Origin of the sequence: Streptomyces sp. NPDC053427 (genome assembly GCF_044544985.1) — a bacterium.
Taxonomy (GTDB): domain Bacteria; phylum Actinomycetota; class Actinomycetes; order Streptomycetales; family Streptomycetaceae; genus Streptomyces.
In genome coordinates, this window is sequence record NZ_JBITYA010000010.1 from 281,713 (window position 1) to 392,616 (window position 110,904).

Here is a 110,904-nt window from a genome sequence, read left to right on the forward strand (position 1 = left end):
GCCGGCCCACGTAGTCCCCGGCCTCCGTCGCCGCGGGCGGCACCGCGTACAGCCCACTGGCCTCGTGCCGCAGGAACGCCGACAGCGCGTCCCCGCGGTCCAGCTTGCGCTGGATCTGGGTGAAGGCGCGCAGCGGATCGGCCTGCCAGCAGACGAAGAGCAGCCCCGCGTCCGGGGCCCCGTCGTCGCGGAACCCGTCGTGGAAGGAGAACGGGCGGCGCAGCATCGCCGCGCCCTGGTTGGACTCCGGGGCCGCGACCCGGGCGTGCGCGTTGGCGGGGATGACCGGCAGTCCGTCGGCGCCGTTCGCATCCAGCCGCATCGGCGTGGTCTCCGAACCGCCGGTCAGCGGCGCCCCGTTGGCCTTGCGCCGCCCTATGACCTTCTCCTGTTCGTGCAGCGACCGCTTCTCCCACGCGTCCAGCAGCATCCGGATCCGCCGGACGACGGCGTACGACCCGCCGCGCATCCACTCCTGGTCGGCGTCCCGCCCCACGAAGATCCGCTCGTCGAAGTCCTCGTCGGAGGGTTTGGGGTTGTTGGTGCCGTCGACCTGCCCCATGAGATTGCGGGCGGTCATCGGGTGCGCGGTGGCGCCCGGGGTGCGGTTGAAGCCGTTCATCTGCCAGCGCAGCCGGGCGGCGTCGCCGGCCTCCTTCTGCAGCGCCCGCAGCGCATGGAAGGCGACCAGTGCGTCGTCGGCGCCGATCTGGATCCACAGATCGCCGTTGCTGCGCCGGGGGTCCAGGGCGTCGGCGGAGAAGTCGGGCAGCGGGTCGAGCTGTGCGGGGCGCCGCTTCGTCAGGCCCGTACGGCCGAAGAAGCTGTGGCCGAAGCCGAAGGTGACGGTCAGCGAGGACGGGCCCGCGTCCAGGGCCACCCCGGTGTCGGCGTCCGGCGCCCGCCCGGCCATCAGCTGCTCGGCCGTCCGCGACCAGCGGCGCAGCAGCGCGGCGGCCTCCTTGCGGCCGCCGCCCGGTGCCAGGTCGAAGGCGACGAGATGCCCGTTGGCCTGGAGCGGGGTGGTGATCCCCGCCTGGTGCCCGGCCCGCGCCGGGCGGAAGGCGACCTCGGTCGAGCCGATGGTGGTGAGCGCGTCCGGGGCGTCGTCCCCGGTGGCGGAGGCCGCGAGGGCGCCGCCCGCCCCGCCGACGACGAGCCCGGCCGCGCCCGCCGCCCCGACGGTGCCGAGGAGGCGGCGCCGGGAGAGCTCGACGGTGGGGGCGGCGGGGCCGGCGGTGGCTGCGGGTTCGGCGGGGGCCTTCCCTGAGGCCGTTCCGGCGGCCTCAGGGTTCCGGGTGGCCCGGGGGACCCTGGCGCCCTTGGGGGACTGCTTGCCCGAGGTCTGCTTGCTCATCAGCCGATCTTCACGTTCCTGATCACGGTCACCTGGTCGATGTCGGAGGTCCGTACGAGCAGCGAGAGCTGCCACCGCCCGGGGACCGGCAGCTGGACGCCGTCCGCGCTCCAGTGGCCCCTGCCGACGTGCTTCGGGACGACCGCGAGCGGCCCCAGCTTCTTGGCCTTCAGGGTGAAGGACACCTTCACCTCGGGGACGTCCCTGGTCCTGCCCGACGGGTCCGAGATGCGCAGCCGCAGCGCGTTGCCGCTGCCGCTGCGTCCCGGGTCGAGGTCGAGCCGGGCGGTGCCCTTGCCGTGCGGGCCACCGGTGTCGAAGGGGAGGGTCAGCACCTGCGGCCGGTTGGCCGCGGCGGACCGCCCGGCGGCGTCACCGGCCTTGACCGCCTCCGCCGTACGGGCCGGTTCGGTGGCGGTCAGCACGGTCGTCACCGCGAGCAGCACGACGGCCACCGACGCCTCGGCCAGCACGGACCGGCGCAGCCCGAGCCGCTCCGGGTCGGCGTCCCGGATGCGTTTGGTGCGGGCGGTGCGCAACGCGACCTGCTGGCGGGCCAGTTGGGCGACGCGCGCGGGGTCGGCGTCGGGGCCGCCGTCGGGCTCCGGCCCGGTCAGGGCTTCCGGCCCGGCCACGGGTTCCGGCTCGGGGCCCGCTTCCGGTTCCGGCGCGTCGGCGACCTCCCCCAGCCGCCCCGTCCACCGCCGCGACACCCACGCGATCCCGACGAGCACCACCACCAGTCCCGCCTTGAGCAGCAGCAGCCGCCCGTACGAGGTGTCGGTCAGCGCCCGCCAGGTGCCGACCTGCCGCCAGGACTGGTAGATACCGGTCGCCACCAGGACCAGCACGGAGCCGAACGCGATCCGCGAGAAGCGGTGCACCGCGGACCGCTCGACGGCGGGGCCCCAATAAAGGGACACGACCAGGGCCGCCAGTCCGCCGAGCCAGGCGGCGACGGCGAGCAGATGCAGCACATCGACCGGCATCGCGACGGCGGTCTGCAGCCCGGTCGAGGCGTGCTCGGCCGTCGCCCAGGTGGCGGCCAGCCCGGCCGCGACGATCACCCCGCCGATGCCGAGCCCGAACGTGAGGTCCCTGCGCCGCTTGGCGTCGTCGGCGGGGTCCGCGCCGTCCTCCGCCTCCTGGGTGCGCGCGTACGCCCCGAACAGCACCGCGATGAACAGCGCCGCGGCCGCCAGCAACAGCAGCCGGGAGACCAGCGCCGCGCCCGGCTTGGTCAGCAGGACCTGCTGGAGCCCGCCGAGATCGAAGACGTCGGCGAGCTCGCCGGAACCGGTGTACGGGGTGCGCAGCAGCAGCATCGCGAGGGTGGTGCCGGTCAGCACGGCCCAGCCGTGGACGATCAGCCGCTGCACGGACCGTACGAGCGCGGCGGCCGGGCGGCAGGCGACGACGAAGGCCCCGCCGCCGGCCAGCAGCACGAAGCCGGCGTAGGCCAGATAGCGGGCGATGCCGTAGAGCGCGCCCACCAGGCCGCCGCCGACCTCCTGCTCAGGGAGCGCGGCGGTGGTCTTGGAGGGCGCGCCGACGGAGAAGGTGAAGGCGCCGGAGACCGGGTGGCTGTCGGCGGAGACCGCCTGCCAGGCGACGGTGTACGTACCGTCGGTGAGCCCCGGCGGCAGCCCCGCCCCGTAGCGGACGACGCTGCCCCTGCACAGATTGCGCAGCTTGCCGCGGTCCACCCGCTTGCCCTTCGGGTCGAGGACCCGGATGGAGTCGTCGCCCATCGCCACGCCCTCGGAGAAGGTGAGCGAGACCTGTTCGGGCGCCCGGTCCACCACCGCCCCCTGCGCGGGGTCGCTGCCGGTCAGCGCGGCATGCGCCGAGGCCGGCGCGGCGCCGCCGAGCAGCGCGCCGAACAGCGCCGCCACGACGACCAGCAGGCGCAGCGCGGCGCCGGGTCGCGGCCTGGAGCCGGTGATGGCCACAGCCATGGTGATCGCTCCCCTGCTTCCTTGATTCCGGTGGGACCGGGGCTGTCTTGCTTCCTTGCTTCTTTGTCGTCCGCTACTTCTTCGGTACGTAGTCGGTGGCCTTGACCGGGACGTCCACCTTGATCGGGTCGGAGGTGGCGAAGTGCAGCTCGATGGTGACCTTGTCGCCCTCGACGGGCTTGTTCTTCAGGCCCATGAACATCAGGTGGTTGCCGCCGCGGCCGAGCCTGAGCTCACCGTTCGCGGGCACGTCCAGGGACTTGACCTGCTCCATCTTGTTGCCGACCGTCCGGTGGATGGAGATGTCCTTGGACAGGTCGCTGGTGACCGAGGTCAGCTTGTCCGCGGTACCGCCGGTGTTCTTGACGACGAAGAACGCACCGGCCATGTCCTGGGTGACCGGCCGGGGCATGTACGCGCCGGCGACCTCGAGCTGTGCGCCGCCGTCCTCGGGGCCGCAGCCCGCCAGCGCGAGGCCGGCGGTGAGGGCGAGGGTGGCGGCGAGGGGTATGCGGAGGCGGGTGGTGCGGCGGTTCACGGGTTCTGCCCCTTGATGATCTTCGGAAGTGCCTTGGTGTAGTTGTCGGAGGTCGCCTCCTGCATGCCCATCCAGTGGACCTTGTCGTCCTTGGGCGAGCTCAGCAGCACCTGCGCGCCGTGCGTGGAGACGACATCGCCGTTCTTCTTCTTGACCGGCTTCTCGATGCCGATGTTCACGCTGCGCGCGCCGGCCTGGATGGTGTCGAACTTCCCGGTCAGGCCGATGAAGTTCTTGTTGATGCCGCCGAGCCACTTCTTGAGGGCGGCCGGGGTGTCGCGCTCCGGGTCGGAGGTCACGAACACGACCCGCAGGTCGTTCTGCTCGGCCTTCGGCAGCTGCTTCACCGCGACGGCCAGGTTGGCCATCGTCAGCGGGCACACGTCCGGGCAGTTGGTGTAGCCGAAATAGACCAGGGTCGGATGGCCCTTGGTCTTCTCCAGCAGGTCGTACTTCTTGCCCGCGGTGTCGGTCAGGACGAGGTCCGGCTTCTCCATCGGGGTGTCGAGCGTGACGATCGGCTTGGAGGTGGAGCCGGAGACATCGGCGGCGGGCTTGCCGTCGTCGTCGTTGCAGGCGGTCAGGGAGAGGGCCGCGGCCGCCGCGAGGGCGGACGCGAGCAGGGTCCTTCTACGCATGGGTCCTTCTGTACATGGTTGGGGCCGGGGCCGGCGCGGGTCGCGCGCCGGCCCGGTCGGAGATCAGGCGTTGCGGCGGCGGCCGGCGAAGAGGCCGAAGCCGATCCCCGCGATGCCGACGACGATGCCGACGACGGCCAGGATGCGCGCCGTGGTGTCGCTGGCGGCGTTCTCCTGGCCCGCGGCCGTGGTCCTGCCGTGCTTGGCGTCGTCCTTGGCGTCCGCGCCGCCGCCGTGGCCGTCCTCGGTCGCCGCGGTGAGCTTGAGCACCGGCGCCGGGTTCTCCGGCTCCGGGGCGCCCTCCTTCGTGGGCTCGATCCAGCGCACGACCTCCTTGTTGTCGTACGTCTGCAGGGCCTTGAAGACGAGCTGGTCGGCGTCCTCGGGAAGCTGCCCGACGGAGAGCGGGAACTGCTGGAACCGGCCGGGCTCGACGCCCTTGCCGTCCGCGGTCCAGATGATCTTCGAGGGCGCCTCGGTGATCTTCTCGCCGTGCATCTCGAGCGGCTTGGCGAGCTTGGCCTTCTCGACCTCGACCTTCCAGCCGGGCACCGGCTCGGGCATCACGGACGCCAGCGGGTGGTCGGTGGGCAGGGTGACCTCGAGCTTCACCGTCGAGGCGTTGTCGCGCTCATTGGGGACCTTGAAGTTGACGGTCGCGTAGCCGCCCTTCTCGGCAGTGCCGGGCTGCACGCTGACGTGCGCGAAGGCCGGACCGGCGAGCAGCAGCACGCTGCCCGCGGCGATGCCGCCCACGAGCGGCAGCCGGCGGGCGAGCCGGCGGGCGGGACGGGGGGCCGGGGCGGAGGCGGGGCGCGACATCTTCGACATAACAGAAACACTCCACAGGAAGGAGAACGCACGGTCAGGTGCGGTGAACGGGTACACGGGTGCCGGCTGTCCGGCGCGCACGCGGCGACGGCGCGAGAGCCCGTACTCTCCCCACTGCCTCGAGGGCAGGGGAAGTACCCCCTGTGGGAGCGTGCTTCGCGTACGTCAGGCCGCGAGGGCCAGGGAGGCCAGGGCAGGCGGCCCCCGCCTGACGACACTGTGGTGGAGCGCGGGGTCCCGCGGGCCGGGTTTGTCATCCCCGTACGAAACGAGGGCGCGCGGCGTCTCGTCGTGCGCCGCGCCGAGCCCCGAGAGCAGGGCGTGCACGAGGGTGAGCGCCGAGCGCAGGGCGCCGACCAGCGCCTGCGCCGCGACCTCACGCGCCGCCGGGGTCGACAACCGCACCAGCCGCCACAGCGCCGCCTCGCCACGCCGCAGCAGCCACCCGGCGGCGAGCGCCGCGAGCAGATGCCCCAACAGCATGGGCAGCGAGGGCAGCAGGCAGTGCGACATCAGCGGGCCGGCGGCGGCACCATCGGCCGCCAGGTGCCCCGCGGCACCGGCGGAATCGGCCATACCGACCGCTCCGCCACCGGAACCGGCGGGCGCGACGACCCCACCCGCCACGGCCGTGTCGAAGCCACCGGATCCCAGAATCCGCCGCGCCGCGGCGACGGCCGGGCGGCCGCTGCCCAGCCCGCAGCTGACGTGCTGCGCGACGGCGACCGCGGCCTGGTCCGACAGCCCCCGCAGACCACCCGAGCCGCCTGCCGCCGCGGGCCTCGCCATCGGGTGCTGTCCCGTCGCGAACAGTGCGTGCAGCGCGAGCTGGCCCACGGCCAGCCCGGTCGCGATCCCCGGCAGCGAGCGTTCCCGCCCGGCCAGAGGAGCCGCGACGGCGAACACGGCGGCGCAGGCGACGCCCAGCGTCCACAGCGGAACGGCGGCGAACGACGCCATCATGTGCCCGGCCGCGGACAGCGCGACACAGACCGCGGTGAAGACCGCGGCCCTCAGCAGCCGCAGATCGGCGGCTGCGCGCGCTGTGGGGGCGGGCGGGGCAGACATGGCGGCGACATCATCCCACTGCCTTTACCGGCCGCCTACGGCAGGGCGCCGCTCAGTGCTGCGCCCGGGGGCGGCAACGGCGCCCGGCGGGGCGCGCGGGAGCGCGCGGGGGTCGGTACACCTCCGCCCATGCGCTCGTTGCCCGCCTCCGCCGAATGAGCGGCGTCACGTCCGGGACAGGCTTACGGACCATGCGGTGCGGCAATAGGTAACGGTATGTCTAGCGGTGGCCAGGAGGCTGGAGCATGAGCATCTGGTGGTCCCTCCAACTGCGACGCGAGGCTGCGAGCGTGCCGCTCGCCCGCCGTCTGCTGCTGGGCACGATGGAGACAGCCGGCGTCGATCCGGATATCTGCTACGACCTGTCGGTCGCCCTCTCCGAAGCCTGCGCCAACGCCGTCGAACACGGTGGGGACGCCGCCACCGGGGACTACCGCGTCACGGCCTTCATCGACGGCGACACCTGCCGCATCGAGGTCACCGACTCCGGCCCCGGCTTCCGCCGCTCGCCCCTCCCCGCCCCGCCCCACACCCCGGCGGACGGCACTCCTGAGCCCGCCGTACCCGCCCCCGCGCAGGCCCCCGCGGACGCCGAGGACGGCCGGGGGCTCTTTCTGATCGAGGCCCTCACCGACCACGTCCGCTACCGCAACCGCACCGGCAGACGCGGCGCCGTGGTCAGCTTCGACAAGATCCTCAAGTGGCGGGAGGGCGCGGCGCTGCCGATGGCGTCGTGAGGGCCGCCGCCCACAGCGCTCGCGGGTCGTCACGTCCGCCCGTCCCCAACCCCCTCGGGCCGGCCTGCCGAGGGGCTTGTCAATCGGCTCGCCCCGAGGGCGGCGGACGGAGAGAGCAGCGCCGCGGCCGGCGCGGCGAGAACGGTGACGATCAGAACGACGGAGAGCCGCCGGCGCTCAACGGCGGGCGGGGCGTGCGGAGTTACCGGATGGCTGGGGTTACTGGCTTACGGGCGGCTTTGCGGCGCGAGGGGGGACGGCTGCCGGACGTGGCGATCAGCGACGTCGGTGGAGCGCCGGGACCGGAGTCCGTTCGGGCAAACACCCCGTGGTCAAACCGGGGCGAACATCGGCAGTTGGCTAGCTGGCCGGAAATCGCCCTAACGGGGCGCTGTGCATCGCCGTCTCGCAGCGTGAGGACCTCCCCCGCGGCGTCCCCTGACCCTGCGAGACCGGCGTGCACCACGATTAACGCGAAGTTGCTCGCGTTAATCTGGTTTGGACAATACTTGGCGTGAACCCGCACTGCAATACGGAGGCGCCGTGACCACTGCGCACCAGGCCTCGGGCGAGTCCCGTCCCGGAGGGCGTACTGCGCGCACCCGGCAGGCCGTACTGGCTGCCGTCTTCGAGGAGTTGGGCCAGGGCGGCTTCGCCGCGCTGAGCATGGAGAAGATCGCGCAGGCCTCGGGAATTCACCTTGCGACGCTCTACCGTCGCTGGCGCTGCGTAGAGGGGCTGGTCTGCGATCTTCTGACGGGGCTGAGCGCCGAAGTGCCGCTGCCCGACACCGGGACGCTGGAGGGGGACCTGCGGGTGCTGGCCCGCACGATAGCGGCGTTCTACGCGGACGAACGGATGCGCAGCCTCATAGAGGCGGTGGTCTCGGCCGCGGCGCGCGACGCGGAGGCCGCCACGGTGCTGCGGAATTTCTTCGCGGAGCGGCTGCCGCTGGCCGGCCGGATGGTCGACCGGGCCATCGAGCGCGGTGAACTGCCCGCCGATACGGACCCGGAGATGGTGATGACGGGCCTCGGCGCGCCCTTCTACTACCGGATCCTGATAGCCCGGCGCCCCGTGGACATGGCCCTGGGCGAGTCCGCCGCCACCGCGGTCTGGGCGGCGGCCCGCGCGGGCGCGTACACGAAGGCGGCCGCCCCGGACGCCCCGGCCACCACGGACACCTCCGGGGCCCCTGAGCCTCCCGAGGCCCGCGAGACGTGAGACGCGAGACGGCCGGTGACCCCGCCCTCGGGGCCCACCGGCCGTCAGCGCCACACGGCGGTTACTTGGCCAGCAGCCCCGCCATCCATGCCTCGACCTCGTCCGACCGCCGCGGCAGCCCGGCGGACAGGTTCCGGTTGCCGTCCTCCGTCACCAGGATGTCGTCCTCGATCCGGACGCCGATGCCGCGGTACTCCTCGGGCACCGTCAGGTCGTCCGCCTGGAAGTACAGCCCGGGCTCGACGGTGAGCACCACGCCCGGCTCCAGCGTGCCGTTGACGTACGCCTCGGTGCGGGCCGCGGCGCAGTCGTGCACGTCGAGGCCGAGCATGTGGCCGGTGCCGTGCAGCGTCCAGCGGCGCTGCAGACCCAGTTCCAGCACGCGCTCGACCGGGCCCTCGATCAGGCCCCACTCGACCAGCTTCTCGGTGAGCACCCGCTGCGACGCGTCATGGAAGTCGCGGAAGGCCGCGCCCGGCTTGACCGCCGCGATGCCCGCCTCCTGGGCCTCGTACACCGCGTCGTAGATCTTGCGCTGGAGGTCGGTGTAGCGGCCGTTGATCGGCAGGGTGCGGGTGACGTCGGCGGTGTAGAGGGTGTGGGTCTCCACGCCGGCGTCCAGCAGGAGCAGGTCGCCGGAGCGGACCCGGCCGTTGTTGCGGACCCAGTGCAGGGTGGTGGCGTTCGGGCCCGCGGCGCAGATGGAGCCGTAGCCGATGTCGTAGCCCTCGACGCGGGCGCGCAGGAAGAACGTGCCCTCGATGTAGCGCTCGCTGGTGGCTTCGGCCTTGTCGAGGACCTTCACGACGTCCTCGAAGCCGCGCACCGTCGAGTCGACGGCCTTCTGCAGCTCGCCGATCTCGAACTCGTCCTTGATCACCCGGGCCTCGGACAGATACACCCGCAGCTCTTCGTCGCGCTCGGCGGTGACCTTGTCGTTCAGCGCGGCCTCTATGGCGGCGTCGTGACCGCGGACCACCCGGACCGGCCCGGTGGCCTCGGCCAGCGTGCCGGTGAGGTCGCGTACGTCCTTGCAGGGGACGCCGAGCAGCGCCTCGGCCTCGGACAGGCTGTGGCGGCGGCCGACCCACAGCTCGCCCATGCCGTTGAGCCAGAACTCGCCGTTCTCGCGGTTGGAGCGGGGCAGGCGGTGGAGCGTCGCCTCGTGGGAGTCGCCCTTGGGCTCCAGGACCAGCACGCTGCCGTCGGTCTGGTCGCCGGTGAGGTAGACGTACTCCGTGGCGGCGCGGAAGGTGTACTCGGTGTCGTTGGAGCGGGTCTTGAGGTTGCCCGCCGGGATCACCAGCCGCTCGCCGGGGAAGCGCGCGGACAGTGCGGCGCGGCGGCGGGCGGCGTTCGGGGCCTGCTCGATCGGCTGGAGATCGCGCAGCTCGGTGTCGGCCCAGCCGCTCTTCATGTTCTCGGCGAGCTCGTCCGATACGCCCGGGTAAAGGCCGTTCTTGCGCTGCTTGATCGGCTGCTCGTCCTCGTCCGGGGTCTCCGGCGTGAGCTCGTCGGTCACAATGCCTCCTTTTAAGAGTGAACCGCCATCCATCGTATGTGCGAACGGGAAACGGTCCAGAGGGCGGAGGATGTGACCTCTCCGGCACACCGGGGCGTACGGAGGGCAGACCCCCGCGGAGACGGGGCGTACGGAGGACGGACCCGGGCCGGACTACTCCTCGAAGCGCGCCGCCATCAGCACCACGTCCTCCTCCGATGCCGGATCGTCGAGCCTGCCCTGCGGCAGCATCGCGCGCACGATGTGATCGACGACCGCCTCCGGATCATGACGGCTCGCCCTCGGGACGCTCGATGCGGCGGCGTGCAGCCGGGCGAACGCCCGGTCCATGGCCTCGCCGGTGCGGTGCAGCAGCCCGTCGCTGTAGAGGAGCAGGGTCTCGCCGGGCGCCAGCTCGATCTCCACGCTCGGCGCTTCCCAGCAGGCGAGCATGCCCAGCGGCGCGGACAGCGTGGTCTCCACGAATTCGGTCCGCAGGTCGCCGAGCAGCAGCGGCGGGCAGTGGCCGGCCCCGGCGAGCAGCAGTTTGCGGGGGAACGGATCGTCGAGACCGGCCGGCATCGGGGGCGCGGGAGGTCCGCCCGGTGCGCCGGGCGGCGGCTCGGTGAAGGCGAACAGCGCGGTGGCGCTGCGCGCGGGCTCGGTCAGCCGCAGCAGCAGCTCGAGGTCGGAGAGGACCGCGACCGGGTCCTCGCCTTCCATGACCGCGTAGGCGCGGAGCGAGGCGCGCAGCCGCCCCATGGCCGCCACCGCGCTCGGCCCGGAGCCGGTGACCGAGCCGACGGCCAGGCCCAGCGCGCCGTCGGGCAGCGGCAGCGCGTCGTACCAGTCGCCGCCGCCGCGCGGACCGGTGCCGTGCCGCACCGCGAGCCGTACGCCGGGGACCCTTGGCAGCCGGCTGGGCAGCAGCTCCTCGCGGAGGGTGGCGGTGTCCTGTTTGCTGCGGTGGAGTTCGAGGAGCCGGGCGAGATGTTCGGCGGCGTGGGCGCGGTAGAGGCCGATGAGGTGGCGCTGGCGGTCGGTGGGGACGGCGGGTTCGTCGTAGAGCCAGACCGCGGCGCCGGTTCTGCCGATGGGGTCGGCGATGAGCGGGACGGCGTAGCTGGCGGCGTAGCCGAGCCGGGCGGCGACCTCGCGCAGGCGGGGGTCGAGATCCTTTTCACCGGGGATGTCGGGCTCGGAGATCTCCGTACGGGGGTCCCCGTCCTTCTCCGCACGGGAGTCGTCGGCGGCGCCCGGTTCCGGAAGGCCGTCCAGTATCCGCGCGTACGACAGGGCGCGGCGGGGGATGGTCTCGATGTGTCCGATGTCGGCGTGGCCGAGGCCGAGGCCGATGGTGGTCTCCGGGCCGAGCCCGTCCGCCGGTGCCAGCACGACCAGGCCGCGGCGCGCGCCGACGAGAGAGGCGCCGGCCCGCAGGAGTTCGTGCAGGGCCTCGTTCAACGTCCGGGTGCGCGCGAGCTGTTCGGTGAGGTCGTGCAGCGTGCTGAGGTCCGAGATCCAGCCGGCGAGCCGGTCCTGTACGGCGGCGATGCGGTCGACGGGGGAGGCGTCCGGAGAGCCGGAACGGTGGCCGTCGGGAAGGGCGTTCTGAGGGGAATCGGGGGTTTCGGGGGAGTCGGAGGCGGTGTCCGCGGCGGCCTTGGGCGTGAGCGGATCGGCAGTGTGCGCGGGGGCGGGAAGAGCTGGTTCGATTCCAGCCACTTTCGGTACGTGAGGGACGGTCATGGCCGACGACTCAGATCTGGCTTGTTATAACACCAGGTCAGGCCGCAGTTTGTTAGGGAGTGCGGCATTTTGTTGAGTGATGCTGTGCGGTATGTTTGGCCGCTCAATTTCCTCAATAGCATCGCAAACCCCCATGTCATGCTGCTCCGCTATCAATGCCTCCACATGTACACGCACCAGCGATGTGATGTCCAGCATTGTCCCGGTGGGGTTTGTGGTGTCAACGAGGTCTGTAGATTGGCCTAAAAATAGCCCCCCTGGCGTCAATTTGAGGTCGACTGACGGCCATCGACAGCGCGTCATATGCACGATGGCGGGTACGTACTCGGAAAGGTGCGGGGCCAGTTGAGCCCGCGCCGGAACCCTCCAGCGAGCGCGGGCGTCTCATACGACGACGACCGCGACGCACTCCCAAGTGGCGGGATTGCACCACAGAACCGCAAGCGCCATGCGTGCGCCACCCTCCGCCACGTTCCACGCTCGACGTACGGCGTGATGCGCTGCCTTGTACACGCGGTGACAAATGATCCACGTGGCGTGATCGGCCCCGGGGCCCCGAGACCGGGTAGCGGAACCGGGTCGTACGGATCGGTTCCGGCCGTTTGAACGCCACACAGCGGCATGCGTGAAGCAGCACGTGAAGATGCGTGAAGCAGCAGGTGTGCCGCGGCATGCAGTGCGATGGACATAGCCCTCGGCGTTAACGGAAAGGAACGAGCGCTCATGCGCGAGATCCTCGGAAGGCGACGCAAGCTCCTGTTTCGGCGCGGTGGGAGGTCGGCTGCGCTCGGTGCGGCGCTCCAGTGCGCCACCGAGTGGCGGTGGCCCGTACTCCCGGGTGTCGGCCTGCGGTCCGGTGGCCGGGGCGCCCGCAGGTGCAGCTGTCCCGATCCCGACTGTGTGGTGCCCGGCGCGCACCCCTTCGACCCTGGGCTGCTGGCGGCCACGACCGATGAGCGGATGGTGCGCTGGTGGTGGGGCAACCGCCCCGATGCCCCGGTCGTGCTGGCCACCGGCGGCCGTGCGCCGTGTGCGGTGAGCCTGCCGGCCGTCGCCGGTGCGCGGGCGCTGGCGGCCCTGGACCACTTCGGCGTACGCATCGGCCCGGTGGTGGCCACGCCCACCCGCTGGTCGCTGCTCGTATCGCCCTATGACCTCGCGGAGTTGGGCGAGCTGCTGCACTCCCAGGACTGGGTTCCCAGCTCGCTGCGGTTCCATGGCGAGGGCGGCTATGTGGTGCTCCCGCCGTCGGGGATCGGCGCCGGCAAGGTGCGCTGGGAGCGGCCGCCGGCCGCCGGCCCGGCCGGGCTTTGGCTGCCGACCGTGACCACGGTCGTGGACGCCCTGGTGGCGGCGAGCACCAGCACTCCGGACGGCGGCAGTCGGCTCGCCTATTAGGCGGCCGCGGGCCCTCCGGCAGGTGGCCGGAAAGAACGCCCGCGCGATTCACCCGTACGGGTGCGAGCGGTGCGGCCGACTACGGGAAACGGGTGTCCGGGCGCCCGGGGGCACCCCCGTGGCCCGATAGGTTCGGCGCACCGTCCAGCCGTCGCGGCCGTCGATCGCCTCGGCACCCCAATCGCCTTGCAGGTAGGTCCCATGCAGCGTGCGCCGAAAATCCGCCTGCTCTCTCTCGCGGGTACGGCGGTGCTGGCCGTCGTCGTACCGCTGGCCGCCGCGACGGCCGGTCCGGCGGACACCGCCACATGGGTCGATGACGCGCTCACCGGGTCCGGCGCCCGGCTCGCGGCCGCGGCCGGGAGCGCGCCGGAGAACACGCACGGGAGCAAGCGGGAGAATCGGCCCGGAAGCAGGCCCGATGGCGCGAGGGACAACAAGGCCGAAAAACCCGCCGACAAGGCCGAAAATGGTCGTAGCGGTCGTGCTTTCCGCGGCCCTCTGGCCGGTCTCGGCCTGCCGCTCCTCTCCGGCGGCGACCGCACCGTCCGCTGCGGGCCCGAACTCGGCTCTCCCCGGGGTATCGAGGCGCAGACCTGCGTGCTCGCCGAGAAGGGGCTGACCTGGGCGCGGACGTACTACCGCAATGCCACCGGCGACCCGCTGCGGGCCGTGCTGACGCTGCTGCGGCCGGACGGCCGGAGCGTCCAGGTGCACTGCGAGGTGCCGGCGGCGGGCGTGCCGGGGGTGTGCGAGACGCCGATCGGGGCGACCCGGCACCGGGGACGGCTGCGGTACGACGCGGTGGCGGAGGTCTCGGATGCGGCCGGGGAGCGGCTGCTGCTGCGCTCGGGCGCCAACTCGGCCCCGGAGGGCGAGGCTTCGGGCCCGCGGCGGAAGAGCTGAGCGCCGTCCGGGTCCGGACATGGAAGCGCCCGGTCGCTGGCGACGGGGGATGCACCAGCGACCGGGCTTTTAGAACCGTAACAAGAGATCGGCGGTTCGCAAATTCGATCGTGGATTTCCGGACGCCTATTTACCCGTGCGTAGGGGCAGTTGTGACCGGCGTCACTCGTGGGGCGTCCGGGGTGCCACGGTCAGCTCAGGGTGATCTGCCGGTTGGTGAGGCCGCCGCGCGCCCGGCGCTCCTCCGGGGTCAGCGGGGCGTCGGAGGCGAGCGCCGCCGTCAGCCGCTCGGCGAATTCCGCGGCCGGTCCGGCGACCTCGTCTGCGCCCATCGAGGACGGCAGGTCCCAGACCGGGACGACCAGGCCGTGCGCGCGGAAGGAGCCGACCAGTCGGGTGCCTTCGCCGAGCGACGCCGTACCCGCGACGTGCAGCCGGGCCAGCGCGTCCAGCAGCTTCTCCTCGGGGTGCGCGGTGACCCAGCGCAGATGGTTCTTCTCCGGGGCCTCGCACCAGTAGGCGCCCTCCAGGCCGGGGATCCGGGCGGTCGGGATGGCCGCGGCGTTGGCCCGCTCCAGAGAGGCGGCGACCTCACCGGTGGCGTTCTCGGCGTTCTCCACCCAGAACTCGAAGCCGGTGTGGACGGTCGGCTCGAACGGCGCGTGCGGGTCGAGCAGATCCTGCAGGCGGGGGCCGTCGGAGGCGGGGCGTCCGGCGGCGACCGGGTTGCCGGGCTCGGCCTCGAGCGCGCGCTGGAGGGTGTCCGCCAGGTCGCGGCTGATGTCGCCGGAGGCGGTGTCGTTCTGCAGGCCGAGCAGGACCGCTCCGTTGTCGCGGCGCAGCGCGGGCCAGGCCATCGGCAGTACGGTCGCCAGCGTCACCGACGGGACCCCCTCGGGCAGTCCGCCCTTGAGCGTCAACTCGGCCGTGGCGGCGGGCACCAGCTCGCGCAGCGCCACCCAGTCGCACTCGCCGGCCAGGCCCTCGAACGGGCGCTGCACCAACTCGGTGACGGCATGCGCCGCCTGCCGTCCGTGACACGCCTTGTACCGGCGGCCGGAGCCGCATGGGCAGGGCTCGCGGGCGCCGACGACGGGCACCTCCCCGTCCTTGATCTTCGGTGCTGCGGCCTGGGGCTGGGGACGGCGCTTCTTGGCCATGGCGGCGGTGTCTCCTGGTCGTTCCGGGGCGTTCGGATGCGCCCGGAGTCCTACAGAGACATGCGCGGACGCGCTTCGGCGCGAGCCTAGAGGAGCGCCACCGAAATTGCGCCGCTCACGCCGCCGGGGTCGCCTGGGCGCCGCCGGAGCCGTCCCTCGACGGCCCGTCAGCCGCCCGTCGCCGGCCGGTCTACGTCTCGTCGAAGTCCGTGAAGGTCAGCCCGAGCGCCGGGCCCCTGCCCAGTCCCCCCGTGAGCGTCTGCGGCAGGTCCACGCGCGTAGCGAAAGAATCCTGCAGCGGCAGAACCGCCCAGACCGTCACCTCGCCGTCGGCGGTGTCGCGTACGCCCCAGTCCTTGGCGAGCGACCGGATGATCGCCAGGCCGCGGCCGCCGTGTGCGGTGACCGAGGGAGTGGCCGGAAGCGGTCGGGTCGGCCCGCCGCCGTCCGTGACCGAGACGGTCAGCCGGCCCTCGGTGTCGATGCGCCAGGACGCCCGTACGGATTCCCGCAGGGGGCCCCGTGAGGCGCCGCGGGACGCTCCGTTTCCGTAAACCGGCGTGCCGTTCTCGTATATCGGACGCGCATGCCGACACGAATTGCTCAACAGCTCCGAAAGAATAAGAACCGCGTCATCGACGACTGTGTCCTGAACTCCACTTGCCAACAGTTCGTCACGCATGCGCCGCCTGGCCATGCCCACACCCGCTGGACCATGGGGTACGGCCATGATCGACGACGTCGGCACCTCTTGTGCCACCACCAACGCCACCCCCGAGACCTCCTTTGCCCCACGCCACGGGTTGAATGCCCCAATGGACTGGACCGGAAACCGGCCAAGCGGCATACAGTGACGCACTCGACACTCTCGAATACGGGTCGAATGCGCCGGTGCACACCCTGTGAAGGGCTTTAGGTAAGGCCGAGTTGGGTTCGCACCTGTTTGGGGCGATTTGTAATCACGGCATCGACGCCCAGGTCGCGGCACAGCTCGACATCCGCCGGTTCGTTGACGGTCCATACGTGGACGCGATGGCCCGCGCGATGGGCCCTGGCGACGTACTCCGGGTGCGCGCGCAGGATGCGGATGCCGGGGCCCGCGATGCCGACGCCGGGCGGCAGCCGGCCGTCGCGGTGCCGCGGGGTGAGGAATTGCATGAGGTAGACGCCGGGGATGTCCGGCGCGGCGGCCCGTACGCGGTGCAGCGAGCGCGCCGAGAAGCTCATCACCCGGACCGCCGGCGTCCGCGCGCCCGCCGTGGCCGGTTTTGTATGCCCGAACCGGTCGAGCAGTTCGACCAGCCGCTCCTCCACCTGTCCGGCCCAGCGCGTCGGGTGCTTGGTCTCGATGGCCAGCTCGACCCGGCGGTCCGCGTCGGCGACCAGCTCCAGCAGCCGCTCCAGGGTCAGCACGGACGTCCGCTCGGGATCCTCGTGCTGCCGGTCGGGCGCCTCGAGGGGGTCCAGCGCGTCCGGGCCGCCCGCACCGCTCTTCCAGGATCCGAAGTCGAGGCTGGCGAGGTCGGCCAGCTCCAGGGCGGAGACGGCGCCCCGCCCGTTGGAGGTGCGGTTCACCCGCCGGTCGTGCACGCACACCAGGTGGCCGTCGGCGGTCAGCCGGACATCGCACTCCAGGGCGTCCGCCCCGTCCTCGATCGCCTTGCGGTAGGCGGCCAGCGTGTGCTCCGGAGCGTCCTCGGAGGCGCCCCGGTGGGCGATGACGGAAATGGCCGGCGGACCCGAACGGGCGTCCTTGGCGAGGCGTGCTGAGGTCACCGCGTTATCGTGCCATCCGCCGCCGTGCGGCCGGTCCCGAGGTGCTCGGTGGACGACGCCGCGGATGCGTCCGAATTGTCCGGCATAAAGAATGAGGGAACAGTCACAGCCTCGGCTTACGGTGCCCTGACGCGCCATGGGAAAAGCTGGATGCGGGGCCGTAGTGGTCCGGCGGCCCGTGCGGCCGGCATTCCCGTAGGGACCGCCTGCCCGTATGGCCCGTATCGGCGGCATCCTTGATGCTGGGGCCTGGGCCTTGGATTCCGTATCCCGCGGCATCCGTACCCCCAGGGTGAAGAGGAGCTGCCGGACACCGGACCGAGGAATCGCCGGCCCGGGAATTCATGGCCCCACGGGTCGTGGACCGGCACAGTCGTGAAGCTGAGGAGAGATCTGTGAGCACCGAGAACGAGGGAGCCGACGTCCCGTCGGAGGCCACGCCGCCGACCGGGCCGCAGGCGTCGGACAGCGTCCCCGCGTCCGCCTCCGGCGCCCAGACTCCGGACGTCCCACCGGCACCGCCCGCGCCCCCCGCGGCACCCCCGCCGCCGGGATTCGAGCCGACCGCCGCCGCGGGCCGGCCGGGCGACACCGCCGGGATGCCTTCCGCGCCCGGGGCGTCCGCACCGGGCGGCAGCCCCTGGGAGCAGTCCCACGCACCCGGCGGACCGGGCCCGTCCCAGCCCGAGCGGACCGCCCAGTTCCCGTACGCGACCGCCGGCCACGGCTCGTCCGGCGGCGGCTGGGGTTCCCACGGGGGTGGCGCTGACAGCGACTTCTGGGGCGCCCCGCCCCCCAAGCGGCGTAACGGTGGCATGATCGCCGCTCTCCTGGTGGCCGCGCTGGTCGCGGGCGGGATCGGCGGCGGCATCGGCTTCTGGGCCGCGGGCCGCAATGACACCGGCTCGACGACGGTCTCGGCGAGCGGCAATCCCGAGGCGCTGAACCGCAAGCCGACCTCGGTCTCCGGGATAGCGCAGAAGGCGCTGCCCAGCGTGGTGACGATCGAGGCGCAGGGCGCGACCGGCGAGGGCGGCACGGGCACCGGCTTCATCTACGACAAGCAGGGCCACATCCTCACCAACAACCACGTCGTCTCCAGCGCGGCCGACGGCGGCAAGCTCACCGCCACGTTCTCCAACGGCAAGAAGTACGACGCCGAGGTCATCGGCCGCGCCCAGGGCTACGACGTCGCCGTGATCAAGCTCAAGAACGCTTCGGGCGCTCCGCTCAACCCGCTGCCGCTCGGCAAGTCCTCCCACGTCCAGGTCGGCGACGCCACGATCGCGATCGGCGCCCCGTTCGGTCTGTCCGGCACGGTCACCACGGGCATCATCAGCGCCAAGGACCGCCCGGTGGCCTCCAGCGACGGCGACGGCACCAGCGCTTCGTACATGAGCGCCCTCCAGACCGACGCCTCGATAAACCCCGGCAACTCCGGCGGCCCCCTGATGGACGCCAGCGGCAACGTGATCGGCATCAACTCCGCCATCCAGTCCGCCGGCAACGGCGGCGGCATGGGCGGCGAGTCGCAGCAGTCCGGCAGCATCGGGCTGGGCTTCGCCATCCCCATCGACCAGGCCAAGCGGGTGGCGCAGGACCTGATCAGGAACGGCCGGCCGGTCTATCCCCAGATAGGCGTCCAGGTCGGCATGAAGGACACCGGCGACGGCGCCACCATCGCCCAGGCGGGCAACAACGGCACCGACTCGGTCACCCCGAACGGCCCCGCCGACAAGGCGGGCCTGCGGCCCGGCGACACCATCACCAAGCTCGACAGCACGGTGATCGACAGCGGCCCGACCCTGATCAGCGAAATCTGGCAGCACAAGCCCGGCGATCAGGTCACCCTGACGTACCTGCGCGGCGGCAAGGAGCACACCGCCCAAGTGACCCTGGGCCAGCGCACGGGCGACAAGTGACGCGCTAGTCTGATCCCGCGACACCGCACACCGGTGCCGCGGGGAGGCTTGCCCGAGCGGCCTAAGGGAACAGTCTTGAAAACTGTCGTGGGGTAACCCCTCACCGTGGGTTCAAATCCCACAGCCTCCGCAGGTAGTTGGCCCTTGACCAGGGATTTCCCGGTCGGGGGCCTTCTCCGTTACCGATCGCCGTACATCCGCGGCTGACCGTTCTCGACCACGTTTTACCGCCCTGTCCGGCACGGATCTGGCACGGATCTGGCACGTGCAGGGGCTCGTCCGGACGTATGTGATCTCCACCGCTTCATCACCGACCCGTGGGCCTGGGAACTGCCCATGGGACTGATGGAGGAGGGCGAGTCGCCCGAGGCCGCTGCTGCCCGTGAGGTGGAGGAAGAGACCGGCCGGCGGCCTGGTCCGATGAAGCCGTTGATCTACGCCGAGCCCGCGAACGGGATCACGGACTCACCGCACCACGTGTTCCGGGCGGACGGTGCGACCCACATCGGCGCACCGACGGAAAGGAACGAGTCCGACCGCATCGAGGGAGTACCGCTGGATCGCGTGCGGACCATGATCGACCGGCGGGAGGTCGTCAGCAGTGGCTCCCCGGTCGGCCCGCCGTACGTGCTGAGGGACGCATCGATTCGCTGACGGTCACGGCAGCGTGGCCCGTAGCCGTGCCTCGAACGCGATGGCTGCGGGCTCCTTGCGGAACGGCGCCAGGTGCTGGTGCGTCGCCAAGTCCAGCGGTCGGGCGGACAGTCTGTGGCCGGAGAGGAACGTGATGAGCATGGAGACATCCATCGCGTTGCGCGAAGCGGCATGTGATGTCTGTGCCAGTGGAGTTGGCCCACTGCCGGCACTGTGACCTGGGGTGGGCCGTTTTCGATGGCAGAACGAGTGCGTCTTTGCCGGTGAAGGTGGCCCGTTCGGCTTTCCCGTTGTGCGAAGCGGCATTTTATGTCCTCTCAGGCAGGTCGATAGCGTCGGATTCATGGAGTTGAATTTTCGGTCGGCCGAAGAGTCCGCGGCCGCGTTGCGTGCTGGTGAAGTGACCTCGGTGGAACTGACCGACGAGGCGATCGCTCGTATCGAGCGGGACGACAAGGTGATCAACGCGATCTGTGTGCCGGACTTCGACCGTGCGCGGGCCGCCGCACACCGTGCCGACCAGGCGCGCGCCCGCGGCGAGGACCGGCCTCTGCTCGGTATTCCGGTGACGGTCAAGGAGTCCTACAACATTGCCGAGCTGCCCACGACCTGGGGCATGCCGCAGTACCGGGACTATGTGCCGCCCGAGGACGCGGTACAGGTGTCGCGGCTCAAGGCTGCCGGCGCGGTGGTGCTCGGTAAGACCAATGTGCCGCTGGGGCTGCAAGACATACAGAGCTTCAACGAGATCTACGGCACCACCAACAACCCGTGGGATCACGGTCGCACGGCGGGCGGGTCCTCCGGCGGGTCGGCGGCGGCCCTGGCGTGCGGGTTCGGCGCGCTGTCCATCGGTTCCGACATCGCCGGCTCGCTGCGCACCCCCGCGCAATTCTGCGGCGTCTACGCACACAAGCCGACACTCGGGCTGGCGGCCACCCGCGGCATGGTCCCGCCGCCCGCGCCGGCATTGCCGTCCGACCTCGACCTCGCCGTCGTCGGTCCGATGGCGCGCACCGCCCGCGACCTCACGCTCCTGCTCGACGTCATGGCCGGGCCGGACCCGCTGACGCTCGGCGTCGCGTACGACGTGACGCTGCCTCCCGCGCGCCACGAGCGGCTCCGCGACTTCCGGGTCTTGGTCCTCGACGAGCATCCGCTCATGCCGACCGGGACCGCCGTGCGGGCGGGCGTGAACCGGGTGGCCGCCGCGCTCGTCGACGGCGGCGCCCGCGTCGAACGGCACAGTCCGCTGCTGCCCGACCTGACCGAGGCCGCGACGCTCTACACGCAATTGCTGGTCGCGAACTCCCCCGCGCGTTTCCCCACCGAATCGCACGAGCAGCTGCAGACCCGCGTCGCCGGACTGCGCGCAGACGACCAGAGCCTGGACGCTGCGCGGCTGCGCGCCATACTGCTCAGCCACAGCGACTGGCTCGAGGCGAACAACCGTCGCGAACTCCACCGCCACGGCTGGCGGCAGCTGTTCGCCGAGTTCGACGCCGTGGTGTGCCCGATCACGCCGACGCCCGCGTTCCCGCACGACCACACCCCCAATCTGCTGGAACGGCGCATCGACATCGACGGCGTCGAGTACCCGTACCTCGACCAGCTCGTCTGGGCCGGCCTGGCCACCATGCCCGGCCTGCCCGCCACCGCCATACCCGCGGGTCGGTCCCCCGAGGGCCTGCCGGTGGGAGTGCAGCTCATCGGTCCGATGTTCGAGGACCGCACCCCGCTGCGGCTGGCCGAACTGCTCGAGCAGCAGATCGGCGGCTTCCAGGCACCGAAGTAGGCGTACTACCGGGTGTCCGTCGAGGACGAGGTGCGGATGACGAACGAGGGCTGGGGCCTGGGTCGGCGCCTTTCACCTCGGCGTGCACGACGGCGAGGCTGACTCGCCTGACCTGCGGCGGAGCGAGACGGCCACATGATCCATCGGAAGAATTGAGAACTGTCGTGAGGTAACCCCTCACCGTGGGTTCACATCCCACAGCCTCCGCAGATGAGGAACGAAACCGGCTTCTGACCGGCAAGTTGGGTCAGGAGCCGGTTTTCTGCGTCCTGCCTGTCGTTGCCCCGTGGTCCCCGCTGTTCACCGTCCGATCGGGCACGGATAGGGCACGGCCTCTACTTGCCCGGGGCGTGGCTGAGATGGCCATCTTGCGTGATCGTGGGCGTCATGATGACCTCGATCCGAGTGGTCGGCATCGGGGGAGTCCACATGGATGAGTTGGTGGTCAAACGCTGGCGCAAAGGTGGCAAGGACCGGCTCTACGTGAACCGGCCGGGGGTGCGCGGCGAACCCGTGGCCTGGTACGACTGCGTGACCGGGAAGGTGGAAGTCCTCGTCACCGAACTCGGCGATGCTGCGTCGGCGAAGATCCAGGAATGGTTACGAGCCGAGAAGCTTCCGCCCCCACGACAGCCAGCAGAGGCCCCCGCGCCGGCTCACTCCCGTGCGGCCGCTGTGCCGACGCTGCCACCCCTGACACCCGAGGATGACCTGGCGCGTAACCGCCCAGGGGATGCCTTACGGCAGATGGCGCGCGAGAAGGAACGCGAACACAGCAGACTCGTCCGCTTGGCCTCGCGTCTGACCCGCGGCACTTTGGTGCCCGAGCCGATTCGACATGGCCTTGAGGGTGAGGCGGTCGTGGGCGCCGCGCTTGAGCGCTTGGCTTCGGCTGGATGGCGCATTCTGCACGGGATCAAGTGGCCGAGCGGTAGCGATATCGACCATGTGGCGATCGGTCCACCTGGCGTTTTCACGGTCAACGCAAAGCACCACGTGGGCGCCAGCGTATGGGTCGGTGAGGTGATGCTGCGGGTCGGTGGCAACAGCACGGATTATCTGCGGAACAGTCTCTCCGAGGCGGAGCGGACGGCAAGGCTCCTCAGCCGCTGGTGTGGAAGGGACGTCCCCGTTCGCCCCGTGATCGGCGTAGTCGGTGCACGCTCGCTGAAGCTCGAAGTGCGCGAGTCACGCGTGCTTGTGGTCGACGGCGCCACCATCGATCAGGCTCTCGCTTCAGCGCCGACCGTCCTGTCCCCTGGCCAGATCACGTCTGTGTACACGGTCGCGCGCCACAGCAAGGTCTGGCTGTCCGCCGACCGATCAAAGCGCTCACGTTAGACGGCGACCGGCCCTACGCGTGGAAGTCGTCTTCGCGTACGTAGGAAGCCGAGTTGAGCGTCAACTCGTTGACACTCGACGGCAGCCGCGATCGCACCTCTTCCCCCGAAGTGGACCGGCTTGGCTCCGAGTTCACTGAGCCGGGCATGGGTGCCGGGCCAGCGTTCGCGACACCGGACGGCAGCCGTTCACGGGTTCGCGGCGGTTCACCAACGAGCGGATCGCAGAACCGGACTGCATCAGAGGGCTGCGGTCGGCGCCGGCAGAGCTTGCTCCACCGACCTCGGGTCACGCCCCGTCGGCGCGCCCGCTGGAGGGCCTCGCAGCAGGTGTCTGGTGGAAGGTCGACGCGATCAGCCGATCCTTACCGTGCTTCCGTTGGGGAGCACGCACGAGTCTCCGGCGTAGGGGTTGTTTTTGACCGTTCCGCCCTGAGCTGTGCACTCTGGGGACGTGAGGGTCGGGGACGTCGCTGCCTGGGCGGCGCCGGCGCCAATGGCGCTCATGGCAGCGAGGGTTACTGTGGCAAAGGCGAGGCCGAGCAGTCGTCGTGTGCTCATGACTCACTACCTCTCCGGTGCCCCCGGCCCGGTCCCCTCTCAGGACGACCAGTTCCTGTAGCCAGGGGCGTCCTCTTACCATCATGGGTGATGGTTGGCAAGTCCGCGAGTGGTGGCGGACGTGCAGCAGGCAACCGGCGCGCGACTGGTGACAGCGGTGCGGTACGGCGGCGCTGTACCCCTCGCATGACCGCCCCGCCCCTGTCCGGCAGCGTCCCTACGGAGCCGTGCGGCGACCGGTTCGACCGTCGCCGACCGATCCGGACGGAGCTACGGTTCAGAAGGTGTCCGGCATCCGCGCCAAGTGCGGGTCAGTTCCGGCCTGGTGGCACCGGCTGCCATCCGACTTCGACCAGAGCGCCCGCCTCGCGGAGCGCCGTTGCCGCGGCGGGGCATCCGTGTGTTCCCCCTTTTGCTTGGCGGCAGAGTAGACCCGGCCGGCCCGTCGCACCCTTCCGATCGGTGATCGGGCCCTTCAACTGGCCGAAGTGCCAGAAGTGCCAGCGGTTACCGGAGTGGACGTAGGCGGGCGCGAGGCTTCGAGGCCATCGCGCTGTGGTTCTCGCGAGAGGAAAGCGCCTATGTGTCCACGAATTGAGGTGTGCCGGGTGGGCGAAATGAATGCGCCGGAGGTTACCGGTTCGGGGGTAGGCGGAATGGGTGTCGCTGTGCCTGTGGCCCGCGACCACCGGCGCTTTACCCGTCCGGACCCTATTCTCCCGCCCCACGCACAGGCGCAGGCACAGGGAAAGGGATTCCAGCCCGATGGGGCGATGGAGTATTGTTTGCGGTAATGGAATAGGAGTGGGCATTGCGGAGGATTGGTGGGGTGGGGGCGATGGTGACGATTCGGCGGGCAGAGGCGCGGGACGGTCGGCGGCTCAGTCGTATGGTGCAGAACTCCGGGGCCTATCAGGGGCCGTACGCCTCGATGGTCGACGGGTATCGGGTGGGGGCCGATTACATAGCGGCGCATCGGGTGTTTGTGGCGGTGGACGATGCGGGCGAGGGCCGGTTGCTCGGGTTCTACTCGTTGATCGTCGATCCGCCCGAGCTGGATCTGATGTTTGTCGCGAACGATGCACAGGGGGCGGGCATCGGGCGGCTGCTCATCGCTCACATGCGGGGAGAGGCACGGCGAGCGGGGATCGATCATGTGCGGGTGGTGGCGCATCCGCCTGCCGAGGGGTTTTACCGGAGCGTGGGGGCGCAGCGGATCGGCACGGAATGGGCGAAGCCGCCGGCGGTTATGTGGGATCGGCCGGAGCTCGTGATCCCGGTTGCGGTGGACTCCGATAGGGCCGCTGAGGAATCTTCGAGCTGATGCGAATTCCGAGGGGGATTCCCAGGGGGATTTCGAGGGGAAATCTGAGGAGTTGTGATGGAGGTTCAGGTGGGGATTCTTCGGGGTGTGGGGATTGATTAAGGGTGCGGGGGTTTCTTCGGGGAGTGAGGGGACTTCGGGGTGCGGTGAAAGAGTCGGTTCGTTGAGGAGTGTTCGGGGCGAATAAGTCGTTGGCGCGTGCGGGGCGTCGCCGCGATGATGTGGCTATGAGTACGTCGCGAACCTTTGAGGAACTGGTGGCCGAGGCCGACGCCGTATCGGTGGCGGGCTGGGACTTTTCCTGGCTGGCGGGCAGGGCCACGGAGGAGCGGCCTTCGTGGCGGTATCAGCGGGCGATGAGCGAGCGGTTGGCGCGCGCGTCGGCGGCGTTGGACGTGCAGACCGGGGGCGGTGAGGTGCTGGCCGAGGCGGAGAAGTTGCCGCCGGTGATGGCCGCCACGGAATCCTGGCCGCCGAATGTCGCCAAGGCCACCGCGCTGCTGCATCCGCTCGGCGCCGTTGTGGTGGCCGATGAGGACGAGCCGCCGCTGCCGTTCGCCGAGGCCGCCTTCGACCTGGTGACCAGCCGCCATCCGGTGACCGTGTGGTGGGAGGAGATCGCGCGGGTGCTCCGGCCCGGGGGTACGTATTTCTCCCAACAGGTCGGTCCGGCCAGCGTGTTCGAGCTGGTGGAGTACTTCCTGGGGCCGCAGCCGGAGGACGTACGGCGGGCCCGCCACCCCGAGGACGCCCGCCGGGAGGCGGAGGCGGCGGGGCTGGAAGTGGTGGATCTGCGGGCGGAGTCGCTGCGGACCGAATTCTTCGATATCGGGGCGGTCGTCTACTTTCTGCGGAAGGTGATCTGGATGGTGCCCGGGTTCACCGTCGACGGATATCGCGAGCGGTTGCGGGAGTTGGACGGGCTGATCCGTCGGGAGGGGGCGTTCGTGGCCCATACGACGCGGTTCTTGATCGAGGCGCGTAAGCCCGATCGTGTCGCGTGAGCCCGACCGTTCCGCGCAGGCCAACTGTTCTGCGTGAGCCCGACCGTTCAGATGAGCCGGCCCATTCCGCGTGAGCCGGCCCGTACCGGATGTGCCGAGGGGACTCGCGTCGCCCTGCCCGCGGGTGTGGTGAGCCGCTTGCGCTCAGTGCGCCTGGCGTCGTCCCGCCGAGGCGATCGTCGCCCGCGCCTCCTGTTCGGACAGTCCCGTACGGCAGGCGGCGTCGATCAGCCGGGCCGCCAGCTCCTGGGCCAGGCCGGCCTCGTGGGCGCGGCAGGCGGCCCAGAAGAGGCGGGCGTTGCGCTGGCCGTCGGGGGAGGTGCGGACGAAGCGTACGAGGGCCGCGGCGGGCTGTGGCGGGATGGCGGAGGGGGCCTCGTGGCGTGGTGGCGGGGGAGTGAGGAGGGCGAGCAGGGCGCGCGGTACGGGGGCGGGCACGCGGGGTGCGCCGGGCGCGAGTACATAGCGGCCGTGGGCCGTGAGGGAGCCGGGTCCGACCAGATAGCCGCCGGCTCCGCGGATGTCGATGCCCGGGGCGAGCCGTCCGACGGAGTTGGGAACGGGGGGCGCCGGCGGGCCGGTGAACCAGAGATGGTGACCGCCGCTCGGGGTGCGGACCGTCACCGTCGGCGGCAGCGGGAACCGGTGCGCTTCGGCGAGGAAGCGCAGGGCGGTGAGCGCGTCGGCGCCGTTCTTGGTGTCGAGGTCGATGCCGATGAGGTGGTGCGGGGGCAGGCCGCAGGCGATGCCGTATCCGGTGGCCCAGGGGGCCGCGGCGAACATCCGGCGGATGCTGAGCGGGTCGGTGCTCGCGTCGTGGACGCCGTGCCCGATCCGGCCGCAGGCGCCACGGCAGGGCGGCGACTCGGGGTGGCCGCGGTGCGGTGAGCGGACGGCGGGGTGTTTCGTGCGGGTCAGCGGGATGACGGCGTAACCGCGCTCGGCGGCGTGCAGGGCATGGGCGAGGGCGGCGGAATGGGGGTCTTCCCCGCTCGAACGCGGTTGAGGGCCGGGTCCGGATGCGGGCAGGACGGTGTCCCCCGGGTCGGCCGGAGTCCGGTGGGGGGCCCGGTGGGCGGCGGTTCGGCGGCGTTGCTTCGTGGCGTGCCCATGGCTCTATTTTCGTATAAATGTTCGAAGAAGGGAAGGGGTGGAAGGGGAGGGTGGTGGAGAAAGGGCAGGTCAGAAGGGCTTGGGGGCGTGAGTGGGGGCGCTGGGGTGCGGAGATGGTTTATCCGATGTTCCTCATACTTGCGAGGGAATCGACCCTTGATGACGGGTTCGCCGGGGATTCGGTGGGCAATCCTGAGGTCGCGACGTCGAGGCACGCGCCGGGTGGTCGGCCAACTACCCGGTGAAATCACGGAGTTGGCAAACGGAGTGGGTACTCGGAGCCGGCAATCGGAGTTGGCGATCGGATCGGACCCGGCAGGTCGAACAGGCCGAGCGGGTCGGATCCGGCGGGCCAGGTCCGGCGGGCCGGATCCGGCAGGCAAGTCGATCAGGTCCGACAAGTAGATCAGATCCCAAAGTTGTATTCCGTAGGAGGAATTGACATGGCAAGCACCCGTACCGCCCGCGTCATTGCTGTCGCCGCCGCCCTGCCCTTCGCGGCCGTTCTCTTCAGTGGTGTGGCGCAGGCCGACAACGGCGGCCTTGCGAACAACGGGTCGAGCGCGGCCGCAGTGAGCCAGACGGGGACCGGTGTCGCCGGCAACAACCACGGAAACTCGACCACCGGCCAGCAGGTCGCCAATGGTGCCGGTGCCTCCAACCAGAACAACACCGCGAGCGTGAACGGCTCCGGCTTCACGGCCATCGACCAGACCAACGCCACCGTCAGCTTCGGAAACAACATCGGCTGATCCTTCCGCGGCCCTGAATGAGCAGGGGATGCCCCGGTGCCGCCATGGGGAGTGGCGGCCGGCCGTGAGGTGAATCGACAGGTGATCGGTCGGGGTCGGCGTGGCGGGCAGGGCTGCCCGGGGTTCACCGCGCCGACCTTGACAGCGAGCGGGTTTCTGACGGACAGTCAGAAACCCGCTCGCTCGTTCGTACGCCCGGATCTCCTGTGCACCGGACGTACGGCCACCAGAAGGGGAGGCCGCCGACGTGCACCTCGCCCCCACCCCGCGCCAGGAGCAGTTGCGTACCGAACTCCGCGCCTACTTCCGGGAAGTGCTGCCCGACGGCCCGGTCGAGGATGCCGCCGAGCAGCGCGCGGTCCTCCGCCGGATCGGCGCCGACGGCATGCTGGGCCTGGGGTGGCCGACCGCGTACGGCGGCCAGGGGCGCGGCCCCGACGAACAGTTCGTCTTCTTCGACGAGGCCTACCGCGCGGGCGCGCCCGTCTCCATGGTCACCCTCAACACCGTCGGCCCGACCCTGATGAAGTACGGGACCGGGCCCCAGAAGGACTTCTTCCTGCCGCGCATCCTCAGCGGTGAGATCGTCTTCGCGATCGGCTATACGGAACCGGAGGCGGGCACCGACCTCGCCGCCCTCCGTACCCGGGCCGTAAGGGCGAACCGAGGGCAGGAGCAGGGGCGGGAGCGGGACGGTGGCCAGGAGCAGGACCAGGACCAGGACCAGGAGCACGACTGGCTGATCGACGGGGGCAAGAGCTTCACCAGCAACGCCCACCAGGCCGACTGGATCTGGCTCGCCTGTCGCACCGACCCCGACGCCCCCAAGCACAAGGGCATCTCCATCATCCTGGTGCCCACCGATGCACCCGGCTTCTCCTGGACCCCGATCGAGACGGTCGGCGGGCTGATGACCACCGCCACGTACTACGACGGCGTGCGCGTTCCGGCCGGGAACCTCGTCGGCGAGGAGAACGCCGGCTGGCAGCTGATCACCAATCAGCTCAACCACGAACGGGTCGCGCTCGCGGCGATCGGCATGCAGGCCGAGGACGCCTTCGGCGCGGCGCTGGCATACGCGCGGGCCCCGGACCCGGAGACCGGCGAGCGGCCCGCGGACCGGCCGTGGGTGCGGTCCCGGCTCGCCGAGGCGCACGCCCGGCTCGCCGCCACCCGGCTGCTGAACTGGCGGCTGGTCGGGGACGTGGGCGCCGGAACGCTCGGCCCCGGCGACGCCAGCGGCGTGAAATTCGCCGGTACGGAGAGCACCGTCGAGGTCTACCGGATGTGCCAGGAAGCGGTGGGTGACGCCGCCCTCGTGCGGACCGGATCGCCGGGCGTCTTCGGGCACGGCGAGCTGGAGCGGATGAACCGTGCGGCGCAGATCAACACCTTTGGGGGCGGCGTGAGCGAGGTCCAGCGGGAGATCGTGGCGACGATGCGGCTGGGGATGCGGAGGGGACGCCGGTGAGCGGGATCCCGTACGAGCGGCTCAAGGCCTTCGAGGGAAGGGTGGCGGCCACCGCCGGCCGTGGCCGGGACCCGGTCAACGAGCCGATGATCAGGCACTGGTGCGAGGCGATGGGCGACACCAACCCCGCCTACCAGGGCCCCGACGCGATCGCCCCGCCGACCATGCTCCAGGCCTGGACGATGGGCGGGCTCTCGGGGCACACGGGCCGCTCGGGCGCGCACGACGAGCTGTTCGGGCTGCTGGACGACGCCGGGTACACCTCGATCGTCGCCACCGACTGCGAGCAGGAGTATCTGCGTCCGCTGCGCCCCGGGGACCGGATCGTCTTCGACGTGGTGATCGAGTCCGTGTCGGAGCGCAAGACGACCAAGCTGGGGACCGGGCACTTCGTCACGACGCGGATGGACGTCCGGGCGGAAGGGGATCCGGAACCGGTGGGGACGCACCGGTTCCGGATGCTCAAGTACGCCCCGGCGCCGAAGAAACCACGGGTCGGACGGCCGCGTCCGGTGATCAACCGGGACAACGCCGGGTTCTGGGACGGGGTCGGCGCGCACCGGCTGCTGATCCAGCGGTGCGGCGGCTGCGCGACGCTCCGCTTCCCCTGGCTGCCCGGGTGCGCCGCGTGCGGGTCGCCGGAGTGGGACACCGTCGAGGCGGGCGGCGAGGGCACCGTCTACTCGTACGTCGTCATGCACCATCCGCCCTTCCCGGCCTTCGACCCTCCCTATGCCGTCGCCCTGGTCGAGCTCGCCGAAGGGGTGCGGATGGTCAGCAATGTGGTCGGGGTGCCGTACGACAAGGTGCGCATCGGGATGCCGGTGCGGCTGGAGTTCCTGCGGGTGGCCGGGGACGCGGACGGGGAGTGGGAGCTTCCGGTGTTCCGCGCAGTGGTGGGGAGCGGTGGCTGATGGACTTCACGCCCACGGAGGAGCAGGCCGCGGCCCGGGAGCTCGCGGCGCGGATCTTCGGCGACCTCGCCACGCACGAACGGCTCGCGGCCGCCGGTACGGGCACGGACGCCGAGCTGTGGAAGGCCCTGTGCGCGGCCGGGCTGCCGGGTGCGGTCGAGGAGATCGGGCTGCTGGGGCTCGTACTGCTGCTGGAGGAGCAGGGGCGGGTCACGGCGCAGGTGCCGTTCGCCGCGACCTGCGCCTACGGCGTGCTGGCCGTCGCCCGGCACGGCACGGACGAGCAGCGCGCGCGGCTGCTGCCCGGCCTGCGGGACGGCACGCGGGTGGCGGCCGGAGCGTTTCCGGCGCAGCCCGGCGTGCGGGCCGAGCGGCGACCGGGAGCGGCGGGGCGGCTGACCGGCGTGGTCCCGGCGGTGCCGTGGCTGCGCGAGGCCACCCATGTCCTGGTGGCGGACGCCGGGCGGACGCTGTGGCTGGTACGGACCGATGACGACGGGGTGCGGCGGGAGGCGGTGGAGACGACCGCGCCGTGGTCGGCGGGGCGGCTCGGCCTGGACGGGGCGCCCGCCGAGCGGCTGGGCGGGGACGGTGCGTACGGCGATGTCCTGGCCACCGCCCGGACCGCCTGCGCCGCCCTCCAGGCCGGAGTGTGCGCGGGCTCCCTGGCGCGCGCCGTCGCGCACACCACCACCCGCGAGCAGTTCGGACGGCCGCTCTCCACCAACCAGGGCGTGCTGCTGCGCGCCGCCGATGCGTACATGGACACCGAGGCGATCCGGGTCACCGCGTACGAGGCGGCCTGGCGCCGGGATGCGGGGCTGGACGCCGGCCCGCACGCGCTGACCGCCGCCTGGTGGGCCGCCGAGGCGGGCACCCGGGTGGTGCACGCGGGCCAGCATCTGCACGGCGGCATCGGCGCCGACGTCGACCATCCCGTGCACCGGCACTTCCTCTGGGGCCGGCAGCTGGCCGCGTATCTGGGATCCGGGGCCCAACTGCTGGAAGAACTGGGCGAGTTGCTGACCAAGGAGGAGGCCGGGCATGAGAGCCGGTGACGAGCTGCCGCAGCTCACCGTCCCCATCACCCGCACCCTGATCGTCGCCGGCGCCCTCGCCTCCCGCGACTACCAGGACGTGCACCATGACGCCGAGCTCGCCAAGGAGAAGGGCTCGCCCGACATCTTCATGAACATCCTCACCACCAACGGCCTGGTCGGCCGCTACATCACCGACCACTTCGGGCCCACCGCCGTGCTCCGCAAGGTGGCGATACGGCTCGGCGCGCCCAACTGCCCGGGGGACACCATGGTGTTGAGCGGTACGGTCACCGCTGTCGACGGCGGTACGGTGCAGGTGCGGGTCACCGGCGCCAACCGGCTCGGCCATCACGTCACGGGCACGGTCACCGTCCAGCTGGAGGCCGCCCGATGAGCCTGCGCCGCCCCGACTCCCTCTCCGGCCGGGCCGCCATCGCCGGCATCGGCGCCACCGAGTTCTCCAAGGACTCCGGCCGCAGCGAACTCAAGCTCGCCGTCGAGGCCGTGCACGCCGCCCTCGACGACGCCGGGCTCACCCCCGCCGACGTCGACGGCCTGGTCACCTTCACCATGGACACCAACCCCGAGATCACCGTCGCCCAGGCGGCCGGCATCCAAGAGCTGTCCTTCTTCTCGCGCGTCCACTACGGGGGCGGCGCGGCCTGCGCCACCGTCCAGCAGGCGGCCCTGGCCGTCGCCGCCGGCATCGCCGACGTCGTCGTCTGCTACCGCGCCTTCAACGAGCGCTCCGGCCGCCGCTTCGGCTCCGGCGTCCAGCAGCGCGAGCCGTCCGCCGAAGGGGCGGCGCTCGGCTGGAACCTCCCCTTCGGGCTGCTCACCCCCGCCTCCTGGGTCGCCATGGCCGCCCAGCGCTACCTCCACACCTACGGCCTGACCCCGGACGCCTTCGGCCATGTCGCGGTCACCGGCCGCCGCCACGCGGCCCGTAACCCCGCCGCGTACTTCCACGGCAGACCCCTCACCCTCGCCGACCACGCCGCCTCCCGGTGGATCGTGGAGCCGCTGCGGCTGCTGGACTGCTGCCAGGAGACCGACGGGGGCCAGGCGATCGTCGTGACGTCGCCGGAGCGGGCCCGCGATCTGCGCCACCGGCCCGCGCTGATCACGGCCGCGGCGCAGGGGGCCGGCCGTGCGCAGGAGCAGATGACCAGCTTCTACCGCGACGATCTGACCGGTCTCCCCGAAATGAACGTCGTGGCCCGGCAGTTGTGGCGCACCTCCGGTCTCGCCCCCGACGGCATCGATGTCGCGATCCTCTACGACCACTTCACGCCGTTCGTGCTGATGCAGCTGGAGGAGTTCGGCTTCTGCGGGCCGGGCGAGGGGGCCGATTTCGTCGCCGCGGACGCGCTGCCGCTCAACACCCATGGCGGGCAGCTCGGCGAGGCGTATCTGCACGGCATGAACGGCATTGCGGAGGCGGTGCGGCAGCTGCGCGGCACGTCCGTCAACCAGGTACCGGATGCGGCGCAGGTGCTGGTGACCGCGGGGACCGGGGTGCCGACCTCGGGGCTGGTGCTGGGCAGGGACGGCTGACGGTGCGCAGGGTGGGCACCGGCTCCGGCCGGCTGCCCCGCCGACCACCTAGGGGTAGCGGCGGGGCAGTCCGCCCTAAGGAGGTGCAGCCTGGGCCGGCCGTACAACTTGAGGGGGAGAGGTCTTCGGCACCTGGGGCCGATCCCTCACCCCCACCCCCGCTTCTAGCGTGGAACTCATGACCACGCCAGTGTGCAAGGGCGCTTCGGCCGCCGCTGTGTTCCCGTCGTTCTCGTCCTATGTACGGGCCCGGGGGCCGGTCCTGCTGCGCGCCGCGCGGTCGCTGTCCGCCAACCCGAACGATGCCGAGGACCTGCTCCAGACCGCGCTCGCCAAGACCTTCGTGGCGTGGGAGCGGATCGAGGACCACCGCGCCCTGGACGGCTATGTCCGCCGCGCGCTGATCAACACCCGCACCTCCCAGTGGCGCAAGCGCAAGGTCGAGGAGTACGCCTGCGACGAGCTCCCCGAGCCCGATACGGCCCCGGTCCCCGACCCGGCCGAACTGCAGGGCCTGCGGGACGCGATGTGGCGCGCGGTGATGCGGCTGCCCGCCCGGCAGCGGGCCATGGTCGTCCTGCGCTATTACGAGGACCTGAGCGAGGCCCAGACCGCCGAGGTCATGGAGGTCTCGGTCGGCACGGTCAAGAGCGCCGTGTCCCGCGCCCTGGCCAAGCTCCGGGAGGACCCGGAGCTGGCGATGATCGGGTAGGGCGGGCGGGTACGGCGGTCTGCCGGGGGCGGGGCCGGTGAGGGTGACCGGCGATCGGCGATCGGCCGGTCGGGCCTCAGCCGAAGAACACCGAGGAGACGTCGTCGTCGAACCCGAGGGTGCCGAGGTCGGCGACGTCACCCTTGATGACCTTGGACCTGCCGGTGCAGTCCGGCCCGGACCAGATCTTCAGCGAGCCGGCGGCCTGGAGGGACGAGGCGACATCGTCCCGTGCGACGTTCCGGCAGCCGGGCCCGGCCAGCCCCTGGGCGCCGTTGTCGGCGAAGCCGACGTCGTCGAAGAGGGTGGCGCTGGTCGCCGGCTTCCCCTGCTGCCCGCCACCGGTGTCGCCACCGGCGGGCCGTCCGGCCTTCTGTCCGTCCGGGGTCACCCCGAACCACGTCCCCTGGACACCCTGCCCGTTGGTGTCCCCGGGCCGGAGGTCCTTGCTGAAGCGATAGACGGGCCAGCCGCCGATGGTGACCTGAAGCGCACCGTCGTCCCGCTTGATCACACCGACCGCGGACTTCTTCACCCCGTCGATGAAGATCTTCCCGCCCGGTGCGACGACGACCGGCGGCCAGGTGGACGCGCAGGCACCGTTGCAGCGGGACGTGGACGGGTTCGCGCTGTCCTTGTCGAACCGGTAGAGCGTGAAGCCCGCTCCATTGACCACCACCGGGTCGAGATCACCCGCCGCGGACGCACTCAGCTGCACCCACTTCTTCGCCACCGGCCGCGCCGCGGGCTTCCCCGGCCCATTGGCCCAGTCGCCCGTCCGGGGTGCCGCGTGGTGCTTCTTCGCCGTACCGCTCAGAAAGTCCAGTTGCCGGGCCGCGGACCGCCCCGCGCCGGCCGCCGTGTCCTTGGCGGCGTCGGCCGCGGCCGACGCGGACCCGTCGCCGTTGCCCCCACACGCGGTGAGCAGCAGCGCCGCTCCCGCCGCCGTGGCCGTAGCGATCAATCCCATGCGCTGACGGAACATCGAACTCTCCCCCTGATCTGGCACTCCGGACCTCCCGGACCGCTCGCCACCCAGTACGGGCCGGGTTCCGCGGGTGGCTCAGCCGGTTACGTTCCCGGGACGCAACGGAGACGGCTCCCGGACAACGCGACAATCGGAGCGAGGAGTTCCACCGGGAATGCGGGTGCGGGGCCCGGGGGCCCGCGTTACGTTGGCCCGATGGTCGAACCCTCGACCGCACTCCGGACCGAGCGCCTGATCCTCCGCGGCTGGCGGGAGTCCGACCTCGCCCCCTGGTCGGCGATGAACGCCGATCCCGAGGTCCGCAGATACTTCCCGGACGTGCTCACGCGCGAGCGGAGCGAGGCATCGGTGGCCCGCTTCCAGGCCGCTCTCGAACGGCGGGGCTGGGGGTGGTGGGCGGTGGAGGTGCGTGCCACCGGAGAGTTCATCGGGTTCACCGGGCTGGATCCGGTGGACGAGGGCATGCCGTTCACGGGGGTGGAGACCGGCTGGCGCCTGGCCCGGTCGGCCTGGGGCCACGGCTATGCCACCGAGGCCGCCCGGGCCGCCCTGTCCTTCGGCTTCAACTCCCTCGGCCTGCCGGAGATCCTCGCCGTGGCGGTGGCGACCAACCACCGTTCCCGGGCGGTGATGCGGCGCATCGGCATGCGCCACGACCCCGCCGACGACTTCGACGACCCGACCGTCCCCGAGGGCCCCCTGCGCCGCAGCGTCGTGTACCGGATCCGGCCGCGGGGGCAGCGGCCCACCGTCCGCGAGTGAGACCGGGCGCCGCCGCGTTCGGCCGTGAGGGCGCCCGAGGAAGCCGAACGGTTCCTCGGGCGGCGGTGGCGGGCGGGGGCGTCGACCGTATGCGAGGGCCGGGGCGCCCGGGGCGGCGTCGGGCTACGTCCCCCGGCTCACCAGCATTCTGCCCACCGCCTGTTCCAGCTCCGCGATGCGGTCGGCGAGGCCGGGCGGTTCGGCGCCCGGTGCGTCGCGCAACATGCCCTCGATCTCGGTGAGCTGGCCGACGACCTCGGCGAGGCGGGCGGCCTCGCCGGCACCGGTGGCGGTCAGGGCGTCCTGCCCCGGGGCGATGCCGGTGTCCGGCGGAGGGGCCTCCGCGGCCACGGGGTGCTCCGGAAGTTCCACGGTGTCCACGGGCGGCGCGGGCCGGCACGAGGCGGGCGGCGCCGCTGCCGGTGCGGAGTGGTCGACGGGCGCCGGGCCCGACTGCTCGGCGGCTTCCTCCGAGGTCAGCAGCCGCTTCAACTGCTCTGCCTGGGCGGCGAGTTGGCGGTTCTTGCGGTGCAGTTCGAGGAAGACGTTGACCTTGGTGCGCAGCAGCCAGGGATCGAAGGGCTTGACGAGGAAGTCGGCCGCGCCGACGGTGTAGCCGCGGTAGGCGTAGTTGGGGTCCACGGAGGCGCCGGTCAGGAGGATGATCGGGACGTCCTTGGTCTGGTCGAGGCCCTTGATGTTGGCGGCGGTCTCGAAGCCGTTCATGCCCGGCATCAGGACGTCGATGAGGACGACGGCGAACTCCTGGCGCAGCATCGCCTTGAGCGCTTCCTCGCCCGAGCGCGCGCGGACCACGTGCTGGCTGAGCGATCCGAGGACGGCTTCGAGGGCGACCAGGTTCTCTTCCATGTCGTCGACGATGAGGATGCTGGCGGTGCTGTCGGGTGTGGTGGTCATGTGGCCTCCCCCGCCGCGCCGTCGGCCAGGTCCTCGGCGGCCGGTGCCTCGCCGGCCGCCGTGCCGGGGGCGCCGTTGCCGGACGCCGCATCGGTGTTCGCGTCCGTCGCCTCGGCGGCTTCGGGCTCCGGCCGTACGACCCCGGTACGGTCCTGGGGATCGAGGAGTCGGCAGATCACCGCCAGCAGCCGGTCGACGTCGACCGGCTTGGGGATGTAGTCGTCGGCCCCGCTCTCGATCGCCTTCTCGCGGTCGCCCGGCATGGCCTTCGCGGTGAGCGCGATGACCGGCAGGTCCGCGAAGCGGGGTGCGTGACGGATCGCCTTGATCATCTCGTAACCATCCATTTCGGGCATCATGATGTCCATCAGGACCAGCGACACATCGGGTGTGCGGTCCAGGACCTCCAGGCCTTCGCGGCCGTTCTCCGCGTACTTCACGCTGATGCCGACCCGGCCCAGTACGTGCGTGAGGGCGAAGACGTTGCGGATGTCGTCGTCGACGATGAGGATGCGGCGGTTGGCCAGCACCCGGCCGGGGCGGCCGCTCAGCCATTCCCTGAGCCGGGTGGTCTCCGGCCAGGTGACGTCCGAGCCGTCGGGCCGGGGGGTGGACTGGATTCCGGTGCGGGGGCGGGGTTCCGCGGCCGCGGAGGTGTCCCCCGGAGGCTTGGCGAACGAGTCCTTGGCGGGTTCGGCGCCATCGGCCCGGCGCTCCGGGGTCTGCTTGCCCGGTGCGGGAACTTCACGAAGAGTGGCCGCGTTGTCACGGGTAGTGGTCGAGGGTGTGGAGGCCGGGGGCGGGGAGAGGGGGGAGGCGGCGGTGTAGCGGGCGGGGACGAAGAGGGTGAAGGTCGAGCCGATGCCGGGCTCGCTCTCGGCGATGATCCGGCCGCCGAGCAGGGCGGCCATGTCGCGGCTGATGGAGAGGCCGAGGCCGGTGCCGCCGTACTTGCGGTTGGTGGTGCCGTCGGACTGCTGGAACGCCTCGAAGATGCCGTCGAGTTTCTCCGGGGGGATGCCGATGCCGGTGTCCTTGACCGCGAGGGCGATGACGACATCGGCGTTGTGCAGGGACTCCTCGGTGAAGCCGGCGGACGGTACGCGTTCGACGCTGAGTTCGACGCCGCCGGTGGAGGTGAACTTCACGGCGTTGGAGAGGAGGTTGCGCAGGATCTGCTGGAGGCGCTGTTCGTCGGAGAACAGCTCGCGGGGGACATCCGCGCCGACCTTGACGTCGAAGGACAGGCCGCGGTCGACGGTGAGCGGGCGGAAGGTCGCCCGTACGTAGTCGAGGAGCTTGTCCAGCGGCAGGGCCTTGGGGTGCACGTCCATCCGGCCGGCCTCGATCTTCGACAGGTCGAGGATGTCGTTGATGAGCTGGAGGAGGTCGGAGCCGGCGCGGTGGATGGTGACCGCGAACTCCACTTCCTGTGCGGAGAGTCGGCTGTCGGGGTTGTCGGCGAGGAGGCGGGAGAGCACGAGCAGGGAATTGAGGGGGGTGCGCAGCTCGTGCGACATATTGGCGAGGAATTCGGACTTGTACTGGGAGGACGTGGCCAGCAGGGCGGCCTTCTCCTCCAGCTCGGCGTTGGTCAGCTGCAGCTCGTCGGAGCGCTGGCGCAGCTCGGCGGTCAGTCGCTGGGACTCCGAAAGGAGGGACTCGGTACGGGAGTTGGCGATGATGGTGTTGATGGAGACGCCGATGGTGTTGGCGAACTGGTCGATGAACGCCAGGTGCACTTCGCTGAACCGGCTGAACGACGCCAGCTCGATCACGCCGAGCACCTGGTCCTCGAAGAGGACGGGCAGGATGACGACGCTGGCGGGGGCGGCGGCGCCGAGTCCGGAGCGGATCTTGATGTAGTCCTGGGGGACGGCATCGACGAGGATGCGCTTCTTCTCCATGGCCGCCTGGGTGATCAGGCCCCAGCCGGGGGTCCCGGGGCTGGGCAGCGAGCGCCGCCCGTCGGCCTGCCCGGTTCCGTAACCGGCGATGAACTCCAGCCCTTCGCCCGGCTCGGCGCCCGCCTCGGCCAGGAAGAACGCGCCGAACTGCGCGTTCACCAGCGGCGTCAGCTCGCGCAGGATCAGATCGGCGACCTCGACCAGGTCGCGGTGGCCCTGCATCAGACCGGCGATACGGGTGAGGTTGGACTCCAGCCAGTCCTTGGCGCGGGTGGTCTCGCGGAGGTTGGCCACCATGAGGTTGATGTTGTTCTTCAGCGCGGCGACCTCGCCCTGGGCCTCCACGGAGATGGAGCCGGACATGTCGCCCTGGGTGACCGCGCTGGCGACCTCGGCGATCGCGCGGACCTGCGTCGTCAGGTTCAGCGCCAGCTCGTTGACGCTGGTGGTGAGCTTCTTCCAGGTGCCGTAGACGCCCTCGACCCGGGCCTGCCCGCCCAGCTGCCCCTCGCTGCCCACCTCGCGGGCCACTCGGGTCACCTCGGAGGAGAACGAGGACAGGGTGTCGACCATCGTGTTGATGGTGGTCTTCAGCTCCAGGATCTCGCCGCGCGCGTCCACGTCGATCTTCTTCGACAGGTCGCCCTTCGCCACGGCCGTGGCCACCTGCGCGATGTTGCGGACCTGGGAGGTCAGGTTGTCGGCCATGAAGTTGACGTTGTCGGTGAGGTTCTTCCAGACCCCCGATACGCCGTGGACCTGCGCCCGGCCGCCGAGCCGGCCCTCCGTGCCGACCTCGCGGGCGACGCGGGTGACCTCGTCCGCGAACGCCCGCAGCTGCTGGACCATGGTGTTCACGGTGTCCTTCAGCTCCAGGATCTCGCCGCGGGCGTCCACATCGATCTTCTTCGACAGGTCGCCGTTGGCCACGGCCGTGGTCACCTGTGCGATGTTGCGGACCTGGGAGGTCAGGTTCAGCGCCATGGAGTTGACGTTGTCGGTGAGGTCCTTCCAGACCCCGGATACGCCCCTGACCTGCGCCTGACCGCCGAGGTTGCCTTCGGTGCCGACCTCGCGGGCGACGCGGGTGACCTCGTCGGCGAAGGCGGAGAGCTGGTCGACCATGGTGTTGATCGTCGACTTGAGCTCCAGGATCTCGCCCTTGGCCTCCACGGTGATCGTCTTGCCGAGGTCGCCCTCCGCGACGGCGGTCGCCACCAGGGCGATGTTGCGGACCTGGGTGGTCAGGTTGTCGGCCATGAAGTTGACGCTCTCGGTGAGGTCCTTCCAGACCCCGGACACGTCCCTGACCTGCGCCCGGCCGCCGAGCCGACCTTCGGTGCCGACCTCGCGGGCGACGCGGGTGACCTCGTCGGCGAAGGCGGAGAGCTGGTCGACCATGGTGTTGATCGTCGACTTGAGCTGGAGGATCTCGCCCTGCGCGTCCACGGTGATCTTCTGGCTGAGATCGCCGTTGGCCACCGCCGTGGTCACCTGCGCGATGTTGCGGACCTGCCAGGTCAGGTTGGACGCCATGAAGTTGACGTTGTCGGTGAGGTCCTTCCAGACCCCGGACACGCCCCTGACCTGCGCCCGGCCGCCCAGCTGGCCCTCGGTGCCGACCTCGCGGGCGACGCGGGTGACCTCGTCCGCGAACGCCCGCAGCTGGTCGACCATCTTGTTCACGGTCAGCTTCAGCTCCAGCAGCTCGCCGGTGGCCTCCACCGTCACCTGCTGGGTGAGATCTCCGCGCGCCACCGCCGTGGTGACCACCGCGATGTCCCGCACCTGCGCCGTCAGCCGCGACGCCATGGTGTTGACCGCCTCGGTCACATGCAGCCAGTCGCCGGAGAGGCCCTGGGCCTTGGCCCGGCCGCCCAGTCGTCCCTCGGTGCCGACCTCGCGGGCCACCCGGGTGACCTCGCCGGTGAACAGCGACAGCTGGTCCACCATGCGGTTGACGCCGCTGCCCAGGCGGCGCAGATCGCCGCGGAGCTGGCGGTTGCCGTCGTGCAGATCGACGTGCTGGGTCAGATCGCCGTCGGCCACCGCGTCCAGCACCCGGGTGGCCTTCGAGACCGGGACCACCAGCGCCTCGAGCACGGTATTGGCCGCGTCGACATTGCTCGTCCAGCCGCCCTGGCCGGGGCTCGCCGTGACCCGTTCGTCCAGCCTGCCCTGCCGGACGATCTCGCGGCGGATCCGCTGGAGCTCCTCGGCCAGATGCGCATTACGGGTCACGATCTGGTTGAAGACCCCCGCGATATCGGCCAGCACGCCGTCGTGGACGCCGTCCGCATGGGCCGTGAAATCCCCGTCGCACAGGGCATGCATGGCCGCCAGCAGCAGCCTGAGATCGCCGGTGCGGACCTGTTCGAGGTCGCCGGGCATCGGCTGCGGGGCGCGGGTGTCCCTCTCCTGCCCATCAGGCGTGGTGGGGCAGGGGGCAGGGGATGGGGAGCGTCCCGGGTGTGGAGGTGGAGAAGCGGAGTCAGGCCGGGCCGGGTCGAGGGCCATGGCGCACCATCCCCCCAGTGATCCATTTGGGCAGATATGTCATAGTATAAAGCGCTCGCAATTACTTCTTCCCAGGCGCTCCCGGGGGGTGCAGTGGGGCCGTTGTCCGCACCCTCGACGGAGGCCGTGTCCCGGAAGGGGCTGCCGGCGAATCAGCTCGCGCCCGCCGGAGCTCGCAAATTCGTCCGTACGGTGCTCATGGAGCGGGCCCGGCGGCGCCCGGTCACCCCGGGGGCCGCGGCGCTCACCGAGCGCTTCATCGACGACGTCCTCCTCCTCGTCAGCGAACTGGTCACCAACGCCGTCATGTATGCCGGTACGGAGATCGATGTGACCTGCCGCCTGGAGCCGGGCGGGGAGCCGGACGAACGCGTCGGGGACACCAACACCAACACCAACACCGACGCCGGAGCCGGAGCCGGAGCCGCCCGCCCGGACGACGGCCCCGCGGTCATGGGCGTCGTCGTCGAGGTGGCCGACCGCCACCCCTCGCGGGGCGTGCACGGCGGCGTGGACGCGCGCAGCGGAGAGCCGGGCTACGGCCTCCAGCTGGTCAGCGCGGTGGCCGATTCCTGGGGCGTGACCTACCGGCAGTCCGAGAAGACCGTGTGGTTCCGCCTCGTGGCCAGGGAGGGCGAGCCCGAGGTCGCCGGCCCCCCGCCACCTTCCGCCCGGGCCTCCGCCGAGCGCCCCCGGCAGGCCCCGCCCGGCCACCCCGCCGCCCTTTCCCACGCGCACGCCGCCGAATGGGCCGACCGCGGCGGCCCGTCCTTCCTGGCCGAGACCAGCGAGCTGCTGGCCGGGCAGCTCGACCAGGAAATGGTCACCGCGCTCGCGGCCCAGCTGCTCGTCCCCCGCCTCGCCGACTGGTGCGCCATCTGGCTGGACACCGAGGGCGCCGAGATGAAGCTGTCGCGGGTCTGGCACGTCGACGAGCGTCGCATCCTGCCGCTGCGCGCCGACCTGGAGCGGGACACCCCGTCCGTCGGCGTCCGCACCGCCGGCACCCCCTGGCCCTGGCCGGAAAGCGCCGGTGCCCAGCACACCGGCGGCTCGGCGCTGGCGTTCCCCCTGGTGGCCCGGGACACCGAGCAGGGCGTCCTGCTGCTCGGCCGGGCCGGGCAGCTGCAGATGACCGACACCGTCGTACGGATGGTGGAGGACGTGGCCCGGCGGGTGGCCCAGGCCGTGTTCACCGCCCGCCAGTACACCCGGCAGACGACCATCAGCCGGGCGTTGCAGCGCCGCCAGCTGCCCGCGTCGCTGGCCAGCATCGAAGGCGTCGACACGGCCATCGTCTACGAGCCGCACGGCGAGGGGCAGACCGTCGGCGGCGACTTCTACGACATCTTCCCGATGGGCGAACACCGCTGGTGCTTCCTGCTCGGGGACGTCCAGGGCAAGGACCCGGAGGCGATGTCCGTCACCGGACTGGCCCGCCATCTGGTGCGGCTGCTGGCCCGCGAAGGGCATGGCGTGGAGTCCGTGCTCGGCAGGCTGAACACCGCGATGGCCGAGGACAGCGCGGAGGCCGTGGAACTGAGCGGCGAACAGGCCAGTTCCCGCTTCCTGAGCCTGCTCTACGGCGAACTGGAGGTCGAACCGGGCGTGGCCGGCGCCCACTGCACGGTCGCCACCGCCGGCCATCCGCCGCCGCTGCATCTCTTCGGCGACGGGAGGGTGGCGCCGGCCTCCGAACCCCAGATGCTCCTCGGCATCGACGAGGGCACGGATTTCCAGGCCAGCTCCTTCGACCTCGCCCCCGGCGAAACCCTCCTCTGCGTCACCGACGGAGTCACCGAACGCCGTTGCGGCAACTGGCAGTTGGATGACAACGACGGCCTGGCCGAAGTCCTCCGGGACGGGATCGGGCTGGGCGCCAAGGCGCTGGCGGAACACGTACGGCGCGCGGCGCACGACTTCGGCACGGGGCCGGTGGAGGACGATCTGTCGGTGCTGGTGCTCCAGGCGGTCCGCGGCGGCAACGGCCGGGGGTGAGGGTGCGGCAACCGGCACCCGGCACCCGGCTGCCTCCCGTGCCACCGGGACGGCACTCGTCCGTTCGGGGGAGGCCCGGTCGCATCCTGTCCGTGGCGGTACTCGTTGGTCGGCCGGGGCCGATCGGCGAGGAGCCCCGGCCGACGGGACGGATCTCCGAGGAGGCATCGTGAACCAAGAGGACATGGTCGCGCTGTGGGAGCAGCACACGGCGTACGAGTTCGTCATCAAGGACGCCGACCTGGCGGTGTCCACCATGGTGGAGGACGCCAGCGTGATGCATCTGCCGACGATGAGCGGCGGTTCCGGCAAGGAATACCTGCGGGGCTACTACCGCGACATCTTCATTCCCGGCATTCCGCAGAACACCACCATGGAGACGGCGGATCGGTCGGTGGGCGGCGACTCCCTCGTCGAGGAGATCATCATGCGGATGCCGCACGATCAGGAGATGCCGTTCCTGCTGCCCGGGCTGGCCGCGACCGGACGGACCATCGAAGTGCCGCTGGTGGTGGTCGTGAAATTCCGCGGCGACCTGATGGAGAGCGAACGGATCTACTGGGACCAGGCGTCCGTGCTCACCCAGGTCGGTCTGATCGCCGCCGAAGGCCTCCCCATGGCCGACGTCACCGAGACCACCCGATTCCTGCGGGACAAGGTCATGTCCTGACCGCAGAGGCGGCGTAGCGGTGTTCGGCAATGCCTCAGCTCGGAGCCTGGGACTGGATTCCTTGCCTTCGCGCCGACGGCCTTCGGAAGATCGCCTGCTTGCCCTCAAGCGCACTTGAGGTCGTACGTTCGCTGCATGACCTGCACCGCGTGCAGGCTCCGCACCGAAACGCCAGGAGGGCACCTCCCATGACGACCCAGCAGATCTCCGATGTCGAACTCGCCGGACAGCCCGCCGCGTACTGGACCGGTGTCGCCTACGAGGCGCTCATCGCGTACACACGGGCCCGGCAGGCCGAAAAGGGCTACACCCAGCCCCAGTTCTGGCTGCTGCGCAACCTGTCGGAGAACGACATCTCCCCCGACGGCGAGGGGATGACCCTGCCCGAGCTGCGGGAGGCCATGACCTCCTACATCCGCCCCGAGGACGATCTCGCGGCGGAGGCCGAGGCTCTCCTGGAGCGTGGCTGGCTGACCCGGGACGCCGACCACCGGCTGTGGCTCACCGAGCAGGGCGAACAGGCTCGCGTCGACCTCGCGCGCAACGCGCCCGCGATCCGCGCCGCCCTCCACGAGGGCATCGACGACGCGGACTACGTCACCACGGTGAAAGTCCTCCAGCGGCTGATCCGCAACGCGGGCGGGACGGTCGCCTGACAGACCACCGGTCCCTCCAACTCGCCCCATGCGGTGACCACATCTCACACACCCCCTAGCCGTGGAATACGGCGTCTCCTACGTCACGATGCGGCCCCGCCCATCTGCCACAGGGCACGCAGACGGGCGAGGCTGGGGCGGTCCTCAGCGCACATTCTTCAGCTCTTGGCGGACTTCCGCACTGGTCGGCCGATCGGCCGGTTCGCGGCTCATCATGTGCTCAATGAGCTTGCCGAGTGCTCCCGGCACGGTGATCTTTCGGTGTGGCCTATCCACGATGGCTTGACGTTGGTCCTTGCGGTCGGCGTCGTCCGGGTAGGGCACATGTCGCCATCCGGTGGCGGAGATGAACAGGGATGCGCCGAGGGCGTATACGTCAGCTTCTTGCGTCGGCACCGCTGTGCCGGTCTCCAAGATGCTCCGCGAAATCTCTGGTGCCTCGTAGTGGACCAGGCAGCCGCGATACCGAAAGTCGTAGACCTCGGGTACTTCACCGCCCCGGGCTAGACCCAGGTCGATGAGGAACGATCCAGCCGGCCCGATAACGAAGTGATTCGGTTGCACGTCGCCGTGTGTCCATCCGGCCGCGTGGAGGTCAGCAAGGGCAACGGCGCATGAGAGGGCTTGATCAAGGTTGGGTGTCGCGGGCTTGGTGGGGTGACGGCCGGGCTCCCACAGGTCGAAGAGGGCTTCCCCCTCCCGCCATGGTTGCGCGCTCCAAGTGCCCTCCTGCCAATCGCCGAACAGGACTTCTTGTGCAATGAGTTGGCGCAGGATGGTGGCCTCGCGGGCAGGGGCCAACGCTGTCCAAGCGTGCGTTGGGGTGGGGTAGCCCAGCTTGACCGCGAGTCGGCCGCCGGGAGTTTGTACGTCCCAGACGGTTGATCCACGCCGGTTGACGACAAGTTGTTTGCTCAGCGGCGTTAAGGCGCTTTGAACGTGGTCTGGGATGTCGTATGGACTTCGTCCGGGCATCGTTGGTCCTCTCAGCGACAGGGCCGACCCCCGGAGTCTGAGGGTCGGCCCCGTAGGACAGGGGAGACTACGGGCCTTCAGCTGTTGTAGTCGCGGCCGTCGTCGCTGTCGCCTGTGGGAGGGTTGCCGCCCTTACCGTCATCTTCGTCGCCCCCCTCGTGCGCGCCGTACGGTCGCCCGCAGTCGCTGTCACATTGCGCGGCGTTCTCGCCGTTCACAGTCCAGAGTTCGTCCAGGACCATGTAGCCAGCCGCCTTCATGGCGTGCGCACTGGACTTGACGGCTTCCAGCGTCCTGCCGCCTCCACCGGGGCGCGGGTTGTGGTGCAGGAAGCGGCCGGCGTGTTTCTTGCAGAAGTCCGCGTATTCCTTCGTGTGCAGAAGGAATGCGTGGAGCGCGTGTTCCACATCGTCACTGGGGACCATGGGCACGGTGGCAGTGGCGACGGTCGCGACGAATGCAACCGCGTGGTCTGTCTGACGCTCCGCGTGTTCCGGCGTCTGCCCGAAGTGGGTGACGACGAAATGCGCGATGCTGTCGAACAGTTCAGGGCTGACTAACGATCGCCCTGTTCGTTGGTCGTTCGCTACTGCGGTCATGGGTAGTACCTCTCCATTTGGCGTGGTGCTCTGCATTTTGCTGGCCCGCCCGACTGTCGCTGTCCTTCTCTTCACCGTCGGGCGGGAGTCGTAGGATCGGCGCTTGCTTGCACTTTCCCTTGGTGATGGCGGGTAGCCTTGCTGCGCCCCAGAGATCCAGCGTTCGAGCAAGCCAATGCCGATCAACTTCGAATTCGCGGGCGAGCTTGGTTACGCTTTCGTCGTCCGCGGCACGGGCCGTGATTTAGTCGCGCCGATCATTGACATGTCGCGCAACAGCTGCAATTTGCACGGGTGTTCGGCGTCTGCGCATACCTGGTTCGTCCACTTTCTATGTGAGAGGGGACGTCCTTGCAGGGGGCGGGGTCAGGACTCGTTGACGCAGGAATGACACGACGTCCGGCCGTCGCGCTCCGCCTTGCTTCGGGATACGACGGTCACCTCCGGCGCGGAGCTACCTCGGCCGAGGGTGTAGCAGCTTTCTCTGGCGTGGTAGCGATCTTCCATGCCTCTGGCGACGAATACCGGGCCATCGGGGGGCGGGAACTCAAGGGACGGGCTGTTGTGGAGCACGAGCGTTACGCCGTGCTCCTCGCAGTAGTACGCCCACCTGCACAGCCGCTGCATGTCGTGAGTGGACACGGTGGGACAGCGCACAGGCTCTACCACTTCCGGCCGGTGTTCTTGCCCGAATCCGAACCGCTGGACGATTCCTCGTTCTTCTTACGGTTCTTCTCGCTCACATCGTCAGTGCTGCCGGCCTCCAGCATCGTCGCGATACGGATCACCTGACCAATCGACAGCGACGGGGGGATGAGCCGGTTTTCCCTACGGGTGGGGAAGGTGGCCACTACGACTGACGACGGCGGCACGATCACTCCGGCCGCCCGCAGTGCCCCGTCCAGTTCCTTCCGGACGGCGCTCGCCGTCGGCTCGTCGCTCCTGATCACAGGGCCTCCCAGCTTCCTTGCAAGCCACCGGGCTTGTGGGAGCGACAGCGCCGGGATGCGAACGCGGTTGACCTTGACGCCCTCGACCACGTCGCTTGTCACCATCGACGGCTCGGCGTCGAATCCAGCGCGGCGCAGTGCATCGTCCAGGCGTAGACGTACGTCGTTGGTGGCCTGATGAGGTGTCCGAATCATCGGGGCAGCCATGGGCCCGCTCCTCTCCGTAGTGGTTCCACTACCAGGGCGGTTCAGCGTGGCCTACAGTCGGGGGTCGATCAACCTGTCAGGTGAGGCGGAAAGGTTGGTGAACACCCTTTGAATCGCAAGGAGTTACAACCGGAGAGCAGCCCTCAAGCTGCCTTCGGGGCGCGTCTACGCAGCGCACGGGAAGCGCGCGGCTGGACTCAAGACGATCTGGCCGAGCGGATGGGGTATTCCAGTACGCATATCTCGGCGGTTGAAACTGGTCGTAAGCTTCCAACTTTGCGTTTTTCGCGCGGTGCTGATCGTGCTTTCGGCACTGAAGGAACGGCAGACACGTTCGAACGGCAGTGGCGTGAGATCCGGCATGGCAGCCTGTTGGAGGGGTTCCCGGAGTACGTCGGCCACGAGGGCCGGGCGGCGGAAGTCCGGCTATACGAGGTGGGCGTCGTCCCTGGTCTGCTCCAGACACCGGAGTATGCCTCCGTGCTCGCGGGGAGTGCCGTCAAGCGCGGGTCGATCACGCCCGACCAGGCGGAAGAACGGGTGTCGCTCGTGGCCGAGCGGCAAGCGGCCCTTGCCCGAACGCCTCCGCCGCTGGTCTTCGTGGTGCTGGACGAAAGCTGTATCCGTCGGCCCATCGGCGGTCCCGCCGTGATGGATGCACAGTTGGCACGGCTGGTCGAGTTCGCCGAGCGGCCGAGCACTGTGCTTCACGTCGCCCCGTTCGACATGGGGGAACGTCGGCCATTCGATCTACCGATCACCGTGTTGACGATGCCGGATCGCTCGCTCATGTCCTACGCCGAGTCGGCTCAACGGGGGCATCTCGAACGGGAAAGCACCTCGGTGTTGCCCATACTGGCGGCCTACCATCAGCTACAGGCCGACGCGCACTCTCAGGCGGCGTCCGTGGCCTTGATCGATCAGTTACGAAAGGGCACCCCGTGATCAACTCCTCCCTCCGATGGGTCAAATCCTCGTACAGCAACAACGGCGGACAGTGCATCGAGTGGGCACCGGAGCACGCGGCGGCCACTGGTGAGGTCAAGGTCCGTGACAGCAAAGACCCGAACGGCCCGCACCTCACACTGACGCCAGAGGGCTTCGCCGGACTCGTGGAGTTCGCCAAGTACCACGCGTGAAACGCAAGAACGCGCCCCCGCACGTGGCCGTGAGTGGCCGGGTGCGGGGGCGTCGTGATCAGTGGGTGACTTCCCATGCGGATGCGGATAGGGCGAGGGCAGCGACGGCGACCAGGCTCGAAAGCATCCCGGATGCGGAGCCGCTACCGGACCGCGCCGAGTTTGTGCCGTTGGTCGTCGGCACGGTCGAGGAGTGGCCGACGCTCGACACGCGCGGACGGAACATGATCCTTCGCGTGGGGCGGACCGAAACCTACTACTGGTAAGTAGTGACATACCGTGCGGTATGGCGTCACAATCGCGGCACACCACAACCCGCGGGAGGTCTCCGGTGTTCAGCACCATGCAAGACGTACCACTTACGGTGAGCCGCATTCTGGAACACGGCCGGACAGTGCACGGCCAATCGACGGTCACCACGTGGACAGGTGAGGAACCGCACCGCCGCACCTTCGCCGAGGTCGGCCGCCGCGCCGCCCAGCTCGCCAATGCCCTACGCGATGAACTCGGAGTGACCGAGCAAAGTGTTCTGGGCACGTTGATGTGGAACAACGCGGAGCATCTGGAGGCGTATCTCGCCATCCCCTCCATGGGGGCGGTGCTGCACACCCTCAATCTGCGACTGCCCGCCGAGCAGTTGACCTGGATCGTCAACCACGCCGAGGACCGCGTCATCCTCGTCAACGGCACCCTGCTCCCGCTGCTCGCGCCCCTGCTGCCGCAGCTGCCGACGGTGGAGCACCTCGTCGTCGTGGGCCCCGGTGACCGTTCCCTCCTCGCCGGAACGCCCGCCCAGGTGCACGAGTACGAGGAGCTGCTCGCCGGCCGCCCGGAGACCTACGACTGGCCGGAGATCGACGAGCGGGAGGCCGCCGCCCTCTGCTACACCTCCGGGACGACCGGGGACCCCAAGGGCGTGCTCTACAGCCACCGTTCGCTCTATCTGCACTCCCTCCAGGTCAACAACGCCGAGGCATTCGCGCTCAGCTCCCGGGACCTCGCACTCCCCGTCGTCCCCATGTTTCATGTGAACGCCTGGGGCCTGCCGCACGCCGCCTTCATGGCCGGCGCCTCGTTGCTGATGCCGGACCGCTTCCTCCAGCCGGCCCCGCTCGCCGAGATGATCGCGTCGCAGCGGCCCACCATCGGCGCCGCCGTCCCCACCATCTGGCAGGGCCTGCTCGCCGAACTGGACGCCAACAAGCGCGATGTCAGCTGTCTGAAGACGGTCATCATCGGTGGCTCCGCCTGTCCGCCCGTCCTGATGCGCGGCTTCCAGGAGCGGCACGGTATCCGCGTCGTCCACGCCTGGGGCATGACCGAGACTTCGCCGCTGGGCTCCGTAGGACATCCGCCGGCCGGGGTGAGCGGCGAGGAGGAGTGGGCCTACCGCGCCACGCAGGGCCGCTTCCCCGCTTCCGTGGAGGCGCGGCTGATCGGCCCCGGTGGCGAGGAGCTGCCGTGGGACGGCGAGTCCGCGGGCGAACTCGAGGTCCGCGGGCCGTGGATCGCGGGCGCGTACTTCGGCGGCCGGGGCGAACCGCTGCGCCCGGAGGACAAGTTCAGCCCCGACGGCTGGCTGCGCACCGGCGACGTCGGCACCATCACCCCCAACGGCTATCTGACGCTCACCGACCGCGCCAAGGACGTCATCAAGTCGGGCGGGGAATGGATCTCGTCCGTCGAGCTGGAGAACCATCTGATGGCCCACCCGGGCGTCGCCGAGGCCGCGGTGGTCGCCGTACCGGACGAGAAGTGGGGCGAGCGGCCGCTGGCGACGGTGGTGGTGACGGACGGCTCGGCGGTCACCTACGAGGAGCTGCGGGCGTTCCTCGGCGAACGGATCGCCCGCTGGCAGCTGCCGGAGCGCTGGGCGGTGATCCCGTCGGTGCCCAAGACCAGCGTGGGCAAGTTCGACAAGAAGGTGCTGCGGCGGCAGTACGCCGACGGGGAGCTGAATGTGACGCGGCTGGGGTGAGGCCGCGCGGTGGGGCCCGGCCGGGCCCCACCACCGTCATCCACCGTCAGTTCGTGCCGATCTTGGCCAGCAGGTCGACGATCCGGGCCTGCACCTCGGCGCTGGTGGACCGCTCGGCCAGGAAGAGCACCGTCTCCCCGGCGGCGAGCCGCGGCAGCTGGGCCGGGTCCATGTCGGCGGAGGTGTAGACGACCAACGGGGTGTGGTCCAAGTGCCCGTTGGCGCGCAGCCAGTCGACGATGCCGGCCCGCCGGCGGCGTACCTGCATCAGGTCCATCACGACGAGATTCGGCCGCATCTGCGTCGCCAGGGTGACCGCGTCGGTGTCCGCGCCGGCCCGCGCGACCTGCATCCCGCGCCGCTCCAGGGACGTCGTCAGGGCGCCCGCGATGGCGTCGTTCTGCTCGATCAGCAGCACCCGCGCCGGATGGTTCTCGCCGTCGCGCGGCGCGAGCGCCTTGAGGAGCACGGCCGGATCGGCGCCGTACGCGGCCTCGCGGGTCGCCTGGCCCAGCCCGGCGGTCACCAGCACCGGAACCTGGGCCGCGCCCGCCGCCTGCCGCAGCGACTGCAGCGCGGTACGGGTGATCGGCCCGGTCAGCGGGTCGACGAAGAGCGCCGCGGGGTAGGCCGCGATCTGCGCGTCCACCTCCTCGCGGGAGTTGACGATCACCGGCCGGTAGCCGCGGTCGCTCAGCGCCTGCTGGGTCGAGACGTCCGGCGCGGGCCAGACCAGCAGCCGGCGCGGATTGTCCAGCGGCTCCGGCGGCAGCTCGTCGTCCATCGGCATCGGCTGACGGTCCAGCACCTCTATGGCGCCGTTCGGGCCGTCCAGCGGCTCGGGACCCTCGCTGCCCTCGTCGGGCGCGGAGATCGCGAAGGCGCGGCCCTCACCCACGTCCATCAGGCGCTGCTGCGGCGCGGGCGGTGCGGGCGGCTGCGGGGGCTTGGCCTGCTGGGGCGGCGGGGCCCCCTGAGGGCGGGCGTCGTCGGCCGTGGGGCGCGCGTCGTCCTGGGCGCGCCGCTCCTGGGGCGCGGCGAGCTTCCGGCGGCGGCCCGAGCCGGCGGAGGTGCCACCGGGAGGCGTGCTGCCGGGGGGCGCCGGCGGGCGCTGCTGGTCGGCGATCTGCTGGGCGAACGGCACGCCCTGCCCGAGGGTGCGGACGCTGAAGGCCCGCCCGTGGGACTGGCTCCCCGCGGGGCCCTCGTCGTCGGCGGCGGGCGGCAGCGGCTGCCGGGAGGCGGGGGCGGGCGCCTGGCCCTGCGGCGCGGCGGGGGCCTGCACCGCCGCCTGGGCCGGGGGTTCCTCGGCGGGGCTGGGGCGGCCGCGCCTGCGGCCCGTGGGGGTGGGCGCCGCGGCGGCGCCGGGCGTCCCCGGTGCGGCGCCGTCCGGGGTCTGGGCCGGCGCCGGGGCGACGCCGGGGGCCGTGCCCGTCGCCGTACCGGTCTCCTCGGCCGGTACGGTCGGCTGCGCCACCAGCCCCTCCGGGCCCGCCACGAACGTGCCGGACGCCTCGGAGTCGGCCATCGCGGCCGCCGCCCGCTCCTCGGCCGCGGCCCGTCGGGCCCGGCGTCGCCCGGTCGGCTCGCCCTCCCAAGTGCCCTGCTCCGCATCGGAGCCGGCCGCTTCCAGTTCGAATCCCGGCCGCGCGCCGGGCATCTCGCCCGCACCGTCGGCAACCGGCCGCCGCGCCCGGCGCCGCCCCGTACCGCTGCCGTCCTGCGGCCCGAAGTCCTGCGCGGGCACCTGCCCGGTGGCCGCGGCGAGCGCGGGCAGCGACGGTCCCTGCTGGGGGGCCTGGTCGGCCGCGGCGGGCGGCAGCGCAAAGGCGGTACGCGCGCCGGCGGGCGCCAGCGCCTCCGCCGACCGCGCGGCGGGCTGCTGCCCGTTCGGAGGCACCGGCGTCCGGCCGTGGTCGTCCTGCGCGCCGCGCTCCGGCGCCGCCCCCAGCGCCCGGCGCGCCCGCCGGCCGCTCGGCTGCACGGGCGAGAGCCCCTGCGGCTGCCCCTGCCCGGGAATCTGCGGCCGCCCCTGCACCGGGCCGGGGGCCTGTCCCTGTCCCGCTCCCGTGTCGCCGACGCCGCCCGCGGCGGTCGCACCGCCGATGCCGTTCGCCTCGCCGGCACCGTCGGCGGCGCCGGGCGCACCGCCGTTGCCCGCGTCGCTCGCACCGCTGCCCTTGCCCGGACCCGCCGGGAGGGCCGGCGCGCCGCTCTCCGGCGCACCCTGCCGCGCCCGGCGCCGCCCGCTCGGCGAGGGGGGTCCCTCCTGCGCATGGGGGTCCCCCTGCTCGGGGGAGGCCTGGGCCCCCGCCATCCCCGTACCGTCGTCGCCCGGCGCGCCGCCCTCGGCCGCGCCGGATCCGGCGCCCTCGGCGCCCTGCTCCGCGCCCGAGTGCCGCGCCCGCCGCCGCCCGGTCGGCTGCGCACCGCTCGGCGAGGGGGCTCCCCCCTGCTCGAGCGAAGTCGCGAGCTCGGGGGAGGGCAGCCCCGCGCCGCCTTCCGTACCGGCGTCCCCGGCGGCGACGGCGGCGGCGCCCTGGCTCGCGTCGCCCTCGCCCGCTTCGGCCCCGGCAGCCTGCGTGCCTCGCGCCCGCGCGGCCGGTACCGGCATCACCGTGGTCTCGCCGGTCGCCTCGGCGGCCTTGTCCACCCCGGCCGTCTTCTCCGCGCCGGCCGCCACCGGCAGCTCCAGCACATACGCGCTGCCGCCCGCACCCGAGCCGCCCGGCACCTCATGGGTCTGCAGCAGTCCGCCGTGCTGCCGGACGATCCCGCGCACGAGGGGCTCATGGACCGGGTCGCCGCCGCCGAACGGGCCGCGCACCTCGATCCGTACGACATCGCCGCGCTTGGCGGCCGCCACCACGATCGTCGAGTCCCCGGGAATCGGCCCCGTACGGCCACCGGCGCCCGCGCCCGGCGCCACCGCACCCGCCGGCATCCGGCCCGTCGAATCCACGCCCGCGACGTCCGCGATCAGATGCGACAGCGCCTGCGCCACCCGGTCCGCGTCGACCATGGCCTCTATCGGAGGCGCATGCACCGCGAACTGCGCCCGGCCCGGCCCGATCAGCTCGACCGCGCCCTCCACGCCCGCCGCGACGACGGAGTCCATCGAGACCTTGGTGCGGTTGAGCCGCTCCGTGCCGGAGTCCAGCCGCTGATAGCTCAGGACGTTGTCCACCAGCGTCGTCATCCGGGCGTGACCGGCCGCCAGATGGTGCAGGATCTGGTTCGCCTCCGGCCACAGCTGGCCGGCCGGGTCGGACGCGAGGGTGCCGAGCTCGCCGGTCAGCTCCTCCAACGGCCCGCGCAGCGCCTGGTCGAGCACGGCGAGCAGTTGGGCGTGCCGCGCCGCCAGCGCGTCGTAGGGGCGGCGGTCCGTGAAGGTCATCACCGCGCCGACGAGCTGGTCCCCGTCCCGCACCGGCGCCGTCGTCAGATCGACGGACACCGACCGCCCGTCCTTCGCCCACAGCGCCTGCCCCCGCACCCGGTGCTTGCGCCCGGACTTGAGGGTGTCGGCCAGCGGCGTGTCCTCCCACGGCAGCGCCGAACCGTCCGCCCGCGAGTGGTGGATCAGCGGATGCAGCTCCTTGCCGCCCAGCTCGCTGGCCCGGTAGCCGAGGATCTGCGCCGCGGACGGATTGACGAGAACGACCTTGCCCTCGGCGTCGACCCCGACCACGCCCTCGGCCGCGGCCCGCAGGATCATCTCGGTCTGCCGCTGCTGGCGGGCCAGCTCCGCCTCGGTGTCCAGCGTCCCGGTCAGATCGCGCACGACGAGCATCAGCAGCTCATCGCCCGTGTAGCCGTTGCGGTGATCGGCGTATGCGGCCTCGAAGGAGGACTCGTACGGGGTGCGGCCGTCCTCGAGGTTGGCGCTGGTCACCTCGACCAGTAGCTCGGTCCCGTCCGTACGCCGCGCCACCATCCGCGTCGGCTTCGTCCGGCCGCCCTCGGTCTCCTCGTCCCGGCGCCGCATCGAGCCCGGGATCCGCTTGGAGTCGAAGGTCGGCAGCAGGTCCAGCAGCCCGCGGCCCACCAGCGCGGTGCCCGGCGCCTCGAACGTCTCGAGCGCGATGGAGTTGGCGTTGACGACCGTGCCGTTGCAGTTGACGAGCAACAGCGCGTCGGGAAGGGCATCGAGTATGGCTGCGAGGCGAGCAGCGCCTCGGGATGGCCTGCTGCTCACGAGTCGCTTCCTCCCTGTTACCGCACCTTGCCGACCCGCCGTGGCGGATCGCTGGGGTGGAGTCTACGGGCACTTGCCCGGGAAGCGGAGGCGCATGACGAGGAGGTAATGCCACGGTCGGGTGCGACTCACCGCACGCCCGACATGTGCCCCTCGTCCTGACCTGGGGCGCTACTCCGTCATGAACCGGGTCACGAAGTGGGGCGCGGGAGCAGGGGTTCGAAGCGGTTCCAGCGTGCGATCTCACACCCGTTGGTGCGCCGGAAGCGGGCATCGACGGGGCGTCCCGCCCAGGTGCCGGTGACGTGCGCGGTGGCCGGGCTGCCGTAGATCATCGTGCAATGGGCTCCCGGCGGCACCGCCGCGAAGGTGTCCCGGCCCCACCGCGTCAGCTCGTCCAGCTTGTCGCAGGCCCTCGTGGCGTCGGGGTGGTTGCCGCCGTCGGGGTGGCAGCGCAGCTCGAAGGTGCGGCCGGTGCCCGGCGTGCCGGAGGCGCTGACGGTGACGGTGAGGCGGTCGGCGGCCGCGCGGTGGGCGGGGAGGGGGCCGAACAGGGCGTCGGCCACATCGAGGCCGCTGTCCGCGGCCCGGTGGTCGGACAGCGGAATCGGGAGCGGGACGGGGAGCGGGATCGGGGCGGCGGCGAGGGCGGGCGCCGCACCGACGAGGGACACGGCGACGGTGGCGGCCGCGGCGAGGAGGGACATCCCGGGGTACGTCCGGCGATACGGCATCACAGGCTCCAGAGAGGCGAGTGCGGGGCGGTACGCGGTACGTACACGCCGGGGGCGCACGACACGCGGGTCGGCGCAGCCCCGACACTCCTAACGCGCCGCCGCCCCCGACGTTGCGCCGCAGGAACGTCTTTGCCGGGTGGCCCGCGCGCCTAGTACCGTAGGGGGCGATTGGTGACAGCCCGCCGAGCTGTGCCATCATCTGGACACACCACAGCGTGCGTGCGCGCGTGGGGTGTGTGGAGGCGTCGCCTAGTCCGGTCTATGGCGCCGCACTGCTAATGCGGTTTGGGGCTTACCCCCCATCGAGGGTTCAAATCCCTCCGCCTCCGCTCCTCTTCGTTCAGGCCCAGGTCCACCCGACCTGGGCCTGAACGCGTTGTGGGTCCCGGCCACCTCCCGATCCTCCCCCGTACGCTCCGATCATGGCCAAGGACTTTATGGAGCCCATGGAGCCCACGGAGCCCATGGAGGCGTCCCGGTACGAGTCCCGGCCCGTCGCGGTGCCGGCGAGGGGTCGCCGCACCGTCGTCATGCTGGCGTTCGAGGGGGCCCGACTGCTGGATGTGACCGGCCCGTTGGAGGTCTTCAGCGCCGCGGCCCGGCTGGGCGGCCGCTACGAGATCCAGATCCGCACCCCCGACGGCCGCGGCATCACCACCGCCGCCGGCACCCGCCTGTCGGCCGACGGGCCCGGCACCGCGGCCGACCCGCCCTCCCTCCACACCCTCCTCGTCCCCGGCGCCGAGGAACTCACCCGGGGCCGCTTCCCGCCCGGCCTGCTCGACGCCGTACGCACCCTCGCCGCCCGCGCCCACCGGACCGCCTCGGTCTGCGCCGGCGCCTTCGCCCTCGCCGAGGCGGGCCTCCTGGACGGCCGCCGCGCCACCACCCACTGGCGCCACACCGGCACCCTCGCGGCCCGCCACCCCACCCTCTCCGTCGACCCGGACGCGCTCTACGTACGCGACGGCAGCCTCTACACCTCCGCCGGCGTCTCGGCCGGCATCGACCTGTCGCTCGCCCTGGTGGAGGCGGACGAGGGCCCGGACCTGGCCCGCGAGGTGGCGCGCGACCTGGTCGTCTTCATGCAGCGGCCGGGTGGTCAGTCCCAGTTCTCGGTGCCCGCCCGCACCCCGCGCCCCCGCCACGACGCGCTGCGCGTCCTCCTGGACGAGATCGCCGCCGACCCGGCCGCCGACCACTCCCGCACCGCCCTGGCCGCCCGCGCCGGCCTCAGCAGCCGCCATCTCACCCGCCTTTTCCGCGAGCACACCGGCGCCACCCCGGCCGCATACGTCGAAGCCGTACGCCTCGAGGCCGCCCAGACCCTCCTCGCCAACGGCGAAACCGCCACCGCCACGGCCCGCCGCACCGGCATCGGCAGCGACGAGTCCCTCCGCCGCCTCTTCCTCCGCCGTCTGGGTGTCACCCCCTCCGCCTACCGGGCCCGCTTCCGCACCACCACCCGCTGACCGTTGCGGACCCCTTCCGCCGTCCACATCTGTGGGCAACCCGTCCCCCGCCCACCGGGCACCCGCGCCCGCCCCGCGCCACGCTGAACCCATGACCACCCAAGACCCCACCTCCTCGGCCGTAGGGGGCATCCCCGTCCCCGACAGCAAGCTGGCCCGGGAGGCCACCGAGCTGGTCCGCGACCTCGCCGACGACCTGCTCTACCACCACTCCCGCCGCGTCTACCTCTTCGGCGCCCGCCAGGGCCTCGACCGCGGCCTGGACTTCGACCCGGAGCTGCTCTACGTAGGCGCCCTCTTCCACGACCTCGGCCTCACCGACAGGTTCCGCGCCTCCCGGCAGCGCTTCGAACTCGACGGCGCCGACGCGGCCCGCGCCTTCCTCACCGCCCACGGCATCCCCGACGACCGCGCCCGTCTGGTCTGGGAGGGCATCGCCCTGCACACCACCCCGGATATCCCGCACCACATGGCCCCGGAAGTGGCCCTCGTCACAGCCGGCGTCGAACTCGATGTCCTGGGCATCGGCTACGACACCCTCCCCGCCGAAACCCGCGAGGCCGTCGTGGCCGCCCACCCGCGCCCCGACTTCAAGCGCCGCATCCTCCACGCTTTCCACCGAGGCCTGGCCCACCGCCCCCGGACCACTTTCGGCAACGTCAAGGCCGACGTCCTGGCCCGCTTCGAAGAGGGCTACACCCGCCCGAACTTCGTCCGGACCATCGAGGACTCCCCCTGGCCCGAGTAACCCCCAGACCCCCACCACAAACGCATTTCCGCAGGTCAGAGCGGCTACGGGCAATGGATTTCGCCTCACGGCGCAGGTCATGTAATGTTGTTCTCGCAACGCCGACCGGCAAGAAAAACCGCCGGAAAGCCAAGCGCTCGTAGCTTAACGGATAGAGCATCTGACTACGGATCAGAAGGTTGCAGGTTCGAATCCTGCCGAGCGCACAGCAGGTCAAAGCCCCCGCCGGGTAATCCGGACGGGGGCTTTGTCGTGCCGTACGGCAGCGAAGTACGGCGACCGGGTCGGCTGGTGCCGCCCATGGTTTCGGAGAGCTTGTCGAGGGCGGAGCGCACGCCTTGTCGCTCGCCTCCGCGTGGACCTCCATCGCCATCGCGATCGGTGAGTGCCGTACGCGAAGGATGTGGGCTCTCCTCCGGGGCGGAGCGGAGCGCCGGATGAATGTCCGGGTCGTCGACCCTGTGGACGGCGTGTCAGTTGGATCAAGGGGGCGAAAAGTCGGCCGCTGTCCATTGCGCGGCCTACTGCGGTCCTGTCCGTCGTCCGCACTTCGAAGGTCGGGGGCCGAAGTCGCGGACGAGGACGGCGCGGTCGAGCTTCCTCGTGAAGAGCGCGGGGTGCGCTCATTGAGTGCGGGCCGTGTGAGGCCAGTTGGATCGGTGGTGCCGACCGTGGCCGCGGGGAGGGGTATTCGGGGGGTTTGCGGGGAAATGGGGGTGGCTGGGGGTGGGGTGGGAGAAACGATTAGGTGTTGGTGGGGGTGTCGCGTACTGTTAGGTCTACCGACGCGGGGTGGAGCAGCTCGGTAGCTCGCTGGGCTCATAACCCAGAGGTCGCAGGTTCAAATCCTGTCCCCGCTACTGACGCCGCAGGCCCAGTGGATTTTCGAATCCGCTGGGCCTGCGGCTTTTTTGCGTTCGGTGGGGGCGGGCGCGGTGCGTGGGTGCGGTTCAGGGGTGGGCCGGTGGGGGTGGGGCGGTGTAGTGGGCGGCCGGGCCGGGGTGGGGCGGGGTCAGGTGGGGGTGGAGGAGGAGGTCGTCGTCGTAGTCGCCGGTGTTCTGGTGGCGGAAGGGGAGCGGGGTGGTGGTGGGGAGAGTGAGGAGGCGGTCGCGCAGGCGGGTGGTGGCGATCTCGTAGGCCTCCGGGGTGGTGCGGTCGGCGCCGGGGATCAGGAGGGGCGGGACGACGGAGATGCCCGTGTACCAGAGGGTGCCGTGCTGGAGGGGGAAGAGGAGGTCGTTGAGCTCGCCGTTGACGCCGCGCGGGCCGAGGGTGGCGGCGCGCGCTCCGGCGGTGACGACGACCAGGGCGCGTTTGCCCGTCAGCTTGCCGTCGCCGTAGCGCTGCGGGCGGCCGGTGGCGGGGTCGGCGAGGCCGAAGGCGAAGCCCTTGACGAAGACGCGGTCGAACCAGCCCTTGAGGATGGCGGGCATGCCGTACCACCACAGGGGGAACTGGATGACGAGCGTGTCGGCCCAGGTGAGTTTCTGCTGTTCGGTGCGGATGTCGGGGGACAAGTGGCCGTGTGTGTAGGCGCGTTCCGAGGCGTCGCCGATGAGGAGGCGGTCGGCCGGGTCGTGGGCGTAGTCGGCCGGGTCGACCAGGGGGTTCCAGCCCATGGCGTAGAGGTCGGAGACGCGGTGCTGGTGGCCGTGGGCGTCGAGGGTGCGCAGGCCCTCGGCTTTGAGGGCGCCGCTCAGGGAGCGCCGGTCGGGGTGGGCGAACAGCCAGAGGACCTTCATGGATCCACTGTGCGAGGCCGGGGGGTGGCGGGCGAGTGGCCGGATGGCCATAGTGTGCAAGGATCGGGCCATGGGTGGCGTGGTGAGGTCGTGGGTGGTGGTGAGGTCATGAGCGAGGGGCGCGTGGGTGTGGTGGGTGGCGTCGGGGGCCGGCGGGGGCGGCATCGGGTGGCGGTGCTGGTGCGGGACGGGATGCTGCCGATCGAGGTGGGCATCGTGCACCGGATCTTCGGGGAGGCCAGGTCGGCGGACGGGGAGCCGCTGTACGAGCTGGTGACCTGCGCGCTGGAGCCGGGGGAGGTGCGTACGGATACGGACTTCACGGTGAATGTGGACCACGGGGTGGAGGCGCTGGAGACGGCGGACACCGTGGTCGTGCCGGCTTCGGGGGTGGATTACGGCCCGGAGACGGAGCGGAGCGAGGGGCGGCTGAGTCCGGCGATGGCGGCTGCGCTGCGGCGGATCCGGCCGGGGACGCGGATCGCGTCGATCTGTACGGGGGCGTTCGTGCTGGCCGCGGCGGGGCTGCTGGACGGGCGGCGGGCGACCACGCACTGGCGGTCGGTGGAGGACTTCCGGCGGATGTTCCCGGCCGTGGAGCTGGACGCGGATGTGCTGTACACGGACGAGGGGGACGTGCTGACGGCGGCCGGGGTCGCCTCGGGGGTCGATCTGTGTCTGCACATGGTGCGGTGCGATCACGGGGCGGCGGTGGCCAATGACGTGGCCCGGCGGACCGTGGTGCCGCCGCACCGGGAGGGCGGGCAGGCGCAGTACATCCGGCGGCCGGTGCCGGAGCCGCAGGTGTCCTCCACCGGGGCGGCGCGGGCGTGGGCGCTGGAGCATCTGGACCGGCCGCTGAGTCTGCGGGAGCTGGCGGCGCGGGAGGCGATGAGCGTACGGACGTTCACCCGGCGGTTCCGGGAGGAGGTCGGGATGTCGCCGGTGCAGTGGCTGACGCAGCAACGGATCGAACGGGCGCGGCAGTTGCTGGAGGAGACGGAGCTGTCCGTGGACCGGATCGCGGCCGAGGCCGGCTTCGGGACGGCGGCTTCGCTGCGGCAGCATCTGCAGACGGCGTTGGGGGTGTCGCCGAGGGCCTATCGGAGCACGTTCCGGGGGCCGGAGCTGCGGAGCGCCTGAGGTGGTGCGAGGCGGTCCGTGATGCCTGGGATGTCCTGCGGTCGAGGGGGCTCGGGAGGGCGGAGCCGGGGCGTTGTCGTACCCCCGTCGTACGCTGGCGGAGTGTGGCGATGTACGGGACCGCGCTGGTCAGGGACCGCGGCGGGGGGTGCCGCGGGGCGGCGGTACGCGCAGGGGCTCGGGTGGTACGACGCCGAGCGGGGCGAGGAGCGGGTGAGCCCGCTGCCCGCCGGGAAGGTGCTGGCGTTCGCGGCGCGGGGCGAGCGGCGTTGCCTGGGGGTGCGGCGGGGCGGCCGGCGGACGGTGTGCCCGTATGCGGCGGTGCTCGACGGCGCGGGTGCCAAGGACCAGTGCGCGAGCTGCGCCCAGCTGGACCGGTCGCGGTCGGTGGCGGCCGACACCATGGCCGATGACCCGCGCCCGTACGGCGTCTATCTGGCGTACTTCGGTCCCGGGCTGCTCAAGGTCGGGATCACCGCCGCCGAGCGGGGACCGGCGCGGCTGGTGGAGCAGGGGGCGGTGGCGTATGCGTGGCTGGGGCGCGGGCCGCTGATGGCGGCGCGGCGGGCGGAGGCGTTGCTGGGCAGCGCGCTGGCGGTGCCGGACCGGTTCGGGAAGGCGGCGAAGCGGGCGGCGCGGGGGGCGTTGCCCCCGGTGGGGGACCGGATCGCCGAGCTCGCCCGACTCCATGGCGCGGCATGCGGGTTGCCGGGCTGGCCGGAGACGTTGGAGCCGGTCGGGTTCGCGTGCCATGACCATACGGAGCTGTTCGGGCTGGACCGTATCCCGGCGGAGGTCGCGGAGCTGGGTGCGCCGGCGGCGGGGGCGGAGATCGTCGGGGAAGTGGTGGCGGGGGTGGGGGCGGATGTGTATCTGCGGCTGCGGGGTGGTGGGGAGCAGGAGGGGACCGCGGTGCTGGATCTGCGGGTTCTGTCGGGGTGGGTGCTGGGGGCGGCTTCGGGGTCGGTGACGACGGTGCCGGTACGGGAGCGGGAGGGCGGCCGGCGTGTTCGTGGCGACGAGGGCGGCGGCCAGGAGGGGCTGTTCTGACGGGGGAGCGCTCTGGTAGGCCTGGGGCCGGCTGTGTGGGGTGCAGGTGGAGAGCTTTCGTGGGGCGGGAGAGGGAGGGACGGACGTGGTGGATGCGGTGGCGGCGGCGGGTGAGGCGGAGGGGGATGCGCGGGTCGGTGAGTTCTGGCGGGGGCTGGGGCTGCCGGGGCTGGTCGATGTGCATACGCACTTCATGCCCGAGCGGGTGATGGCGAAGGTCTGGGCGTACTTCGACGCCGCCGGGCCGTTGGTGGGGCGGCCGTGGCCGATCGCGTACCGGTACGAGGAGGACGAGCGGCTGGCGGTGCTGCGGGAGTTCGGGGTGCGGGCGTTCACCTCGATGATCTATCCGCACAAGCCCGGGATGGCCCGGTGGCTGAACGGCTGGGCGGCGGAATTCGCGGCCCGTACGCCCGACTGCCTGCGGACCGCGACGTTCTTCCCGGAGGACGGGGCGGCGGACTACGTCCGGGGCGAACTCGCGGGTGGCGCACGGATCTTCAAGGCGCATGTGCAGGTGGGCGGGTACGACCCGGCCGATGAGGCGCTCGATGCGGTGTGGGGTGCCCTTGCCGAGGCCCGGGTGCCGGTCGTCGTCCACTGCGGGTCGGGGCCGGTGCCGGCCAAGCACACCGGACCCGAGCCCATCGCGCGCGTGCTCGCCCGGCATCCTCGACTCCGGCTGATAGTGGCCCACTTGGGAATGCCGGAGTACACGGACTTCCTGGATCTGGCGGAGCGCTATCCGGGTGTGCACCTCGATACGACGATGGCCTTCACCGACTTCGTGGAGCGGGCCGCGCCGTTTCCGCGGGCGGAGCGTGGCCGGCTCGCGGACCTCGGCGACCGGGTGCTGTTCGGCAGCGACTTCCCGAACATCCCCTACGGGTACGCCCATGCCCTGGAGGTGCTGGCGCGGCTGGAGTTGGGGGACGCATGGCTGCGAGGGGTCTGTTACGGCAACGGGGCGCGGCTGTTCGGGGTGTGAGCGGGATCCCCTAGGCCGGCGCGGACGCGGGACCGGTCGTCAGGTGAGAGAGGGCGGCGCGCAGGTCTGCCAAGGTCGCCTCGTCCGTGACGCGTTCCGTCGCGGGGTCGGTCTTCGGGCCGATGGCGGGAATTTCGCGGCAGGCCGCCGGGACGACCTCGGCGGACATCATCCGCAGGGTCTCGCGGAGCTGGGCGTTGGCGTGGTCGCCGCCGGTCGGGAAGGGCGAGGCGGTGATCACCGCGACCGGCTTGTCGACGCATTCGCCGCTGCTGACCAGCCAGTCGAGGGCGTTCTTGAGCACGCCGGGGACGCCGTGCGCGTACTCGGGGCTGACGACGAGGATCGCGTCCGCGGCCGCGGCGGCCGTACGCAGGGCGGCGACGGGCGGCGGGGGTGTGGCGTCCTCGCCGTCGAGGTCCGGGTTGAAGTGCGGCAGGGCTCCGATGTCCGCGGTGGTGGCGGGGCCTTGGTGGAGGTCGAGGGCGGAGCGCAGGACGGCGCCGGTGGAGGAGCGGGCGCGGAGGCTGCCGGAGAGCGCGAGGAGTCGCATGCGGTGAGGCTACGGGTTGACGTCGGGGGCAAGGCGAGGGACCGGGGTGTGCGGGGCGGTGCGCGGGGCCCGTACGAGGAGCGGCCGCGGGGGCGTTCGTGCTGGTGAGGGCGATTGTCAGTGGTGGGTGCGATGCTGAGGGAGTGGTGATCGGACTGGACCGCGCGGGGGGCGGCCCAGGCCGGTCGCACACGGGGGCAGGACTACGGGGGCAGGAGTACGGGGCGGGTGCCGCGGGAGGGGACGGGGGAAGTGGCCCTCCCTGATTCTTAGGAGATTCACAGAAACCCGAAAGGGAGCTTTAACGGGCGGGGGTCATGCTCACGGCCATGACCGTGACTTCGTCGTCCTCAGCGTCGCCCTCAGCCGGGCCCTCCATCGCGGGCCCCGCGCGCCGGGGCTCCGCACGCCCGTCCGCCGGGAGTGGTGCGGCGCGCGGGCCCGCCAAACGGCCCGAGCTGCTGCGGGCCGACGGGAGCCCGGTGCGGGTGCTGGTGGTGGACGACGAGGCGTCGCTGGCGGAGCTGCTGTCGCTGGCGCTGCGCTACGAGGGCTGGGAGATCCGGACCGAACGGGACGGGGCGGGTGCGCTGCGGTGTGCGCGGAGCTGGCGGCCGGATGCGGTGCTGCTCGATGTGATGCTGCCGGACATGGACGGCCTGACGGTGCTGGGGCGGCTGCGGCGGGAGCTGCCGGACGTTCCGGTGCTGTTCCTGACCGCCAAGGACGCGGTCGAGGACCGTATCGCCGGGCTGACGGCGGGCGGCGACGACTACGTCACCAAGCCGTTCAGCCTGGAGGAGGTCGTGGCCAGGCTGCGCGGGCTGCTGCGGCGGGCCGGTGCCGCCGCCGCGCGGAGCGAGTCGCTGCTGGCGGTGGGCGATCTCCTGCTCGACGAGGACAGCCATGAGGTGTGGCGGGACGGCGAGGAGATCCATCTGACGGCCACCGAGTTCGAGCTGCTGCGCTATCTGATGCGCAATCCGCGGCGGGTGCTGAGCAAGACGCAGATCCTGGACCGGGTGTGGAGTTACGACTTCGGCGGCCAGGCGAACGTCGTCGAGCTGTACATCTCCTATCTCCGCCGAAAGATCGATGCCGGGCGGGCGCCGATGATCCACACCCGCCGCGGTGCGGGGTATCTGATCAAGCCGGGCGGGTAGTGGACGGATGAGTTCCGCGTCTGTGCCGCCGAGGAGTTCCCCGTCCCCGTCCCGGCCGGGTTCCCCGCCGCCGTCCCGGCGTCGGTGGACGCTGCGGACCCGGCTCGTGGTGTCGGCGGTCGCGCTGATCGCCGTCGTCGGAGCCGTCATCGGGACGGTCACCTCCATCGCCCTGCAGTCGTATCTGCAGGGCCAGTTGGACGCGCAGGTGGGCGAGGGCCTGGTGCGCGCCCAGTTGCCGCACCGGCACGGTCCGGGGGACGGACCGGATCTCGACTTCGTGGTGCTGGGCGGGACGCCGCTGGGCACGGTGGGCGCGCGCTTCGGGCCCGACGGGGTGATCCAGGACGCGGCGAAGAGCAACAACTCCACCAGCCGGCGGCCGTCCGAGCGGCAGGACGGGCTGAGCGGCGCGCAGGCGGCGACGCTGGCCGGCGTGCCGCGGGACGGGGCACCGCACACGGTCGACATACCCGGCCTCGGCGACTACCGGGTGCGCTCCTCCACGGACGGCACGATCGTGCTCGGCATGCCGCTCCGCGAGGTCGACGGCACGGTCGCCAAGCTCATCGGCGTCGAGGCGTGGGTGACGGTCGCCGGGCTGGTCGCGGCCGGGATCGCGGGCGCCGTCATGGTCGGGGTGGCGCTGCGGCCGCTGCGCCGGGTCGCGGCCACCGCCACCCGGGTCTCCGAACTCCCCCTCCACCAGGGCGAGGTGGCGCTGCATGTGCGGGTGCCGGCGGCCGAGGCGGACGCCCGTACGGAGGTGGGGCAGGTCGGCGCGGCGCTCAACCGGATGCTGGGGCATGTCGCCTCGGCGCTGTCGGCGCGGCAGGAGAGCGAGACCCGGGTGCGCCGCTTCGTCGCCGATGCCAGCCATGAGCTGCGGACGCCGCTGGCTTCGATACGGGGCTATGCCGAGCTGACCCGGCGCGGGCGGGAGCGGCCGGGGCCGGAGACCCGGCATGCCCTGGGGCGGATCGAATCCGAGGCGGAGCGGATGACGGGGCTGGTGGAGGACCTGCTGCTGCTCGCCCGGCTCGATTCCGGACGCCCGCTCTCGTACGAGAGCACCGATCTCTCGGCGTTGGTCGTGGATGCGGTCAGCGATGCGCGGGCGGCCGGGCCCGGTCACCGGTGGCGGCTGGAACTGCCCGAGGACCCGGTCCTGGTGCACGGCGACGGCGGCCGACTCCAGCAGATCCTGGTCAATCTGCTGGCCAATGCCCGTACGCACACGCCCGAGGGGACGACGGTGACGGCCCGGGTGCGGGGCCCGGAGGAGGGCGGGGACCGGGCGGCGGCCGCCACCGGAGCGTCCGACACCGGGACGGCGTCCGCCGTCCGGCTGGAGGTGCAGGACGACGGGCCGGGGATCCCGCCCGACCTCCTTCCGCATGTCTTCGAACGGTTCGCGCGCGGGGATGCGTCGCGGTCCCGGGCCGCCGGGAGCACGGGGCTGGGCCTGGCCATCGTGCAGGCGGTGGTGGGCGCGCACGGCGGCACGGTGACGGTGGAGAGCGCCCCCGGCCGCACGGTGTTCACGGTCGGCCTCCCGGCCGTGCCCCCGAGGAAGCCGTCGGAGCCCGACGCACAGCCCGGACACAGCCTCACCACACCCCTGTGACAGCGCGGTTGGCGAGTGTCGTCGGCATGACGACGACACAGCCGGCCCGCCCCCCGTTGGGCGCCCTGCCGCCACGCGAGCATCTGCGCCTCGGCCAGACCGAGACGGTCCTCGACGTCGTGATCCCCGTCTACAACGAGGAGACCGACCTCGAACCCTGCGTCCGGCGGCTGCGCGAGCACCTCGCCCGCACCTTCCCCTACGGCTTCCGGATCACCATCGCCGACAACGCGAGCACCGACCGCACCCCCGAGGTCGCCGCCCGGCTCGACGACGCGCTCGACGAGGTCACCGCCGTACGGCTGGAACAGAAGGGACGCGGCCGGGCGCTGCGCACCGTGTGGACGCTGTCCGAGGCGCCGGTGCTGGCCTATATGGACGTCGATCTGTCCACGGATCTCAATGCCCTGTTGCCGCTGGTCGCGCCGCTGATCTCCGGTCACTCCGATCTGGCGATCGGCTCGCGGCTCAGCCGCAGCGCGCGCGTGGTGCGCGGGCCGAAGCGGGAGTTCCTCTCGCGTACCTACAACCTCATCCTGCGCGGCTCGCTGGCCGCGCGGTTCTCCGACGCGCAGTGCGGGTTCAAGGCCGTACGGGGCGATGTCGCCGAGCGGCTGCTGCCGATGGTGGAGGACACCGGCTGGTTCTTCGACACCGAGATGCTGGTGCTCGCGGAGCGGGCCGGGCTGCGGATCCACGAGGTTCCGGTGGACTGGGTCGACGACCCCGACAGCACCGTGCACCTCGTCCGTACGGCGACCGATGACCTCAAGGGCGTGTGGCGGGTGGGGTGGGCGCTGGCCACCGGCCGGCTGCCGCTGGACCGGCTCGCGCGGCCCTTCGGCGACGATCCGCGCGATCGCGAGCTGAACGGCGTGCCGGGCGGGCTGGCCCGTCAGCTGGTCGGCTTCTGCGTGGTCGGGGCGCTCAGCACCCTCCTCTACCTGGGCCTCTACTCCCTCTTCCGGCTCGGCGTCGGGCCCCAACTGTCCAATGCCGCCGCCCTGTTGGTGTCCGCCCTCGGCAATACGGCCGCCAACCGGCGGCTCACCTTCGGCGTCCGGGGCCGGGACCGGGCGGTGCGCCACCAGGCCCAGGGGCTGGTGGTGTTCGCCATCGGGCTGGCCCTGACCAGCGGCGCCCTCGCCGCCCTCGACAGCGCCACCGGACATCCCTCGCACGGCACGGAACTCGCGGTCCTGGTGGCCGCCAACCTCGCGGCGACCGTGCTGCGGTTCCTGCTCTTCCGGGCGTGGGTGTTCCCCGACCGGGAGCGAGAGGGGCGGTGCGGCTGCCAGGAAACGTGGCCGGCCGCCGGCACCGGCCACGCCCACCACGTCCACCACCCCGGCCACACCGGCAGTACCGATCACCCCGGCCACACCGGCCACGACGACCTGACCAGGAGCGCTCGATGACCTCGCACCAGCCCGCCGACACGGAGGCCACGGCCGCCCAGCCGCCACCGCTCACCGCACAGGAGCGCGCGCTGGCGTCGGTCGCCGCCCCCGGGGCCCCCGCCGAGCCGCGGGACCCCCGCTGGGCGCGCCCCGCCCTGCTCGCGCTCCTGCTGGCCACCGCCGTGCTCTACCTCTGGAACCTGAGCGCCAACGGCTATGCCAACCAGTTCTACTCCGCCGCCGTACAGGCCGGCAGCGAGAGCTGGAAGGCGTTCTTCTTCGGCTCCTCCGACGCGGCCAACTCCATCACCGTCGACAAGCCTCCGGCCGCGCTGTGGCCGATGGCGCTGTCCGTACGGCTCTTCGGGCTCGGCTCCTGGTCGATCCTGGTGCCGGAGGTGCTGATGGGCGTCGCGACGGTCGGGGTGCTCCACGGGGCCGTACGGCGGCGGTTCGGTGCGGCGGCGGGGCTGCTGGCGGGCGGGGCGCTGGCGCTGACGCCGGTCGCGGCGCTGATGTTCCGCTTCAACAATCCCGATGCGCTGCTGTGTCTGCTGATGGTGTGCGCCGTCGCGGCGGTGCTGCGCGCCCTAGAGGACGGCCGGACGAAGTGGCTGCTGTGGGCCGGGCTCTGCTTCGGGCTGGGCTTTTTGACCAAGACCCTCCAGGCCTGGTTGATCCTGCCGGCGTTGGCCGTGGTCTACGCGTGCTGTGCGCCGGTCGCACTGCGCCGCCGGTTCGGACAGCTGCTGCTCGGCGGGCTGGCGATGGTGGTGTCCGGCGGCTGGTGGGTGGCGCTCGTCGAGCTGTGGCCGGCGTCCTCGCGGCCGTACATCGGCGGCTCGCAGCACAACAGCTTTCTGGAGCTGACGTTCGGCTACAACGGCTTCGGGCGGATCAGCGGGAACGAGACCGGCAGCGTCGGCGGCGGTGGCAACCGGGGCGGCGGCGGTGGCGGCTGGGGCGAGACCGGGATCACCCGGCTGTTCACGGCCGATATGGGCGGCCAGATCTCCTGGCTGCTGCCCGCCGCGCTGATCCTGCTGGTCGCGGCCGTGTGCGTGCTGTGGCGGGCCCGCCGTGCGGTCGCCGTCGAACAGGCCGCTCAGCGGTCGGAGTTCCTGGTCTGGGGCGGCGCGCTGCTGATGACCTTCGTGACCTTCAGCTTCATGTCCGGCATCTTCCACCAGTACTACAACATCGCGCTGGCGCCCTATGTCGCGGCGCTGGTCGGCATGGGGACCGTGCTGCTGTGGCGGCGCGGCGGCACGCTCGCTGCCCTCGTCCTCGCCGGAACGGCCGCGGTGACCGCCGTCTGGTCGTACGTCCTGCTGAGCCGCTCGCCGAACTGGCTGCCGTGGCTGCGCTGGACGGTGCTGGTGCTCGGACTGCTGGCGGCGCTGGGTCTGCTGCTGGCGCTGCGGAGCCGGGCGGCGGCCGTGCCCGCTCCTCCGTCCTCTCGTGCGCGCCTCGCCGCGCTCGCGGCCGGGCTCGCCCTGGTGACCGCGCTGGCCGGCCCGTTCGCCTACGTCCTCGACACGGTCGACACCGCCAAGGGCGGCTCGATCATCACGGCCGGGCCGCAGGTCCGGGGTTCCTTCGGCGGGCCGGGTGGCCGGTTCCCGGGCGGGATGCGCTACGCCGGCCTGTGGCGCGGCGGCAACGCCCCGGGCGGGCCTCAGGGCGGGCCTCAGGGTGGACCCCAAGCCGGACCGCAGGGCCGGGCCCCCGGCGGGCAGCCGCAGGGTCGCCGGCAGGCCTTCCCCGGCACCGGCAAGGCCGCAGCCGGGGCGATGGGCGGTCGCAAGGGCGGCCGGATGGGCGGCATGGGCGGCCTGCTCGACGGCGCCAAGGTGAGCGCCGAGGCCAAGGCGCTGCTCGCGAGCCATGCGGACGACTACACCTGGGCCGCCGCGGCCATCGGCTCCCAGAACGCCGCGAGCTACCAACTCGCCACCCGGAAGCCGGTGATGGCCATCGGCGGCTTCAACGGCAGCGACCCGTCGCCGACCCTCGCCCAGTTCAAGAAGTACGTCGCGGACGGACGGATCCACTACTTCATCGGCGGCGGCGGAGGCGGCTTCGGGGGCCGCGGCGGCCCCGGCGGCGGCAAGGGAGGCTCGTCGAAGATCACCTCCTGGGTCGAGAAGACCTTCAAGAAGGTCACCGTCGGCGGCGCCACCTTCTACGACCTCACCGAGAAGAGCTGACGCCGGGCCGAGCCGGGCCGGCCCTGGCGGAGACAAATCGAATGTACGGCGTATAAGAATCCCTGTACGGTGTAGATCTCTCCGCTCGCACCGTACAGGGAGCCCGTATGCCCACCGTGGCCTCCGATGCCACCGCGCTCCAGTCGCCCGGCAGAAATGCCACCCGCTGGCTGATCCTCGCGGTCATCTGCCTCGCCCAGCTCACCGTCGTCCTCGACAACACCGTGCTGAACGTCGCCATCCCCTCGCTCACCGAGGAGCTGGGCGCGACCACCGCCGACGTCCAGTGGACGATCAGCGCCTATTCGCTCGTCCAGTCCGGCCTGCTGCTCACCGCCGGCAACGCCGCCGACCGCTACGGCCGCAAGAAGATGCTCGCCGTCGGCCTGGGGCTGTTCGGCATCGCCTCGCTCGGCGCCACCCTGTCCCAGTCGCCCGCGCAGCTGATCGCCGCCCGCGCCGCCATGGGCGTCGGCGGTGCGCTCCTGATGACCACCACCCTCGCCGTCGTCATGCAGATCTTCGACGACGCCGAGCGCCCCAAGGCCATCGGCATCTGGAGCTCGGTCAACTCCCTCAGCTTCGCCGCCGGCCCGCTGATCGGCGGCACCCTCCTCGACCACTTCTGGTGGGGCTCGCTGTTCCTGGTCAACATCCCCGTCGCGCTGATCGCGCTGGTGGCCGTGGTGAGCCTGGTCCCCGAATCCAAGAGCCCCAGCGGCGACCGGCCGGACCTCCTCGGCGCGCTGCTGTCCATGATCGGCATGGTCGGCGTGGTCTACGCGATCATCACCGGCCCGGTGAGCGGCTGGCTCTCGGCCCAGGTCCTGCTCTCCGCCGCCGTCGGCGTCGCCGGGCTGGCCGCCTTCGCGCTCTGGGAGCTGCACATCCCGTACCCCATGCTGGACATGCACTTCTTCCGCAACCGCCGCTTCATCGGCGCCGTCTCCGGCGGCATCCTCGTCGCCTTCGGCATGGGCGGCTCGATCTTCCTGCTCACCCAGCACCTCCAACTGGTGCTCGGCTACGGCCCGTTGGAGGCGGGGCTGCGGATGGCGCCGCTCGCCGTCACCGTCATCCTGGTCAATTTCACCGGACTGGGCGCCCGCCTGATACGCAGGCTCGGCACCCCCGGAATGATCGTCACCGGGATGACGCTGCTCGCGGCCGGCCTCGCCGCCCTCTCCCTCCTGGGCGCCGACAGCTACGGCGGTATGCTGACCGGCCTGATCGTGATGGGTGTCGGCGTCGCGCTCGCCATGCCGACCATGGCCAACGCCATCATGTCCGCGATCCCGCCCGCCAAGGCCGGAGTCGGTGCCGGCGTCAACGGCACCCTGATGGAATTCGGGCAGGGCCTGGGCGTCGCGGTCCTCGGAGCGGTCCTCAACTCCCGCTTCGCGGCGCTGCTGCCGGTGGTCGCCGCGGGCGCCGGGTCGCTGCCCGCGGCCCTCGCCCGGACCCGTACGGACGCCGAACGCACCGCCGTCCAGGACGCGTTCGCCGACGGTATCGGCACCGGCCAGCTGGTCGGCGCGGCCGCGGTGTTCGTCGGCGGGCTGCTCGCCGCGCTGCTGCTGCGCCGCGCCGAACGCACCGGCAAGGAGGGTGCGGAGCCGTCCGTCCCGGAACCGCTCGCCGCCGCGGCGGAATAGCATCGGCGGTACAGGTGATCGTTGGTGCAAGCGATCGATGGTGGGCACGCGCGCGTGCGCGACAAGCAGGGAGGGGCGCCATGGCAGCGACGGAAGGCCGCGCCGGGAAGCGGCCGAAAAGCGTCTGGCTGACCGAACGCCCCCCGCTCAAGCGGAAGGCGGACCAGCCGGCTGGGCTGGACCTCGACAAGATCGTCGCGGCGACGGTCCGGCTGCTGGACGCCGAGGGTCTGGCGAAGTTCTCCATGCGCCGGCTCGCCGCCGAACTCGGCGTCACCGCGATGTCCGTCTACTGGTACGTCGACACCAAGGACGATCTGCTGGAGCTGGCCATCGACGCGGTGGCCGGCGAGATGCCCCTGCCCGACGAGTCCGATGCCGCCGCCGACTGGCGCGACCAGCTGCGCCTCCTGGCCACCGGCTACCGCGACATGCTGCTGCGCCACCCCTGGGCGGCCCGGCTCCTGGGCGAGTTCATCAACGTCGGCCCGCAGGCGACGGCCTTCGCCAACGCCAGTTTGCGGATCATGCACCGCAGCGGCCTGAGCCCGGTGGAAACCTCCGGCGCGCTGGCCTCCGTCTTCCAGTTCGTCTACGGCTTCTCCACCATCCGCGGCCTCCACGAAGCCCGTTGCCGCGCCGCGGGCCTGAGCCTCGACGACTACTTCGAGCAGGTCGTCGCCGCGATCTCGGAGCGCCCGGAGTTCGCCGAAATGATGGAGCTGTCCCTGCGCACCACGAGCGTCCAGGAGGGCGGGAGCGCGCTGGAGATGCTCGACCGCGACTTCACGTTCGCGCTGGATCTGCAGGTCGCGGGGATCGAGGCGATGCGGGAGCGGGGCGCCGGCCCGGCGGGGCCGTAGCGCCCACCGAGCGGGCTCACTCCCACCTCGCGGACTCCGGGTCGACGCCGTGGGCCTCGGCGTTCGCGAAGAGCACGTCGCGCAGCCAGACGGTGAGGCCCGGCGCGACGGCGTCGAAGTACTCGGTGTACCCGGGATCGCTGACGTACGTCCGCCCCAGGCAGGCCTGCATCGCATGGGTGCAGTCGAAGTACGTCGAGAGCAGCGCGCGGTGCCGCTCGGCGAGGGCGTTCGCTGCGTCGGAGCCGGGTGCGACGCCGGCGCGCTGCGCCGCGGCGAGGTCGGCGTTCAGCGCCTCCGTCGTGGCCGCGACCCGCTTCCAGTCCTCGGGGGTCATCCCGGCGGCCCGCTCGGCGTACTGGGCCCACTGCGCGGTGTCGCCCCAGCGGTTCTCGGCCTCCTCGACCCAGGCGGGCTGCCAGTCGTCGCCGAAGATGTCGACCTGCTCCTGCGGAGTCAGCCGCATCCCGGGCTGCGCGGCCGCCATCATGCGATCGACGGCGCGGAGCATCGTCTCCAGGCGGGAGATGCGCTCCACGAGCTGTGACCGCTGCCGGCGCAGGTGGTCGCGCGCGTCGGTGTGCGGGTCGTCGAGGATCCGGCCGATCTCGGCGAGCGGAAGCCCGAGCTCCCGGTAGACCAGGACCCGGTGGATCCGGGCGACGTCCTCGCCCGAGTACACCCGGTACCCGGCCGTGGTGCGCCCGCCGGGACGCACGAGGCCGATCGCGTCCCAGTGGTGCAACGCCTTCACACTGACGCCCACGAGCGCGGCCGTCCGGCCGACGGTGAGGCCGTCGGGGCCGTCCGGTTCGGCGCCCTCCCCGGCGCGGGTCGGCTCCGGTTCGCGCGCCTCACTCGTCATCGGCCCAGTGTCGCTCACCTCGCCGGGCGCCGACGTCGCTGCGCGGTCCGCGGGTGCGTCATGCGCGGGTCGGCACGCCCGCGCTCGTGAGGATGTCGCGGGCCGGCAGCGCGACGCTCTGGGCGGCGGTCAGCCCGGAGGCCGCCAGGTGGGCGTCCACGATCCGCAGGCCGGCCGCGTATCCGGCGAAGTCCGGCAGCCCGACGGGCCGCTGCCCCAAGAGCTGAGCCGTGGCATCGCCGTGCACGTACGCGGTCAGGTTCTGCATTCCGGCCACGTCGATCCCGGCCGTGATCTTCGCGTGGGCCTCGTCCAGTTCCGCGCCGGAGAGCGTCGTCGCCCAGGGCCCCATGGCCCGCTCGCCGGCCAGTTCCCGTACGAACGCCTCGGCCAGCCCCTCGGCCACGACCTGCTCGCCGACCGTGACCGTCCCGGGGTCCCAGACGACATTGGCGTAGCGCACGTTGTGGTGGAGCTCGTGCGCGGCGGCATGGTCGATCTTCGCCAGGCTGGTCTCGTTGGGCCACATCACCAGATGGATCGCCCCGGGGAAACCGCCCAGGCCGAAGTAGCCGCCACTGCGCACTGTGAGGTGGTGGTCATCGGGGTTGCCGAGCGTGAGGATGACATGCACGGTCTCGGCGCTCTTGGTTCCGGGGGGCATCGCACCGCTCAGCCGCTCCCACGCCGCGGCGAGGCGGTCCTCGATCCGCTCCCACACCCCCGCGTCCCGCATCCGCCCCAGGGCCGTCGGATAGCGCGGGTCCTCGCGGTCGATCCGGAAGCCACTGCCCATCTGCTGGTGCATCTGGACCGCGTCCAGATCGGCAGCCCCGGTCACGGCGGACATGGCGGTTTGCAGCGGGCGGTAGATCTCCCGTAGGGCGTCGGGCCGCTCCTCCAGCGGGCGCTGCAGGAGGTCGGACATCGCGGACGCCGTGTCATGAACAACGATCTTCATGTCCTGGGACCGTAGGGCCTCCTGTTGCGGGAGGGTCAAGCCGCGCGGGCGGACGGACCGCCCGCGGCGGCAACTCGGGCCGGGCCCCGCGAGGAGGCCCGGCCCGGCTGAATGCGTCTGCCCCGAACGATTACTGCCTGATGAGGAGCACCGAGTTGATCGGCGTCAGGTCCTTGACGAAGGACTGGCCGGCGGCCATCCAGCCCTGGCAGTCGCCCGTGCCGTTGTAGCCGGTGCAGGTGCGTACCCACGCGCCGCCGGTCTGGTTGTTGAAGATCATGTGGTTCCCGACCTGGTTGGACAGGTTGTGGGCCCCGTAGCTGTAGTAGGTGTTCGACGGGCGGTCGTTGTTCCATCCGGCGTTCTGCGGGTAGATGCAGAAGGCCCCGGACGGGCAGCCGTGGACGGTGCCGGCCGCCTGGGCGGCGTTGGCGCCGGTGGCGGTGGCGGTCAGGGCGGCGGCCGCGAAGGCGAGCGCCGCGGCGGCCTTGGTGATCTTGCGCATGGTGGTCCCCCTGTTTTCGTGGTCGTGGTGCACGACGCGTCGTACGGACCCGCTGCCGCGGATGCGGTGCGGGCGGCCGTACCCCCCGTCGCGACAGGCAGTTTGCCCGAGTCGCCGGGGTCGCACCATCTATTCGATCTGGACCGAAATCGGGGGCGGAAAGCGCCCGTTGCGTGATAGGCGACGGCCGGCTGTCGGTGGCCCGTTGTAGCTTTGGCGAAGCCGCGAGGAGCGGTGCGGATCGGCGTGCATCAACGTGGATCGGCGTGGATCAGGGGGAAGAATGAACGTCGACGAGTGGATCGCCGCGGCCGCGAACCCGACGGCGCAGTGGCTGGAGTCCTGTTTCGGGGTGGGTTCGCTCTGGCGGCCCGAGGAGTCGGAGCTGCCGGAGCGACTGGAGCACGAGGAGACCAGGAAGTTCCTGACCACGGTCGGTTTCCCGGCGGTCCGGATCGAGTGGTTCCTGGAGGTCTTCGCGTTCGACTCCTGCGAGCTCAAGGACGAGGACGGACCGTGGGCGGAGGACCCGGACGAGCTGTTCGGGCGACGGAGGCCCGACGACGACTCCCCGCCGACGAAGTACGCCTTCAGGTTCGGTGAGTACGAAGGGTTCGCGCTGATGCTGGACGGCGTGGCGGGACGGATCGACCTCTACGACCCGAACGGCTGGGACCACGCCGCAGGCTACGGCGGAGAGGTGCATTCGTCCCTGCCGGCCCTGGCGGGGGCGCTGGGACTGGCCACCAAGTTCGCCCAGCCGCTCGCGGGACCGGAGGGGCCGGAGGCCCTCGAACTCTTCCGGCAGGCGATCGAGGAACTCGACCCGGACGTCGCATCCGTCCTGTGGGAGAACGTCTTCGACCTGCTGGAGGAGGAGTACGAGCTGACGGGGGAGACGGGCTGACGGGGGGAGCGAGACGCTGACGGCGCGGAGGCGGACCGAGGGCCGCAGCGGCTCGGTTCCCGGCGGCGTCCCGCCCCGGATCCGCCGCCGCGGCCGGCGCGTCGCTCCACCGCTCAGCCCATCGGCAGGTTCTCCCCCTGCACCGCCTGGATGTCCAGCTCGACCTTCAGCGTCGTCCCGATCGCCGCGATGCCGGCCGCGACGACCTGGTTGTAGTTCATCTTGAAGTCCTCGCGGCGCAGTTCGGCGGTGGCGCGGAAGGCGGCGCGGACGCCGCCCCACGGGTCGGGGCCGGTGCCGAGGTAGCTCAGGTCGAGGTCCACGGGGCGTACGACGCCGTGGAGGGAGAGTTCGCCGTGGACCGTCCAGCGGTCGGGGCCGGCCGCCGACAGGCCGCTGCTGCGGTAGGTCAGCTCGGGGAACTCTTCCACGTTCAGAAAGTCCTCGGAGCGCAGATGCCCGTCGCGCATGCCGTTGCCGGTGTCGATGGAGGCGGCCTTGATGGACGCCTCGACCAGCGACTTCTCCAAGTCCTCGGCGATCTCGATCCGGCCGCTGAACTCGGTGAACCGGCCGTGCACGCTGGAGATGCCCAGGTGCTGGGCGACCGCGGCCACCGTCGAGTGCATCGGGTCGATGGTCCAGGCGCCGGGCGGCGGCAGCTCGGCCCCGCCCTGGCGGGCCAGGACGACCGTGCCGACGTCCATCCGGCCGCTCGCCGTGACGATCGCGCTGGAGGCGACCGGGGCGTAGCCGACGGCCGTCACGATGACCGTGTACGGGCCGGCCGGCAGCGGCTGTCCGCTGCGGACGGCGCCTTCCTCGTCGGCGGAGGCGCGCAGCACCTGCGCGCCCGTCATGTCGGTGACGGTCATGACGGCGTGCTGGACCGCCCAGCCGTCCCGTGTGCGGACCTGCGCCCGCAGTCCGGCAGCTCCCGCGCCGCTCGAAGTCATTGCCTCTCCCGTTTCTTGCCTGGTGCCTGTGTCGGGCTCCGGACGGCGGCGTGCAGGCCGTCCCCTGCCTGTGCGCAACGCCGCCGCCGGAGCCCTGGGGTCCGGTCCGGGGCGCGTCTCCGCTCAAAGCGCGCCCCGGACCGGGGTATTGAGGAAGGGGTTACTCGCCCGGGTGGGCGAGCGCGACGTCGTAGCCGTCGACCCCGCGTGCGTCGACCGCAAGGCCCGTGGCGACCGGCGGGTAGCCGCTCGCGATGACCGTGTAGTCGCCGGCGTCCAGGTCGGTGAAGGCGTAGGCGCCGTCCTCCCCGGTGGTCGAGGTGGCCACGACGTTGCCGGCCGCGTCCACCAGTGTGACGCGGGCGTCGGGCAGCGGGGTGCGCTGGGCACCCGCCCGTACGACGCCCTGGACCCGTGCGCCGGACAGCAGCTCGACCTCGATACGGGTCGTGCCCTGGCCGCCGACCTCGACCGGCAGCGCGGCCGGGCGGTAGTTGGCGGCGTTCACGGCGACGGTGAAGGTGCCCGGCGCCAGCTCGTCGAAGGCGAAGTGGCCCTCGGCGTTGGTCTTTCCGGTGGCCAGCACCTCGCCGCGGACGTCGGTGACGACGACCATGGCGGCGTCGACCGGCTGTCCGGTGACCGCGCTGCGGACCTGGCCGCCGAGGCCGCTGGTGCCGCTGAGCAGGATGTCGTAGCCGTGGGGCTGGTCGCCGATGACGACCGTGGAGGCCTGCGGCTGGTGGCCGTCGGCCGCGGCTATCAGGACGTACGAGCCGGCGCCGGGGGCGTTCAGCACGTACGAGCCGTTGGCCTGGGCGACCGCGCGGCCCAGCTGGCGGCCGCTGAGCGAGATCAGCGTGACGGCCGAGCGGGGTACGGGGTTGCCCTCCGCGTTGCGGACGAAGCCGTGGACCGCGGGGCCGGGCGGGGTGCCGTCACCGGCGGAGGCGTACGCGGCCAGCGGCTGGGCGGCCGCCGCCACGGCCGGCTGCGCCCAGGAGGGGGTGTGCGCGTCGTCGTCCGAGGTGAGCGGGGCACCCACCAGGGCGGGCTCGCGCTCCTCGATCGGCGCCGCGGCCGCGGCCGCGGCCTGGGCCGGGACGGTGGCGTCCGACGGGGTGGCCGGGGCCTCCTCGCTCGCCGCGCTCTGGGACAGTCCGCCACGTGTCTTCAACGCGACCTCCTTGATGAACAGGGTGAACAGGAAGGCGAGCAGCGCGCAGGGCGCCGCGTACAGGAACACATCGCCGACACCGTGGCCGTAGGCGCTCTCCATGACGGTGCGCAGCGGAGCCGGGAGGGCGTCCAGGTCCGGGATGCCGCCGCCGCTGTTGCCGGCGCCGTGGGCGGCGGCCTTGGCGGCCTTGGGGCCGAGTTCGGCGAGGCCGTCCTTGACGTAGTGGGTGACGCGATTGGCGAGTACCGCACCGAGGGCCGAGACGCCCACCGCACCACCGAGGGAGCGGAAGAAGGTCACGACGGACGAGGCGGAACCGAGGTCCTGAGGGGCGACCTGGTTCTGCGTGGCCAGGACCAGGTTCTGCATCATCATGCCGATGCCCAGGCCCATCAGGGCCATGAAGATCGCGATGTGCCAGTACTCGGTGTCGTAGCGGATGGTGCCCAGCAGACCCAGGCCCGCGGTCACCAGCACGCCACCGGAGACCAGCCAGGCCTTCCAGCGGCCGGTCTTGGTGATGATCTGGCCCGAGAGGGTGGACGAGATGAACAGGCCACCGATCATCGGGATCGTCATGACGCCGGACATCGTCGGCGACTTGCCGCGCGCCAGCTGGAAGTACTGGCTGAAGAAGACGGTGCCGGAGAACATCGCGATACCGACGAACAGCGAGGCCAGCGAGGCGAGGGTGATCGTCTTGTTGCGGAACAGCCGCAACGGGATGATCGGCTCCTTGGCCTTGGACTCGACGAGGATGAAGAGCGCGCCGAGCACCACCGCGCCGCCGACCATCGCGGCGGTCTGCCACGACGCCCAGTCGTACTTGTCACCGGCCAGCGTGACCCACACCAGCAGCAGCGAGACCGCCGCGCTGATGAAGAACGCGCCCGCCCAGTCGACCTTGACGCCCTCGCGCTTGACGACGGGCAGCTTCAGGGTCTTCTGCAGCACGATCAGCGCGATGACCGCGAACGGGACGCCGACGTAGAAGCACCAGCGCCAGCCCAGCCAGCTGGTGTCGGTGATGACGCCGCCGAGCAGCGGGCCGCCGACGGTGGCGACGGCGAAGACCGCGCCGAGGTAGCCGCTGTACCGGCCGCGCTCGCGCGGCGAGATCATCGCGGCCATCACGATCTGGGCCAGGGCGGACAGACCGCCCACGCCTATGCCCTGCACCACGCGGCAGGCGATCAGCATGCCGGTGTTCTGCGAGAGGCCGGCGACGACCGAGCCCGCGACGTAGATGATCAGCGCGAACTGCACCAGCAGCTTCTTGCTGAACAGGTCGGAGAGCTTGCCCCACAGGGGCGTGCTCGCCGTCATCGACAGCAGCGCGGCGGTGACGACCCAGGTGTAGGCACTCTGTCCGCCGTCGAGGTCATGGATGATCTCGGGCAGCGCGTTGGACACGATCGTCGACGACAGGATGGCGACGAACATGCCGAGCAGCAGCCCGGACAGCGCCTCCATGATCTGACGGTGAGTCATCGGGGCGCCGTCGGCGGCGCCGTGCCCGCCTCCGTGTTTGGCGTGGCCGCCCCGCACACCAGCTGGTGAGGTCGTAGCCATGTAGTTCCTTTGCTTTCTTTTCATCCTGCGGGTGTACGGGTGAGGGAGTCGTGGTGCGCCCGGGTACGGCAGTCGCCGAAGCTTGTACGCAGCCTGGCGAGCAGCTCGATGAGGTGCCCGACGTCGGTGTCGGTCCAGTCGTCCAGATACCGGGCGAGGGTCTCGGTGTAACGCGCGGAGAGTTCTGCGAGGAGCTCGGTGCCGCTCGGGGTCAGGCGCAGCAGCCGCGACCGCTTGTCCGCCGGGTCGGGCTTGCGCTCGATCCAGCCGCGCTCAGCGACATGGGCGACGTGCCGGCTGGTCACCGACATGTCGATCGCGAGCAGCTCGGCCAGCTGGCTCATCCGCATCTCGCCGTGCCGGTCGAGAAGGGTGAGCACGCCGGCCGATGCGGGCGGGCAGTCCTGGGGCAGGATCCGTCCCATTTCGCGCTTGACGGCGCCGATGGCACTGAGTTGCCTGGCCAGCTCTTCGTACTGACTCTGAGCTGCCACGGGCTCCTCCACGCATCTTCACTTCACGTCTTCGCTTCGTGTCGTGCTCCGCAACGTTCTTTGTTGCTTGAGGCAACCATAGATTATGTTGGTTGCTGAAGGCAAACTTGTTTCGGGCGTCCGGGGTAAAGCGAACGAAAAGTCTCGGCCGCGCCGAGGTCGGCGGTCCCGCCCGGTCACACAAAAGTGCAGGTCATGTGGGCACGCGCCCCAGGGGTGCCCCTTGGACGCCCAGTTCGCTAGGGTCCTTCCCCATGGCGACCAACCCTCAGAACCAGGCCGGCGGTAACTACGACCCGGCGGGCAGCACCCAGATGTTCCGCGCCTTCGTGGACGAGGGCGGCGCCCCTCAGGGTCCCGAGGGCCGCCGCGCGGCGGCGCCGCAGGGCGGCGGCGGGGCGCGGGTGGGCCTCATCGTGGGCGTGATCGTCGCGCTCGTGGTGGTGGCCGGCGCGGCCTGGCTGGCGCTGAAGTAGTCCCTCCGTTACACCGCGCCGTCCGCCGGCGCCCGTACGGTTCCCGGGCCGGACCGTACGGCCGACCCGCAAGGGTCCTTCCCGGCCCGCTCGATCTTCCGCCCGCCCAGGACCTCCGGCCCGCTGTCGCCCGACAGCGGGCCGCGATCGTGGGGGCCGCGGGCGGCGCCCGCCCCCTCACGCCGCCTCCCTCGCCCGCTCCTCCTGCGTCAACCGCTCCGCGATCCGCCGTGCCTGAGTGAGGACGCCGCCCAGGCCCTGGTGCGTGAGCCGCCCGCCGCGCTTCACCGGCCGCCCCTCGACCAGGACCGTGTCGATGTTGCCCGGGTGCGCGGCCAGCACCACGGCGCCGACCGGATCATGGACGACGGGGGCGAGATTGAGGGCGTCGGCGCGCAGCAGCAGGAGGTCGGCGCGCTTGCCGATGCCCAGCGAGCCGACCTCGTGGTCGAGGCCGAGCGCCGCGGCGCCGCCCATGGTGGCCATCCGCAGCGCGTCGGCCACCGTGATCGCGGCATCGTCCGCGCCGCCCGCGTCGAAGTGACTGCTCATCAGCGCCGCCCGCATCTGCGAGAACATGTCGCACGGCGCCGAGGTGACCGCGTCCGCGCCGAGCCCGGTGGTGATGCCCGCCCGGCGCAGCCGTCCCGCCATCGGTGCGCCGAACCGCATCGAGGTCTCGATGGCCGGCGTGATCGCCATCGCACCCCCGGAGTCGGCGATCAGCCGCAGCTCGGAGTCGGCGAGCGAATTGCCGTGGACGTACAGGGTGTCGGCGCCGAGCAGCCCCGCCGCCTGCAGCGCGGCGATCGGACGCCGGGCCACCGGACCGGCGTGCACAGGGACGGCGATCCGCAGATCCAGCTCGCGCGCCAGCAGCCAGTCCTCGCGGGCCGTCGCGATCGGCGCGAACGACGGCCCCGAGGGCGCGAGCGCCATGGTGACCAGGCCGTCCCGGGAGGGGAAGTGCTCGGCGCGCGCCTGCCGCACCCGGTCGGCCCGCCGCGCGCCGTCGCCGAAGTCGGGACAGCCGAACACGGGATACCCGTAGCCGAAGACGGCCCGGATGCCCGCCGTACGCAGCGCCAGGACGGCGGCCGCGCTGTGCTCGGGCGTGTACTGGACGGGGGAGAAGTCCTGCACGGTGGTGACTCCCGCGTCCAGGCACTCCAGGGCGCCCAGCAGATTCCCGGTGTGGACGTCGGCGGGGGTGAAGCGGCGGGCGTGGCGGTCCAGGATCCGGCTGAGGTACCCGTCGAGGCTCTCGTCGACGGCGGCGGAGCGCAGGAGCGTCTGCCACAGGTGCCGGTGGGTGTCGACGAAGCCCGGCAGCACGATCATCTCCCGGGCATCGATCACCTGCGTGGCGTCCCTGGCCGCCAGTGCGCGCCCGACGGCGGCGATCCGCCCGCCCTCCACCAGCACATCGGTGCGCGGACGGACGGACGGCTGCGGATCGGTGTCGACGACCAGCCCGCCGCGCAGCAGCAGGCGCGGCGAGCAGTGGTGAACCCCCATGGCAAGTCTCCCTCTACACCGATCAATTCGGAAGAAAGCTTTTTGAAAAGCTATCACCGGAGGGGCGGGCGCGCGCCGCGAACTATCCTTCCGGGGTGACCGCTGGACCCGACCCCGTCGACGCGCTGATGAGCGCCTGGCGCACCGAGCTGCCCGAGGTGCTGCGCCCCGCCACGGAACTCGGCAAGCGCATCGCCCATTTCGCGACCGCCCTCGACCAGGCCACCCGCCGCGTGCTGCCCGAACTCGGCCTGACCGTCGCCGAGTTCGACATCCTGGTCGCCCTCCGCCGGGCCGGCGCCCCGTACCGCATGAAGCCCAACGAACTGGCCCGCTCCCTGCTCCTGTCCTCCGGCGGCACCAGCAACGTCGTCAACCACCTCGCCGACCGAGGCCTCGTCCGCCGCGAGCCCTCGCCGGACGACGGCCGCAGCACCATGATCACGCTGACGGCGGAGGGGGTGGCCCTGGCCGAACGCGCCGTCCGGGCCAACGCGGACGCCCACGAGGCGGTCTTCGCGGACGCCTCCCCGGAGGCCGTCGAGGCGGCCACCCAGGCGCTGCGCGAGGTGGGCGGGCGGCGCGGCTCCGCCCCACGGCCGACGCGCGCGGGGCGGAACCGCAGCCGGTCGTAGGCCGCCCGGCACCGCCGAAGGGCCGGCCGACGGCCTTCGGGCCCGGACGCGAGGGGTCCGGGCCCCTGGGCGTCCCGCTACTCCTGATCGGCCGCCGCCTGGAGCGCCGCGATATCGATCTTCTTCATGCCGAACATGGCCCGCATGGCACGGGCGACGCGGCCCCGGTCCGGGTCGTTGATCATCTCGCCCATCGCGGCGGGGGCGACCTGCCAGGACACGCCGTACTTGTCCTTCAGCCAGCCGCACGGGCCCTCCTCGCCGCCTTCGGAGAGCTTCTTCCAGTAGTAGTCGATCTCCTCCTGGTCGGCACAGGGGATCAGGAACGAGATCGCCTCGTCGAAGGTGAACTCGGGGCCGCCGTTGATCGCGGTGAACTCGTTGCCGTCGAGGACGAAGTCGACGGTCAGGACGGTGCCGGCCGGGCGCGGTCCGGCCTCGGTGTAGTAGGAGACGTTCTTGATCTTCGAGTTCGGGAACACCGAGACGTAGAACTCGGCGGCCTCCTGGCTCTGGGTGTCGAACCAGAGGTTGGGCGTGATGCGGGGCATGGGTCCTCCTGGGGTCGAGTCGGCCGGGTCGGCGGTTGCCTGTAGCAGTACTGACCGGCGCGGCGGGCGGAACTCATCGGCCATCGGGAGGAAATCTCCGCGGGCTGCGCAGGCGCTCAGCGGTCCGGCGGAAGCAGGGCGCCGGCCCGTTTCACGGTGCGGATCACCGGGGCCGTCTCGAGGGCGCGGACGGCGTCCAGGGAGCCGATCCGCTCGGTCAGATACCGCGAAAGGTCCAGGGAGTCACGGCAGTTCACCGCCGCGAGGAGGTTGGTCGGGCCGGTCGTCAGCGCGACCAGGGAGGCCTCGGGGTGCTCGGCCAGCGCGGCGGCCACGGCGGTGAGCCGGGACGGCCGTACGGACATCCACAGGCGCGCCTCGGTGCGGAAGCCGAGTGCGGCGGGCGGGATGTCGACGAGGAAGGTGAGGACTCCGGCCCGGCGCAGCGCGGCCAGGCGTCGGCGCACGGTCGATTCGGACCGGCCGGTGGCCGCGGCGAGCTCGGCGTGGCTCGCCCGGCCGTCCTGCGACAGGAGCGCGAAGAGGGGGCGGTCGGCCGGGCCGAGCGCGACGTCGGTGGCTTCGTCGGTGGCGTCGGGAGGCGGGGGCGCGAGCAGTGCGATCTGATCGGCGGTCAGTTGCGCGGGCCCGGCCCAGTTGTTGGGCAGCGCATGGTGCGCGAGCAGGAGGTGGGCGGAGACGGCGGTGATGCGGGCGGTACGGGGCAGCTTGTGCAGCAGCAGGGCCTCGCTCTCGTCGGCGGTGGGCGTCTGCGCGCTGCAGGAGATCTCCGTACCGCCGGAGAGCAGATGGACGTACGAGGTGTCGGCGCGGGCGGCGAGCGCCTTGGCGAGGGGCACCGCCGCATCCGGCGTGCACTGCAGCCGGATGGTCCAGGCGTGGTGGCCGAGCCGGGCGCCGTTGAGGGAGCCGACGACGCGCAGGACGCCGGCGGTCCGCAGCCGCCGGTAGCGCCGGGCGACGGTGTTCTCGGAGACGCCGAGCGCCTCGCCGATCCGGCGGTGCGGGGTCCGGCCGTCGATCTGCAGGGCATGCACCAGGCCGCGGTCGATGGCGTCCAGGGTGACGGTGTCCGTCTTCATGCCGTGGAGTGTGGCAGTGCAGGGACCGTCGGGCCGTGCCGGGCGGCGGCGCCGTCACTTCCAGTGGAACGTGACGTCCTTGGTGTCGATATGCATCCCCAGCGGCACCCGCCAGGCGTCCACGCACACCCGCCAGGTGCCGGTCCTCTTCCGGTCCGGGGCGAGCGGCAGGGGGAGCTTGTGGGTGGAGTCGAGGGTGGCCCAGTCGATGCCGAGGGAGCCGATGACGTGCGTGCCGAAGGTGACGGTGCCGTCGGTGACCGCGTGCTTGCCGGTGTTGAGGAAGTCGAGGCTGACCTTTTCGCACCAGCGGACGTCGGTGTCGGCGAGGTCGGGCCTGCCGATCAGGAGGCCGGCGGGGGCGCCGGGGCCGGCGGGGATGGTGGGGGAGGGGGCGGGGGTGGTGCTGCCGCCTCCGGTGCCGCCTCCCGTGCCCGTGCCGCCCGACGTGCCGGTGCCGCCCGAGGCGCCCGTGCCGCCTGCACTGCCGCCTCCGGGGGAGCCGGCGGGCGGGGAAGAGCCCGGGGATGCAGGGGAGTTGGCGGAGGGGGTGTCGCCGCCCACGGGCCCGGTGGGGTCTGCGGGGGCGGTGCCGCCGGTGCCCGTCCCGGAAGGGGAGGCCGGCGAGGGGTGGCCGCGGGAAGCATCCGGAGCGGTTCCGCCGTGACCGGTCTGCCGGCCGTTCCGGCCGCCGTCCATGGGGGTCAACTCGACGCCGTCGTCGGGCGGTACGGCCTTCGTCGGGGCCCGGCCGTCGGCGGGGCCTGCCGCGCCCACCGCGACATAGCTTTTGTGGGCCGCGCTTCCGCAGCCGGTGAGCAGGACGCCCAGGCACACCATGGCCGCCGAGGCGGAGGCAACTGTCGTCGTCCGTCGCATCGTGGCGACACCTCCCAGCGGTAGCTGGGGGACAGTGTTACTGACGAAGCGTCAGGAGTACAGGGGCGGGAATCCGTCACCTCGGTGGGTGCGGACCCGTGTGTGCGTACCTGCGAGTACGGACCTGCGGTGCCGGTCCCCTTGCAGCTGTCCGCCGAGCGGCGCACCCCTCGGCGGACCGGACCTCAGTCGGCGATGAGCCCGTCGCGCAGCTGCGCCAGGGTGCGGGTGAGAAGCCGGGAGACGTGCATCTGGGAGATGCCGACCTCCTCGCCGATCTGGGACTGCGTCATGTTGGCGAAGAAGCGCAACATGATGATCTGGCGCTCCCGGGGCGGGAGTTTGGCCAGCAGGGGCTTGAGGGATTCGCGGTACTCCACGCCCTCCAGCGCGGTGTCTTCGTAGCCGAGGCGGTCCGCGAGGGAGCCCTCGCCGCCGTCGTCCTCGGGGGACGGGGAGTCGAGGGAGGAGGCGGTGTAGGCGTTGCCGACCGCCAGGCCGTCGACGACGTCTTCCTCGGACACGCCCAGGCACAGGGCGAGTTCGGGGACCGTCGGGGAGCGGTCCAGCTTCTGGGCGAGCTCGTCGCTGGCCTTGGTGAGGGCGAGCCGGAGCTCCTGGAGCCGGCGCGGGACCCGTACCGACCACGACGTGTCGCGGAAGAAACGCTTGATCTCGCCGACGACGGTGGGCATCGCGAACGTGGGGAATTCCACGCCGCGTTCGCAATCGAAACGGTCGATGGCCTTGATCAGACCGATGGTGCCGACCTGGACGATGTCCTCCATCGGCTCGTTACGGCTGCGGAAGCGCGCCGCGGCGTAACGGACGAGCGGGAGGTTCAGCTCGATGAGGGTGTCGCGGACGTAGGTGCGCTCCGCGCAGTCCTTGTCGAGCGTGGCGAGCCGCAGGAACAGGGAGCGGGAGAGCGTGCGGGTGTTGATGGCGTCGTCGTGCACCTGGTCGGGCACCTGGTCGTGCAGGTGCGGCGCGGGCGCGGGAATCGCGGGAAGCACCTTCGAGCTGCCCAGTTCTACGGACATGCCACCCCCTTGAGGTGTCGCTGCGGTGTCCTCGGGCCGGGCGGACCGAGGAGTTATGCCTCCACCTGAATACCGGAGGCAGCGCCACGGCAAACGCGGTTTCTGCAGAATGTCACATGTCGGCAACACGCTGTAGCGCCATGTCGACATATCTGCGCAGGCCGTGCGGGGCTGCGTCGCCCGTCCCGGTTAGGCGTCGATCCTGTTTGCGGATCGCAGTCGGGCGAAGCTCCGCGACAGTAGCCGCGAGACATGCATCTGCGACACCCCCAGCTCCGCGCTGATCTGTGATTGCGTCAGATTGCTGTAGTAACGGAGGAGAAGGATGCGCTGCTCGCGCTCGGGGAGCTGGACGAGCAGATGCCGTACGAGGTCGCGGTGCTCCACGCCCGCCAGCTCGGGATCCTCGTACCCGAGGCGGTCCAGGAGGCCGGGCAGGCCGTCGCCTTCCTGGGCGGCCTCCAAGGAGGTCGCGTGGTACGAGCGGCCGGCCTCCAGGCAGGCCAGCACCTCGTCCTCGCCGATCTTGAGGCGCTCGGCGATCTCGGCGGTGGTCGGGGAGCGGCCGTGCAGCACGGTCAGGTCCTCGGTGGCGCCGTTGACCTGCACCCACAGCTCGTGGAGGCGGCGCGGAACATGCACGGTCCGGACATTGTCCCGAAAGTAGCGTTTGATTTCGCCGACAACGGTCGGCATCGCAAAGGTCGGGAACTGGACGCCCCGGTCCGGGTCGAACCGGTCGATCGCATTGATCAGCCCGATGGTGCCGACCTGGACGACGTCCTCCATGGGTTCGTTGCGGCTGCGAAAGCGCGCCGCGGCGTATCTGACCAGCGGAAGGTTGGCCTCGATGAGGGCGGCGCGGACCCGGGTGTGCTCGGGGGTGCCGGGTTCGAGGCCCGTCAGTTCCGCGAACAGCACCTGCGTGAGCGCCCGCGTGTCCGCGCTACGGCTCTCGCGGGATGGAGCCTTGGGCGCAGTACGGGCCGTCACGGTCACGCCACCCTTCACAGTGCATGTATCCGGCAAAAGCGGTCATAGCATCACAAGACATGTGCACTGTGTGCAAGCACCCCATAACGCCGTGTTGGGGGGAGAGTTGGCTGGCAGAGGGGTGGGGGATTTCCCGTACGGGGGCGGGGTACGGCGAAGCCCCCCACCCGTAAGGGGCGAGGGGCTCGGAGCGCGGGGTGCCGGGGCTCAGAACTCGTAGTCGGCGATCACCCAGGTGGCGAATTCACGCCACTGACCGGCCGCCGCTTGGTGGTCCGGGTGCTCGAGGTAGCGCTTGAGGGCGTCGGTGTCGGCCACGGCGGAGTTGACCGCGAAGTCGTAGGCGATCGGGCGGTCGGTGATGTTCCAGGCGCACTCCCAGAACGTCAGCTCCGGGATCCGGCCCTCCAGGGCGGCGAGCGCACGGGCGGCGGCCTGCACCCGCTCCTCGTCGCGGGAGACACCTTCGTTGAGCTTGAACAGGACCAGGTGGCGGATCACTGGGACCTCCGTGCGGCGAACGTGCACGCCCGGTCGGGCGACCGGCCGGCGCCCCAGCCGACTACTTGATCAGCTGGGTCATGAACTCGCCGACGCCCTGAGCAGCGGACGAGATGCCCTCGAAGCCTATCTGGACGAGGTCGGCGGCCCGCCCTGGGGACGTGATGATCGTGTAGAGCACGAAGACGATGACCAAATACAACGCGATCTTTTTTGCCTGCGCCATCGGTCCGTCTCCCCTGTCCCCTACCGCAGTCCCTGGTTTTCCCCTGCTTTTCCGCTGCGCTCCCGGCCCGGATGCAGTCGGGTGAGTGTAACCACAGGTGTTCGAGGGCGGCAGCTGTGAAGGATCGATCGATGGGTGGCCGCCCCGCTCTCGTAGCGGCGCTGATCTGGCCTTTAAGGACCAAAGGCCCGCCAAGAGAGGCCCTTTGCCGGGTGGGGGAGAGGGGCCGCGGAGGCACGATGGCGGTGTGTCCGGCGGATCTGGCAGGAATCCGCGGGGCCGGACGGGATCCCACTGCGGGGTCCGCGCCGCGCACTCCCCCTGACTGCGGCGTGGGCTTTGGGATCCGGTCCTCCTCGGGGGAGCGGCCGTCGTCCGACGCCGTTCCCCCGGCCGACCAGGAGCCCCGGCTCCCGGGCCGACTGAGCGGCGGCCCGGCGCCGGGGCTCTGCCGTTCGGCCCGGCCCGCCGCCCCGGCCCCGCGGATGCCCGCGGCTTCCCCGCCCTCCTTCCGTGCCCCTGCACCCCCGCGCCCTCCCCGTTGCAACCGGCCGTAGGGTGACCCGCGTCCCTCACCCCGTACGACCCGGATGCCCTGCGCGGCATGCATCATGTACGCGACAGACCGGAGCGTGGCAGCGCGCCGCGGTGCGGCGCGCACCGCGCGGGAGGACGAAAGGAACACAGGGCACCGACGATGAAGATCGACTGGGACCGGCGTACCTGCGCGCGCCGCGGGCACATCACCTACGTCCCGCAGGAGGACGACCTGCGGGAGAAGCTGCGCGCGGCCACCGCGCTCGGCGAGGCCTGGCGCTGTCTGCGCTGCGGCGACTTCGCGCTCGGCGAGCCGCACGGCTCCGGCCCGGCCGCCGACGCCCCTCTGGTCCCGCGCGGCAAGGTCCTGCGGGATCTGTTCATCCTGCGCTTCCTCGCCGTCGAGCGGGCGATCCGCGGCGTGTTCATCGTGCTGGCCGCGGTCGGGGTGTGGCAGTTCAGCAACCGCAAGGACGCGGTCCGCCGGTTCTTCGACGAAAACCTCGATGTGATCCGCCCGGTGGCCCGGCACTTCCACTACGACCTGGACCACTCACCGGTCGTCGGCACCATCCAGAAGACCTTCGGCTATCGGCACTCCACGCTGATGCTGGTGGCCGCGCTGCTGCTCGCGTACGCCCTGGTGGAGATCATCGAGGGCGTCGGCCTGTGGCGCGCCAAGAGGTGGGCGGAGTATCTGACGGTCGTGGCGACGGCGGCCTTCCTGCCGCTGGAGATCTACGAGCTGACCGAGAAGGTCAGCTGGCTCAAGATCGCCACGCTGGTTGTCAACATTCTTGCGGTGCTCTACATCGCGGTCACCAAGCGGCTGTTCGGCCTACGCGGCGGCCGCAAGGCCTTCGACGAGGAGCGCCGGAGCGCCTCCCTCATGGAGGTCGAAACCTCGGCGGGGGTTCCCGCCCCTGCCCATAATGGCTGACGCCACGACCCGAGGGGGATCAACCATGTCCACACGCACGCCCACTACGGCCGCCGCGCATCCGGCGACCCGCATCCGCAGCAGGCGCCGGCCGGCCGTCGTCCTGGCGCTCCTGTTCGGCCTGCTGGCCGTGGGCGCCGGGCCGGCCGTGGCCGCCGGGAGCGCCGCCGCGCCCCGCGCCGCGGTCAGCGCCGCCGACGCCTCCTCCGCGCGCGTCGCTGCCGCCCCCGCGTCCCCGCTGGCCTTCGGGCGCCACGGCCACAGCTCGTTCTCGCACCACTCGACCCACTCCTCGCACGTCGTGTCGAAGGAGAAGAAGTCGTCGAAGTGGAAGAAGAAGGTCAAGAAGAAGTCGAAGAGCTTCTTCAAGAAGCTCGGCATCCTCGCGATCGTGCTGTTCGTGATCTTCCTGGTCATCGCGGTCGTGGTGATCTGGCTGATCGTCCACTTCATCCGCCGCGCGCTGGGCCGCCGTAACGACTGACCGCGTCCGGCCACGGACTCCCGCGGCGGCACCCCGGTCCGGGGCGCCGCCGCGCGGTGTTTCCGGCCGTCCGGCGTGCCGCCTCACTACGCCGCCGTGCGCCACAGCGGCGCGGCGGCGCCGGCCCGGCGTGCAGCTGCCCGTCGGATCCCTGAGCGGGCCCAGTACGGCCCGCGCGCCGTCGTTCGGCGCCCTCGATCCCGTCGCCGGGTCCGAAATCCTCGTCGGCCCCACGGATCTGACGGGCCGAAATCTCGCCGGAGGGCGCCGGCACAAGAGAACCGCCCCCGATCTGTTTGCACAGGTCGGGGGCGGTTCGAAAGCGGTAGCGGAGGGATTTGAACCCTCGGTGACTTGCGCCACACTCGCTTTCGAGGCGAGCTCCTTCGGCCGCTCGGACACGCTACCGAGAGAGAGCTTAGCCCAAGGGTGGCCGTGAGCCGAAATCGGATTACGGGCGGGGGCCGTTCGGGGGCCCGGGCCGCCCGGAGGTCAGCGGTCGCGGAAGAAGGCGGTGAGGAGGGCGGCGCAGTCGGCTTCGAGGACGCCGGTGATGACCTCGGGCCGGTGGTTGAGGCGGCGGTCGCGGACGACGTCCCAGAGCGAGCCGACGGCCCCGGCCTTGGCGTCGCGGGCGCCGTACACGACGCGGTCGACGCGCGAGAGGACGATCGCGCCCGCGCACATGGTGCAGGGCTCCAGGGTGACGAGCAGGGTGCAGCCGGTCAGCCGCCACTCTCCCGCCCGCCTCCCGCCACCGTCCCGGCCGGAACCGCCGCGCAAGGCTTCCTCTTGCAGCGCCCGCGCGGCGGCCCGCAGGGCCAGGACCTCCGCGTGCGCGGTCGGGTCGCCGGTGGCCTCGCGTTCGTTGTGGCCGGTGCCGAGGACGGTGCCGTCGGCGGACAGCACAACGGCGCCCACCGGGACGTCTCCCGTCCCGGGGGCGCGGGCGGCCTCGGCCAGCGCCCGGCGCATCGGGGCGATCCAGGGATCGCGTAGCGGGTCGGGCACGGGGGAGGCATCAGGGATGGATGGCGGGACGGTCATGTCCCCCAGTGTCGGGGACGCGACCTGGGGCGGGCCCGGCGCCGGGCCCGGCCGGGATCAGCGCACCGCTTCCAGGACTTCCGTGCAGCCCAGGGAGTCGGCGATGGTGGCGAGCGCGTCGCCGTCCAGGGCGAGCAGCTCCTTCTCGCCGACACCCAGGTCGGTCAGGAGCGCGGTGTCGCCGAGAGGGCCGACGGTGGCGTGGTTCTCGGAGCCGTTCACCGCCTCGATCGTGTCGTCGTCAGGGTCGTTGTCGGTTTCCGGTTCGCCGTCCTCCGTGCCGTCCAGGTTGAGGCTGTCGAGGTCGTCCGCGTCGTCGTCGTCGCGGCCCAGCAGCTCGTCGATCAGCATCGCTCCGTACGAGCTTCTGGAAGCGGCGGCGGCGTTGGAGAGGAAGACCCGCGGGTCGTCCTCGCCGTCCACCCGGATGACGCCGAACCAGGCGTCCTCCTGCTCGATGAAGGCCACCACCGTGTCGTCGTCGAGCGCCGCCTCTCGGGCCAGATCGGCCAGATCGGACAGGGTCTCCACTTCGTCGAGCTCCATATCGCTCGCTTCCCACCCGTCTTCGGTGCGCGCGAGCAGTGCGGCGAAATACACCGTGACTCTCCCACCTGTCATAACGTCCGGGCCGGGCGGGGACGACGCTGCCGCGTCGCGGGTCCCGCCCCTTCGGAATCGTGGCAGAAACATGGCGCTCGCGCGGGGTCTTCGGCGCTGCGTCGTGCGGAGGTTGTGAGAGATGTCGCTCACGTGCCGCAGCGCAAACGGGTGCGCGAGGCGCGGGACTAGCCGCGGAATGTGCGCATCCGCATGGCCTGGCGCATCCGGGCGGCCCGTGCGCGGCGCGGCTGGACGCGGTCCCGCAGCTCCATGGCTGCCTGCCGCTCGCGCAGGAAATGCGCGCGGCGCCTACGGCGCGCCACCTCGCTCTCGACGTCGCGGGCGACGCCGTCGGCTGCCGGCCGACCGTCGGACACGTGCCCACCTCCTCAGGTCTCACCGGACGGAGCAACGGAACAATCGCCCCTATGTGCCCACTTTCCTCCCTTTCGGCGGATTCGCGCCAACGCGTCGCCGGACCGGGGACGGGCACCGGTCACCGGGCACCGGGTGGGCCGTCCGGGATTCGCCTGTGTCCCCGGGGTATGGGCCCGCAGAACCGTACCTTTCGCGTCATCCCGGTAGCCTTGAGCGCTGGGTCGCTCCTGCGGCCGTTGTTGCAGATCAGACCCCCTGGAGGAAAGTGTGCGCTTGCACGTCGTCGACCACCCGCTGGTGGCGCACAAACTCACCACCCTGCGCGACAAGCGCACCGACTCCCCGACCTTCCGGCGGCTCGCCGACGAGCTGGTCACCCTGCTCGCCTATGAGGCCACCCGTGATGTGCGCACCGATCAGGTCGACATCGAGACCCCGGTGACGGCGACCACCGGTGTACGGCTGTCGCACCCGCGCCCCCTGGTCGTACCGATCCTGCGGGCCGGTCTGGGCATGCTGGACGGCATGGTCCGGCTGCTGCCCACCGCGGAGGTCGGCTTCATGGGCATGGTCCGCAACGAGGAGACGTACGAGGCGCACACGTACGCGACGCGGATGCCCGACGACCTCTCGGGCCGTCAGGTCTATGTCGTCGACCCGATGCTGGCCACCGGCGGCACGCTGGTCGCGGCGATCCGCGAGCTGATCAAGCGCGGTGCGGACGATGTCACCGCGATCTGCCTGCTGGCCGCGCCGGAAGGCGTTGCGGTCATGGAGAAGGAACTGGCCGGCGCGCCCGTGACGGTGGTCACCGCGGCGGTCGACGAGCGGCTCAACGACGACCGCTACATCGTGCCGGGTCTGGGCGACGCGGGCGACCGGATGTACGGGACGGCCGGCTGACCGTCCGTCCCCGCTCATCAGCCACTCGGGCCCCTCGCCGATCACCGGCGAGGGGCCCGAGTGGTGCGAGGGGCGTGAGGGGTGTCAGCACTTGGCGGCGGGGCGGGGCGGCGCCGATGCCCGTGCCAGCTGGGCGACGGCCTTCTCGGCGTCCTTCTCCTTGGCCAGGTCCTTGAAGGCGGTGCCGATGATCAGGTCGATATCGGCGCCCTTGCGGTTGTCGGTCTTCTGCGCGGCGCCGGTGAGCTGGGTGGCGAGCACCTTCAGCGGGCCGTCCGCCGCGGCCTTCGGGCCCAGCACTATCCCGGAGCCCTTGACCTGCTTGTCGTAGGAGGCCGGGGCGTTGCCCACTTTGCCGATCTTGAAGCCGCGCTTCTCGAGCTCGTCGGCGGTGCGCTTGGCCAGCCCGGAGCGCGGGGTGGCGTTGAAGACATTGACGGTCAGCGCGCCCGGCTCGGGCAGCGGCTTGCGGGTGGCGGCCCTGGCGCGCGCCCGCGCCGCCGCATCCCCGTGGGGTGTGCATTTCTTCTTGCCCGGGGCGGCCTGGGCCGTACTGCCCTCGCCCCCGAAGACGTCGATGAGCTGAAGGGAACCCCAGCCGGCCAGGCCGAGGGCACAGGCGGCGGCCACAAGGGTGAGGACGATCCGGCGACGGTGTCGGGGACGGCGCATCCGCGGGTACCTGTCGCCCGTGATGCGGTACTTCTTACCGCCCATGCCCGGGGGCGTCAGCATGCTCATGCCCGCAGCGTAGTGCGGGCCGGGAGCCATGCCTACTAGATGATCAGCCGGTGGTGTACGAGGCAACCCGAACGGGTCAATTCGGGTGGGTGTGCGGTGGCGCGGACGGCGTCATTCCGCTGCGGTACTGCCATCCAGTTCGAGCACCCGGGCGTGCAGCACCTGGCGCTGCTGAAGGGCGGCGCGCACCGCGCGGTGCAGCCCGTCCTCCAGGTAGAGATCGCCCTCCCACTTCACGACGTGCGCGAAGAGGTCGCCGTAGAACGTCGAGTCCTCGGCGAGCAGCGTCTCCAGGTCGAGCTGCTGCTTGGTGGTCACCAACTGGTCGAGGCGTACCGGGCGCGGGGCGACGTCCGCCCACTGGCGGGTGCTCTCCCGGCCGTGGTCGGGGTACGGCCGCCCATTTCCGATGCGCTTGAAGATCACACGGAAAGCCTACCGGGCGAGCGGTGGCAGGCGCAGCCATGCCACAGGAGCGTAAAGGCGATCAATAGCCGCAAAACAGGAGTGATCATGAGCGACGGCCCTGCACGGGGCCGTTCTTCGGGTAACCGGAAATCGACCCGAAGGGGGTACGGCGGGCCGTGTCGTGCGGGCGGGTGTTCGCGCCGCTCACCACTTGAGGGCGGCCTCGCGGCGGCTCTGCCAGTAGGTGACCTTGGCGGTGCGCGGGTTCACCCGGACCGGCGGGCCGCCGTCCAGGCCGACCTGGCAGGGGGCGGTGCGGGGGGCGAGCGCGACGCCGAACTGGGAGATCCGCTCGCCCCGGCGGGGTGCGCCGTCGGCCGCGGCGGAGGTGGTGACGCCGGCGTACGCGGTCCCGTCCGGGGCGAGGGTGATGACGGTGCCCGGGTCGCTGGCGCCGATCGCCGGGGTGACGGCTCGTTGCCGGGCGCCGAGGCGCAGCAGCGGATACGGCTGGGCGGCGAAGTCGCAGGGCTTGTCGGAGTAATTGGTGACGGTCAGCAGCATGCGGTGCGCCGGGTGCCGGATTCCGCGCGCGTGGAACCGGAGCATTTCGGGTGTACAGGCGATACGGGTACCCGGGGCCGGCGGCCGGGACGCGGCGGAGGGCCGCGCCGGGGCGCCGGGCCGGCTGCCGCCGTCGTGGTCGCAGGAGGTGAGGGACAGGCCGGCGGCGGCCATCAGCGTGACGGCGGTGAGGCGGCGCCCGGCGGTGGCGGCATACGGCATGGGGCTCCCCCGGGCGGGCGCAGCTGGCTGATGAGGACACGATCCTCGGCGGGGGCGTTGGTGATCGGCTAACGCGTTGCTAACGCGGGAGCCCGGTGGGGCTGGGGCTGCCCGAGGGGGTGCGGGGTGGGGAGGGAGAGGCCGAGGACGAGGCCGGGGCCGAGCGGTCGGGGCCGGGGGAGGGGACGCCGGTCGAAGGGGGAGAGTGCGGGCGGGTGGGTGTGGGAGAGGGGCGCCGGGTGGGTGTGGTGGAGGGGGACCGGGTGGGGGTGGCGGAGGGCCGCTGGGTGGGGGGCGGGGTCGGGGTCGGTGTGGGGGGGACGGGGGTCGGCGGGGCCGCGGGGGCCGGATCGGGCGCGGGCCGTACGGGCGGGTCCTGGGGGGCGAGGGCCAGATACCCGAGTGCCACGGCGGCGGCCGCGGCCAACGGCAGCCCGAAGCGCCGCAGCCAGGGCCGGGCGAGCGCCGGGCGGCCGCGGCGCAGATGCGGGCCCGGAGGCTCGGCGGGTCGCAGGTCCCGTACGGCGACGGTGGCGGCGCGCGCGGCGAACGCGCGCCGCAGCCGGTCCTCGACGGGACGCCCGGGTTCGCTGCCGGGTCCGTTCATGAGCGCGCCTCCAAGATCTTTTCCAGGGAGTCCAGGGCCCGGCTGGCGAGGGACTTCACCGCGCCGCGGCTGATGCCGAGGGTCTCCGCGATCTGGGCCTCGGTGAGATCGCCCCAGTAGCGCAGGACGAGGACCTCGCGGCGGCGCGCGGTCAGCCCGCCGAGCGCGGCGAACACCTCGCGGTGCTCCTCGTCCAGCACGATGCGCTCCTCGGCGGACGGTGCGTCCGTCTCGTACGGGGGTGTGTAGTCGCGGGCCGTACGGCGGCGGCGCAGCACCGAGCGGGCCGCGTTGACGACGGCGGTGCGCAGGTAGGCGAGGGCGTTGTCGACCTCGTCGAGCCGTTCGCCGTGGCGCTTGTAGAGCGCGGTGAACGCGTCCTGGACGACGTCCTCGGCGGTGGCCCGGTCGTCGACGAGCAGGACGGCCAGCCGGACCATGGTCAGCCGGTGCGCGTGGTAGAGCTCGCTGATCGTCGGGTGGTGGGGGCCGTGCTCGGGGCCCGCCCGGCCGGGGTCGGCGTACCGGAGATCCCCGGAGGACCGGGGTTCCGCGTCCGCCGGGTGGGGGCATCCGGGGCGTGGTGTCGCGCGGCGGGCGGGCGCCGTGCGGGCGGTGCGCAGCAGCCACCGCCACAGGGCGTGCCGCGGCCCCGGTACGGCGCACCGTACCGGGGCGATATGCGGGGCGGCGTACTCCATCAGGAGCGTCAGGCGCGCCGGCGGTGGACCGCGTAGAGCGCGCCGCCACCCGCGGCGATCAGGGCCGCGGCGCCGCCGCCGAGCGCGTAGGTGGTGGCGGGGGAGGCGCCGGTGTGGGCGAGCTCCTTGCCCTTGGGGGCCGGTGCGGGGCTGGGCTTGGAGTCGCCGGGCTTCGGGGCCTGGCTGGGCGCGGGGCCGGGGTGGGAGGGCGTCGCGGTCGGCTTGGGGTGTGCCTGGGTGGGCCGGGAGGTGGGCCGGACGGTGGGGGAGGCGGTGGCGCTGCCGTCCGGGGCGGGGGACGGGCTGGCGGACGGGGCGGCCGTCGGCGGGGCCGTGGGGCGGGGCGACGGGGTGGCGGCTTGCGCGGTGCCGGCCGTGGCCAGGGAGGTGAGGACGAGCGCGGCCAGCAGCCCGGCGCCGGCGGCGCCCCGGAGGCGGGTGCGGGCGGCGCCGGGCCGGTGGCTGCGGGCGGTGCGGGTGGACTTCATGGTCGGCTCCACGTTCTTCGACGGGGCGGCGCCTGATGGCGCCCTCACCCCTCACGACGTCCGGCCGAGGGGGAGGTTGCCGACCCGTACGAAAATTCTCAGCCCACGCTCTGCAGCAGCTTCTCCACGGCCTTGATCCGGTCGTTCAGCTCCGTCAGCCGCTCGTTCGTCGCCTGCTGGTTGGCGGCGATCTGCTCGGCGAGCTTGCGGTACTCCGCCAGCGCCGCGGCGTCGGCGCGATGCCGCTGGAGCTTGAAGTACGAGGTCACGATCGCCACCACCGAAGCAAAGGCGATCATGATGATGGCTATCGGGATGATGGTGCTGCCGTCCATGTATGCGTCCCCCTATGGTCGTTCAACCGACGTCGCCGCCCCGGTCGCATCCTCCTGGAGGGCGGCGAGGACGGTGGCCACGTTCAGCTTCAGCTCGAACGGGGCCAGTTCGAAGTACTTGAGTGCCTTGCCGTCGTCGGACAGTTCCAGCCGGCCCGCGACCAGGCCTGCCTTCTCCAGCCGGTCCAGGTGCATATAGAGCAGCGGCCGGGACATCTCCAGCCGGCGGGCCAGTTCGCTGACGTACAGCCGGCCCTCGGCCAGCTCGCCGATCACCCGCAGCCGCTGCGCATGTCCCACGGCGGACAGCAGGGCCAGCAGCTCCTCGCTGTTCATGGCCCACCTTCTTGCCGTTCCGGACGCCTGTCAGCGGAGGTTTTCGCATGCCCGGACGGGCTGTCAAGCGAGTCCGCCGGGCTCGCCCACTCCGATCTTACGGTTGACGTCTCTCGCAGACACCTGTAATTCTCGACTTACATGCGTCAGTGTCGGCGTCATCGCCTGTTCGCATGAGTTCTTGCGCCCGGTGGGGGGCGCGGCATCACGTCGAAATCACGTCGAAGGAGCTGGGCACATGAGGGGGAGGGATGCGGCCGTGGCACAACGGTCGATCGCCGTACGGATGGCGGGCTGGAGCGCCCGCCATCCCTGGCGCGGGCTGGCCGTATGGCTGGCGTTCGTGGTGCTGTCTCTGGGGGTGGGCAGCATGCTGGGCACACACAGCGCCACTGCGGACGACCACCGCACCGGCGAGGCGGGCCGCGCCGAGACCATGGCGGCCCAGGGGCATCTGGACCTCGAGCCGGTCGAACAGGTGCTGATTTCCGCCCGGTCGGGCCCGCTCGACCGCGCCGCCGCCGATGCGGCCGTCCGGGACATCACCGCCCGGATGCACAAGCTGCCCGAGGTCAAGCGGGTCGCGCCCGCGGTCCGCAGCGCCGACGGCGGCACGCTGCGGGTCGAGGTGACCCTGCACGGCACCGAAGCGGACGCCGATGACCATGTCGCGCCGCTCGCCGCCCAGACCGAGGCGGCGCAGCGCAGCTACCCCGGACTGCGGGTGGAGGAGACCGGCAGCCCGTCCATCAGCAGGGGCGTGGACACCCAGCGCGGCGACGACCTGGCACTCTCCGAAGCGATCACCCTGCCGATCACGCTGCTCACGCTGCTGGCCGTCTTCGGATCGGTCGTGATGGTGGCGGTGCCGGTGCTGCTCGCGCTGACCTCCATCGCCGCCGCCGTCGGCCTGTCCATGATTGCCTCGCATGTCGTGCCGGACGTCGGCGTGGGCATGAACATCATCATCCTGATCGGCATGGCCGTGGGCGTCGACTACACGCTCTTCTACCTCAAGCGCGAACGCGAGGAGCGGGCCCGCTCGGGCGGCCGGCTCGGCCCCGAGGCGCTGGTGGAACTGGCCGCCGCCACCTCCGGCCGGGCGGTCGTCGTCTCCGGCTTCGCCGTGATCGTCTCCACGGCCACCCTCTTTCTGGCCACCGACGTCATCTTCTCGTCCCTGGCCACCTGCACCATCGTCGTCGTCCTGGCCGCCGTGCTCAGCTCGCTGACCGCGCTGCCCGCCCTGCTGGTCACGCTCGGACGGCGCGCCGAACGCCGGGCCGCCCGCCGCGAGGCCAAGGGCCGCCGTTCGCGCCCGCCGAAGGGGGACGCCGAGGCCGGCCGCATCTGGACCGCGCTGCTCCGGCCCGCGAGCAAGCACCCGTTGATCACGCTGTGCGTATCGGTCCTGCTCATGCTGGGGCTGGCGGCGCCCGCCCTGGGGATGCAGCTGCGGGTCCTCAACAAGGACAGCCACTCCCGCGAGATCCCCGCCCTCCAGGCGTACGACCGGCTCGTGGCGGCCTACCCCGAACTGCGCATCCAGCACCAGGTCGTCGTGCAGGCCGCGCCCGGCGATGCGGGTCAAGTGGCGGGCGCGCTCAAGGAGGTGGAGCGGAAGACCGAACGCGATCCGCTGTACGCCAAGGGCGTGAAGCCGACCGTACGGGTCTCGGCGGACCGCCGGACCCACGCCCTGTACCTGGCCGTGCCGCACAAGCTCAGCTCACCCGAGGCGCTCGCCTCGCTCGACCACCTCCGCAAGGACTATCTGCCGTCCACCGTCGGCAAGATCGACGGAGCCCGATTCGCCGTCACCGGCGATGTCCCGCACGACACCGACTACCTCGCCCACCAGGACGAGAAGCTCCCCCTGGTCGTGGGGATGCTCCTCCTCCTGACCTTCGTCCTCACCGCCCTGGCCTTCCGCTCGCTGGTCCTCGGGCTGATCGGCGTGGTGCTCAACCTGCTGTCCGCGGCGGCCGCGTTCGGCCTGGTCGTGGTCTTCTTCCAGTACGGGCTGGCCAGCACGCTGTTCGGCGTCGACCCGGCGGCGACCAACGCCATCGGCTCCCGGGTGCCGCTCTTCCTCTTCGTCATCCTCTTCGGGCTGTCGATGGACTACCAGGTCTTCGTCGTCAGCCGCATCCGCGAGGCCGCGCTCGCCGGCGTACCGACCCGGCAGGCCGTCCTCCAGGGCACCGTGACCTCCGCCAAGGTCGTGACCAGCGCGGCCGTGGTGATGGTGACGGTGTTCGCCAGCTTCACGCTGCTCCACCTCGCCGAGATGAAGCAGATCGGGTTCAGCCTCGCGGTCGCCGTCCTCCTGGACGCCTTCGTCATCCGGGTCATGATCCTGCCGGCGGCGCTGACGCTGCTGGGCGGGGCGACCTGGTGGCCGTCGCGGGGCATGCGGCGGGCACAGGAGCGGGCGGCGCCGGCCGGGAACTCCCCGGTGAGCGTGCTCACTTCTCTCTGAGCACGGGTTCGATCATCGCGCGCAGGGCGTCCTCGTCGACCGGTCCGAGCATCCGGGCGGCGAGGCGCCCCTTCCGGTCGAGAACGAGCGTTGTGGGGATGAGCTGCGGGTTGAGACTGCCCTGGGGAAAGCGCAGCAGAAGCTTGCCGGTCGGGTCGGACAGGCTCGGATACGGCACGTGGTGCCGCTCCTCGAAGTCGACGGCCTGCGACCTGTCCGGGTCCCTGGTATCGATGCCGATGAACCGCACGCCCGCGCCGCCGGTGCTCCTGGCCACCTTCGCGAAGCCGGGCGCCTCCGCGCCGCACGGGCCGCAGGTCGAGCTCCAGACATTGAGGACCACGACCTTGCCCTTGTAGTCGGCGAAGTCCAGGGGCTTGCCGCGGGTGGTGGTACCGGAGAGGTCCGGGGCCGCCTTGCGGTCGGCCACGGGGACGGCGGCCGAGGCGTTCTCGCTCCGCGCGCCGCCGGAGTCATCGGAGGAGCCGCCGCCCGAGCTCCCCGGGCCGCAGGCGCTCAGGACCGCTGCGCCGGTGGCCGCCGCTGCCGCGAGCAGGGCGGTACGACGACGGCCGGTACGGCGGGCAGGGGCGGCGCTCATCTCGGCAGTCTCGCACGGTGAGTTGACGCCTCGGTGGCCCGGCCCCGCGGGGCCGGGCCACCGAGGCCCCGGGCATCAGATCGTGGAGGTGTCGATCACGAAGCGGTAGCGCACATCGCTCGCCAGCACCCGCTCGTACGCCTCGTTGATCCGGTCCGCGCCGATCACCTCGATGTCCGCGGCCAGACCGTGCGCACCGCAGAAGTCGAGCATCTCCTGGGTCTCCGGGATGCCGCCGATCATCGACCCGGAGAACGACTTCCGCCCCGGGATCAGCGCGAACGGCGCGATCGTCAGCGGCTTCTCGGGTGCGCCCACCTGGACCAGGGTGCCGTCGGTGCGCAGCAGACCGAGGTAGGCGTTGATGTCCAGATCGGCCGAGACGGTGTTGAGGATCAGGTCGAAGGTGCCCGCCAGCGCCTCGAAGGTGGCCGGGTCGGACGTCGCGTAGTAGTGCGCGGCGCCGAACCGCAGCCCGTCGTCCTTCTTGCGCAGCGACTGACTCAGGACGGTGACCTCCGCGCCCATCGCGGCCGCGATCTTCACGCCCATGTGGCCGAGGCCGCCGAGGCCGACGACCGCGACCTTCTTGCCGGGGCCGGCCTTCCAGTGGGCGAGCGGGGAGTAGAGGGTGATGCCGGCGCACAGCAGCGGTGCGGCGGCGTCCAGCGGGATGGTGTCGGGGATGCGCAGCGCGTAGTTCTCGTCGACGACCAGGTGGGTGGAGTAGCCGCCGTAGGTGGGCTGTCCGTCCCGGCCGACGGCGTTGTACGTGCCGATGTTGCCGGACTCGCCGGTGCAGTACTGCTCCAGGCCGGCCGCGCAGTTCTCGCACTCCCGGCAGGAGTCGACGAAGCAGCCGACGCCGACCCGGTCGCCCGGCCGGTAGCGGGTGACGGCGGAGCCGGTCTCGGCGACGACGCCGGCGATCTCATGGCCGGGGACGATCGGGAAGTTTCCGCCGTCGCCCCATTCGGCGCGGACGGTGTGGATGTCGGAGTGGCAGATGCCGGCGTACTTGATGTCGATCAGGATGTCGTGGGCACCCAGCTCGCGGCGCGGGATGGTGGTCCGCTCCAGCGGAGCCTTCGGGGCGGGTGCGGCGTACGCGGCGACAGAGGTGTGGGTGGTCATGATGTCGAGAATGGGCCGTCCCGCAACCGTTAACCAGTGCCCCGTTGTGCGTAGGTCTGCCGTGCCTGGTTCTGGCGGAACCCCCCATTCCGTCGGTCCGCGGGGCGGGGCGGACGGGCGCCCGTCCGCCCCGCCCCGGCACCGCATGGCCGCAAGACCTCAAGGCCTCGGAACCCCGTGGCTCAGGAGAAGACCACCGACCGGACCTTCAGCCGCTCCGAGCCGTGGCCGGTGTGGGGGCGGAGGCTGAAGTGGTTGCCCGTGCAGTCGGGGTTCGTGAAGACCACGGCGGTCGAGTCGGTGCCGTTCCGCGGCGAATGCGCGGGCGGTACCTCGGGGTCGGCGACCTCAGGGAGCGTGAGGCACTCGCGGCTCGGCGGGTCGATCAGCACGAGGGGCATCGGGGTGTCGTCGACGACGTAGGTGAAGTAGCCCGTGGCGGCGTTCGCCGAGGCCGGCAGGGTCAGGACGAGGGCGAGGGCGCTGACGGCGGTGGCGGCTGCGGTGGCGGCGGTCCGGCGGAGACGCATGAAGATATGCCTTCCTATAGGCGATCGATACGCTTTGCCTGATGCCCATCCGTACGCCCGGAGATGTGCCGGTTCACACGATGGGGTACTGCCGTATCGATCCCTCGCGCGCCGTGCGAACCGGCGCTAATTGCCCTTCACGCCGGGCGAGTTGGCGACCCGCGCCCGCAGCACCCCGGCGATCCGCTCGCACCAGTCGCGCGTCTCCCGCTCGAAGCCGAGCCCGTACAGACACGTCAGATACGGGCCGATCCGCGCGCCGTGCGCCAGGAACTCCTCCTCGGTCGAGGTGCCCCGCATCCGTGCCAGCAGCTTGCCGAAGATCTCCATCTTGGCGTCGGCGATCCGGACCCGTTCCGTCAGCTGCTCGATCACCGGCGCGGCGTCGATCCGGTCCGCGGCCTGCACCTTCACCAGCAGGTCGTCCCGGATGAACGACGGTTTGGACGAGGCCGCCGCAAACCGCTCCAGCTCGGCCAGGCCCGCCTCCGTGACCTGGAACAGCCGCTTGTTCGGCCGGGTCTCCTGGACCACCTGCCGGCCGGTGACCAGCCCCTCCGTCTCCAGCCGGGCCAGCTCGGCGTAGAGCTGCTGCGGCAGCGCATGCCAGAAGTTGGCGACGCCGATGTCGAACGCCTTGGCCAGTTGGTAGCCGCTGTATTCGCCGTCGAGCAGCGCCGCCAGCACCGCGTGCTTGAGAGCCATCGGACCGGTTACCCCTTTCCCGGGCTTCCCATAATCAAGAATCTGACTAATCATAGCCATGACTAGCCGTCGCGCGGAGAGATGGCGCACCGGCGTTGCCGGACGCTGTCCACGCACACGACGGACCGGCCGGGACGAGGAGAGGGCAGCATGACGACGACTGGGGCCACGAGCGCGGCGGACCGCTTCCGGGCGGCGGTGGAGACGCGCCGACTCGACGCGCTGGAAGAGCTGTTCACGGAGGACGTGCGGCTCTACAGCCCGGTGAAGTTCACGCCCTTCGAGGGCCGTTCGATGGTGCTCGGCCTGTTCGGGGTGCTGCTGCGGACCTTCGAGGACTTCCGGTACGTGGGGGAGCTGGCCGGCAGTGCGGAGACGGCGGCGGGGGCGGCGGAGGGCACCGCCGACTCGGCGATCCTGATCTTCCGGGCCACCGTGAACGGCAAGCAGATCCACGGCATCGACCTGCTGCAGTACGACGAGGCGGGGCGGATCAAGGAATTCACGGTGATGGTGCGGCCGCAGTCCGCGGTGCAGGCGCTGGGCGAGGCGGTGCTGGCCGGACTGGTGGCGGACGGGCTCGTACCGCAGCCGTAGCGCGCCCGGCGGCCGGCCCGTGCGGCGTCCCGGGCGAGGCCCGGTGTGCCCTGCTGCGGAAAGCCGGTCCGCAGCTGCTCGGTTCGGGCGGCTCCGTCCCCACGTTCCGTCGTGGGCCGCCCCGGACGCTGACGGCTCGGCGCCCTCTCGGCCGGGACGTGTCCGACCGAGAGCGCCGGTTCCGGGAGGCGGAGGAGGGGCGGGCCGTCGCCGTTCCCTTCCACCGCCCCGCACGCGGTTACTCGATCTCGATCCGGCCGGTGCTGCCCTTGCCGTTGGCCGGGCCGGTGCCGGCGTTGTCCTTGGTGCCGTGGTCCGGCGCGTCGGTGGCGCCGAGGTTGCGGCGCACCGAGTCGAGGATGGTCAGACCCTGGCCGACCAGGCCGGCGGCGATCTCACCGAGGCCGTCGGCGCCGTTGAGGACATTGACGTTGGCGCCCTGGAGGCCGGCCGAGGCCTCCTTGACGATCTGCGGCAGCTGGTCGATCACCATGCGGTCCAGCGCCACCCGGTCGAACGACGCGGCGGCCTCGGCCTGGATCTTCATCCGCTCGGCCTCGGCCATGGCCAGCAGCCGGATGCGCTCGGCCTCCGCCTCGGCGGGCTTGACGATCTCGGCGACCAGCTGCTGCTGACGCAGTTTGGCGGCGCGCTCGGCGAGCTCGGTCTGGGCGGCCAGCACCTCCTGCTGCGCATGCGCCTGCGCCAGCGGACCGGCCTGGGCGGCCATGGCCTGGGCGCGTTCGACCTCGGCGTTGTACTCGGCCTGGACGATGGCGGTCTTCCGCTGGTACTCGGCCTGATTCCGTGCGGCTTCCTGCTGCGCCTCGACCGATGCCTGGGTGGCCTGGGCCTGGGAGATCTGCGCCTGCCGCTGGATGGCCGCCTTGTGCGGGGCCGACATCGCCGCGATGTAGCCGGTGTCGCCGTCGTCGATCGACTGGATCTGGAGGGAATCGACGGTCAGGCCGATCTTCGCCATCTCGGTCTTGGAGGTCTCCAGCACCTCGGTGGCCAGCTTCTGCCGCTCCGTGACGATCTCCTCGACCGTCATCGAACCGATGATGGAGCGCAGATGGCCGGCGAAGATCCGGCCGGTCAGCACCGCCATCTGGTCCTGGTCGGACAGGAAGCGCTGGCCGGCGTTGACCACGCTCTCGGTGTCATTGCCGACCTTGAACGCGATCACGGCACGGACCGTGAGCGCGATGCCCTGCCGGGTAACGCACTTCTCGGCGACCTCCGCCTCGCACATCGCCAGCGTCAGGAAGCGGACCTTACGGAAAACCGGCAGCACGAACTTGCCGTGACCGGTCACCACCCGGAACGGCGCGCCCCCCTGCCCACGCTTGCCTCCCGAGATCAGCATGGCTTGATCGGGGGCCGGAACGCGGTAACCGAACATCCTTCGTCTCCTCAACCGGCGTCGCCGGGGTCGCCGGCCAACGCCTCCAACGGGTCAGCCCACTCAATGACGTCGACCTGGCGCGCGCCCCGGGACTCGATCACGAGCACCGTCGCGCCCACCGGAAGGGGCTCGGCCGACCAGGCGACAAAGGCCTCGGATCCACCCCGGATCGACACCAGAACCTCACCGGGGCCGACAACCCCGCGAGTGCCGATCAACAGCACCCCAGTACAGCCGATCACGGCCTCGTCCTGCGCCATCGGCGGCTGCCTTCCCCGTTACGTTCCTGGAAATCCGACCATAGCGCTCCGTTGACCGGCGGCCTATCCTCGGGGCGCGCCGAGCCGCAGGCGCCGTCGTGGGCCTGCCGGTTCGGCGCGTGCGCTCAGATCAGTCCGTCGAGCGCGGCCAGGATGTCGGACGGCTCCGCGCGGGTCTTGTAGTCGGTGTCGATGAAGGCCCAGCGGATGGTGGCGTCGCGGTCGATGACGTAGGCGGCGGGTACGGGGAGCGTGTGCGGGTGGCCGCCGTTGACGCGCTGGAGGTCGAAGCCGAAGGAGTCGTAGACGGCGGCGAGGTCTTCGGGCAGGTCGAAACTGAGGCCGTACTGCTTGGCGGTGTCGCAGCCGATGTCGCTCAGGACGGGGAAAGCCAGGTCGTGCTTCTCGGTGAGGGTGAGGGACTCGTCGGGTATCTGCGGTGATACGGCCACCAGTTGGGCGCCGCGGGCGGCGATCTCGCCGAGCTGCTGCTGAAGGGCGCGCAGCGCCAGGTTGCAGAACGGGCACCAGGCGCCGCGGTAGAAGGTGAGCACGACCGGGCCGTCGGCCAGCAGGGCGTCCAGGGTGACGGTCGTGCCGTCGGCGGCGGGGAGGCCGAAGCGGGGGGCGGTGGCGCCGACGTTCAGCGCGCGGCCGGCCTGGCCGGACGCGGCGAGTTCGCGGTCGGTGCGCTCCATGACCTCGCGCGCGGCGGCCGGGATCTCGCCGGAGCGGGCGCGGAAGAACGCGGTGAGTTCGTCGTTGAGGCTCATTGCGGTGGTACCTCCTGTGAGGGGGGCGCGGATGCAGGTGAGGGGGTGGCGCGAAGGGGGGCCAGGGCGCCCGCCACGGACTCCCGCAGCGTGTCGGGGACGGCGCCCGCGCGGGAGCGCAGATTGACCCCGTACGCCAGGGTCGCGAGCACGGCCGCCGCGGCGTCCAGGTCGACCCGTGCGGCGAGCTGTCCGAGCCCCTCGGCCGTGCTCAGCGCGGCACGCATGGCCGACTGCAGGGACCGGTGGTGCGCGTCCAGCAGCTCCCGTATCGCGGGGTCGGCGCATTCCGGCCCGGCGTGGGCGTTGGTGACCATGCAGCCCCAACCGGCGACGGGGCCGGAGCAGCGCACCCCGATCAGTCCCGTGAAGAACTCCTCGATCGCGGTCAGCCCCGAGGGGCCGGCGGCGAGCGCGGCGAACGCGGGTGTGGAGTGCTGCGTTATATAGCGCTCCAGGGCGGCGGCGTAGAGACCGTCCTTGTTGCCGAATGTCGCGTAGAGGCTGGAGCGGCTCAGGCCGGTCGCGGAAACCAGCGCCTGTATCCCGGTGGCGGGCATGCCCTGGCGCCAGAAGACGCGTACCGCGTCGTCGAGGACGACATCGGGGTTGAAGTGCTTGATGTCCGGCGACATGGAGCCTCCCTGAGGCCGCGACGGCGTCCGTAGAACTTGGAACGTTCAGTCCAAGTTAAATCAACTGCGCGTGCCTGCCAAGAGTTTTTCGGCACCAGACGATCAAGTTCCCGGACGAGGCGGGGTGTTGGGGCGTTCGACCGGCGCGTGGAGGCGCGCCGCGGCGGTGTCGGGCAGGAAGGGCAGCAGGGCCGAAATCGCCGCCGACAGCGCCAGATTGAAGACGACGGCCGTGGTCAGCGCGTGGCCGTAGGCGCCGGTGTCGTGGTGCGCGGCGCCGCCCAGGGAGGTGTAGTAGAGGACGCCGACGACGGCCACGCCGACCGCGCCGCCCACCTGCTGGCAGGTGGAGAGCACGCCGGAGGCCATCCCTACCTCCTTGGGCCCGACGTTGCCGAGCACGGCGTTCAGCAGCGGCGTGACCAGCAACCCGTTCCCGACGCCGATCAGGACCAGGGGCGGCGCCAGCGCCCAGGCCGTCAGCCCCGTACCGGCCGTGCCGACCAGCACGATCGCGGCGACGTACCCCAGCCCGCCGACCAGCGCGCCGGCCTGGAGCACCCGGCGCCCGAAGCCGGCCAGCCGCCCGGCGACGACGCTGGCCGCGAAGAACGCGACGGCGAGCGGCGTATAGACCAGGCCGGCGCCGAGCGCGTCCATCCCCAGGCCGTCCTGCAAGGTGAGCGAGAGGACGAGGAAGAAGGAGTTGATGCCCGCGTACGCGACGACGACCAGAGTCGTTCCGACGGCGAACGGACGCGTGCGGAGCAGGCCCAGATGGACCAGCGGAGCCCCGCCCGCAGCCGCAACCCGCCGTTCCACCAGGGCGAAGGCGACGAATGCCGGCGCGCTGCCGGCCAGGCTGAGCCAGGTCCAGGCCGGCCAGCCGGACGCGCGCCCCTCGACCAGCGGCACCACGAGGAGGAAGAGGGCCACGGTCAGCACCACGGCGCCCGGCAGGTCGAGGCGCCTGGCCTCCGGCGCCCGCGACTCGGGCACGCGCAGCACGGCGAGGAGGAGAGTGGCCAGTCCTATGGGGACGTTGACCCAGAACACCGACCGCCAGGAGGAGCCGAAGAGATCGGCGGAGAAGCCGGTGGAGAGGAGTACGCCGCCGAGCAGCTGGCCGACGACGGTGGCCATGCCGATCACCGCACCGAGCGCACCGAACGCCTTCGGCCGCTGCTCCGCCGGGATCAGCACCTGGATCATCGCGAAGACCTGCGGAAACATCGCGGCCGCGGTCAGCCCCTGCGCCAGCCGCGCGGCGATCAGGCTGCCGGGGTCGGGGGCGACGGCGCACCCCACGGAGGTCAGTGTGAACAGGGCCATCCCGATGAGGAAGAGCCGCCGGCGGCCGAAGCGGTCGCCGAGGCGGGCGCCGGTGATGAGGGCGATGGCGTAGGTGAGTTGATAGCCGGCCAGGATCAGCTGGATGTCGGCGGCGGAGGCGTGCAGATCGGCTTGGATGGCGGGCGCGGCAACGAGCACGATGAACGTGTCGAGTACGGCCATGAAGGCCCCCACCAGGACGATGGCCAGGGCCTGCCAGGGGGAGGCGGCCGGCCGTGCCGGGGGCTGTGGCGCTGCGGTGTGCTGCCTCGTGGCCCGCTGTGCGGGGGCGCCCGAGGGTGTGGTCCGGGTCATGCCGTAAGCGTCGGCCAGGCCCGAACAGACATACAGAGACCGATTATGCTGGTGTTCCAGCTACCCCTTACGTCACACCTCCCTACGTCAATCGAGTGCGATGGCCGACCTGGACCGACGGCGCCGCCTGGCGGAATTCCTGCGATCGCGCCGGGAGCGGATCACGCCGAGCGAGGCGGGCATCCCCGCGGGTCCCCGCAGGCGTACGCCGGGGCTGCGGCGCGAGGAGGTCGCGCAGCTCTCCGGGGTGAGCGTGACCTGGTACACGTGGCTGGAACAGGCGCGGGACATCAGCGTCAGCCGCCAGGTCCTCACCAGCCTGGCGCGCGCCCTGATGCTCAGTTCGGTCGAATGCCGCCATCTGTTCGCGCTGGCCGACGAGCGGCCCCCGGAGCAGCCGCCGGGCCGGGGGCCGGGCCCCGCCCTGCAACGCCTGGTGGACGCGCTCGAACCGCATCCCGCCTACCTCCTGGACGCCAACTGGGACCTGGTCGGCTGGAACCGCGCCGAGGCCGGACTGATCGGCGACCCGGCGCAGCTGGAGCCCGCCGAACGCAATCTGCTCTGGCTGGTGTTCACGGATCCGGCCCTGCGGACGCTGCTCGTCGACTGGAACGGGCAGGCCCGGAATCTGGTCGCCCAGTTCCGGGCGGACGCGCGCCAGCAGTTCGGCGAGCCCCGCTTCGAGCGGCTCACGGCCGAACTGCGAAGGCGGAGCCCGGAGTTCCGTACCTGGTGGGAGGCGCATGACCTCGCCGACTTCGGCAGCAGCCGATGGGATTTCGACCACCCCGTGGTCGGGTCGCTGACCTTCGACTACGTGAAGATGGCCGCGCTGGACGCGCCCGGCGTCAAGCTGTTCGCGTGCATGCCGGCGGACGCGGCGACGGCCGGGAAGCTGCCCGCGCTCGTTGCGCTCCCCTTGGCGGCGACGGCCTTGGAGAACATGAAGAACGTCCAGAACGTGTAGTACGTGTCGTACGTGTAGAAGAACGTGCGGGGGAAGCCGCCGTCGTCCTCCGGGTGCGCCGCAGGCCGGCGATGCCCTGGCTCCGGTTCCGGTCCCGGCCCCGCCGTGTGCGCGGTTCCCTCAACCCGCCTTCCCTGTACATGAGTTCACCGCGTCGCGAGAATGGCCCCGTGAACAGGTCCAAGGACGGCCATGACAACCGGTCCGTAACTCCGCCGGGCTCCGCCGCCACCGGGGCCGACTTTCTCCAGCTCTCCCTCGGCGACGCGCCCGCGGGCGGGCGCTCCGACTGGCTGGCCCGGGAGCTGCGGCTGGCCATCTCCGATGGCCGCCTCCCGGTCGGGAGCAAGCTGCCCGCCACCCGGGCGCTCGCCGCCGACCTGCGGGTGTCCCGCGGGGTGGTGACCGAGGCGTACCGGCGGCTGACCGAGGACGGACAGGTCGCGGGGCGGGGGCGGGCCGGTACGGTCGTCGTCGCCGCGCCCCTGGCGGCGCCCGCACCTCTGCCTCGCGACGCGTCGCTGCCGCGCGACGCACTCCTGTTTCGCGACGCACCCCCACCTACCGGCACCGCGCTCTTCACCGCGCCTCCCGGCCCGGACGTCTTCGACGCCCTGCGCACCGCACCGGCCCGCATCGACCTCTCGCCCGGCCTGCCCGAGCTGGCGGCCTTCCCCCGCGCGGCCTGGCTGCGCGCCGAACGCGCCGTCCTGCGGACCGTTCCCGCGACCGACCTCGGTTACGGCGACCCGCGCGGTGCGCCCACCCTCCGCCGCGCCGTCGCCAACTGGCTGGCCCGCAACCGCGGGATCAGGGTGGATCCGGCGGAGGTGCTGATCGTCGCCGGGACCGCACAGGCGCTCGGCCTGATCGCCCAGGTCCTGCGGCGCGACGGTGTCCGCGCGATCGCCGTGGAGGACCCCGGATCGCTCGGCGCGCGCCAGCATCTGCGGCACTGGCAACTGGAGACGCCGCCCGTCCCGGTGGACGCCGAGGGCATCCGCGTCGATGCGCTACGGGCCGCCGGCGCGCCCGCCGTCATGCTCACCCCGGCGCACCAGTTCCCCACCGGGGTGGTGCTCGGCGGCCGCAGACGGCGCGAACTCCTGGACTGGGCGGGCGAGGGCGGCCTGATCATCGAGGACGACTACGACGCCGAGCACCGCTACGACCGCCCACCGGTCCCCGCGCTGCGCGCCATGCTCGCCGAGCACGTCTGCTACGCGGGCAGCGTGTCCAAGCTGCTCGCGCCCGCCCTGCGGGTGGGCTGGCTGCTCGCGCCGCCGCGCTACCGGGACGCCCTGGTCGACGCCAAGCGCTTCGCGGACCTCGGCAACGCCGTACTGCCGCAGCATGTGCTGGCCCATCTGATGGAGTCGGGCGAACTGGAACGCCGGCTCCGGCTGTTGCGCACCCGCCACCGCCGCCGCCGGGACGCGATGATCGAGGCGATCCGTACGCACCTGCCGGGCGCGGTGGTGCACGGGGCGGCGGCGGGTCTGCATCTGACGCTCACCTTCGAGCGACGGCCGGACAGCGGACGCGCCGATACGGAGCTTGCCGATACCGATCTCGCCGCCACCGCCCTCGCCGCCGGGGTGAAGGTCCAGCCCCTCTCCTGGCACGGCCAGCGCCCCCACCCGCCGGGGCTCGTCCTCGGCTACGCCGCGAGCTCCCCGGCGGCCATCGCCGAGGGCGTGGCGCTGCTCGGCGAGGCCCTCCGTCAACTGCGCTGAGCGCTCCGCGCCCCGAAGATCCGCCGCTCCGATTCCGCGATCGCGACGTCGTTGATGCTCGCCTCCCGCCGCCGCATCAGCCCGTCCTCCGCGAATTCCCACAGCTCGTTGCCGTAGCTGCGCCACCACTGGCCGGCCGCGTCACGGCACTCGTACCGGAACCGCACCGCGATCCGGTTCCCGCTGTACGACCAGAGGTCCTTGCGGAGCGCGTAGTCCAGCTCCCGGTCCCACTTCCGGCGCAGAAAGGCGACGATCTCGTCCCGGCCGGTGAGGAAGGTGTCCCGGTTCCGCCAGACGGAGTCCTCGGTGTACGCGAGCGAGACGCGCTCGGGATCGCGGGTGTTCCAGGCGTCCTCCGCGGCCTGCACCTTCTGCCGTGCGCTCGGCTCGTCGAACGGGGGGAACGGGGGTCGTGGCGTCATCTCTTCCGACTCCTTCGCATCCTGACCGAAGTCCTGACCGGTGTCCTGATGGTCCGAGCGGAGAACGATCGTTCTCCGCTCGCCTCGGCTAGTGTAGAGAACGCACGTTCTCCAGGGAAGCGCTCAAGGGAAGCCGGAGTCGCACATGCGCCAGGACGAGGCCGGGGAAGCCGCCGCGGACGAGCCCCGCACACGCATCCTCGACGCCGCCGAGAAGCTGTTCTACGACCGCGGCATCCAGGCCGTCGGCATGGATGAACTCCGTACCGCGGCCGGGGTCTCCCTCAAGCGCCTCTACCGCTGCTTCCCCTCCAAGGACGACCTCGTCGCCGCCTACCTCGAATGTCGCGACATGCGCTGGCGCACCGCCCTCGCCGCCCATGTCGGCGAGCACGCCGCCCCCGAAGACCGCCTGTCCGCCGTCTTCGACTGGCTCCACGCCTGGTTCGCCGCCCCCGACTTCCGCGGCTGCGCCTTCATCAACTCCTTCGGCGAGCTGGGTGCCACGTCGGGGGCCGTGGCCTCCGCCGGCCGGCAGCACAAGGAGGCGCTGCTGGACTACCTCACCGGGCTGGCGCGCGATCTCGGCGCACCCGAACCGGACGCGCTGGGCGTCCAGTTGACGCTCCTGGTGGACGGGGCGATCACCATGGCGGCCCTCTCCGGGAGCCCGGACGCGGCGCGGCAGGCACAGGGGGCGGCGCGGGTGCTGGTGGCGGCGGGACTGCGCCCCGCGGTCAGGGATTCCTGAGGCGCCGCCGTACGGACACATACGCATCCGGCGCTGGTACCGCCTCAGCTCCCCAGCACCAGGGCACCGACCACCGGCGCCGCGTACACCAGAGGGAACGGGATGTGCGCGTACGAGCGCGCCCGGACCACGGTGACGACGGCCCCCGCGAAATACAGCACCAGGCCGACCCCGGCCAGAACACCGACAACCGGCACCCACAGGCCGACCAGCAGGCCCGCCGCACCCGCCGCCTTGGCCGCACCGAGCAGCGGCCACCACGAGCGGGGGACGCCGTAGTCGGCCAAGGGCTCCACGACCCACTTGGCGCGGAGGAAGACGGAGGCGGCCGAGAAACCCGCCATGGCGGCGGCAAGGAGGGTGACGACGACGTACGCGGTGGACATGGGAACGGCTCCTCATCGAGAGGGAAGGGTCCGGTGCGGACGTGCGCCGACCGGGTGGGGTGGGTCCCTCACCGCTCTGACGTACCGCGGGGCACGAGTGTGACGGGACGGCCTGGCAGGGCACGAAGCGGTGTGGGGGAGGGCCGTCTCGGCGGTGCAGGCCGAGGCCTATCGTCGGGGTATGAAATCTCGTCGTCCGGTCGTTGTCCTCGGCGCGTCGATCGTGGTGGTGGCGGCCCTCGCGGCGACGTATCTCTTCTCCGGGGACGCGGTATCGGTGGCGGCGCCGGTGCCGGAGGCCAAGGCAAAGGGGTGGTGCGCCAAGCTGATCGACGCCGTGCCCGACTCCGTGGCCGGTCTCGAGCGGCGGGAAACGGACCCCTCGTCGCCGT

At 71.7% G+C, this 110,904-nt stretch carries 104 protein-coding genes, 5 tRNA genes and 2 pseudogenes (2 of these 111 cut by a window edge); 51 read left to right on the top strand and 60 right to left on the bottom strand.

Annotated features, from left to right (window positions below; all coding sequences use genetic code 11):
• From efeB to ACIGWZ_RS27740, 6 genes are all read right to left on the bottom strand, one after another.
• On the bottom strand, positions 1–1,357 hold the 5' portion of the coding sequence (efeB, locus tag ACIGWZ_RS27715; RefSeq protein ID WP_400069215.1) for an iron uptake transporter deferrochelatase/peroxidase subunit. It extends 17 nt beyond the left edge of the window; the window shows 1,357 of its 1,374 coding nt (coding positions 1–1,357); the start codon lies at positions 1,355–1,357; its stop codon lies beyond the left edge, outside the window.
• Positions 1,357–3,315 (bottom strand): copper resistance CopC/CopD family protein, encoded by a 1,959-nt coding sequence (locus tag ACIGWZ_RS27720; RefSeq protein WP_400069217.1) that lies wholly within the window; start codon positions 3,313–3,315, stop codon positions 1,357–1,359. The genes efeB and ACIGWZ_RS27720 overlap by 1 nt, the downstream gene beginning before the upstream one ends.
• Positions 3,316–3,388: 73 nt before the next feature.
• Complete coding sequence (locus tag ACIGWZ_RS27725) at positions 3,389–3,853, bottom strand: copper chaperone PCu(A)C (protein ID WP_400069219.1); 465 nt, start codon at positions 3,851–3,853, stop codon at positions 3,389–3,391.
• Complete coding sequence (locus ACIGWZ_RS27730; RefSeq protein WP_400069221.1) at positions 3,850–4,491, bottom strand: SCO family protein; 642 nt, start codon at positions 4,489–4,491, stop codon at positions 3,850–3,852. Before ACIGWZ_RS27730 ends, ACIGWZ_RS27725 begins: the two co-directional genes overlap by 4 nt.
• Before the next feature lie 63 nt (positions 4,492–4,554).
• Entirely contained in the window at positions 4,555–5,313 is a 759-nt protein-coding gene (locus ACIGWZ_RS27735) for a YcnI family protein (RefSeq protein ID WP_400069473.1), read from the bottom strand.
• A 174-nt stretch (positions 5,314–5,487) separates the two neighbouring features.
• A complete protein-coding gene (locus ACIGWZ_RS27740; RefSeq protein WP_400069223.1) occupies positions 5,488–6,390 on the bottom strand; it encodes a hypothetical protein in 903 nt (300 codons plus the stop codon).
• Between the two features lie 245 nt (positions 6,391–6,635).
• On the opposite strand from ACIGWZ_RS27740, the gene ACIGWZ_RS27745 reads away from it, so the two are divergent.
• Both ACIGWZ_RS27745 and ACIGWZ_RS27750 read left to right on the top strand, forming a co-directional pair.
• Positions 6,636–7,127, top strand: coding sequence for an ATP-binding protein (locus ACIGWZ_RS27745; protein ID WP_400069225.1), 492 nt, complete (start codon positions 6,636–6,638; stop codon positions 7,125–7,127).
• A 543-nt stretch (positions 7,128–7,670) separates the two neighbouring features.
• Positions 7,671–8,351: a TetR-like C-terminal domain-containing protein gene (locus ACIGWZ_RS27750; protein ID WP_400069227.1), complete on the top strand. Its 681-nt coding sequence runs from the start codon at positions 7,671–7,673 to the stop codon at positions 8,349–8,351.
• Between the two features lie 61 nt (positions 8,352–8,412).
• Here the strand turns inward: ACIGWZ_RS27750 and ACIGWZ_RS27755 are convergent, their stop codons facing one another.
• Both ACIGWZ_RS27755 and ACIGWZ_RS27760 read right to left on the bottom strand, forming a co-directional pair.
• On the bottom strand, positions 8,413–9,873 hold the full coding sequence (locus ACIGWZ_RS27755; RefSeq protein WP_400069229.1) for an aminopeptidase P family protein: 1,461 nt from the start codon (positions 9,871–9,873) through the stop codon (positions 8,413–8,415).
• Positions 9,874–10,026: 153 nt separating this feature from the next.
• Positions 10,027–11,601 carry a PP2C family protein-serine/threonine phosphatase gene (locus ACIGWZ_RS27760; RefSeq protein ID WP_400069231.1) on the bottom strand — a complete coding sequence of 525 codons (1,575 nt, stop codon included), beginning with the start codon at positions 11,599–11,601 and terminating at the stop codon, positions 10,027–10,029.
• A gap of 723 nt (positions 11,602–12,324) precedes the next feature.
• Between ACIGWZ_RS27760 and ACIGWZ_RS27765 the strand changes: the two genes are divergently transcribed.
• Both ACIGWZ_RS27765 and ACIGWZ_RS27770 read left to right on the top strand, forming a co-directional pair.
• The gene (locus ACIGWZ_RS27765) at positions 12,325–12,999 is read left to right on the top strand and encodes a bifunctional DNA primase/polymerase (RefSeq protein WP_400069232.1); all 675 of its coding nucleotides are present in this window, start codon (positions 12,325–12,327) and stop codon (positions 12,997–12,999) included.
• A 201-nt stretch (positions 13,000–13,200) separates the two neighbouring features.
• Complete coding sequence (locus ACIGWZ_RS27770) at positions 13,201–13,905, top strand: hypothetical protein (RefSeq protein WP_400069234.1); 705 nt, start codon at positions 13,201–13,203, stop codon at positions 13,903–13,905.
• A 191-nt stretch (positions 13,906–14,096) separates the two neighbouring features.
• Here ACIGWZ_RS27770 and ACIGWZ_RS27775 read toward each other — a convergent pair whose 3' ends face one another.
• From ACIGWZ_RS27775 to ACIGWZ_RS27785, 3 genes are all read right to left on the bottom strand, one after another.
• Complete coding sequence (locus tag ACIGWZ_RS27775; protein ID WP_400069236.1) at positions 14,097–15,065, bottom strand: DUF5926 family protein; 969 nt, start codon at positions 15,063–15,065, stop codon at positions 14,097–14,099.
• A gap of 190 nt (positions 15,066–15,255) precedes the next feature.
• Positions 15,256–15,924, bottom strand: coding sequence for an ATP-binding protein (locus tag ACIGWZ_RS27780; RefSeq protein ID WP_400069239.1), 669 nt, complete (start codon positions 15,922–15,924; stop codon positions 15,256–15,258).
• A gap of 53 nt (positions 15,925–15,977) precedes the next feature.
• Entirely contained in the window at positions 15,978–16,841 is an 864-nt protein-coding gene (locus ACIGWZ_RS27785; RefSeq protein ID WP_400069241.1) for a glycerophosphodiester phosphodiesterase, read from the bottom strand.
• A gap of 395 nt (positions 16,842–17,236) precedes the next feature.
• On the opposite strand from ACIGWZ_RS27785, the gene ACIGWZ_RS27790 reads away from it, so the two are divergent.
• The 3 genes and pseudogenes from ACIGWZ_RS27790 to ACIGWZ_RS27800 form a co-directional block, all read left to right on the top strand.
• Positions 17,237–18,763: a trypsin-like peptidase domain-containing protein gene (locus ACIGWZ_RS27790; RefSeq protein WP_400069242.1), complete on the top strand. Its 1,527-nt coding sequence runs from the start codon at positions 17,237–17,239 to the stop codon at positions 18,761–18,763.
• A 42-nt stretch (positions 18,764–18,805) separates the two neighbouring features.
• Positions 18,806–18,893, top strand: a tRNA-Ser gene (locus ACIGWZ_RS27795).
• Positions 18,894–19,060: 167 nt separating this feature from the next.
• A pseudogene (locus ACIGWZ_RS27800) lies at positions 19,061–19,417 on the top strand (NUDIX domain-containing protein); the annotation flags it as partial.
• Positions 19,418–19,420: 3 nt separating this feature from the next.
• On the opposite strand, the gene ACIGWZ_RS27805 reads toward ACIGWZ_RS27800, so the two are convergent.
• Positions 19,421–19,558, bottom strand: a complete 138-nt coding sequence (locus ACIGWZ_RS27805) for a hypothetical protein (RefSeq protein ID WP_400069244.1) — start codon at positions 19,556–19,558, stop codon at positions 19,421–19,423.
• 202 nt (positions 19,559–19,760) lie between these two features.
• On the opposite strand from ACIGWZ_RS27805, the gene ACIGWZ_RS27810 reads away from it, so the two are divergent.
• The 4 genes from ACIGWZ_RS27810 to ACIGWZ_RS27825 all read left to right on the top strand — a co-directional run bounded on the left by ACIGWZ_RS27810 (position 19,761) and on the right by ACIGWZ_RS27825 (position 25,441).
• Entirely contained in the window at positions 19,761–21,212 is a 1,452-nt protein-coding gene (locus ACIGWZ_RS27810; protein WP_400069246.1) for an amidase, read from the top strand.
• 387 nt (positions 21,213–21,599) lie between these two features.
• Positions 21,600–22,553, top strand: coding sequence for a nuclease-related domain-containing protein (locus tag ACIGWZ_RS27815; protein WP_400069248.1), 954 nt, complete (start codon positions 21,600–21,602; stop codon positions 22,551–22,553).
• A 1,449-nt stretch (positions 22,554–24,002) separates the two neighbouring features.
• Positions 24,003–24,437 (top strand): GNAT family N-acetyltransferase, encoded by a 435-nt coding sequence (locus ACIGWZ_RS27820; protein WP_400069251.1) that lies wholly within the window; start codon positions 24,003–24,005, stop codon positions 24,435–24,437.
• A 227-nt stretch (positions 24,438–24,664) separates the two neighbouring features.
• Entirely contained in the window at positions 24,665–25,441 is a 777-nt protein-coding gene (locus tag ACIGWZ_RS27825; protein ID WP_400069253.1) for a class I SAM-dependent methyltransferase, read from the top strand.
• Positions 25,442–25,585: 144 nt separating this feature from the next.
• Here ACIGWZ_RS27825 and ACIGWZ_RS27830 read toward each other — a convergent pair whose 3' ends face one another.
• Positions 25,586–26,470 (bottom strand): bifunctional DNA primase/polymerase, encoded by an 885-nt coding sequence (locus tag ACIGWZ_RS27830; protein ID WP_400069474.1) that lies wholly within the window; start codon positions 26,468–26,470, stop codon positions 25,586–25,588.
• Between the two features lie 527 nt (positions 26,471–26,997).
• Here ACIGWZ_RS27830 and ACIGWZ_RS27835 point away from each other — a divergent pair.
• From ACIGWZ_RS27835 to ACIGWZ_RS27865, 7 genes are all read left to right on the top strand, one after another.
• Positions 26,998–27,306, top strand: coding sequence for a hypothetical protein (locus ACIGWZ_RS27835; protein ID WP_400069255.1), 309 nt, complete (start codon positions 26,998–27,000; stop codon positions 27,304–27,306).
• 247 nt (positions 27,307–27,553) lie between these two features.
• Complete coding sequence (locus ACIGWZ_RS27840; RefSeq protein WP_400069257.1) at positions 27,554–28,777, top strand: acyl-CoA dehydrogenase family protein; 1,224 nt, start codon at positions 27,554–27,556, stop codon at positions 28,775–28,777.
• Positions 28,774–29,691, top strand: coding sequence for a bifunctional MaoC family dehydratase N-terminal/OB-fold nucleic acid binding domain-containing protein (locus ACIGWZ_RS27845; RefSeq protein WP_400069259.1), 918 nt, complete (start codon positions 28,774–28,776; stop codon positions 29,689–29,691). Before ACIGWZ_RS27840 ends, ACIGWZ_RS27845 begins: the two co-directional genes overlap by 4 nt.
• On the top strand, positions 29,691–30,749 hold the full coding sequence (locus tag ACIGWZ_RS27850) for an acyl-CoA dehydrogenase family protein (protein ID WP_400069261.1): 1,059 nt from the start codon (positions 29,691–29,693) through the stop codon (positions 30,747–30,749). Before ACIGWZ_RS27845 ends, ACIGWZ_RS27850 begins: the two co-directional genes overlap by 1 nt.
• Positions 30,736–31,125, top strand: a complete 390-nt coding sequence (locus ACIGWZ_RS27855) for a MaoC family dehydratase (protein ID WP_400069263.1) — start codon at positions 30,736–30,738, stop codon at positions 31,123–31,125. The genes ACIGWZ_RS27850 and ACIGWZ_RS27855 overlap by 14 nt, the downstream gene beginning before the upstream one ends.
• Positions 31,122–32,288: a lipid-transfer protein gene (locus ACIGWZ_RS27860; RefSeq protein ID WP_400069265.1), complete on the top strand. Its 1,167-nt coding sequence runs from the start codon at positions 31,122–31,124 to the stop codon at positions 32,286–32,288. Before ACIGWZ_RS27855 ends, ACIGWZ_RS27860 begins: the two co-directional genes overlap by 4 nt.
• A 178-nt stretch (positions 32,289–32,466) precedes the next feature.
• Positions 32,467–33,000, top strand: coding sequence for a SigE family RNA polymerase sigma factor (locus ACIGWZ_RS27865; protein ID WP_400069267.1), 534 nt, complete (start codon positions 32,467–32,469; stop codon positions 32,998–33,000).
• A 76-nt stretch (positions 33,001–33,076) separates the two neighbouring features.
• Here the strand turns inward: ACIGWZ_RS27865 and ACIGWZ_RS27870 are convergent, their stop codons facing one another.
• Positions 33,077–33,970: a hypothetical protein gene (locus ACIGWZ_RS27870; RefSeq protein WP_400069268.1), complete on the bottom strand. Its 894-nt coding sequence runs from the start codon at positions 33,968–33,970 to the stop codon at positions 33,077–33,079.
• Positions 33,971–34,183: 213 nt separating this feature from the next.
• Here ACIGWZ_RS27870 and ACIGWZ_RS27875 point away from each other — a divergent pair, with 213 nt between their 5' ends.
• On the top strand, positions 34,184–34,750 hold the full coding sequence (locus tag ACIGWZ_RS27875) for a GNAT family N-acetyltransferase (protein WP_400069270.1): 567 nt from the start codon (positions 34,184–34,186) through the stop codon (positions 34,748–34,750).
• Between the two features lie 123 nt (positions 34,751–34,873).
• Here the strand turns inward: ACIGWZ_RS27875 and ACIGWZ_RS27880 are convergent, their stop codons facing one another.
• Both ACIGWZ_RS27880 and ACIGWZ_RS27885 read right to left on the bottom strand, forming a co-directional pair.
• A complete protein-coding gene (locus ACIGWZ_RS27880) occupies positions 34,874–35,668 on the bottom strand; it encodes a two-component system response regulator (RefSeq protein WP_400069272.1) in 795 nt (264 codons plus the stop codon).
• A complete protein-coding gene (locus ACIGWZ_RS27885) occupies positions 35,665–39,966 on the bottom strand; it encodes a HAMP domain-containing protein (protein ID WP_400069274.1) in 4,302 nt (1,433 codons plus the stop codon). Before ACIGWZ_RS27885 ends, ACIGWZ_RS27880 begins: the two co-directional genes overlap by 4 nt.
• Positions 39,967–40,218: 252 nt before the next feature.
• On the opposite strand from ACIGWZ_RS27885, the gene ACIGWZ_RS27890 reads away from it, so the two are divergent.
• The 3 genes from ACIGWZ_RS27890 (at position 40,219) to ACIGWZ_RS27900 (ending at position 43,416) form a co-directional block, all read left to right on the top strand.
• Positions 40,219–42,090: a SpoIIE family protein phosphatase gene (locus tag ACIGWZ_RS27890; RefSeq protein WP_400069276.1), complete on the top strand. Its 1,872-nt coding sequence runs from the start codon at positions 40,219–40,221 to the stop codon at positions 42,088–42,090.
• Between the two features lie 169 nt (positions 42,091–42,259).
• Positions 42,260–42,760, top strand: coding sequence for a nuclear transport factor 2 family protein (locus ACIGWZ_RS27895; RefSeq protein WP_400069278.1), 501 nt, complete (start codon positions 42,260–42,262; stop codon positions 42,758–42,760).
• Between the two features lie 188 nt (positions 42,761–42,948).
• Positions 42,949–43,416 (top strand): MarR family transcriptional regulator, encoded by a 468-nt coding sequence (locus ACIGWZ_RS27900; RefSeq protein WP_400069280.1) that lies wholly within the window; start codon positions 42,949–42,951, stop codon positions 43,414–43,416.
• Positions 43,417–43,560: 144 nt separating this feature from the next.
• Here the strand turns inward: ACIGWZ_RS27900 and ACIGWZ_RS27905 are convergent, their stop codons facing one another.
• The 3 genes and pseudogenes from ACIGWZ_RS27905 to ACIGWZ_RS27915 form a co-directional block, all read right to left on the bottom strand.
• On the bottom strand, positions 43,561–44,391 hold the full coding sequence (locus ACIGWZ_RS27905; RefSeq protein ID WP_400069282.1) for a protein kinase: 831 nt from the start codon (positions 44,389–44,391) through the stop codon (positions 43,561–43,563).
• 164 nt (positions 44,392–44,555) lie between these two features.
• Positions 44,556–44,990, bottom strand: a pseudogene (locus ACIGWZ_RS27910) (hypothetical protein); the annotation flags it as partial.
• Positions 44,991–45,652: 662 nt separating this feature from the next.
• A complete protein-coding gene (locus ACIGWZ_RS27915; protein ID WP_400069284.1) occupies positions 45,653–46,147 on the bottom strand; it encodes a hypothetical protein in 495 nt (164 codons plus the stop codon).
• A 108-nt stretch (positions 46,148–46,255) separates the two neighbouring features.
• Between ACIGWZ_RS27915 and ACIGWZ_RS27920 the strand changes: the two genes are divergently transcribed.
• The 3 genes from ACIGWZ_RS27920 (at position 46,256) to ACIGWZ_RS27930 (ending at position 49,264) form a co-directional block, all read left to right on the top strand.
• Positions 46,256–47,092, top strand: coding sequence for a Scr1 family TA system antitoxin-like transcriptional regulator (locus ACIGWZ_RS27920; protein WP_400069286.1), 837 nt, complete (start codon positions 46,256–46,258; stop codon positions 47,090–47,092).
• A complete protein-coding gene (locus ACIGWZ_RS27925) occupies positions 47,089–47,286 on the top strand; it encodes a DUF397 domain-containing protein (protein WP_400069288.1) in 198 nt (65 codons plus the stop codon). The genes ACIGWZ_RS27920 and ACIGWZ_RS27925 overlap by 4 nt, the downstream gene beginning before the upstream one ends.
• 331 nt (positions 47,287–47,617) lie before the next feature.
• Positions 47,618–49,264 carry a long-chain fatty acid--CoA ligase gene (locus ACIGWZ_RS27930; protein ID WP_400069290.1) on the top strand — a complete coding sequence of 549 codons (1,647 nt, stop codon included), beginning with the start codon at positions 47,618–47,620 and terminating at the stop codon, positions 49,262–49,264.
• A 46-nt stretch (positions 49,265–49,310) separates the two neighbouring features.
• On the opposite strand, the gene ACIGWZ_RS27935 is transcribed toward ACIGWZ_RS27930, so the two are convergent.
• Positions 49,311–53,462, bottom strand: coding sequence for a PAS domain-containing protein (locus ACIGWZ_RS27935; protein ID WP_400069292.1), 4,152 nt, complete (start codon positions 53,460–53,462; stop codon positions 49,311–49,313).
• Positions 53,463–53,653: 191 nt separating this feature from the next.
• Positions 53,654–54,196, bottom strand: a complete 543-nt coding sequence (locus tag ACIGWZ_RS27940) for an SSI family serine proteinase inhibitor (protein ID WP_400069294.1) — start codon at positions 54,194–54,196, stop codon at positions 53,654–53,656.
• Between the two features lie 241 nt (positions 54,197–54,437).
• Between ACIGWZ_RS27940 and ACIGWZ_RS27945 the strand changes: the two genes are divergently transcribed.
• The 5 genes from ACIGWZ_RS27945 (at position 54,438) to ACIGWZ_RS27965 (ending at position 57,279) form a co-directional block, all read left to right on the top strand.
• Positions 54,438–54,528 (top strand) — tRNA-Ser (locus ACIGWZ_RS27945).
• A 93-nt stretch (positions 54,529–54,621) separates the two neighbouring features.
• The gene (locus ACIGWZ_RS27950) at positions 54,622–55,671 is read left to right on the top strand and encodes a GlxA family transcriptional regulator (RefSeq protein WP_400069295.1); all 1,050 of its coding nucleotides are present in this window, start codon (positions 54,622–54,624) and stop codon (positions 55,669–55,671) included.
• Positions 55,672–55,762: 91 nt separating this feature from the next.
• Positions 55,763–56,419 carry an HD domain-containing protein gene (locus tag ACIGWZ_RS27955; RefSeq protein ID WP_400069297.1) on the top strand — a complete coding sequence of 219 codons (657 nt, stop codon included), beginning with the start codon at positions 55,763–55,765 and terminating at the stop codon, positions 56,417–56,419.
• A gap of 133 nt (positions 56,420–56,552) precedes the next feature.
• A tRNA-Arg gene (locus ACIGWZ_RS27960) sits at positions 56,553–56,625 on the top strand.
• Positions 56,626–57,205: 580 nt separating this feature from the next.
• A tRNA-Met gene (locus ACIGWZ_RS27965) sits at positions 57,206–57,279 on the top strand.
• A 90-nt stretch (positions 57,280–57,369) separates the two neighbouring features.
• Here ACIGWZ_RS27965 and ACIGWZ_RS27970 read toward each other — a convergent pair.
• Complete coding sequence (locus tag ACIGWZ_RS27970; RefSeq protein WP_400069299.1) at positions 57,370–58,161, bottom strand: NAD(P)H-dependent oxidoreductase; 792 nt, start codon at positions 58,159–58,161, stop codon at positions 57,370–57,372.
• A 108-nt stretch (positions 58,162–58,269) separates the two neighbouring features.
• On the opposite strand from ACIGWZ_RS27970, the gene ACIGWZ_RS27975 reads away from it, so the two are divergent.
• The 3 genes from ACIGWZ_RS27975 to ACIGWZ_RS27985 all read left to right on the top strand — a co-directional run bounded on the left by ACIGWZ_RS27975 (position 58,270) and on the right by ACIGWZ_RS27985 (position 61,342).
• Positions 58,270–59,304, top strand: a complete 1,035-nt coding sequence (locus tag ACIGWZ_RS27975; RefSeq protein WP_400069301.1) for a GlxA family transcriptional regulator — start codon at positions 58,270–58,272, stop codon at positions 59,302–59,304.
• Between the two features lie 213 nt (positions 59,305–59,517).
• Positions 59,518–60,354 carry a DUF2797 domain-containing protein gene (locus ACIGWZ_RS27980; protein ID WP_400069304.1) on the top strand — a complete coding sequence of 279 codons (837 nt, stop codon included), beginning with the start codon at positions 59,518–59,520 and terminating at the stop codon, positions 60,352–60,354.
• Positions 60,355–60,442: 88 nt separating this feature from the next.
• Positions 60,443–61,342, top strand: a complete 900-nt coding sequence (locus tag ACIGWZ_RS27985) for an amidohydrolase family protein (protein WP_400069477.1) — start codon at positions 60,443–60,445, stop codon at positions 61,340–61,342.
• A gap of 10 nt (positions 61,343–61,352) precedes the next feature.
• On the opposite strand, the gene ACIGWZ_RS27990 is transcribed toward ACIGWZ_RS27985, so the two are convergent.
• Positions 61,353–61,895, bottom strand: a complete 543-nt coding sequence (locus ACIGWZ_RS27990) for an NADPH-dependent FMN reductase (protein WP_400069306.1) — start codon at positions 61,893–61,895, stop codon at positions 61,353–61,355.
• Between the two features lie 461 nt (positions 61,896–62,356).
• Here ACIGWZ_RS27990 and ACIGWZ_RS27995 point away from each other — a divergent pair, with 461 nt between their 5' ends.
• The 6 genes from ACIGWZ_RS27995 to ACIGWZ_RS28020 all read left to right on the top strand — a co-directional run bounded on the left by ACIGWZ_RS27995 (position 62,357) and on the right by ACIGWZ_RS28020 (position 70,813).
• Entirely contained in the window at positions 62,357–63,058 is a 702-nt protein-coding gene (locus ACIGWZ_RS27995; protein WP_400069479.1) for a response regulator transcription factor, read from the top strand.
• A gap of 106 nt (positions 63,059–63,164) precedes the next feature.
• Positions 63,165–64,685 (top strand): sensor histidine kinase, encoded by a 1,521-nt coding sequence (locus tag ACIGWZ_RS28000; protein WP_400069307.1) that lies wholly within the window; start codon positions 63,165–63,167, stop codon positions 64,683–64,685.
• A 26-nt stretch (positions 64,686–64,711) separates the two neighbouring features.
• A complete protein-coding gene (locus ACIGWZ_RS28005; RefSeq protein ID WP_400069309.1) occupies positions 64,712–66,103 on the top strand; it encodes a glycosyltransferase in 1,392 nt (463 codons plus the stop codon).
• Positions 66,100–68,295 (top strand): ArnT family glycosyltransferase, encoded by a 2,196-nt coding sequence (locus tag ACIGWZ_RS28010; protein WP_400069311.1) that lies wholly within the window; start codon positions 66,100–66,102, stop codon positions 68,293–68,295. Before ACIGWZ_RS28005 ends, ACIGWZ_RS28010 begins: the two co-directional genes overlap by 4 nt.
• Before the next feature lie 107 nt (positions 68,296–68,402).
• Positions 68,403–69,950, top strand: a complete 1,548-nt coding sequence (locus tag ACIGWZ_RS28015; RefSeq protein ID WP_400069314.1) for an MFS transporter — start codon at positions 68,403–68,405, stop codon at positions 69,948–69,950.
• A gap of 80 nt (positions 69,951–70,030) precedes the next feature.
• Complete coding sequence (locus tag ACIGWZ_RS28020) at positions 70,031–70,813, top strand: TetR/AcrR family transcriptional regulator (RefSeq protein WP_400069316.1); 783 nt, start codon at positions 70,031–70,033, stop codon at positions 70,811–70,813.
• A 16-nt stretch (positions 70,814–70,829) separates the two neighbouring features.
• Here ACIGWZ_RS28020 and ACIGWZ_RS28025 read toward each other — a convergent pair whose 3' ends face one another.
• From ACIGWZ_RS28025 to ACIGWZ_RS28035, 3 genes are all read right to left on the bottom strand, one after another.
• Entirely contained in the window at positions 70,830–71,678 is an 849-nt protein-coding gene (locus tag ACIGWZ_RS28025; protein ID WP_400069318.1) for a MerR family transcriptional regulator, read from the bottom strand.
• Positions 71,679–71,736: 58 nt separating this feature from the next.
• The gene (locus tag ACIGWZ_RS28030; protein ID WP_400069320.1) at positions 71,737–72,639 is read right to left on the bottom strand and encodes a DUF2268 domain-containing protein; all 903 of its coding nucleotides are present in this window, start codon (positions 72,637–72,639) and stop codon (positions 71,737–71,739) included.
• 130 nt (positions 72,640–72,769) lie between these two features.
• Positions 72,770–73,144: a hypothetical protein gene (locus ACIGWZ_RS28035; RefSeq protein ID WP_400069322.1), complete on the bottom strand. Its 375-nt coding sequence runs from the start codon at positions 73,142–73,144 to the stop codon at positions 72,770–72,772.
• 283 nt (positions 73,145–73,427) lie between these two features.
• On the opposite strand from ACIGWZ_RS28035, the gene ACIGWZ_RS28040 reads away from it, so the two are divergent.
• Positions 73,428–74,051 carry an SUKH-4 family immunity protein gene (locus ACIGWZ_RS28040; protein WP_400069324.1) on the top strand — a complete coding sequence of 208 codons (624 nt, stop codon included), beginning with the start codon at positions 73,428–73,430 and terminating at the stop codon, positions 74,049–74,051.
• Positions 74,052–74,164: 113 nt separating this feature from the next.
• Here the strand turns inward: ACIGWZ_RS28040 and ACIGWZ_RS28045 are convergent, their stop codons facing one another.
• The 3 genes from ACIGWZ_RS28045 to ACIGWZ_RS28055 form a co-directional block, all read right to left on the bottom strand.
• Complete coding sequence (locus ACIGWZ_RS28045; protein WP_400069326.1) at positions 74,165–75,007, bottom strand: YceI family protein; 843 nt, start codon at positions 75,005–75,007, stop codon at positions 74,165–74,167.
• 160 nt (positions 75,008–75,167) lie between these two features.
• Positions 75,168–77,759: an MFS transporter gene (locus tag ACIGWZ_RS28050; RefSeq protein ID WP_400069328.1), complete on the bottom strand. Its 2,592-nt coding sequence runs from the start codon at positions 77,757–77,759 to the stop codon at positions 75,168–75,170.
• Between the two features lie 20 nt (positions 77,760–77,779).
• Positions 77,780–78,253: a MarR family winged helix-turn-helix transcriptional regulator gene (locus ACIGWZ_RS28055; protein ID WP_400069330.1), complete on the bottom strand. Its 474-nt coding sequence runs from the start codon at positions 78,251–78,253 to the stop codon at positions 77,780–77,782.
• Positions 78,254–78,507: 254 nt separating this feature from the next.
• Between ACIGWZ_RS28055 and ACIGWZ_RS28060 the strand changes: the two genes are divergently transcribed.
• On the top strand, positions 78,508–78,729 hold the full coding sequence (locus ACIGWZ_RS28060; RefSeq protein WP_400069332.1) for a hypothetical protein: 222 nt from the start codon (positions 78,508–78,510) through the stop codon (positions 78,727–78,729).
• Between the two features lie 177 nt (positions 78,730–78,906).
• Here the strand turns inward: ACIGWZ_RS28060 and ACIGWZ_RS28065 are convergent, their stop codons facing one another.
• The gene (locus ACIGWZ_RS28065; RefSeq protein WP_400069334.1) at positions 78,907–80,247 is read right to left on the bottom strand and encodes an amidohydrolase family protein; all 1,341 of its coding nucleotides are present in this window, start codon (positions 80,245–80,247) and stop codon (positions 78,907–78,909) included.
• Between the two features lie 95 nt (positions 80,248–80,342).
• Here ACIGWZ_RS28065 and ACIGWZ_RS28070 point away from each other — a divergent pair, with 95 nt between their 5' ends.
• Positions 80,343–80,882, top strand: a complete 540-nt coding sequence (locus ACIGWZ_RS28070) for a MarR family winged helix-turn-helix transcriptional regulator (RefSeq protein WP_400069336.1) — start codon at positions 80,343–80,345, stop codon at positions 80,880–80,882.
• Positions 80,883–80,959: 77 nt separating this feature from the next.
• On the opposite strand, the gene ACIGWZ_RS28075 is transcribed toward ACIGWZ_RS28070, so the two are convergent.
• From ACIGWZ_RS28075 to ACIGWZ_RS28105, 7 genes are all read right to left on the bottom strand, one after another.
• The gene (locus ACIGWZ_RS28075) at positions 80,960–81,433 is read right to left on the bottom strand and encodes a VOC family protein (protein ID WP_400069338.1); all 474 of its coding nucleotides are present in this window, start codon (positions 81,431–81,433) and stop codon (positions 80,960–80,962) included.
• A 116-nt stretch (positions 81,434–81,549) separates the two neighbouring features.
• Positions 81,550–82,536 (bottom strand): Lrp/AsnC family transcriptional regulator, encoded by a 987-nt coding sequence (locus ACIGWZ_RS28080; RefSeq protein WP_400069340.1) that lies wholly within the window; start codon positions 82,534–82,536, stop codon positions 81,550–81,552.
• A gap of 54 nt (positions 82,537–82,590) precedes the next feature.
• Positions 82,591–83,415, bottom strand: a complete 825-nt coding sequence (locus tag ACIGWZ_RS28085) for a hypothetical protein (protein WP_400069342.1) — start codon at positions 83,413–83,415, stop codon at positions 82,591–82,593.
• Positions 83,416–83,600: 185 nt separating this feature from the next.
• A complete protein-coding gene (locus tag ACIGWZ_RS28090; RefSeq protein ID WP_400069344.1) occupies positions 83,601–84,458 on the bottom strand; it encodes an RNA polymerase sigma factor SigF in 858 nt (285 codons plus the stop codon).
• A 189-nt stretch (positions 84,459–84,647) separates the two neighbouring features.
• Positions 84,648–85,457, bottom strand: coding sequence for an RNA polymerase sigma factor SigF (locus tag ACIGWZ_RS28095; RefSeq protein WP_362702785.1), 810 nt, complete (start codon positions 85,455–85,457; stop codon positions 84,648–84,650).
• Between the two features lie 201 nt (positions 85,458–85,658).
• Positions 85,659–85,952, bottom strand: coding sequence for a Dabb family protein (locus tag ACIGWZ_RS28100; protein ID WP_400069347.1), 294 nt, complete (start codon positions 85,950–85,952; stop codon positions 85,659–85,661).
• A gap of 61 nt (positions 85,953–86,013) precedes the next feature.
• Positions 86,014–86,178, bottom strand: a complete 165-nt coding sequence (locus ACIGWZ_RS28105; protein ID WP_362702783.1) for a hypothetical protein — start codon at positions 86,176–86,178, stop codon at positions 86,014–86,016.
• 697 nt (positions 86,179–86,875) lie between these two features.
• On the opposite strand from ACIGWZ_RS28105, the gene ACIGWZ_RS28110 reads away from it, so the two are divergent.
• Positions 86,876–87,655, top strand: coding sequence for a DUF2127 domain-containing protein (locus ACIGWZ_RS28110; protein WP_400069349.1), 780 nt, complete (start codon positions 86,876–86,878; stop codon positions 87,653–87,655).
• 25 nt (positions 87,656–87,680) lie between these two features.
• Complete coding sequence (locus ACIGWZ_RS28115) at positions 87,681–88,139, top strand: hypothetical protein (protein ID WP_400069351.1); 459 nt, start codon at positions 87,681–87,683, stop codon at positions 88,137–88,139.
• Positions 88,140–88,462: 323 nt separating this feature from the next.
• Here the strand turns inward: ACIGWZ_RS28115 and ACIGWZ_RS28120 are convergent.
• The 4 genes from ACIGWZ_RS28120 to ACIGWZ_RS28135 all read right to left on the bottom strand — a co-directional run bounded on the left by ACIGWZ_RS28120 (position 88,463) and on the right by ACIGWZ_RS28135 (position 90,166).
• A tRNA-Ser gene (locus ACIGWZ_RS28120) sits at positions 88,463–88,547 on the bottom strand.
• Positions 88,548–88,631: 84 nt separating this feature from the next.
• Positions 88,632–89,186 (bottom strand): nucleoside deaminase, encoded by a 555-nt coding sequence (locus ACIGWZ_RS28125; protein WP_400069353.1) that lies wholly within the window; start codon positions 89,184–89,186, stop codon positions 88,632–88,634.
• Between the two features lie 57 nt (positions 89,187–89,243).
• Positions 89,244–89,786, bottom strand: coding sequence for a hypothetical protein (locus ACIGWZ_RS28130; protein ID WP_400069355.1), 543 nt, complete (start codon positions 89,784–89,786; stop codon positions 89,244–89,246).
• A 188-nt stretch (positions 89,787–89,974) separates the two neighbouring features.
• Positions 89,975–90,166 carry a hypothetical protein gene (locus ACIGWZ_RS28135; protein WP_400069357.1) on the bottom strand — a complete coding sequence of 64 codons (192 nt, stop codon included), beginning with the start codon at positions 90,164–90,166 and terminating at the stop codon, positions 89,975–89,977.
• Between the two features lie 268 nt (positions 90,167–90,434).
• Between ACIGWZ_RS28135 and upp the strand changes: the two genes are divergently transcribed.
• On the top strand, positions 90,435–91,070 hold the full coding sequence (gene upp, locus ACIGWZ_RS28140; protein WP_400069359.1) for a uracil phosphoribosyltransferase: 636 nt from the start codon (positions 90,435–90,437) through the stop codon (positions 91,068–91,070).
• Positions 91,071–91,154: 84 nt separating this feature from the next.
• Here upp and ACIGWZ_RS28145 read toward each other — a convergent pair whose 3' ends face one another.
• The 8 genes from ACIGWZ_RS28145 to ACIGWZ_RS28180 form a co-directional block, all read right to left on the bottom strand.
• Positions 91,155–91,811 carry a LytR C-terminal domain-containing protein gene (locus ACIGWZ_RS28145; protein ID WP_400069362.1) on the bottom strand — a complete coding sequence of 219 codons (657 nt, stop codon included), beginning with the start codon at positions 91,809–91,811 and terminating at the stop codon, positions 91,155–91,157.
• Between the two features lie 111 nt (positions 91,812–91,922).
• Positions 91,923–92,237, bottom strand: coding sequence for a type II toxin-antitoxin system VapB family antitoxin (locus tag ACIGWZ_RS28150; protein WP_400069364.1), 315 nt, complete (start codon positions 92,235–92,237; stop codon positions 91,923–91,925).
• Positions 92,238–92,423: 186 nt separating this feature from the next.
• The gene (locus ACIGWZ_RS28155; protein WP_400069366.1) at positions 92,424–93,005 is read right to left on the bottom strand and encodes a DUF4232 domain-containing protein; all 582 of its coding nucleotides are present in this window, start codon (positions 93,003–93,005) and stop codon (positions 92,424–92,426) included.
• Positions 93,006–93,084: 79 nt separating this feature from the next.
• Positions 93,085–93,612: a hypothetical protein gene (locus ACIGWZ_RS28160; RefSeq protein WP_400069368.1), complete on the bottom strand. Its 528-nt coding sequence runs from the start codon at positions 93,610–93,612 to the stop codon at positions 93,085–93,087.
• Positions 93,609–94,313 carry an RNA polymerase sigma factor gene (locus ACIGWZ_RS28165; RefSeq protein WP_400069370.1) on the bottom strand — a complete coding sequence of 235 codons (705 nt, stop codon included), beginning with the start codon at positions 94,311–94,313 and terminating at the stop codon, positions 93,609–93,611. Before ACIGWZ_RS28165 ends, ACIGWZ_RS28160 begins: the two co-directional genes overlap by 4 nt.
• 8 nt (positions 94,314–94,321) lie before the next feature.
• Entirely contained in the window at positions 94,322–94,801 is a 480-nt protein-coding gene (locus ACIGWZ_RS28170; RefSeq protein WP_400069372.1) for an LAETG motif-containing sortase-dependent surface protein, read from the bottom strand.
• A gap of 98 nt (positions 94,802–94,899) precedes the next feature.
• A complete protein-coding gene (locus ACIGWZ_RS28175; protein ID WP_400069374.1) occupies positions 94,900–95,136 on the bottom strand; it encodes a hypothetical protein in 237 nt (78 codons plus the stop codon).
• Between the two features lie 12 nt (positions 95,137–95,148).
• Positions 95,149–95,472, bottom strand: coding sequence for an ArsR/SmtB family transcription factor (locus ACIGWZ_RS28180; protein WP_400069376.1), 324 nt, complete (start codon positions 95,470–95,472; stop codon positions 95,149–95,151).
• Between the two features lie 238 nt (positions 95,473–95,710).
• Here ACIGWZ_RS28180 and ACIGWZ_RS28185 point away from each other — a divergent pair, with 238 nt between their 5' ends.
• Positions 95,711–97,954 (top strand): MMPL family transporter, encoded by a 2,244-nt coding sequence (locus tag ACIGWZ_RS28185; RefSeq protein WP_400069378.1) that lies wholly within the window; start codon positions 95,711–95,713, stop codon positions 97,952–97,954.
• On the opposite strand, the gene ACIGWZ_RS28190 is transcribed toward ACIGWZ_RS28185, so the two are convergent.
• The 4 genes from ACIGWZ_RS28190 to ACIGWZ_RS28205 form a co-directional block, all read right to left on the bottom strand.
• A complete protein-coding gene (locus ACIGWZ_RS28190) occupies positions 97,941–98,555 on the bottom strand; it encodes a TlpA family protein disulfide reductase (RefSeq protein WP_400069380.1) in 615 nt (204 codons plus the stop codon). The genes ACIGWZ_RS28185 and ACIGWZ_RS28190 overlap by 14 nt on opposite strands.
• Before the next feature lie 75 nt (positions 98,556–98,630).
• The gene (locus ACIGWZ_RS28195; RefSeq protein ID WP_400069382.1) at positions 98,631–99,689 is read right to left on the bottom strand and encodes an NAD(P)-dependent alcohol dehydrogenase; all 1,059 of its coding nucleotides are present in this window, start codon (positions 99,687–99,689) and stop codon (positions 98,631–98,633) included.
• 182 nt (positions 99,690–99,871) lie between these two features.
• Positions 99,872–100,219: a hypothetical protein gene (locus tag ACIGWZ_RS28200; RefSeq protein WP_400069384.1), complete on the bottom strand. Its 348-nt coding sequence runs from the start codon at positions 100,217–100,219 to the stop codon at positions 99,872–99,874.
• A 126-nt stretch (positions 100,220–100,345) separates the two neighbouring features.
• Positions 100,346–100,924: a PadR family transcriptional regulator gene (locus tag ACIGWZ_RS28205; RefSeq protein ID WP_400069386.1), complete on the bottom strand. Its 579-nt coding sequence runs from the start codon at positions 100,922–100,924 to the stop codon at positions 100,346–100,348.
• 150 nt (positions 100,925–101,074) lie between these two features.
• Here ACIGWZ_RS28205 and ACIGWZ_RS28210 point away from each other — a divergent pair, with 150 nt between their 5' ends.
• Positions 101,075–101,521: a nuclear transport factor 2 family protein gene (locus ACIGWZ_RS28210; protein WP_400069389.1), complete on the top strand. Its 447-nt coding sequence runs from the start codon at positions 101,075–101,077 to the stop codon at positions 101,519–101,521.
• Between the two features lie 238 nt (positions 101,522–101,759).
• On the opposite strand, the gene ACIGWZ_RS28215 is transcribed toward ACIGWZ_RS28210, so the two are convergent.
• The 5 genes from ACIGWZ_RS28215 to ACIGWZ_RS28235 form a co-directional block, all read right to left on the bottom strand.
• Positions 101,760–102,926, bottom strand: coding sequence for a flotillin family protein (locus ACIGWZ_RS28215; RefSeq protein WP_400069391.1), 1,167 nt, complete (start codon positions 102,924–102,926; stop codon positions 101,760–101,762).
• Between the two features lie 11 nt (positions 102,927–102,937).
• A complete protein-coding gene (locus ACIGWZ_RS28220) occupies positions 102,938–103,189 on the bottom strand; it encodes a hypothetical protein (protein WP_400069393.1) in 252 nt (83 codons plus the stop codon).
• Between the two features lie 125 nt (positions 103,190–103,314).
• Positions 103,315–103,962: a peroxiredoxin-like family protein gene (locus ACIGWZ_RS28225; RefSeq protein WP_400069395.1), complete on the bottom strand. Its 648-nt coding sequence runs from the start codon at positions 103,960–103,962 to the stop codon at positions 103,315–103,317.
• Complete coding sequence (locus ACIGWZ_RS28230; RefSeq protein ID WP_400069397.1) at positions 103,959–104,597, bottom strand: TetR/AcrR family transcriptional regulator; 639 nt, start codon at positions 104,595–104,597, stop codon at positions 103,959–103,961. Before ACIGWZ_RS28230 ends, ACIGWZ_RS28225 begins: the two co-directional genes overlap by 4 nt.
• 102 nt (positions 104,598–104,699) lie before the next feature.
• Positions 104,700–106,244, bottom strand: coding sequence for an MFS transporter (locus ACIGWZ_RS28235; protein ID WP_400069399.1), 1,545 nt, complete (start codon positions 106,242–106,244; stop codon positions 104,700–104,702).
• A 100-nt stretch (positions 106,245–106,344) separates the two neighbouring features.
• Between ACIGWZ_RS28235 and ACIGWZ_RS28240 the strand changes: the two genes are divergently transcribed.
• Positions 106,345–107,214, top strand: coding sequence for a helix-turn-helix transcriptional regulator (locus ACIGWZ_RS28240; RefSeq protein ID WP_400069401.1), 870 nt, complete (start codon positions 106,345–106,347; stop codon positions 107,212–107,214).
• 140 nt (positions 107,215–107,354) lie between these two features.
• Positions 107,355–108,950 carry a PLP-dependent aminotransferase family protein gene (locus tag ACIGWZ_RS28245; protein ID WP_400069403.1) on the top strand — a complete coding sequence of 532 codons (1,596 nt, stop codon included), beginning with the start codon at positions 107,355–107,357 and terminating at the stop codon, positions 108,948–108,950.
• Here the strand turns inward: ACIGWZ_RS28245 and ACIGWZ_RS28250 are convergent.
• Positions 108,938–109,375 carry a nuclear transport factor 2 family protein gene (locus ACIGWZ_RS28250; protein WP_400069405.1) on the bottom strand — a complete coding sequence of 146 codons (438 nt, stop codon included), beginning with the start codon at positions 109,373–109,375 and terminating at the stop codon, positions 108,938–108,940. The two genes, ACIGWZ_RS28245 and ACIGWZ_RS28250, sit on opposite strands and share 13 nt — an antisense overlap.
• Positions 109,376–109,520: 145 nt before the next feature.
• Here ACIGWZ_RS28250 and ACIGWZ_RS28255 point away from each other — a divergent pair, with 145 nt between their 5' ends.
• A complete protein-coding gene (locus tag ACIGWZ_RS28255; protein WP_400069408.1) occupies positions 109,521–110,126 on the top strand; it encodes a TetR/AcrR family transcriptional regulator in 606 nt (201 codons plus the stop codon).
• A gap of 44 nt (positions 110,127–110,170) precedes the next feature.
• Here the strand turns inward: ACIGWZ_RS28255 and ACIGWZ_RS28260 are convergent, their stop codons facing one another.
• On the bottom strand, positions 110,171–110,512 hold the full coding sequence (locus ACIGWZ_RS28260; protein WP_400069410.1) for a DoxX family protein: 342 nt from the start codon (positions 110,510–110,512) through the stop codon (positions 110,171–110,173).
• 154 nt (positions 110,513–110,666) lie between these two features.
• Here ACIGWZ_RS28260 and ACIGWZ_RS28265 point away from each other — a divergent pair, with 154 nt between their 5' ends.
• A protein-coding gene (locus ACIGWZ_RS28265) for a DUF3515 domain-containing protein (protein ID WP_400069412.1) crosses the window boundary here: on the top strand, positions 110,667–110,904 show its beginning. The gene runs 272 nt beyond the window's last position; 238 of the gene's 510 nt are visible here — the first part of the coding sequence; the start codon lies at positions 110,667–110,669; its stop codon lies beyond the right edge, outside the window.

Coding starts and splice junctions, on each gene's coding strand:
- ACIGWZ_RS27885 (WP_400069274.1), bottom strand. CDS start 39,966: ATGCCCGGCGACCTCGAACAGGTCCGCACCGGCGATCTCAGGCTGCTG.
- ACIGWZ_RS28155 (WP_400069366.1), bottom strand. CDS start 93,005: ATGCCGTATGCCGCCACCGCCGGGCGCCGCCTCACCGCCGTCACGCTG.
- ACIGWZ_RS28005 (WP_400069309.1), top strand. CDS start 64,712: ATGACGACGACACAGCCGGCCCGCCCCCCGTTGGGCGCCCTGCCGCCA.
- ACIGWZ_RS28075 (WP_400069338.1), bottom strand. CDS start 81,433: ATGCCCCGCATCACGCCCAACCTCTGGTTCGACACCCAGAGCCAGGAG.
- ACIGWZ_RS28060 (WP_400069332.1), top strand. CDS start 78,508: ATGGCGACCAACCCTCAGAACCAGGCCGGCGGTAACTACGACCCGGCG.
- ACIGWZ_RS28205 (WP_400069386.1), bottom strand. CDS start 100,924: ATGGCTCTCAAGCACGCGGTGCTGGCGGCGCTGCTCGACGGCGAATAC.
- ACIGWZ_RS27955 (WP_400069297.1), top strand. CDS start 55,763: ATGACCACCCAAGACCCCACCTCCTCGGCCGTAGGGGGCATCCCCGTC.
- ACIGWZ_RS27905 (WP_400069282.1), bottom strand. CDS start 44,391: ATGCCCGGACGAAGTCCATACGACATCCCAGACCACGTTCAAAGCGCC.
- ACIGWZ_RS27805 (WP_400069244.1), bottom strand. CDS start 19,558: ATGCTCATCACGTTCCTCTCCGGCCACAGACTGTCCGCCCGACCGCTG.
- ACIGWZ_RS27720 (WP_400069217.1), bottom strand. CDS start 3,315: ATGGCTGTGGCCATCACCGGCTCCAGGCCGCGACCCGGCGCCGCGCTG.
- ACIGWZ_RS27735 (WP_400069473.1), bottom strand. CDS start 5,313: ATGTCGCGCCCCGCCTCCGCCCCGGCCCCCCGTCCCGCCCGCCGGCTC.
- ACIGWZ_RS28215 (WP_400069391.1), bottom strand. CDS start 102,926: ATGTTCGGTTACCGCGTTCCGGCCCCCGATCAAGCCATGCTGATCTCG.
- ACIGWZ_RS27915 (WP_400069284.1), bottom strand. CDS start 46,147: ATGGCTGCCCCGATGATTCGGACACCTCATCAGGCCACCAACGACGTA.
- ACIGWZ_RS27860 (WP_400069265.1), top strand. CDS start 31,122: ATGAGCCTGCGCCGCCCCGACTCCCTCTCCGGCCGGGCCGCCATCGCC.
- ACIGWZ_RS28125 (WP_400069353.1), bottom strand. CDS start 89,186: ATGACCGTCCCGCCATCCATCCCTGATGCCTCCCCCGTGCCCGACCCG.
- ACIGWZ_RS27825 (WP_400069253.1), top strand. CDS start 24,665: ATGAGTACGTCGCGAACCTTTGAGGAACTGGTGGCCGAGGCCGACGCC.
- ACIGWZ_RS27990 (WP_400069306.1), bottom strand. CDS start 61,895: ATGCGACTCCTCGCGCTCTCCGGCAGCCTCCGCGCCCGCTCCTCCACC.
- ACIGWZ_RS28180 (WP_400069376.1), bottom strand. CDS start 95,472: ATGAACAGCGAGGAGCTGCTGGCCCTGCTGTCCGCCGTGGGACATGCG.
- ACIGWZ_RS28200 (WP_400069384.1), bottom strand. CDS start 100,219: ATGCGTCTCCGCCGGACCGCCGCCACCGCAGCCGCCACCGCCGTCAGC.
- ACIGWZ_RS28160 (WP_400069368.1), bottom strand. CDS start 93,612: ATGAACGGACCCGGCAGCGAACCCGGGCGTCCCGTCGAGGACCGGCTG.
- ACIGWZ_RS28105 (WP_362702783.1), bottom strand. CDS start 86,178: ATGGCGCAGGCAAAAAAGATCGCGTTGTATTTGGTCATCGTCTTCGTG.
- ACIGWZ_RS27820 (WP_400069251.1), top strand. CDS start 24,003: ATGGTGCAGAACTCCGGGGCCTATCAGGGGCCGTACGCCTCGATGGTC.
- ACIGWZ_RS28035 (WP_400069322.1), bottom strand. CDS start 73,144: ATGCGCAAGATCACCAAGGCCGCCGCGGCGCTCGCCTTCGCGGCCGCC.
- ACIGWZ_RS27940 (WP_400069294.1), bottom strand. CDS start 54,196: ATGCCGTATCGCCGGACGTACCCCGGGATGTCCCTCCTCGCCGCGGCC.
- ACIGWZ_RS27745 (WP_400069225.1), top strand. CDS start 6,636: ATGAGCATCTGGTGGTCCCTCCAACTGCGACGCGAGGCTGCGAGCGTG.
- ACIGWZ_RS28020 (WP_400069316.1), top strand. CDS start 70,031: ATGGCAGCGACGGAAGGCCGCGCCGGGAAGCGGCCGAAAAGCGTCTGG.
- ACIGWZ_RS28260 (WP_400069410.1), bottom strand. CDS start 110,512: ATGTCCACCGCGTACGTCGTCGTCACCCTCCTTGCCGCCGCCATGGCG.
- ACIGWZ_RS28185 (WP_400069378.1), top strand. CDS start 95,711: ATGAGGGGGAGGGATGCGGCCGTGGCACAACGGTCGATCGCCGTACGG.
- ACIGWZ_RS28225 (WP_400069395.1), bottom strand. CDS start 103,962: ATGAGCCTCAACGACGAACTCACCGCGTTCTTCCGCGCCCGCTCCGGC.
- ACIGWZ_RS27900 (WP_400069280.1), top strand. CDS start 42,949: ATGACGACCCAGCAGATCTCCGATGTCGAACTCGCCGGACAGCCCGCC.
- ACIGWZ_RS28220 (WP_400069393.1), bottom strand. CDS start 103,189: ATGGCGCAGGACGAGGCCGTGATCGGCTGTACTGGGGTGCTGTTGATC.
- ACIGWZ_RS28190 (WP_400069380.1), bottom strand. CDS start 98,555: ATGAGCGCCGCCCCTGCCCGCCGTACCGGCCGTCGTCGTACCGCCCTG.
- ACIGWZ_RS28115 (WP_400069351.1), top strand. CDS start 87,681: ATGTCCACACGCACGCCCACTACGGCCGCCGCGCATCCGGCGACCCGC.
- ACIGWZ_RS27865 (WP_400069267.1), top strand. CDS start 32,467: ATGACCACGCCAGTGTGCAAGGGCGCTTCGGCCGCCGCTGTGTTCCCG.
- ACIGWZ_RS27870 (WP_400069268.1), bottom strand. CDS start 33,970: ATGGGATTGATCGCTACGGCCACGGCGGCGGGAGCGGCGCTGCTGCTC.
- ACIGWZ_RS28175 (WP_400069374.1), bottom strand. CDS start 95,136: ATGGACGGCAGCACCATCATCCCGATAGCCATCATCATGATCGCCTTT.
- ACIGWZ_RS28090 (WP_400069344.1), bottom strand. CDS start 84,458: ATGTCCGTAGAACTGGGCAGCTCGAAGGTGCTTCCCGCGATTCCCGCG.
- ACIGWZ_RS27880 (WP_400069272.1), bottom strand. CDS start 35,668: ATGACCACCACACCCGACAGCACCGCCAGCATCCTCATCGTCGACGAC.
- ACIGWZ_RS28195 (WP_400069382.1), bottom strand. CDS start 99,689: ATGACCACCCACACCTCTGTCGCCGCGTACGCCGCACCCGCCCCGAAG.
- ACIGWZ_RS28080 (WP_400069340.1), bottom strand. CDS start 82,536: ATGAAGACGGACACCGTCACCCTGGACGCCATCGACCGCGGCCTGGTG.
- ACIGWZ_RS28110 (WP_400069349.1), top strand. CDS start 86,876: ATGAAGATCGACTGGGACCGGCGTACCTGCGCGCGCCGCGGGCACATC.
- ACIGWZ_RS28165 (WP_400069370.1), bottom strand. CDS start 94,313: ATGGAGTACGCCGCCCCGCATATCGCCCCGGTACGGTGCGCCGTACCG.
- ACIGWZ_RS27855 (WP_400069263.1), top strand. CDS start 30,736: ATGAGAGCCGGTGACGAGCTGCCGCAGCTCACCGTCCCCATCACCCGC.
- ACIGWZ_RS27770 (WP_400069234.1), top strand. CDS start 13,201: ATGCAGCGTGCGCCGAAAATCCGCCTGCTCTCTCTCGCGGGTACGGCG.
- ACIGWZ_RS28025 (WP_400069318.1), bottom strand. CDS start 71,678: ATGACGAGTGAGGCGCGCGAACCGGAGCCGACCCGCGCCGGGGAGGGC.
- ACIGWZ_RS28235 (WP_400069399.1), bottom strand. CDS start 106,244: ATGACCCGGACCACACCCTCGGGCGCCCCCGCACAGCGGGCCACGAGG.
- ACIGWZ_RS28045 (WP_400069326.1), bottom strand. CDS start 75,007: ATGACTTCGAGCGGCGCGGGAGCTGCCGGACTGCGGGCGCAGGTCCGC.
- ACIGWZ_RS28010 (WP_400069311.1), top strand. CDS start 66,100: ATGACCTCGCACCAGCCCGCCGACACGGAGGCCACGGCCGCCCAGCCG.
- ACIGWZ_RS28210 (WP_400069389.1), top strand. CDS start 101,075: ATGACGACGACTGGGGCCACGAGCGCGGCGGACCGCTTCCGGGCGGCG.
- ACIGWZ_RS27970 (WP_400069299.1), bottom strand. CDS start 58,161: ATGAAGGTCCTCTGGCTGTTCGCCCACCCCGACCGGCGCTCCCTGAGC.
- ACIGWZ_RS27810 (WP_400069246.1), top strand. CDS start 19,761: ATGGAGTTGAATTTTCGGTCGGCCGAAGAGTCCGCGGCCGCGTTGCGT.
- ACIGWZ_RS28250 (WP_400069405.1), bottom strand. CDS start 109,375: ATGACGCCACGACCCCCGTTCCCCCCGTTCGACGAGCCGAGCGCACGG.
- ACIGWZ_RS27760 (WP_400069231.1), bottom strand. CDS start 11,601: ATGACCGTCCCTCACGTACCGAAAGTGGCTGGAATCGAACCAGCTCTT.
- ACIGWZ_RS28040 (WP_400069324.1), top strand. CDS start 73,428: ATGAACGTCGACGAGTGGATCGCCGCGGCCGCGAACCCGACGGCGCAG.
- ACIGWZ_RS28170 (WP_400069372.1), bottom strand. CDS start 94,801: ATGAAGTCCACCCGCACCGCCCGCAGCCACCGGCCCGGCGCCGCCCGC.
- ACIGWZ_RS28050 (WP_400069328.1), bottom strand. CDS start 77,759: ATGGCTACGACCTCACCAGCTGGTGTGCGGGGCGGCCACGCCAAACAC.
- ACIGWZ_RS28015 (WP_400069314.1), top strand. CDS start 68,403: ATGCCCACCGTGGCCTCCGATGCCACCGCGCTCCAGTCGCCCGGCAGA.
- ACIGWZ_RS27975 (WP_400069301.1), top strand. CDS start 58,270: ATGAGCGAGGGGCGCGTGGGTGTGGTGGGTGGCGTCGGGGGCCGGCGG.
- ACIGWZ_RS28255 (WP_400069408.1), top strand. CDS start 109,521: ATGCGCCAGGACGAGGCCGGGGAAGCCGCCGCGGACGAGCCCCGCACA.
- ACIGWZ_RS27775 (WP_400069236.1), bottom strand. CDS start 15,065: ATGGCCAAGAAGCGCCGTCCCCAGCCCCAGGCCGCAGCACCGAAGATC.
- ACIGWZ_RS28065 (WP_400069334.1), bottom strand. CDS start 80,247: ATGGGGGTTCACCACTGCTCGCCGCGCCTGCTGCTGCGCGGCGGGCTG.
- ACIGWZ_RS28230 (WP_400069397.1), bottom strand. CDS start 104,597: ATGTCGCCGGACATCAAGCACTTCAACCCCGATGTCGTCCTCGACGAC.
- ACIGWZ_RS28085 (WP_400069342.1), bottom strand. CDS start 83,415: ATGCGACGGACGACGACAGTTGCCTCCGCCTCGGCGGCCATGGTGTGC.
- ACIGWZ_RS28245 (WP_400069403.1), top strand. CDS start 107,355: ATGAGTTCACCGCGTCGCGAGAATGGCCCCGTGAACAGGTCCAAGGAC.
- ACIGWZ_RS27815 (WP_400069248.1), top strand. CDS start 21,600: ATGATGACCTCGATCCGAGTGGTCGGCATCGGGGGAGTCCACATGGAT.
- ACIGWZ_RS28030 (WP_400069320.1), bottom strand. CDS start 72,639: ATGAAGATCGTTGTTCATGACACGGCGTCCGCGATGTCCGACCTCCTG.
- ACIGWZ_RS27730 (WP_400069221.1), bottom strand. CDS start 4,491: ATGCGTAGAAGGACCCTGCTCGCGTCCGCCCTCGCGGCGGCCGCGGCC.
- ACIGWZ_RS28145 (WP_400069362.1), bottom strand. CDS start 91,811: ATGAGCATGCTGACGCCCCCGGGCATGGGCGGTAAGAAGTACCGCATC.
- ACIGWZ_RS28240 (WP_400069401.1), top strand. CDS start 106,345: ATGGCCGACCTGGACCGACGGCGCCGCCTGGCGGAATTCCTGCGATCG.
- ACIGWZ_RS27835 (WP_400069255.1), top strand. CDS start 26,998: ATGGCAAGCACCCGTACCGCCCGCGTCATTGCTGTCGCCGCCGCCCTG.
- ACIGWZ_RS27740 (WP_400069223.1), bottom strand. CDS start 6,390: ATGTCTGCCCCGCCCGCCCCCACAGCGCGCGCAGCCGCCGATCTGCGG.
- ACIGWZ_RS27765 (WP_400069232.1), top strand. CDS start 12,325: ATGCGCGAGATCCTCGGAAGGCGACGCAAGCTCCTGTTTCGGCGCGGT.
- ACIGWZ_RS27875 (WP_400069270.1), top strand. CDS start 34,184: ATGGTCGAACCCTCGACCGCACTCCGGACCGAGCGCCTGATCCTCCGC.
- ACIGWZ_RS27850 (WP_400069261.1), top strand. CDS start 29,691: ATGGACTTCACGCCCACGGAGGAGCAGGCCGCGGCCCGGGAGCTCGCG.
- ACIGWZ_RS27950 (WP_400069295.1), top strand. CDS start 54,622: ATGGCCAAGGACTTTATGGAGCCCATGGAGCCCACGGAGCCCATGGAG.